The following is a 115,343-nucleotide window of genomic DNA, read 5'->3' as shown; positions in this document are numbered from 1 at the left end:
CCTCCAGGCCCAGGGTCTGTCCGAAGCGCGGGCCCGGGAGGCGGTGGACGTCGTCTCGGCCCACCCCGCGGTGCGTCACGGTCAGCAGGCCGTCTCCCGGCGCCGGGAGCTGGAGTCGCTGCTCGAAGTCCGGGCCGCGCTCCATGCCCAGTGTCACCCGGGCCCGTCGCCCGTGGCCGTGGAACGACTGCGCCACCTGGCCCCCGATGCGTTCTTCGAGCGCTACTACATTCCCAACCGCCCCGTCGTCATCGAGGGACTGCTGGACGACTGGCCGGCGCTGACACGCTGGTCTCCGGAGTGGATGGCCGAGCGCTTCGGCGACGAGGAGGTGGAGGTCATGGCGGGCCGCGACGCGGAGCCGGACCCGGACTTCCATGCGGAGCGCCTGCGCCGGACGCTACCGCTGCGCGAGCTGGTGGCGCGCTTTCGTGACACCCGTGCCTCGGACGATGTGTACCTCGTGGCCCGCAACAGCCTGCTGCTGCGCGCCGCGTTCCGCCCGTTGCTCGACGACCTGCGTCCGCCCCGGGGCTACATCCATCCAGACCTGAGCGCTCCGGACAGCGTGCACCTGTGGTTCGGCCCCGCGGGGACCTTGTCGAAACTGCACCACGACCACCTCAACGTCCTCTTCTGCCAGGTGCTGGGGCGCAAGCGCTTCTGGCTGTCTCCGTCCTGCGAGACGCCTCGGCTCTACAACGACCGGGGCCTCTACAGCGCGGTGGACATCCTGGCGCCGGACGTGAGCCGCTTCCCGGACTTCGCGCGGGCCACACTGCACTCGTGCGTGGTGGGGCCCGGTGACGCGCTCCTGATTCCGGTGGGGTGGTGGCACGCGGTGCAGGCGCTCGACTTGAGCGTGTCGGTGACGTTCGTCAGCTTCGACAGGCCGGAGCGCAACGTGGAGTGGCGCGACTATTGGATTGGCCCCAGGCCAGAGAAGGTCCAGCGATGACGGATGCGGACAAGCACGTTCCCGCGGCGCGCGGGACGAACACGCTGGCGCAGGAGTGGCGGCGCTGGGTGGTGGAGAACCTGCTGCGCGGCGCGGAGGTCGACGACCTGGTGTCCGTGCTGGAGCGCTCGGGAGTTGACTCGGCGCTCGCGCGCGCGGCGGTGCATGCCGAGGCGGAAGACCCCTGCTACCAGGGCGCGGCGCGAGCCGTGGCCATGCAGCGCAAGCTGGAGGGACTGCTCGACCTCTACGGCGACCTCCATCGCCAGTCGCCGGGCCACACTCATGTCCCCCGGCACGACGCCCTGACGCCCGAGGACTTCTTCGAGCGCTACTACTTCCAGAACCTCCCTGTGGTGGCGCGCGCCACGGTGCTCGCGGACGCGGGCTCGAAGGACACGCTGGGGCAGCTGGGCGCACTGGCGCGCGTCGCCGAGGCCACGAGCGTGTCGCCCGGCGCCTTCGTCGTGCCCGCGAGCGCGAACGTGACGTCGAGCCTGCCGGTGCGTGCGCCCCAGGGGCTGGTGCTGGAGAGTGCGCCCGTGGGCCTGTGGTGGGAGGAGCCGGGCGCGGACGTTCCCTTGGCTCCCTCGCGCCGCAACATGCTGCTGGGGCAGGTGCACGGGCGCAGGCTGCTCCAACTGGTGCCCGCGTACGCGCTGCATCGCGTCCTGGGCTCGGCCTCGGTGCCCGAGGGTGTACCGCGAATGGAAGTGGAGCTGTCGCCCGGGGAGCTGCTGCTGTTGCCCGTGGGGTGGTGGTTCGCGCATCGCTCACCGGAGGGCGGCGCCGCCATCGTCTTCGAGTCCTTCGCCGCGCCCGAGCCCAACGTGTCGTGGACGCCCCGGCCGGAGTCCCGCGAGCCTACGCCTCCTCCTCGCTCTCGAGTCGACTGAGGAGCTGTCGGGCGAAATCTCGCAGCGCGGGAGCCGAGGGCTCGCGGTCCAATCGCTCCAGCGAGTCACGGATGGTGGCGAGTCGTCCGGCCTGCGCGAGAATCTTCAGCGCTCGCAACTGCACCAGCTCCTCGGGAGGCATGGAGTGGGGGACGGGAGGTTGTCCTCGCAAGGGGACACGGCCTCGCTGCGCAAGCAGGTCCACCAGCACACCCACGTCCTCATCCTCCAGCGTGCTGACGGCCGAGTCCCTGGTGGCGGCTTCCATCTGCTCCAGGGCGTCCATCAGTTCGCTCCAGGCGAAGCCGCGGTGCGGGGGTTTTCGCTCCGCCACCATCCGCCTGAGCTGTTCGCGTGTCGTCGGCATGACAACTCCTAGCGTGTCCACATGATGTCTATCTCCGGGACTTGCGCCGTCCCGACGGTGATGCCGAGCTCATTGCGCCCCAGGTCCACCTCCCAGAGTCTTCCGTTCGCGCGCAGCGTCCCCATGAGGAAGGGCAGCGTCGGGTGCAGGTATCGACGCCGGAACGACGACTCCTGGCCCAGTCTGACGGGCCGGCCATCGGCCGGGGGCAGCGGCATGTCCAGCTCCACCGCCTCTGTCCGGAAGCAGGCGTCGTAGAGATACAGCCGCCCCGAGTCCTCCAGGAAGTTGAGGCAGTGGCCGTCATCCCAGCCGGCCATGAAGACATACCGGGACGCGACATGGCCCAGCAGCTCCACCGGCTCGTCCGGTGCGAAGGGATAGCGCGCGCAGTCGAGGAAGCGTCCATACAGACGCGTCATGCGACTGGGCTCGAGCTGGTTGATGCCCGGCGCCACCGCCACCATTGCCTCCCAGCGCGCCTCGTCCGTGCGTGGGTCGTCCTTGGGCACCAGGTGCAGCGTGCGCCCTTCCAGCGTCACGCCCTGACAGTTGGCGAGCTGTTGGAAGAGTTGATACCAGCCGCCACACATGCCGCCGCCGACGGCCAGCATGTGGCGCACCGTCCAGGCGGGCACGCCGTAGCGCAGGCCCGTCTCCGGCAGTCCCCGCAGCAGCGCGTCGCAGATGTCCTTGCGCGACTCCAGCCCCGCACACCAGCGCGAGGACCAGCGCACCAGGGGCGCGTAGGCGCCAGAGGGGGGCGCGCCCTGCTCTCCTTGGCGCATGGGCGCGCCCGTGGTGAAGAACTCATGTCTGCTGTTGCCGAGGAAGAGCTTGCGCGTGCTTCCGTCCGCGTCCGTCCACTCCGCGACCCACTGGAGCTCCAGCGCGTGCGTGCCGATGTGATTGGGCAGCGACCGATTGAAGGACACGGGCTCCGCGAGCGTGCTCCAGCCCGCCGTGCGCTCCAGGCTCACCGGATGTGGCCCGAGCCAGCGGACGGGCGTTTCCAGGCCATTCGCCGAGGACAGCGAAGGGCCGAAGGCGCTCAGCTCGAACGAGGCGGGGACGAAGTGGTTCGCCAGCAGCGCGATTCGGACGGAGGGACGTGTCCCTCGGACGTAGGCCACGGGCTCCGCGCGGTGGCCTCGAATCCACTCGGGCTGTTCGCCCAGGCGGGTGTCCGTGACGGGACTCCACAATGCAACCGCGCCGCACTCCGCGTCTCCCCGGTCGAAGTGCAGGCTGTAGATGGCCAGCGGTTCCGCGTCGTGCATGTCCACCCCCCCCTTGTCCGTGCCGGAGGGGCACGGTCACTGCTTCACGCCTTCCGGAGACGCCCCCACGGGCCTCCGGTGGGCCTATTCATACAACAACACGCGCGTCACCCACGGCGCGCCCTTCACGTCGCGCAACCAGCGCAGCCGCTCCGCGCGCAGCGCCACCGCGGGCGTCGCACCCGCGTGGATGCGCTCGCGCACGCCCTGGAAGAACCGGCCCGCTGAGTCCGGAATGTCCACCGTCGCAGCGAACACCGCGCGAGCCCCCGCGCCCACGAATGCCTGGGGCAGCGAGGACGTCTGGTGAAGGAAGGGCGGCAGCCGCGCCGCGCTGCACGCGCCCAGCAGCACCACCGGCGAGCCCTCCAGGCGCACCTGCTTCAGCGCCTCCGAGGTGAGCGCATAGCGTCCGTCATACTCGGGAGCCAGGGCGATGACCGGTGCTTCGGACAGGCTGCGGTCCACCACGCCGTGCGCGTGGAACTCGATGTCGGTGGCTCGCGACATCGCCTCCAGCACGCGCGAGGGCGTGGCCTGGGCGCCAGACAGCTCCATCGACTGGCCGATGGGCGCGGGTGTGGACTCCCACGAGGACAGCCGCGCGAGCCCCAGGCCCGAGGGGGTCTCCACGTTGGCCACCACCACATGCAGCGGAGGAGGTGGCTTCTTCTTCGGCTCTGGCGAGGCGTCCATGGCCACGCGGTAGCTCCACGCCATCTCCGGCGGGAGCAGTCCGGAGCGGCTGTCCAGGGGCGGCGCCGCGAGCACCTCCACCCGAGGGCACGAGCGCAGCAACGTCAGCAGCTTCTCCGGCACCAGTCCGGAGAGGTCGTCCCCCAGGGGCTCCTTGCGTGAGGCGTCATGGTGCCCGAGCACCTGTCCCCGGGGACCGAGCGCCACCACCACCGTGCGCTCGGCTTCCGCCGCGGCGATGAGCGCACACTGCTTCGGGCTGGCGACGCCCAGATGGTCGGCCACGACGCCTGGCACCTCGGAGAAGGCGCCGGCCTCTCCGGCGGTGACGGCCATCGTCTGATAGGCCACCGCCACCGTGTCGCGTGCGTCCGCGTCCGTGTTCAGGTACGGCGCGGCCTGTCGGATGACGGCGGCGAGCCGCGCGTTGCCCTGCTTCCGGTCCTTCAGCAGCTCGAAGCGCGCCTGGACCAACTGGGCGAGCATGCGACGGCCGGGAGTCTCCCGCGTGGCGTGGGCTCGCGTCAGCTCCGCGCTGATCTGCTCCGCGTCCTCGGGCCGAGGGTCCAACCGCATGAGGTCGGTGAGTGTCCACGCGCCGATGAGACCCACGGACGGATTGCATTCCTGCGCGCGCGACAAGGCGCGGCGAGCCTCCTTGGGCCGCAGCCGCATCAACTCCAGGGCCGCGATGTTGCGGTGGACGTAGTTCTTCACGTCGCAGGTGTCCGGGGCGCGCGCCAGGTACTCGGACAGGTACGCGCGCGCGGAGGCGACGCGGAACTGGAAGCGCGCGGCCTGGGCGAGTGCGCGCAGGGCCGCCGACTCCAGCTCCCACTCGCCCATCGCCTGGGCTTCGCGCCAGCTCGCGCGGCCCGTGTCCTCGGCCTCCGACAGCCGGTTGGCGGACGTGGCCCGGTGGCTCACCTTGCGCAGCAGGTCCGCGCAGCGCGGGCGAAGCCGCTTCTCCCGGCACAGCGTCAGCGCGGCCTTGAGTCGCTGGTCCGCCTGCCAGGCTTCACCCGCGAGGCCCTCCTGCCGCGCGAGTTCGTCCTGGACCAGCAGGTGGATCCACGGGTCGTTCCACTGGCGCGCCACGCGCTCCAGCTCCTCGGGGGGACTCTGGGCCTCCGGCGTCAGCAGCCTCGCGCCGAGCAGCAGGTCATGTTCGCCCGCACCGCGCAGACGGGTGAGGTAGTCCGGGGACGCGGGTTGGCGCTCTCGCAAGAGGCGGGCGTACTCGGCGGCCAGGGGCGCGCGTCGCGTGAAGTCCCGCGTGGCGATGTTCCGCGTGTGGTCCGCCAGGGCCGTGCCGCCGTGGATGCGGTCCAGCAGCTCCGCCAGCGGGAGCAACGCCTGCACCCGGGCCGACGTGGGCGCGGTGCGCACGACGTCGTAGAAGAGGCCGCGAGAGATGCCGGGATGTCGGCGCGCCTCCTCCAAGGGGATGGGGAGGTTCGCGTCCTGGGCCAGCTGGGTGAGCGCGGTCCTCGTGCCGTTCCAGGACTCGGCCCGCTGGCTCACGGAGGCGCGCAGCCAGGACGCGTGCTCACGGGCCTCCGCGCTCCAGCCGGGCTCGCCCAGGGCGGCCACCTCGTCGAAGACGGACGCCGCGAGCAGGTGCAGCCCCATTTCGCGCAGCACGAGCGCCCGGTTCCACAGGGCCTGCGGATGACGGGGCGAGGTCTCCAGCAGGCCGTCGAGCCAGGTCAGGGCCTCGTCGTTGCGCTTCAGCAGGAAGGCGGCGACGGCCTGGTCGTTGTCGCGATTCAGCGATGGAGGCGCATGCGCCAGGTGCGCGAGGCCCTGCTGGGGATCTCCATGGAGCAGATAGGAGGCGGCGATGCCCGCCCGGTCTCCGCTCTCTTCCAGCCGGGCCAGCTCCCTCAGGGGAACGGCGATGGAGGGGCGCTCCTCGCGAGGCCGGACGTAGGGACGATGGACGTCCGCGGCCGGGACGCTGAGGCGCGGCTCCAGGGGGCGGGTGCGTGTGTCGGTGAGCCAAAGCAGCTCGTCACGACGGCCGGGCAGCGGGCCCGAGCGCGCGATGAGGATGGCCGGGAACACGAGCAGGGGGATGAGATGCCAGGCACGCAGGCGCGGCGCGCGTCGCCCGCGAGTAGACTTCCCTGGTGCATCCAGCTCGGCAGCCATTCGCTGGACCCTCCCCGTCGCTCCGCGTCCCATGGCGCGAAGCCATCACTCAGGCCCCGAGTCTTAAGCCAAGAAGCCTGACTGAGACAAATGGTGTTGGTGAAAGTCACGATGGGTTGGGGATGACGGCCTGAGTCATGACGACCCGGGCGGTGCGTCCGGGCGGCGGGTGGGTGCTCTCCGGCGCTAGGGTTGCGCCATGTTCATCGTCATCCTCGGCGGTGGTGTGTCGGGCCTGTCATGCGCCATCCGGTTGCAGGAGGCCGGGCACACGGTGGAGGTGTGGGCGCGAGAGCTGTCGCCTCACACGACGTCGGATGTCGCCGCGGCCGTCTGGTACCCCTATCGCGCGTGGCCGCAGGAGCGCGTCAGTGCCTGGGCGAAGCGGACGTACACGGTGCTGGCGTCACTGGCCCAGGAGCGCCCCGAGGCGGGCATCCTGATGGTCCCCGGCGTGGAGGTGTTTCGTCGTCACGTCGAGGATCCGTGGTGGCGCGACAGCGTGCCGGACTTCCGTCGGGCGCGGGCGGACGAGCTGCCTCCGGGACTGTTGGAGGGTTATCACTTCACCGCGCCCGTCATCGAGATGCCGCGCTATCTGCCGTTCCTCATGGCGCGCCTGCGCGAGCTGGGCGGCCACATCATCCAGCGAGAGGTGCGCTCCCTGGACGAGGCGTGGGCGAGCGCGTCCCTCGTCGTCAACTGCACGGGTCTGGGGGCTCGGGACGTCGTGGGAGACGAGACGCTCTTCCCCGTGCGCGGTGAGGTGCTCCGGGTGAGTCCTCCCCCCACGGACCGCTTCATCTTCGACGACGAGTGCGAGAGTGGCATGGCCTACGTCATTCCCCGCTCGCGGGACTGCATCCTCGGCGGCACGGCGGAGGAGGGGAACGCGTCGCTCGTCCCCGACGCGTTGAAGGCCCGGGCCATCCTGGAGCGCAACGCGCCGTTGCTTCCCGACGGCGCGAAGCTGGACGTGGTGGAGCACAAGGTCGGGCTGCGCCCTGGACGCCCCACCGTGCGACTGGAGGTGGAGGTCCTCGGGGAGCGCGTCGTGGTGCATGACTACGGCCACGGGGGCGCGGGCGTCACGCTCTCATGGGGCTGCGCGGAGGAGGTCGTCCAACTCGTCGCGGCCCACTCCCGCTGAGTCAGGCCCCCGCGCGGAGCACACGTCCGAAGCCGCGCTCCTGGCCCAGGGCCTGGGACACCGTGCCGGCGCTCACCGCCTCGCGTCCGGCGATGAGCACCGCCTTCACCGCGGCATCATTGCGGCGCACCAGCCGCACGAAGCCTCCGAAGTTCTCCATCGGCGCCTCGGCGATTTCGTCGAGCTTCTCGTCCAGACCGTCGGGATTGATGACGACCAGGTCGGCGCGCCGGCCCTCGGCGAGCACGCCCGCGTCCATGCCGAACCAATCGCCAATCTCTCCGGTGAGCCGATGCACCGCGCGCTCCACGGTCATGAAGGGCTCGCCGCGCTTCTGGGCTTCGCGCACCAGCCGCAGGAGCCGCAGCGGGAAGTTGTAGTGCGCCATGTTGCGCAGGTGGGCGCCCGCGTCCGAGAAGCCGACGAGGATGTCGGGGTGCTGGCAGATGAACTCCAGCTCCTTGAGCCTGTCATTGGCCATGACGGTGTACCAGCGCAGCGCGTCCCCATGCGTGGCCACCAGGTCCAGGAACACGTCCACCGCGTCGCGGCCCTGCTCCTGGGCCACCTGCGCGAAGGACTTGTTCACCAGGCTTTTGTCCGGGCACTCGAGGATTCGCGACTGGTTGAAGTCGCGGTGGAAGGCGCGCGGCAGGAAGCGGTTGGTCCACTGGCTGCGGAAGCGGGCGCGGTACTCCGGGTCCTTCAGCAGCCCCGCGCGGGAGGCCGCGTCCTGGAGGTGCAGGGCCGCCGCGCCCGCGCCGAACTCCTCGAAGACCACCAGGTCGATGCCGTCCGCCCACAAGTCGAACACCTCCGGCAGCGCCTGCCAGCGGAAGTTCGCGCCGAACAGCGTGTTGGCCGCGCGCGACAGGACGCCGATGAGCCGGTGGATGCCTCGGCTCGCGCGCGGGTCCATCATCGAAATGACCGTCGTCTTCAGCGTCTTGCGCCACAGGCCCATGCTCTCGAGCAGGAACAGCACCACGTTCACCTTGGTGCTGATGTTGGGCACGCCCTGGAACACGCGGCCCCGTGCGCGCAGGAGCTTCGTCAGCCGGCGGTACTCGCTCCAGCGGGCATAGGTGGAGGGCAGGGGACGGCTGCGGATGTCGCGCGAGCCGCCCATCTTGTCCCACTTGAGCGTCATGATGGACATGCCCAGGTAGCCCAGGTCCAAGCCCTCGGTGACCATCGCCTCCATGCGCCGCAGCTCGTCCTCGCTGGGGCGCAGCCCCGGCTCCAGGCTGCGATGCAGACCCATGGCGTGGGCGCGCAGCGCGGAGTGCCCCAGCATGGACGCGACATTGGGGCCCAGCGGAAGCGTCTCCAAGTGCTCCAGGTAGCCGCCCAGCGAGTCCCACGTCTTGCGCTGCTCCAGCAGCGAGCGGACGGTGTCGTAGGGGATGGCCTCCACGCGGCAGAACATGTCCGCCAGGTCCTCGGGCTTGCCCACCGCGAGGCTGAGCGAGCAGCTTCCCACCACCACCGTGGTGACGCCGTGGCGCACGGACTCGGAGAGCGACGGGGCCAGCTCCACCTCCGCGTCGTAGTGGGTGTGCAGGTCGATGAAGCCCGGAGTCACCCAGTGGCCGGCCGCGTCGATGACGCGCGTGTGCGGCGCGCGCTCAATCGGTCCTTCCGTGAGGGCGGCGACCGTGTCTCCTCGGATGCCCACGTTCAGCTTGCGGGGTGGGTTGCCTAGACCATCGAATACGAGTCCGTTCTCGACGATGAGGTCCATGGGCCGAGCCTAGGCCCGCCGTTCTGTCCACTTCCACCCGGAAGCCACCGACAGGAGGGCGGCAAACAGTCGGGCGCGGTGCGTCAGAGTGGATGTACGCCCCTGGAACGAGGAGCGGGGCGCTTGCTCGCAGGCCCGCTCTGGCGTGCTCCCATGCCTACCTTGCCGTCCGGACGACACGAACGCGACCTGCGCGCGGGAGGCGAGAGATGGCACGGACACGGTGGAAGTGGCTCACGCTGGTGGGCTTGGGCGCGTCGCTCGCGGCCTTCACGGGATGCGAGGACGATGAGGTTCGCGACAACTCACGCAATGTCGGCCGCGAGATGGGCAAGGCGGCGAGGGAGGTGCGTGACGGCACGCGCGAGGCGGCGAAGGACATGAAGACCGCCGCGGAGGAGGCCTCGCAGGGCTTCAAGGAAGGCGTTGGCGGCTCGGGTGCGCCGGGCGATGCGGCCACACCCGTGCCGAACCAGTCAGAGGAGGACCGGGAACGTTCGGTGGAAGACCGCGACGTGCCAGGTGAAGCACCTCCGCGTTGAGGTCACATGGGCCCTCCTGGCGCCGTGACTCGGCGCGGTGCCAGGATGACGCTCACGGCCATGCAGCGGCTGGCGGGGGCCCCATGAGCGAGCTGGAGCTGGACAAGGTGTATCGCCGGGGCGAGGAGTCCCCTGGCGTGCGGCGCATCCAGGAGTGGCTGACCCTGAATGGCTTCGCGGTCGCCATCGACGGGGACTTCGGCCCCGCCACGGAAGCGGCGCTCAAGCGGTTTCAGGCCAGGTCGAACGTGCCTGTCTCCGGGGTCGCGGACGCGGTGACCTTCGAGCGACTGGTGGCGCCGCTGCGCTCGGCGCTCTCCCTGGCTTCTCCGGCGGGCCGCTCCCTGGGCTCGCTGACGGTGGCGTATGCGGCGCAGCACCTGCGCCAGCTTCCGCGCGAGGTGGGTGGGAGGAATCGCGGCCCCTGGGTGCGGATGTATCTGGATGGCAACGAGGGCGCGTCCTGGTGCTGGTCCGCTGGCTTCGCGACCTTCTGTCTGCATCAGGCGGCGAGGACGCTGGGCGTGCCCATGCCCGTGGAGCGGACCTTCTCCAGTGACTTGCTCGCGGCGCAGGGGCGCGCGCGGGAGAGCTTCCTCTCCACGCAGAGCGCGCCGCCGGACCGCACGCGCATCCGTCCGGGCAGCCTCTTCCTGCGGCGCCGCACGCCCGGAGACTGGGCCCACGCGGGCATCGTCACCGAGGTGGACGAGGAGACCTTCCAGACCATCGAGGCCAACACCAACGACGAGGGCGCGCACGAAGGCTACGAGGTCTGTGCACGCACCCGGGGCTTCAAGAACGTGGACTTCGTCCTCGTGTGACGAGCGCTGCCTTGGCTCACGTGGGCTTGCCCGGTGTCGGCTTGCCGTCGCGAGGCTTCGCCGGGCGCGGCGTGTAGTGCGCCAGGACGGGCTGGTGGTCCGACGACTCGGTGCTCCGGTCCACCTCGAAGAGGACAGGCTCCAGCTCCGGGCTGGCGTAGAAGTTGTCGAAGCGCTTGCCTGTGGCGGGCACGATGCCCGACTCGTCCGGCAGCGAGGTGAGGGTGGCGCTGTCGGCGATGTCCTGGAGCCGCAGCCAGTGCTCGCTGCCTCGCGGAACCTTCCCGGAGCGCAGCTCCGAGCACGCCTGCTTCGGCGTCATCATCTCTCCGTCTGGCATGCGGACCCTTGCGACGGCGGCGTGGGCGATGGTCTCCGGCAGGCCCTGCTCCAGCACATGCAGCTCGTGCCGCAGCCGAGGGTCCGCGATGTTGCCCACGCCCGTGTCGCCCACGCTCGTGTGCGGCACGCCGTAGCGCACGGCGTACTCCTCCACCGTGTCCGTGTCGTCGTAGGTGATCAGGTGGGCCATCAACCAGGAGCCGCCGCGCTTGATGGCGGTGTTGGCGTTGAAGTCACCCAGCGCCACAGCGTGAGGGACCTCCCGGTGGCGCAGCAGCGTGTTGAGCTGCCTCAGGTTGTGCGCGTTGATGCCGGAGTCTCCCAGCGTGTGGTGCACGTTGTAGAGGACGACGGGCACACCCTCCACGTCCAGCCGGACGTACAGCGCGCCCCGGTCCTCCGGTAGCTCGCACGGGTCTCCGCCCCGGCGATGGATGGCGGCGGCGCGCTCGGCGTCGGAGAGGGAGTAGGTGAAGTGGGCCGCGTCCACCAGCGGATGCCGCGTGAGGAACGCCTTGCCGTTGATGAGCCTCGCGCCGTTGCCACCGTCATGACCGAAGTACGCCAGGTGGAAGCCGTACCGCGCCGACAGCAGCACGGCGATGGGGACGTTGGCCTCCTGAAGCCCGATGACGTCCGGCATGCGGCCCTCCGCCTCCAGCCCGTCGAAATACGCCAGCAGGGCTTCGCGGCGCTGTCCTCCGAGCAGGATGTTGAAGCTCATCACGGAGAGCCCGGGGCCCGTGGGCGGCCGGGACTCCGGGTGTCGGACGAGCAGCGTGCGCCCATCGCCGAGCTTGCGCTCCGTTGCCGGCAACTTGAAGGCGTCGAGGCTTGGCAGGGTGAGGGTGGGGTCCCTGCGAGGACGAGGCTCCTCGGCGCTGGTCGCCATGCGGCCAAGAAGGGGCCCCACGCCCGGCAGGTGCTCGAGGACCTCGGGCACCTTCATACGGGCTCCTGGGGCAGGCCCCTCCCACGAGGGGCGCGAAGCAGCGAGTCGTGCTGGCGAGCGACGGTGTCCACCAATCCTCCTGGGTGTCCTCAAGTTCGGTGCGGATCCTCCGACTCGCCAGGGGGCAGGCTTCTTGGAACGCGTGGTTCGGCCATTCTCGCCGGGACGGAAAGCGGGCGGGCGGCGAGGCCATGGCCTCCTCTGCGGCAGACCGAGAGGCAGAGCGGGGGCACCTCGTGGTTGAATGCTGAACATGATGCGGGTGTTGCTGCTGGTGATGTGTGCTGTGGGAGTGACGGCGTGCGCGACCACGACGTCCCGGACCGAATGGGCGCCGCCTTCGTGTGAGCCGGGCGCGCTGCTTCCCTGTGCGGAGTGGGGCGCCAAGCTGCTGCGCGAGGGAGACCGTCCCCGAGCCATCGAGGCCTACGGCAAGGCGTGCGAGGAAGGCGACCTGTCGAGCTGCATGACGGAGGGCAAGCTGCGCAAGGAGTCCGGCGACCTGTCCGGTGCGGAGCGTCCGCTCACCAAGGTCTACGAGACGGGCGACGTGGCTGCCGCCCTGGCGCTGGCGGAGGTGCACGAGGCGAAGGGTCAGGCCGTGGACCAGCAGGCCGCGGCCCGGCTGCGCCACCAGGCCCCCGCGATGGACAAGCCCGCGACGGAGGTGCTCTTCGCCATGCGGACGGGCAGCGAGATGGGCACGGGCCTCGAGCTGTCCTTCAACCTCCAGCCGATGGCCTTCATGGATCGCCGGCTGGGCTTCGGCGCGAACATGGTGTTCGGTGGGGAAGACGGGCTGGTGGAGACCAACGGCTTCGCCGCGTATCAGCACTACGTCTCGCCCTATGTAGTCCCCTATGCGCGGGCGATGGTGGGAGGCATGACGTCGGGGCAGGACACCTTGCTGAACCTGGGCGGTGAGACAGGGGTGAAGCTGTGCCTGGAGGACATTGGCCACCTGAACGTGGCCGCTGGTGTCTCACGCGCCAGCGGGGGCTACTTCTCGGTGGGCCTGGGGCTCAATGGCATCATTGTCCTCGCCATCCTGTTGCAGTACCGCTAGCGCCCGCGTCAGGAGTGGGAGTCCGAGCACGTAGGAGATGGCCGCCTTCGCGAGCCGGCTTGGGCTGCCCGTGGAAGAGTCCCTGCGCCGTGAGTTGTCTGGGACCTACCTGCGGCGGCGGATGTCCATCGCGGAGGTCTCCTTTCTCCTGGGCTATGCCGAGCCGGCCGCCTTCCATCGCGCCTTCACGCGCTGGTGGGGCATAAGCCCGGAGCGCTTCCTCCGAGAGCACCTTCCGGCTTCACCGTGATGCCGCCGTGGTCCTCCGCGCGTCTGGGTCTTTGGAGACCGACCATGCGTGCGTTTTGACTGCCGTGACGGTTCGCGGAGGGCGTCCGCGCGGTGGATTGCGGCGGTGACAAGGACTGTTTGACTCGCTTGGCGACGCGTTCCTAGCATCACGCGACATCAAGGCGGGGGACTCACCACTCACATGCCGGCATTGACTGAGTCACCTGGGTATCTCTCCCAGGGCGAGGACTCGCTTTACTACGTTCATCACCGGGCGCTGACGGAGCGTCGGGCGGCGGTGTTGCTGGCGGGGCCGTTGGGGCTGGAGCGGGCGCATGGCTATGTCGTGTGGGTGAGATGGGCGCGCTTCCTCGCGGCTCGGGGCGTGGAGGTGCTGCGTCTGGATTATCGAGGCTCTGGCGAGAGCACGGGGCGCTTCGATGAGATGACTTTCCCGCGCTGGGAAGAAGATTTGCGCACGGGGCTGGAGCACTTGCGGCGCGTGAGTCCCGGTGTGCCGTTGACGGTGCATGGACTTCGACTCGGTGCGTTGCTCGCGGCGCGAGTGTTCCGGACGGAGCCGGTGGAAGGGCTCTTGATGTGGGAGCCGCCGGAGTCGGGGCGGGCGCATCTGATGGAAGTGCTTCGCCGGAAGGTGGCGGCGGACAACCTGGAGGGGACGGGAGGGGAGGCTCGCTCGCGTGAGGACTACGTGACGGAGCTGGAGGCGGGGCGGCACGTGGAGGTGGAGGGGTTGCCCTGGTCTCGCGGTCTGTGGCGCAGTTCGGACGGCTACGGGCTGGCGGTCCCTGAGAAGGACGAGGCGCGGCCGTGGCGGGTGGTGCACCTGGATGGCCGTCCCGCGGAGCGCTTCCTGGCGCCGGGACGGAGCCGCTCGGTGAGGGCACCTCGGCCCTTCTTCTGGACGATGAGCAACCGGCTCTTGCCGGAGCTGGCGGAACTCTATGAGGACAGTCTGCGGTTCATCGCCGGGACTGGGGCGCGCCACGAGGTGCGGTCATGAGGGAGTTGATCCAGCTCGACGTGAAGGGCCACAGGTTGTGGGGGACGTTTCATCCTCCGGCGACGGGGACTCGACGCTCGGTGGGCGTGCTCTTCCTGAACCCCGGGCATGTGCCGCGCTCCGGGCATGGGGGGCTGTCGGTGCTCGCGGCGGAGAGGCTCGCGGCGCGAGGGTTCCCGTGCTTCCGAGTGGACCTGCCGGGGTTGGGGGACTCGGACGGTCCGTTGCCGGAGATGACGTCGGAGCTGTACCAGCTCGTGTGCAAGGGCGGCTTCGTCGAGGTGGCGAGCGAGGTGCGAGAGGAGCTCCAGCGGCGATATGGGCTGGAGGGGATGTTGATGGGAGGGCTGTGCGGGGCGGCGACGACGGCGCTGTATCTGGCGGACCGTGAGCCGGAGGGGGTGCGCGGCCTGTTCATGTTCGAGCCGGAGTTCTACCTGTCGGAGCAGGAAGCGGCGGCGGTGGGAGGGGAGGGGGCCGAGGTGGAGGTTGAGTCCTCGCGGCTGTCATTGAAGCGGGTGACGTCGAAGCTCTTTTCGTATTGGGGCTGGATGCGGATGCTGACGCGGGAGAACGAGTATGCGCGGCTGTTCAAGTACGTGCCGTTCCCGCGACAGAAGCTGCTCGATTTGTTGATGGACTGGGATTCGCTGCCGGCGGTGGCGAACGTGCCGCTGGTGCGGGCGTGGCAGCGGGTGGTGGAGCGCGGGCAGCCGGTGCTGGTGTTGACGGCGGAGGGCAAGCTGCGGGACGTGTTCTTCGACCGTATCCATCGCTCGGCGCTGGCGGATCTGCCACATCCGAACCTGTCGCGGATTCGCCTCAAGGGCACCAATCACATCTTCACGACGGGTGGTGCGATTGAGTCGTGTGTGGATCACCTGTGTCAGTGGGCCTCGGAACTCTTCCCGGGTTCCAACACCACGCACCTGCCCATCCCGCCCGAAGCTGTGCGTCCGGGTATCGAGCGGGTGGTGGGCTGAGGCGCGCAGCCGTCCAGTCTGCAAGCCGCGCCACACGTGATGGACGCGCTCAACTTGAGCACTGCCTGTCCACAGACGAAATGTTTGTGTGTGTGATTTTGTCGCGCGCGGCGCGAGAGCTCACTCGGAAGGGGCACACTTCGTGGGAGTCCGGTTCACGAGGCGCTCCGCCCCAGGGAGACAGGGGCGGGCGCCGGGACTCCGTGACGGGGCGCCTTACGGCAGGAAGTAGCGGACGCGGAAGCCAAAGACCAGGTTGGACTGGATGGGGTCGCGCGTAGCGAAGCCAATCACATACCGGTTACCAGCCACCACGGTATGGGCGGGTTGGGATGCGGAGAAGATGGGGAAGCTGGAGTAGCCACTGTTGAATGCCACTCCCGAGTTCTGCCAGGTACCACCGAAGCTGCTGAAGTACGACACGGCGAGGGTCGCATCGGCCGTGCTCCAGATGGCGGCTTCGAAGTATCCGACGGTGGAGGAGTCGTAGCCGTAGGCAATGGCTTCCTGGATCTGCGCACCCGACGGAAGATTCAGACCGCACACGTACGTATTGAGCGTGGCATTGGAGTTCACTGCGCACGGGAAGGTATTGTCGCCGTCCGTGCGCAGCGTGCCGCCGCCGCCGCAGGTCATCGGAGCTGGCGGAGGAGCGCTTCCCTGGTGCACGCAGGTGATGGCGGGGATGGAGACGGAGTACGTCCCGGCCAGCAGCTCCTGGTTTCCTGTCCGAGCGGGCGTTGTGGTCTGGGGGGCCTGCGGCTTGCCGCGCTCCTCGGCGGATGCCGTGGACAGCGTGGCGAAGGCGGTGAGCGCGGTCAGTGAACGCAAGGTCGACAGATGACGAGGCATGTTGATGTCCCCTGTTCGGAGCGCGTGGGTGGGGTGTTCGCGCGCCGAGCGTTCAGTAAATAACTTTTGGTGTTATTTCCGCAATTGCGGCTTTGTCGGATTGTTGCGGGGCTCACGCCAGCCGCCGGATCTTGAAGATGATGCCCTCGGAGTCGGGCGTGGTCCCTGTTCCGGCGCAGGGACCGACGCGGACAGCTCAGACCCGGTGGAAGAGGCTCAGTCCCCAGGCACTGTTCGACGAACCCTCCGCCTCTTCCTTGGTCACCCCCAGCATGCGCGCGAGCTGGGCGAACTCCTTGTCGCCGACGAGCTTGCGGATGGCTTCCGGGTCTCCTTCCATGAGCTTGTGGAAGTTGCTGAAGCGCCCCGAGACTTCGTAGTGCTCGCTGTCGCAAGACCAGTCGTGATTGCCAATCAGGCCGAGCTTCGCGGTCGTCTTGCCGTAGACCCGGGAGATGCCCGCTTCGTAGAAGCCGTAGACGACACCGCTGAGCGTGGCATCCCCGTGAACCTCCAGGTTGCCCTCCAGGTAGAGGTGGTGGGCCTTGAGCTGGCCCATGACAGCCAACGTGCCCGTCTCATCCGTCGTGACCTCGCCGCTCACCGTCAGGTCCCCCAGGACCAACAGCGCCCCCTCCGTCACGCTGAGGTCGCCCTCAATCACGAGGTCTCCCTCGTGAACCCAACTGTCATCACCGAGGACTCCCGCGATGTCCTCATCACCAATCTGCTCGAGGTCCTCGTCCTTCACGGGCCGGAGCTTCGGCTTCAGCGACTGCAGTGTCTGCTCTTTCAAGTCACGTCTCCACGTTCAACGATGAATCGGCGCCCAGGACCTACGTCGCGACCAGTCCCGTCTCCGTCTTGCTCCGAGACTCGCGCTTTGCTCAGACCCGGAAGAAGAGCTTCATTCCGTAACCATCGCACTCCGTATCCTCGTCGGACAGACCCAGCATGGGCGCGAGAATGGCGAACTCCTTGTCGCCCATGAGCTGGCGGATGGCATCGGGGTCTCCCTCCTCAATCTCGACGAAGTTCGAGAAGCGGCCAGAGACCTCGTAGTGCTCGTCATCGCACTCCCATTCATGGTCGCCGATGAGACCGAGCTTCGCGGTCGTCCGTCCGTCGACCTGTGAATTGCCCGCTTCGTAGAAGCCGAAGAGGGCGCCTCGGAGCGCAACGTCCTTGTGCACCCGCAGGTCGCCTTCCAGATAGAGGTGGCGGGCATCGAGTCGACCCGTGACGACGAGCTTGCCGCTCTCGTCCGTCCCAACGGCATCGCTGACCCTCAGATTTCCCAGAATCAGCAACGCCCCCCGCTTCACCTCAAGCTCCCCTTCGAGCACCAGGTCTCCCTCGTGGACCCAGGTGTCACCGTCGAGGAACGTCGCGTGCTCCTCGAGCAGGAGGTCCGCGAGGTCCCCGGCCCTCCGAAGCCGAGGCTTCAACGACTCCAACGTATGTGTCGTCACATTGCTCCTGCTCTCGTGTGGTGAACGGCGCCTCGTTCCCACGGGGCGCCAGGAAGCTATGCCGCGACCACCAGCCGCGACTCAGACTTGCTCCGGGCCTCACGCCGCTGGATGGCCAGGAACAGGGCCTCGTGCGTGGCGGGAGCGGCCAGCTCCACCTCTCCGCCCGGAGCCCCGAACGCACCCACCGCATCCCTCAGCGCCTCGCGCACCGACAGCGCCAGCATCAGCGGCGGCTCGCCCACCGCCTTGCTGCCGTGAATCGTGTTGTGCTGCCGCGCCCGCTCCAACAGCCGCACACGGAAGTCCACCGGCGCATCGCTGAACGCGGGCACCGGATACGTGCTGGCCGAGTGCGTGAGCAACCGTCCCTTCGCATCCCAGCGCAGGTCCTCGCCCGTCAGCCAGCCCATGCCCTGGACGAAGCCGCCTTCAATCTGCCCCCGGTCCACACCCGGATTGAGCGAGTCGCCCACGTCCTCCAGCACGTCCACCCGGAGCACCCGCTTCATGCCCGTGTGGCCGTCCACCTCCACCTCCGTCACCGCCGCGCCATACGCGAAGTAGAGGAACGGCTTCCCTCGGCCCTTCGCCTTGTCGTAGCCGATGCCCGGCGTCTGGTAGTAGCCCGTCACCGAGAGCCCCACGCGCGCCAGGTACGCCGCGTCCACCACCTCCGCGAAGGACACGGACGCATCCGCTACCCCTACGCGCCCGTCCTGGAACACCACCGCCTCCGGAGCCACGGTGCGCCCGTGCCGCTCCGACAGCAGCTTCACGGCCACCGGCACAAGCCGCCCACGCAGCGTGACGCACGCCTCGCGCACCGCCGCGCCGTTCAGGTCCGAACCCGACGAGGCCGCCGTGGCGGAGGTGTTGGGCACCTTGTCCGTCACCGTCTTCGCCACCCGGATGGCGTCCGCTGGCAATCCCAGCTCGCGCATGGCCACGCCCTGAATCTTCGTGTGCAGGCCCTGACCCATCTCCGTGCCGCCGTGCGACAGCATCACCGAGCCATCCCGGTACACATGCACCAGCGCGCCCGCCTGATTCAGGAACGTCGCAGTGAAGGAGATGCCGAACTTCATCGGCGTCATCGCCAGCCCGCGCTTGATTCGCGGTGAGCGGGCATTGAACTCCTCCACCTCCCGACGCCGACGCGCGAAGTCCGCCGAGTCCTTCAGCTCACGCCACAGGTGCGGCAGTCGCTCGTCCTCCAGCTCCTGTCCGTAGTGCGTCGTGTTCGTCTCACCGGTGCCTCGGTAGAAGTTGCGCTCGCGCACTTCCTCCGGCGGCAGGCCCAGCGTGCGCGCCACGCGGTCGAGGACCTCCTCACCCACCAGCATCCCCTGCGGACCCCCGAAGCCACGGAAGGCCGTGTTGGACACCAGATGCGTCTTCGCCACGCGGCCCGTGTAGCTCATGGCCGGGACGTAATAGGCGTTGTCCAGGTGGAAGAGGGCACGGTCGGTAATCGACTCGGACAAATCCAGCGACCAACCCGCGTTGGACACGAGCTGCGCGCGCAGAGCGAGCAGCTTGCCCTGCTCGGTGAAGCCCACCTCGAACGTGGCATGGAACGGATGGCGCTTGCCCGTCACCGCCATGTCCACGTCCCGGTCCATCATCCACCGCACCGGCCTGCCCGTGTGCCACGCGGCCAGCGCGACAATGGCAGCGGGTGAGTTGCCCTGCGTCTCCTTGCCACCGAAGCCGCCACCCATGCGCGGTGACTGCACCACCACGCGACTGCGCGGCAGGTGCAACACGTGGGAAATCACCGCCTGCACCTCGGACGGGTGCTGCGTGGAGGACACCACCGTGATGTCACCGTCGTCGCCCTTCTCCGCGAAGGCCGCCTGCGTCTCCAGGTAGAAGTGCTCCTGTCCGCCCATCGTCACCGTGCCGGACAACCGACGCGGGCTCGACGCGAGCGCCGCGTCCACATCGCCGCGCCGGATGACGTGCGGCTCCGTGTGGTAGCTGCCCTGCGCCATCGCGTCTTCCACGGTGAGGATGGCCGGCAGCGGTTCGTACTCCACCACCACCTGCTTCGCGGCCTCGCGGCACGCGTCGATGCTCTCTCCCACCACCACGGCGACAATCTGCCCGTGGAACAGCACCTCGTCCTTCGCCAGGAGCGGCTCGTCGTGGCGGATGGGCCCCGTGTCGTTCATCCCGGGGATGTCCTCCGCGAGCAGCACCGTCACCACGCCCGGAAGCGCCCTCGCGGCCGTCGCGTCCCTGCGCAGGATTCGCGCGTGCGCATGGGGCGAGCACACCGGCCACACCTCCAGCATGGGCCGGCCCTGCGCCACATCGTCCACGTACTTCGCGGCCCCCGTCACATGGCCCAGCGCGCTCTCATGTCGCAGCACGCGGCTTGCGTCCGTGGGCGCCTCGGCGTCTCCCGTGACGAAGCCCGGCGCCGCGTCCAGCGAGGGGCTCTGCTCCCCCGAGAAGAACTTCTCGAACAGGCTCACGATGAGCCCGCGTCGGTACTCTGCGCTCCCGCGCAAGTCGCTGATGGGGGACAGCTCGCCCGAGAGCACGGGCAGCACCTTGTCCACCGTCTCCCGGGTCCACGGCTGGTCGACGAGCAGCTCCTCGGTGCGTCGCGCGCGAATGGGCGTGGCCGCCACGCCGCCGTACCCGAGCCGCGCCGTGCGCACCACACCGCCCGCATCCAGCTCCACGCAGAAGCCCGCGGCGACGATGCTGATATCCAGCTCGCGCCGCTTGGACACCTTGAACGAATCCGACACCCGCCGGAGTCCACTGGCCGCCGAAGGCGCATGCGGGATGACGATGAAGCGCACCACCTCGTCCACCTGGAGCGCCGTCTTCCGGTACGCGAGGAAGAAGTCCGACAGCGCCACCGTCCGCTCGCCCTTCACGGACGACAGCACCATCCGAGCATCCAGCGCGAGCAGCACCGGCGCCAGGTCGCCAATCGGCGACGCCGTCACCAGGTTGCCCGACAACGTGGCCCGCTGCCGGATCTGTCGCGAGGCGAAGACGTTGAGCATCTTCCCTATCTCGGGCACGTCCTTGCCGAGCGCATCCTCCAGGTCCACGAGCGTCGCCGCGCCGCCCACGTACCAGCCGTCCGCTTCACGGCGGATGGCGCGCAGGGACTCCACGCCCTCGGTGGAGATGAGGAACGGAAAGCGCCGGGCCTTCTTGGTGATGTCCACGCCCACTTCCGTGGCGCCCGCCACGAGCAGCGCCTCCGGATGCGCGGCCTTCAGCGCGAGCAGCTCCTCCCACGACGTGGGCCGCAGGAACTTCTGGCCGCCGGCCTCATAGCTCAGCGCCGACACCGGCGAAGCAGGGCCCCCGAGCGACGTGCCCGGCAGTGGCTGCAATCCCACCGCCGCATCCCTCGCTGCGAGCGCCTCCATCATCGCATCGCGGATGGGCCGATACCCGGTACAGCGGCAGATGTTTCCACAGAGCTGGTCCGCCACCGTCTCCGGGGTACAGACCTCCGGCCGCGAGTACGCCTCCGCCATGGAGACGATGAAGCCCGGCGTGCAGAAACCACACTGCGAGCCGTAGTGCTTCACCATCGCCTGCTGCACGGGATGTGGCTTCTCGCGCGAGCCCACGCCCTCCACCGTCACCACCTCGCGCCCGGCCACCATGGGCACCAGGGTGATGCAACTGTTGAACGCGCGCAGGCAGCGGTTGCCCTGGGCATCGCGGTCCACCATCGCCACGGTGCACGCGCCACAGTCCCCCTCGGCGCAGCCCTGCTTCGTTCCCGTGGCGCCTTGGGCGCGCAGGTAGTCGAGCAGCGTGGTGTTGGGCGACACGTCCTCGACGCGGACCAGGCTCCCGTTGAGCCGGAACTCGAACATGGTGCTCATTCTCCAGACGAAACCCCGCGCAGGCGGGGCGGCTCCGAGGCGGATGGCTCGGGGCGGGTTTCAACGAAAGGTTGGTGGTGGAGCTGGAGCAGCCCCGCGGCGATGCTCACCGCGACTTCCTGGGGGGACTTGCCCCCCAGCTCCAGCCCCATGGGGCACTGCACCCGGCTCAGCAGCGTCGCGGGCACGCCTCGCGCCTCCAGCCGCTGCCGGAAGCGCGCCCACTTCGTCTTGCTGCCGATGAGGCCGATGTAGCGCGCGGGCTTCTCCAGCGCGGCCGCGATGATGTCCTGGTCCAGGTCATGCCGGTGCGTCATCACCGCGACGTACGTCCGGCGCGCGTCCCACACGGCCTGGGCCACGAAGTCCTCCCAGGACTCCTCGTGGCGCGTCACCGCCGCGGGCACGCGCTCGCCGTGGAGCCACTCGGGGCGCTCGTCCACCAGGTGTACGCGGAAGGGGGTCCCATCGAGGATGCGGCACACCGCCTGGCCCACGTGCCCGGCCCCGAAGAGGTACAGGCGAGGCCCGTGGTTGACGGGCTCCACGAAGATGTCCACCACGCCCCCACAGCACTGGCCGAGCTTCGCGCCCAGCGGATAGCGATAGGAGCGGGACTCGCCGCGCTCCAGACAGGCCCGCGCGTCGGCGAGCACCAGTTGCTCCAGGTGTCCGCCGCCCACGGTGCCGTGGAACGCGCCGTCCCCACGCACCAGCAGCTTCGCGCCGGGCTCGGCGGGGGTGCTTCCCTGGCACGCTGTAACGGTGGCCACGGCGAAGGGCGCATCCTCGCGCGCCCACTCGCCCAGCTGGCGGACCCAATCCCACATGGTCCCTGTGAGTCTGCCACACCCGGAGTCCGACGGGGATGACTCTCACCCTGAGTCCGTGGGCTGGACGACGGCCTGGTGTCCAGGCCGCCCCCTGGGGATGTCCCGGGGCCCTCTCCCTGGGGCTCCGCGCCGAGCCTACGTGGCCACCGCCGCGCCGGCCGCCTCGGTGCTCCGGCGCATGGGCTGGAGCTTGCCGTACGTCAGGGAGCGCCACACCCACTCCATGGGCCCGAAGCGGAAGCGCGCGAGCCACAGGTGGCTCCACACGATTTGAACGGTGAAGACCCCCAGGCAGTACACGATGCTCATGCTGGGCGTCAGCTTGCCGACGAGCCCCAGGCCGTAGCCGTAGAACACGAGGATGCTGACGACGGACTGGCTCAGGTAGTTGGTCAGCGCCATGCGGCCCACCGGCGCGAGCACGGACAGGATTTTCTGCCCCGTCGCGCGCTGGAAGAGCAGGGTGATGCCCGACACGTACGTCGCGGCGATGCCCACCTCACCCATGGCGCGCACCGGGGCCAGCACCATGGGCAGCCACACGGGCAGCGTCTCCGGATTGATGATCTTGCGCAGCACGAGCTGCTGCGTCACCACGCCCACGCTGCTGCCCAGCACGCCCAGTCCCAGCGACCAGAAGAACAGGCGGCGGAAGAAGGCCACGTGCTGGGGCGCGTCATGGAACAGGCGCTTGCGGCCCGCATAGAAGCCCAGGAGGAAGCGGCCCAGCAGCGCCAGCGAGTTGACGCACATGATGAGCAGGAACTCGCGCCGGTAGAACGACAGGCCGCCCTTCACCACGGCCCACCAGTTCCCGTTCTGGAACACCGACAGGGTGTCCGCCTTCAGGGCCGCGGAGCGCTCCGTCTCCAGCTTCGCCAGCGCGGCGGCGGCCTCCGGCGTGGCGGCCATCAACTGCGGCAGCTTGAAGATGACCGCGCTCACGATGGGCCACGCGAAGAGCAGCACCGCGGCGACCTTGAGAATCGTCCGGTCCTCCCGGCGCCGGAACAACAGCAGCCAGAAGCCCAGCAGCGCGTAGTTGCTGAGGATATCTCCGTACCAGATGAGCGTCAGGTGCGTGAGCCCCAGCAGGAGCATCACCCCGAGCCGGCGCACATAGAGGCGCGTGACGGGCGAGCCCCGCGCCTCCGCTCGGCCCATCTGCACCGCGAAGCCCAGTCCGAAGAGGAACGAGAAGATGGTGATGAACCGCCCGCTCACCAGCGTCGTCACCACGGGCAGGAGCACCTTGTCGAGCATCGTCCCATTTGCGAACAGGGACTCGAGTTGCTCCCGGGGCATGAAGGCCCGGCCGCTGAACCACATAAACGTATTGGAGATGAACACGCCGCACAGCGCGAAGCCGCGCAGCGTGTCGAGCAACACCAGGCGCTCGCCCGAATCGACCGGGCGGGCCTCGGCGGTGGTCACCGCGGAAGGAGCAGAGGTCATGTGTTCGGAAAGAACGCCTGAACCTGAGCTTTATTGCCGGTATTCCACGGCAGCGGTGAATTGCGCGCGCTTCGAGCGAGTCGGGTGGGTCTACACGCCGATGCGTGGGCAGATGTCCTTCACGATGCACTCGTCGCACTTCGGCTTCTTGGCGGTGCAGGTGTAGCGGCCGTGCAGGACGGTGGCGGGGCCGAAGAAGGTCCACGCGTCCTGGGGCACCAGCTTCATCAGGTCCTCTTCAATCGCCTCCGGCTTTTCGTGCTTCGTCAGGCCCAGACGCTGGCTGACGCGGGCGACGTGCGTGTCGACGATGATGCCGGAGGCCAGGTTGAAGGCGGTGTTGAGGACCACGTTGGCCGTCTTGCGCGCCACGCCGGGCAGCGTCACCAGCTCCGCGACAGTGCGGGGGACCTCTCCGCCGAAGTCCGCGATCAGCGCGCGGCTCATGGCCTGGACGGATTTGGTCTTCTGCTTGAAGAACCCGGTGGGCTTGAGGTCTTCCTCCAGCTCCGCGGTGTCGGCGTCCGCGAAGGCCTGGGGGCCCGGGTATTTGGGGAACACGGTGGCGGTGACGCGGTTGACGCGCTCGTCGGTGCACTGCGCGGCGAGGATGGTGGCGACGAGCAGCTCGAACGGCGTGGACCAGTTGAGCTCGTAGCGTGCGTCGGGGTGCTTCTCACGCAGGCGCTCGAGGAGGAGGGCGGCTTTCTCAGCGGGTTTCATGGGGTGTGGAGGGCATCCTACCCGGGATGTCTGACAGGCACGGGCTCGGAAGTGGCGGCGCGGTGGCGGGTGCATGCCCAGATTGAGGGAGGGCAAGCAGTTACGGGGGGAGGGCCATGGCCGCTCCTCATCTCCAGTCCTTCGGGCACGTTCCGAGGTGTGCAGGGCCCTCCCGTGAGTGTGCACCCCACGGGGCGCGCACGTCCGGTTGTGATTATGGGACTTGGCGTCCCATGGCGAGCATCGCTGGACTCACTCCCGATGTTTCTGGCATCCCACCGTTAGACAGCAGCATCACTACATTCACTGCACCTGGGAGTCGCCCTATGTTGAGCGCGCCGCCGCTCGTGCAACCGGGAGCAAGCGCCATCTTCAAGGCCCACTTGGTGGGGCACCTAGCAAGAAGGCCAAGACCATCAGTTTTCGTCTGACGTCATCGAGAGTACCTGGCATCGCAGGCAACTCGCCACTGCCTGGGCAGGCGAACAGTGACTTCGACCTTGTCATGAACCAAGCTCCTGGAACGGTCCTGGCTCTCTCTCAGATGGGCGACCTCCAAATTGGAACGACTCCGGATGGCCAGCACCAGACGGCCACAGTCGAAGTGCTCGCTCGTGACTGGGGTGCCTATGGCAAGATCGAGGCAGGAGCGATAATGGAAGACGGAACCGCTGTTGTTGCCGTCCTTTCTGCTGCAGATGAAACGGAGCTGCGCATTCCTCAGCGTGCTCCCAATTCGAACATCGCAATATCTTGGAGGAACAGAACAGGCACCGGCGGGCAAGGTGATTCCGATGACAATGAATCTGTGCCTGCTGGTGATGGAAACAATGGCGATGGTTTGACACTCTATGAGGAGTATCGAGGTTTCTGGGAGCAGGGGAAGCACGTGGAAGGAAACCCAAGCAAGAAGGATTTCTTTGTTCATGTCGACCCAACAAGCATGGGTGTTTCCCCGGCTAGCGCTGTTGCCAAGAAGGGCGTCGCCCTGTTCGAAGCTGCATCTGGCCTGACCGTCCATCATTTGGATCGTGGCGAGTTCGAGCCACCCCAGAGCGGAACTGATTTCTCTCTCAATCGCCGGGTTGTTAATTTCAACCACGACAATGTGAATCACAGGGTTGATCAGCATCTGGTTGTTCTGACTGCAGTGAGGACGCCGGATGGCAACTCTCACGCAAGGCGTTCGAATACGAACGCCCTGAGAACACCCAAGGTTTTCTCCAGGATCGAGATTGCCGAGCAGGCGCTCAAGCAGCTCAGTCAGCAACAGTTGATTCGTGATGTTGCTCACGAGCTTGGGCATTCTCTCAATGTCTACCATCATGGAGAGGGGGGCGAAGTCATCCGGTATTTGGTCTTCAAGTCCGATGGCAGCCTCGTGGAGGCGGATGACAACGCCGGGACAAGGAATCCTGTTGTTATCCGACAACTCATAGATGAGACCACCAAAGCCGTCCTTCACGACAACGCCAATAGGGTTCCTGGTCCGCAGAGAAGCACGCCTGTCAAGGCGTCGCTCCCTCCCGGAAAGCAACATAGCGGTGACGAGAGCTGTATTCTTCGATACAATGATGCGAATGTCGTCGTGCGGCCTGGTCAACTAGATGTCCGATACTGGATTTCTCCAAGCGAAACCCCGGGTGGGGTGCTTTGCACGGACGGCCTTGGAAAGACATTCAATAAAACTGGAATTCCTGCTCAGCCGTCGCGCCACGGGAATGCAAGTGCAGGGCGCGGTAGCTGCGTTCATCAAATTCTCGTCAACGATGCGGTCCCTGCTCAACCCCGGTGATGGTCATGACGAAAAAATATCGCATGCTTTCAGTGTGGTGCTCTGCCCTGGCGCTTGTGCTGCCAGGAGCAGTCTTCGCACAGTCGCCTGGGGCGGAGGGACCCGATGTCGATCTGGGGCTTGTCGCAGGAGGTGAAGGAGGAACGTATCGGGGTTGGCCCATCGTCACCGAGATTTCTGTTGCCCACCCGAAAGCGGCACTCGCGGCAGCGAAGGGCGAAACGGTCCAGCCCATATCCGTTTCTGTCCCCAGCGGGAGATGGACGGCTCTCGTAAAGCTCGTTGTTCGGAACTCACAGGGCGAGATCCAACAATGGCCTTATCGATTGATCACAACCGTAGGCCCGTCCCTCACTTTGGATACGGAGCAGCGGGGGGAGTTGACCGTCGTGCTATCGCCCGAGGCCACTGCCACGCCGGCGGCCGGGCGCTACACGATGCAGGTCTTTTTGGACAGTCGAAATGGCACGAATGACGCGAGCTGGAAGGGGGTGGCGAGTTCGCAACTCGAGTTCGAACTCAAGGAGGCGCCGACGACTCCGAGTGATACTCAGACGTGTCAGAAGGGGTATGTCTTTTCGGAGTACCACAAGTCCCTTGGCCAGCTTACGACGGCAGCCAGCATGCTGGACACTGCCCTCACTCAGGCGCCTGACGAACTCCTGTGTCTTGTTTCCCGAGCCGAACTCGCCGACCAACTGGGCGACAACTACGGCGCTATTGACCATTACCACCGCGCCATTGAGGCCAAGGCGCGGCTGCCACAGGACGCGGACGGAGAGAGCGGCTCCGGTTCATTGCTCCATCGATGCCTGGGGATCGTGCAGAAGCTCCCACCATCCGAACGGCACCCTCTCAATATCTTCTGTAGTTATGTCACTTGCGAGGAGCGCATGGATGCTGGCACTTGCCCATCATCCAGCAAGCCTGCTTCTACCATTCCAGTGCGTGGCTCTCGAACAAAGCCTCGTAGTGACAAGAAGTGACAATGACCAGTTTTCATCCGCGTCCGTCTATTTTTAGAACAAAATTAGACTGCGCGGACGGCTGGCAGGGCCCCATGACAACCCCAAACGTGAGCTGACCTTCTGCCGGGATGCGCTGGGCCTGAACCTCGTGGCGGACGTCGCCAATGGCCCCATCCGCTGGCACACGCTAGTTTCCCTGGACATCGTGCGGGCCCCACGGCGCCACCGTGGGGTGTCCGAGACTGCGCAGTCCGCGACCCCGGTCCGTTACACACTGCGCGGCGAGGATGGTGGCGACGAGCAGCTCGAACGGCGTGGACCAGTTGAGCTCGTAGCGTGCGTCGGGGTGCTTCTCACGCAGGCGCTCGAGGAGGAGGACGGCTTTCTCAGCGGGTTTCATGGGGTGTGGAGGGCATCCTACCCGGGATGTCTGACAGGCACGGGCTCGGAAGCAGGGGAGAGGGATGGCGATGATGACCGCTCCCCATCTCCAGTCCTCGAGCACGTTCCCAGGCGTGCCGGACCCTATCGTGAGCGCGCACTCCATGGGTAAGGCGGTCGAGCTACATTGCGGCCCCATGAGCGAAACGGTCGCGAGTGAATCGCCCCTCCAGGCCTCCCAGCGCGGAGGCGGTTTCATCACCGGTGCGGCCATCATGCAGGCACTGGTGGTTCCCTACCTGCTGCTCGCGGGACTCATGGCCGCCGAGATGTCCGCGCTGCTGTCCACGGCGCTGCTGGCCCACGGAGTCGTGGTCGCCGTCGCGGCTGGGTTCCTGTTCCGCCGCAGACTCTGGGCCTGGCGCCTGTCGGCGGCCCTCGCGACCCTGGCCTTCCTCGTGGGTGCGGGCGCGACGTTGATGCCGCCAGCCTGGGTCGGGGGAATCCATGCAGCGGGCGCGGCCGCGATCCTGGGCCTCCTGCTCGCGGGCCGCCCCGCCGTCGTCGGCGCACGTCCACCGGGCGCCACGGAGGGCCTCTCCAGGACAGGCGGGTGAGCTGCCTCGGCGGCGCGCCGCCCTCGTCCCGGCCCGCGCCTGACCTGGTCCCATCGAGCACCAGGTCGCATGCGCCCGAGGCGAGGTCGACTTCCAGCGCTACCTCGCCGCGGCGCTCGAGGAGCGCAAGACCTCTCCCCGGGAGATGCGCCTTTGACGCGTCATCCGCTCCCGTTTGACATGTCAATGAGGGGCGAGCGGGCCTTGGGCGCACCTGTCGTGCCTGCACGGGGCCCCATCGCGCTTGGGCATGATGCTTGCTGTGTCGCCTCTGGCCCCACTTTCATGGGCCCTGCCGGAGATGACCCAAGCATGCGCGGATTCGTGACGTTTTTCTCATTGGGGAGCTGTCTGCTGATGACTGGTGCTGGTGCGCAGACGCCGCCCGCTCAAGCCGCCTCGTCGCAGGTGCCCGCGAACGCGTGCTACCTGTGGAAGGGGCGTGGCGGTGCTCCCACGGCGGGCTACATGGTGACGCATGCGAGCTGCCGCCCATGGAATCGCAATTACGGGTGGAGCTTCATCAAGACGAACAATGACGTGGGCTACTATCGCGGAACCTTCGAGGCCGCCGCGGCCACTCCATCCACCTGGGCGGTCTACGCTGACTTCGGCTCCGCGGTGGTCACGTCGCAAGCGGACTACACCTCCTTCATCGCCAATACCAAGCTGTCTGGCTCCTGTAGCGAGTGCCTGCACTGACAGCGAGCTGCCAGGGTTGGGAGCGCCTCACACGTACGTGCGGCGCTCCTCTGTGTCCGCACGTCGCGCACTCCGGCGCGAAATCCTTCTCATACGCGCTCTCTCCCATGTATCGAACGAGGACCGCGAATGCGTCAGGAGGATGAGGCGGAGGGTGGCTGACGACTCAGCGGCGTCCGCCCGCGCGGGAGCCAAGGATCTGGACGGTGCACGTTCCTGACAGCACGAGACCTCGGCGCTCCGGCCATTTTCAAGGCAGCGCTACGAGGAATGGGGGGATGTGCATGTTGCGTCGAATGGCGGGAGTGATGGCCTTGCTGCTGGTGGGTTGTGGCACGGAGCTCGAGGTCATGGAAGGTGTGCCCATGGAGGACACACCCCTGCAGTCACAGAGGGAAGGCCTCATCGTTGGCGGCAATGACCTCATCCCCGTGGCGGCGGATGGCTCGAACATCCCGGCGAGGTACCGCCCGCTGCTGGATGCCTTCGGCCTGCTGAAGATCGGCACTGCGGGCTTCTGTACCGCGACCCACCTGGGCAACGGCGTGGTGATGACCGCGGGCCACTGTTTCGCGGCGGGCTCCGGCGGACAGTCGAACCTCGCGTGTCCCGCGGACACGACCGTCTCCTGGGGAAAGCGCGCGGGGACCGGCCCCTATCTGGTCTCGAGTTGTACCCGCATCCTGGCGATGCAGAACTCGGGCGCCTGGGATTACGCCTTCTTCGAGGTGAGCCCGCCGCCCCCCGCGGCGGTGGGATTCCAGTCCAACGCGGGCGGTATCAACAATCCGGTGGGCTCCTCTGGGACGATCTTCAGTCACCCCCAGGGCAGGGACCTCGAGTGGTCGCAGACTTGCTACATCCCCCCTCTCGCCGCCGGTTTCCTCCACTCCTGCGACACGGAGTCTGGAAGCAGCGGTGCCGCGGTGATCGAAGACGACTCACTGCAGGTCGTCGGCGTGAACCACTCGAACAATGGCATCCACAACCAGGGCATCTTTCTGGACCACACCTCGCTCGGGTGGCTCTGGCGGGCGCACCGGCCCACCGGGGAGCTGAAGGCGTGGGGCGGCAAGTGCCTGGACGCGCAGGGGGGCGGCACCGCGAACCGCACTCCGTTCCAGCTCCACTCGTGCAACGGCTCCTCGGCGCAGACGTTCCGGCGGGAAGCCCTGGCCTTTGTCGGCAACGCGGGCAAGTGTCTGGACGCGCCCTTTGCGACAGCCGGTACCACGACCTGGCTCTTCGACTGCTGGGCGACTGGAAATCAGCAGTGGCGGATGGAGAACGTGGAGCTTCGTCACATCTCCGGCAAGTGCGTTGACGTCCCCTATGCGTATGACGGCTCGGGGACCTGGCTCTTCGACTGCTGGGGGGGCCCCAACCAGAAGTGGACGGTGACGGATTCAGGCCTCATCCGCGCGCCGGATGGCCGGTGTCTGGATGTGCCGTGGAGCACCGCGAATGGCACGCCGGTGTGGGCCTATGCCTGCCATGGCGGCGCGAACCAGCGGTGGACGTTCAACCAGGGCGGGGAGATTCGCGGCCTCGGCGGGAAGTGTCTGGACCTCGCCGATGGGAATACGACCAACCGCACCCCCTTCCGGCTCTGGGACTGCAATGGCTCATCCGCGCAGAAGTTCCATCTGCGAGGGGAGATTCGGGGGCCGGGCGGGCTGTGCCTCGACAACCCCTGGAGCACGTCCGACGGGACGCTGCCGTTCTTGTGGGAATGCCACGGAGGTGACAACCAGAAGTGGGAGCACCGCTGGTAGCGCGCCGCCCCGCTACTGACCTACGACCAGGCCGCGTCGCCGCCCACCGAGGACAGCGACGCGACCTTTTCGACTCAGGTCAGCGCGTCGCCGTGAAGCGACGCACCACGCGGCACTCCGGGTCGCCCGCCACCGTGTTCACATGGTTGGCATTGAACGTCCCGGAGAAAGAGGCCGGCGCGTCGACACTCTCGGGGCCCTCCGCGAACTGGCCTTCGATGAGGTAGAGCAACTCGGTGGGAGGTCCCTCGCGGCGCTGGAGCTGCACAATGGCCCTCAGCACGATGTGTTTGGTGGTGCTCCCGTAATGCGAGCCCGTGAGCTGGAGCTCTCCCAGCGTCGCGGTGATGTCCACCTCGCTGCCCTTCTGGACCACGACGACCCGCTCGCCCTCCGGCAGCGACACCCCCAGCAGGCCGCAGTCGGCGCTCAACGGCGTGGGGTCCTGGAAGCGGAACACATAGTCGCCGCTGATGGCGCAGCCTGATTCACAGCGTTCGGGCCCGATGTCGTCGTCGTCCTTGTCGTCGCCACTGCCGCACCCCGGATTGCCCATGCCACTGCCCATGGTCAGCATCGCCGTCATCAGCAACAACGGGACGCGCAGGTACGTCACGGCGGTTGGACTCTTCTTTTCTCGAGACACTGCGTCACTCATGTCGGCTTCCCCGCCACTGCTTTCCGGCCCAAAGACGATGTTTCTACTGCGTTTCGGGGCGCTGGAACAAATCCGCGATAGCCCCGTCAGCCCCGGTGACTCCACGCTGTTGAGCCTTCAATCCTTCTGGGGGCTCCGAGGTGGGGTGGAAGCCCCCTGGGACTCGGGTGCGCCACGGGTCCTCCCGCATTCAACCAGCACCTTCGCTCGCGGTCCGAACGACCAGCTTCCCGTCATGCCTCCGTAATGCCTCTTGAAAAAACACCCCGCTCACGGGGCTCTTTCAGAGGAAATCCCATGTCTCGACGTGGAAGTCGCAGCCCCTGGCTGTTGTTGACGGCTGCCCTGGTGGCGGGTCCCTCCCTCGCGGGGGAGGTGACGAACGTGGTCGCCTCGGACCGCATTCCGCTCCCCGCGGAACGGGAGAGCAAGTATCGCAATCGTATCGCTCAGGAGCTTGGCGGCGGGGGCTGGCAGGTCTTCCTCGGCGACCTGCACAGCCACCCCCGAGGCCATTCGGAGAACGAGGACACGGAGCTCGACTTCACGCCCCAGATTCTGCGGAGCGAGGTACTCCAGTCCGCGTTCCGCCATGGCTATGACTTCTTCGGTACCAGCAACCACACCTCGTCCTGGGACGACGGCTATGACGGTGATGACCCCATCTCCCAGCTGAGCCCGGAGCTGGATGCGAACGGTCAGCCCGAGCTGCTCATCCTCACGGGCGTGGAGAGCCACGTCGGTCCCGACGACGGCACCGGCCCCTCCCATGACCACCACTTCAACAGCTTCAACCGGCACGTCCACGTCCACTCGGACGATGTCTGGGACATGCATCACGAAATCCTCAACAACTACTCGACCAATCCGCTGCTCAGCACCCACGTCCAGTTGAACCACCCCAGCGACAACGTCTGGTTCACGCTGCCCACCGAGCCGGACCGCCGCCGCAACGTTCGTGACGCCATCGAACTCACCGAGTTCAACGGGCTCCCCAGGTACTTCGAGCTGCTGCGTCGAGGCTTCCGCGTCGCCCCGGTCTCCAACTCGGACGCGCACGCCACCACCCGCGAGCTGCTGGCGCATGAGTACCTGGACCGGAATCCCGACGGCTCCTTCGTCAGGCCCTTCATCGACGAGCCCGGCGTGCCCCGGGAGAAGCTCTACGGCGATGACTTCGCCCAGGGGCGCGGCGGTGTCGTGCTGCCACCCGGCACGCCGTTCAACTACAACAACTTCCTGACCGCGCTGCGCAACCGCTCGGTGTTTCGCACCGGGCTCGCGCCCGCCTCCGGCTTCTTCATGGTCAACGGGCGCCCCATGGGCTCCGAGTTCGAGCGCGCCGCCAACGAGCGGAGGCTGGACTTCACCGTGTGGGGCACGACCAAGGACGGCACCGGGTATGGTGGCAACGAGTGGACGAAGCTCCAGGTCTGGAACCCCTTCCAGCCCGGCGCGCCCCTCAAGGAAATCACCTACTCCGACCCGAACCTCATCAATGTGCGCGAGGCGTTCTCGCTGACGCCCTACGAGTCCATCTACGTCGTCACGCTCACCCAGAACTGGGGCAACTCCGAAGTCGTCATGGCCCCCATCTGGGTCACCAATCCCGTCAGCAAGCCGACCGTCTCCTTCGAGCACCCGGTGATCAACCGGCAGCTCGTGCCCATGCTGTTCATCAACGGCGGTGGTAACAGCCTCATCCTCCAGCGCGCGACCAACCCCTTGTCGCCTGACTGGAAGACCGTCGGGACCATCACCAACAACTATTACTACCCCATCGACTCCGCCACGCTGCCGACGACCTCGCTTTGGAGGGTGGTGGACCCCCACCAGCAGACCATCGTCTCCAACGCGACGACGCTGACCATCGCCAATGGCATCGAGGCCGAACTGCCCTGGGTCGGCACCACGACGCACGATGGCGTGAATGTCACCGTCCACTGGTCCCATCCGCAGGGTGTGGCGGTCGACTACTTCGCTTCGCGAGACAACGGTGCGACGTGGACCAAGGTGGGCGAGGACGTCGTGGCGAACACGAACAGGTACTGGAACTTCTACACGGGCGGCTGGGGCAACTCGAACGTGCTGCTCAAGGTGGTGGACAAGAACGACTCGGGCCGCTTCGGCATCGCGGGGCCCTTCTTCGTCGACGCCACCGTCGAGCAGAAGATTCCCGCGACGTCCAGCAACGCCACCATCAACGCCATCGCGGCCTACACGGTGACGGATGACAACACGGGCTCCTGCTGGTGGACGAGCAACGGGAACGAGCAGTCGGCGTACATCGACCTGGGACAGGTGCACCTGGTCAAGCGGATGGAGGTCCTCTTCGGCAGCGCGAATCCGCCGAGCTGGTACATGGGCCTCAGCCTCAACGGGAGCAGTTGGGTGATTCAGGACGGCGGCTCCCTGTCGTATGCGTCCGGTCAGACGCTCATCAGGGATTACAGCCAGCGCTCGGGCGGAGGGGTGAACACGCGCTACGTGCGGTTCTACGCGTCGGGCACCTTCCCCGGCATCACCCAGTTCTCCCAGATTTGTGACGTCCGCCTCTACCGGTAGGCACGACGCCCCAATCCTCGGGGCTGTGTGACGGGCCACTTCATGACGCGAGGACGGAGCGGAAGCCTCGGCTCCCGCTCCGTCCTCACGGACTCACACCCGCGCGCCCGGCGTCACAGCTCCGTGCTGGCGTGCAGCGCCGTCACTCCCGGCTCCACGGGCTGCCGCCAGGTGGCGCGGTAGGTGCCCCCCGCGAAGTCCCACGTCACGCTCCAGGTCTGGACGGGGAAGGGCCCCTGGTGGGGCGTGGCGCCGCTCCAGAACGAGCGTGTGCCCGACGCGTAGGACAAGCCCAGGTCCGTCGACTCCCCGAAGCCGGGCCCCGTCATCAGCCCACAGCCCTTCGCGTCGCACCGCAGGCTGCCAGACGGGTAGGGGCGGCTGACGTTCGTCGCTTCCTTCAACCACTCCGTTCCAGTCCACCGCCACCAACTCAGGTCCGTGTGCATCCGGATCCCGCTCGGGGACACGGCCAGCAAGCCCTGGCCGTCCCCTGACGACGCCACGGTGTTCTCGTTGGACCAGGCGACACCGTTGTGCACCATGTAGCGGAACTCATGGCTGAGGGGCGCCATCACCATCACCGCGCTGTCCGTGGCCACGATGTCGTAGATGCCGGTCCGCAGCACCGGCTCCACCCTCGGCTGCCAGACGCCCGAGGTGTGCATGCGCAGGATGTTCAGCTCGCGGTCCTCCCGCTTCGTCGACAACGCGAAGGAGGCTCCCGAGGGAATCAACTGGGTGTTTCTCCAACGCAGTATCGTCGACGTGCGCTCGGCGGCGAGCTGAGGCGTGCTCCACGTCGTCCCGTCCACGCTCTGCGCCGAGCGAATCTCCCACTCGCCCCATGCCGCCATGAAGCCACTGGCTCCGTGGACCAGGACCAGGTCGGGGTCCGTACCCGTCACGCTGTCCAGCTTGACCGGCGTCCCCATCCCCCCCGCCGCGTAGGACACCGCCCAGATGTCCACCTTGCCCGCCGTGGTGGCCGGCTGGAGGTATGCGACGACCACCCTGTCGCCATCCACGGCCACCCGGACGTTGGAGCCCACGGGCCCCAGACGCACGGGCTGGTGCCACACCTCCCCGTCGTACTCCGCGAGGAAGAGGCTCCACACGCCCCCATCGAACTGCTCCCACGCGGCGGCTCCTTGCCCGTCCGGCGCGAAGTGGACCACCGCCTCCCGCACGCCACCGACGAGCGGCGGCGTCACCATCTGCCTCGCCGCGCCCCACTGGCCGCCGCCCTGATAGCCACGCACGGAGAGCTGCCCCGGCGCCACATAGGACACACTCACCTGGTCCCCCACCCGATGCGGCACCACGGGAGTGCTCTCCGCGCCTCGAAGCTGGACGCTCGGCTGCCACCCCTGCGACGTGAGCGCGGTCCCCCAGACTTCATGCAGGGACGACGTCGGGCCGTTCTTCTTCATCAGGACCAGCAGCTCATTGCCCACCGCGCGCGTCTCGAGCACCGCGTGCATCCCTGTCGCGACAACACTCCTCGTCACCGACGTCCACGAGCCCCCCACTTGCGTGATGGAGTGCAGCCCCGAGGAGCTGCCCGACAACAACCCGACGTAGTTGCCCTGGTACGAAACCATCGCCACGGGGAGGAGCAGAGGCCCGCTGTCCGGCAGCCGCACGAGGGACTGCCACTCACCATTGACGCGAACCGACGCGGTGAGTTCATCCGAGCGGATGAAGAGCGCCGTGACGGTGCTGCCATCCGAGGCGATGCGCAGGTTGCGCGCCTGACTGGAGGTGATGAACTCGGCGGGACCCCACGCCCGGGTGGTCCGATTGAAGAGCGAGAACCACGTCCCCTCCGAGGTGGTCCACGCCCGGCCAAAGCTGTCTCCCACGAGGGTGTACTGCTCCTCCACGGACGAGGAGACGACGCTGGAATGCACCCACTGCACACCATCGAAAATCGTCGTGACGTCCTCGAAAGAGTCCGGCCCGGATATCAACATCACGGCCCCCGCGTTGGAGACGAGGGTGGGGGACGTCCCCAGGTTCTTCCGGGTCACCTCCAACCACTGCGCTCCGGAGCGCACACGGAAGGACTTCGCTACGGAGTCATAGGCATAGAGGTTGTCGCCGAAGCCGAAGAGGTGGCCACGGATGCCAGGCGTCACCGGGGTGAAGGCCGTTCCATCGAAGGTCGCCACCGCATCGTCGTTGGGCGATGGGGTCGACCACCCCACGATGAACCGCTGGTCCCACACGGCCGCCTGCGGCGACTCCTTCATCGAGCGCCCCTCGCCCACCAGGATGGACGCTCCGAAGCCAGAGCCTCGGTTGAGCGAGGCGCGGACCTGGACGCCCGTGCCCGTGTTCTCGTTCCACACGGCCAGCGTCCCCAGCGGCCCGGTGGCGAACACGGCCGGGCCCGGCTGGCCAGGACTGCCCGCGCTCACCCTCACCCCCGGAGCCACCGTGCGGAAGGTGTACGTGAAGGGCGAAGCGAGGCTCGCCCCCTGCGGCGTGCGTACGTCCCTCACGGTCACCGTGTAGTTCGTCGCCGGCGCGAAGGGCGACAACTGACGGTACGCCACCGTGTTCGTCGATGACTCGTAGTTGGCCACCCCCGTGACACCCGCGACGCTGACCGTCTCCGGGGTGATGGAGTCCCGGTCCAGCGGCCGGTCGAAGCGCACGCGCAGCGGGCCACTCAGCGGCACGAAGCGCGTGTCCGGAGCAGGCGTCGCGTCGAGGACCTGTGGAGGGGAGGGGGGCAGCTCCGTGACGAAGCCGAAACCCTCGAACGGCACCAGCCGGTTACCGACGATATCCTCCACGAAGCGGGCGTGTCCCCGGTAGCGCGTCTGGTACTTCAAGGGCTGGGCAGGAGTGAAGACCCCCTGGAGCCGCGCGTCGTCGTAGCGCAGGGCGCCCGGGACGAGGCCGACCACCTGGGTGCCATCCGCGTTCAGCTCCTCCAGGTAGAGACGGTCCGGCGTGATGCTCGCGGGCCGGAGCGGCTCGCTGAACGTGACGATGATGGGGGCGTTGCGCACGGCGACTCCCACCGAGGTTGCCTCCGGCAGGGTTGCCTGCACGCGAGGCGAGGTGGTGTCTCTCGACGACGCCACCACGAACGTGAGCGTGTACGGCTGAACGAGGGGATTGCCCGCCAGGTCCTTCGCCTTCGTGGAGAGCGTGCCCGTGACACGTGCGCCCGGCGCGGGCTGGGGGCTCACCCGGAAGTACAGCGACCGGCTCGCGGCTTCATAGGAGTACGTCCCGGAGAGTGGCGACGCGGGGTTCGGACCCAGCAACTGCTCGAACTGGAGCGACTCGGCCGTGAGGGTGCGCGGGTCCATGGCCTCGTTGAACGTGAGGACGTACACCGGCCAGGTCGACGGCACGTCCGTCACTCCGAGGAGGGGCTTCGTGGCCGTCACGCTCGGCGGCGACGAGTCCGACTCCAACCCCACCGTGAAGATGGAGTGATGGGGCACGCTCAGCGACTTGCCCGTCACCGAGCGCAGCAGCGAGGAGACCACCGCCGTCACCAACGCGTCGGCGGTGAACGGACGCGCCGGGGTGAAGGTCAGCGTGCGGGTGGTGGCGTCATGAGTCAGGGTGCCCTGGAGCGAGACCCCGTTCTCCGACACCGAGAGGACATGCTCGTTCACCGTGCTGACGTCGAGCGCCTCCGTGAAGCCCACGATGACCCGCGCGTTGCGAGGGACCGCCTCCGCGTCCAACGCGGGCAACACGTAGTCGATGAAGCCCAGGCTCTCCGAAGGCTGCGAGCCACCGTCTCCAGTCCCACCGTCGCCCGTGGGGCTGGAGCCACCATCGGAGCCTCCCGCGTCGGGATCGCCCGAGGCGTCCGGCGGGTCATTGTCGTTCGGCGTGTTGTCCTTGCAGGCAGGGGTGAACACCATGAGGCCCAGGACAACCAGGGCCCATCTCATCCAGGAGGGTTTCAATGTCATAGGGGGGATGTCGCGGGCCGAACGGCTCGTGCGGCGCTTTCCGTTCCCGCGACTCGGGTGACGACGACAGGACCAAGAAGCAGCAAGAGGGACCACGCGTCGACGGAGCCCCTGTACGGACAGGGGTCATGCGCGCCCGGATAGGCGAGGGCACCTGCAACCAGGTGACAGGCGCTCGCCACACCGCACCGATGTACCGCGACCCTCTGACGTTCCCCTTGGAGCGACCTCCAGATCTCGGCCAGTCGGCGACGCACGTGTCATCGCGGTCCTGAGCCTGACGCCCTGACGGGTTGGGGCGGCACCTCGCGGAAATGAATGCGGCCGCATTCCACGCTACCGCCGTTCGTGGCACTCGACTTCGGTGAACTCGTAGTGACTGGTCCTGACGCCCCAGTTTCTGCGGATGCCATTGCAATCACATCGCCGATCTCCCGCGAGGGTCGTCATGCCAGGCGGGCGTGTCCATCCCAGGAGTCTGGGAGATGCTGTCCGGCCCGTGCGGGGATGGACAAGAGTGCTCTGGCTCTATCTTGGCGACCGAGAATAGACGGCCTTTCCTCCGAGGTGGCGCACGGTTCGGCGGCCCCCATCCGCGCCCCGCCTCGGCTCCTCCGCCTCAGCCAAGTGTGTCCTGGTGCGCGGCGCTCCGACGTCCCATGGAGCTGCCATGGCTTGACATGTGCTCCGTGTGCCAGTGTTTTTGCTTTCCGCCGCGTCTTCCTTCAGGAAGGAGGGGCCCACGCCGTTGGCCCATCCATCCCACCTGCTGTCTGGAGGAACGACCATGACACCCCTGTTACGAGCCATCTGGCGTCGTCTGCCCATTCTGATGTTCGCGCTGGGCTGCGGTGGAGCACTCCCCGAGCCAATAGAGGAGGGCGCCCCTGGTATGCAGGCGGAGTCCTTCCAGCCGGCGAATGTCTCCCTTTCAGGCGCGCTGCTCGATGACCACGGAGACACTCCGGCCACCGCGACGCACCTCCCTGCCTCCTCTGCCAGCTTCGGAGGCACGCTGGAGAGCTCCCTCGACCGGGATGTCTTCGCCTTCCAGTCGGGGGCCCGGCACTTCTACCGCTTCCACTGCACCTTTCCGGAGCCGCTCGTGGGTTGGGGGCTCGAGCTCATCGATTCCGCGGGCAGGCGTCTGGATTGGGTCCCTGTCTGGATTTCGTCCGGGCGCAGCCTCTACTTCAAGACCCACTCGGCACAGACCACCTACCTGAGGATGTTCGCCGTCCATGAGGAGCTGTCGGGCTCCTACAGCTGCGTGCTCGAGGACGTGGGGCAGGATGACCACGGTGACACCGTGGAAACGGCCACGCCTTGGCTCCCGAGCACCCAGGCCACGGGCGTCATGGAGCTGCGCACGGACATGGATGTGTTCACCGTGTCTTTGTCGCACGGGGCCTTCCATGGCGTCACCTGCACGTCCCAGAACCCGGCCGTGTCCTGCAAGGTGAAGGTCCTCTCTCCCACGGGTTCGTCCACGGGGGATCCCACGGGCACGGTCTCCTTCAATGCGACGCATGACGGAATCTACCGGGTGGAGGTGACGTCGGTCTTCGCGCAGGACCTCATCGTCCAGGCGGCCTATACGCTCCAGTTCGCGACCCTGGGCACGGACGACCACGGGGATGCGCGGGAGTACGCCACTCCGGTGACGCCGTCGTCCGTGCCTTTCACGGGGCAGCTCTCCGGTGGACTGGACCGGGATGTCTTCTCCTTCACCACCCAGGTGGGACACATCTACCTCTTCAGTTGCGAGGTCGTCCCTGGGTACAGCGTGGGGCCGCACCTGATGCTCACGAATGGCACGGGGCAGATGGTGGATGTCCACACGTACGTCGAGAACCAGCCGACGCGTGTCTCGGTGGATGCGGCCGCTGTCGCCGAGTACTTCGTGGAGGTGGGCTTCGGGGCCTACGTGGGCCCCTATTCCTGTCGCCTGGAAGACCTGGGCTCAGACGACCACGGGGACACCCTCGTGGATGCGACCGAAGTGCTGCTTCCCTCCCTGCTCACGGGACACATGGAGACGCGCCTCGACGTGGATGTCTTCTCCTTCTCCGTGCGTGCCGGGCACCACTACTCCCTTCAGCAGATGGGAGGCACCGGCAACGCAGGCGCAGTGAGGCTGAAGAACGCGCAGGGGACGGTGCTCCATACCCTGTCCGGTGGCTTCACCTTCCTGTCGTCCGAGGAGGCGGTCTACTTCCTGGAGGTGGATGTCGCGCCGTTCGGGCGTGCGGGCACCTTCTCCATCTGGGCCCGTGACCTGGGACCCGATGACCACGGGGACACACCCGCGACAGCCACGCCGCTCGAACCGGGCCTGCCTGTCTCTGGCGCGTGCTACGTGAGCACGGACGTGGACGTGTTCACCTTCTCCATGGAGGCCAATGCCCTCTATCGGGTGAGCTGCACCGGATGCGACCCGAAGCTCGAGTCACCGGCCGGGCCGCTTCGCACGCTCAAGACGACCCAGGGCACCACCATCAGCTACCACCTGGACGCCGACGCAACGGCTCCGGTCTACGTCGTCGTCAGGGCGGGGCTCTACCAGCTCACGCTGGAGTACCTGGGCACGGACGACCATGGGGATGACCTGGTCCATGCGACGCCCATCACCTATCCGCTGCTGCTGCCCGCGGTGCTGGACTCCGCGTTCGACGTGGACGTGTTCTCGCTGAGCCTGCTCGCCGGGCAGCCGCGTCGCGTGAAGGCCACCGCCGGCTTCGGGACGGCGGTGAGTGTGGTGGCCCCGGATGGAACGGAGGTGCCCAGGAGCTTCGCGGGGGACTTCACTCCCACCCAATCGGGCCTCCACCACCTCCGGGTCCGGCCTGACATTGCGTCCGGGCGCTTCACGTACGGCCCCTACTCACTCATCCTGGACTGAGCACGCCGCCGCGTTCCCATGCGCCTCTAGCGCCTCAGCCCAGCGAGGCGGGAGGCCCCGGTCTTCAACAGCCCGCGGGGTCATTTCAGCAGCAAGTTCCGACTTCGCGTGGGTGTCTCGAATCCCGAGACTTGAGACGGATTAAGCATCCAAGGTTGTCGCTGAGGGTTTGGGGTGGGGGCGCGCTATGAAACCTGGCGCGCGGCCCCGGCGGGAAGCCCTCGCCGGGCGGCGCATTCCCCCGAAGTCAAAGAGACGAGCATCCATGTTCAAGCAGGCAGCAGTCCTCGCGGTGACCGGTGTCGCATTGCTGGTCGGTTGCGGCGGTATGGAGCCGCGAATGGAGAACGAGGAGATCATCTCCAACCTCATCGAGGCCGGCTATCCGGCCAAGGACATCCAGGTCATCAACGAGGCTGTTTTCGTGGGCGGCGACACGCGTGTGACGCTCCAGGCCTCCCGAGAGATGCTTCAGGCCCCCCCGGGGAGCGCCGAGCACTACAGAACGACCAACGTCGTCGGCCCCTCAGTGACGAAGATCTGCCTCAACCCATCGGACTCGTTCAACGAGCATCCCAAGTTGAAGCTGGGGCTCAACATGGCCATCGAAAACTACAACGCGCTGGGTCTGCGGTTCACCTTCGAGCGCGGCCCGACCACCGGCTGCTCCGCGAACATCGACATGGTGACCACGACCGAGGACCATAGCTGGACGTTCTTCCCTGCGCTCGGTCTCCCCCACGGGACCATCTACATGACTGTCTTGCTGGCCAACTACGAGCTCGACATCAACGAGCACACCATCACCCACGAGATTGGCCACGCCATCGGGTTGCGCCACACGGACTACTACAACAGCGCCATCAGTTGCCCGAGCGGCTACAACGAGGGCGATATGGGCGTGGGCGCCATCCTCATCCCGGGGTCGCCGGAAGCCGCCGTTTGGGACGGGTCCGTCATGAACGCCTGCCCCAACTTCGGCAGTACCGGCGAGTTCACCCAGGCCGACGAGGCCGCGCTGAAAGCCCTCTACGGCCCGAGCGAGCTCCCGAACTGCTCGAACGTCGACCTCACGGTCTTCCGAGGGCAGACGGGGGCACAGGGTCGCTGCACCTGCTCCCCGGGGGCCTCAGGCACTGTCTGGGGAACGAATCTCTACACCGATGACTCGAATATCTGCACCGCCGCGGTGCACGCGGGTGTCATCTCCACCAGCGGTGGGACGGTGGTCGTCGAAATCCAGCCGGGCCAGAGCACCTACGTGGGAACCACTCGCAACGGCGTCACCACGAACTCCTACGGCGCCTGGGCGGGGAGCTTCCGCCTCATCGGCGCTCAGGTGCCGCAGACTCCGCCGATCTGCTCCAGCTTCAACTTCCTGTCCTACCGCGGGCAGAACGGGACGCAAATCCGGTGCAACTGCCCGACGGCGAGCCTCGGAGCGGCGATCTGGGGGACGGACCTCTACACCGATGACTCGGATGTCTGCACGGCGTCCGTGCACGCGGGTGTGATTGCCTCCAGCGGCGGACAGGTGACTGTCACCATCCAGCCGGCCCAGGGTGGCTACGCGGGCACCACCCGCAATGGCGTGACCTCGTACTCCTACGGTTACTGGGCGGGGAGCATCTCCCTCAGCCCGTAATCGCCCCGTTGGCAATGGGCGGCCCGGACAGAAGTGCTCCGGGCCGCCGGTTTCGCTTCAACGCACCCAATGACAGACCCCGGATAGCCACGCGGGTATGCGCCATCCGGGTCACTTCGAGCCGCGCCCGGGGCGCAGGCGCACGACGATACGCTGTGCCCGAGGGAAGTGAACGGACACACCGCTGCCGAGCGCGGCGCGGGAGAGCGCCGCGCTGAAGGGTAGGGGGCTAAGGGGTGGGGCCCTTACTGCCAGAAGTCTGGCTGCTGTCCATGATGTCGGCGACACGCAGGGCCCACAACTCGCGGCCACGCCCCCCGTCGTTGGCGGCGAAGTAGACCAGGGTGCCCGCGCGAGTCAGCGACGTCGGAGTGGAGGAGGCGTCACCCGGTGCCAGGTCCGTCAAGCGCACCGTTCCCGCGGCGCTCCCGTCCGTCATCCACAACTCCATTCCGGTTTCCCCATCCGACGCGGAGAACAACAGCCGCCCTTCGGCCAACGGAAGCAGGTTCGAGACGAGCGCGCCATTGTTGTAGGACTGCGTCGCCAATCCCCCATTCGGACCGGGTCGGAGGTCCACCAGGATGTCCGTGCCCGCGGCAGTCCCATCGCTCTTCCACAACTCGTAGCCGTGAGCATCGTCACGCAGGCCGAAGTAGAGCGCGCCGCCCATCGTGGCGAAGTACGTCGACTCGGAGTAGGAGCGCACCGGAAGGTCCTTCACCTTGACGGTGCCCGCGCTGGTGCCATCGCTCTTCCAGAGCTCGGTCGTGGTGTAGTCGGACACGAAGAAGAAGAGCGTCCCCGACATGTTCCTGAAGTTGGTCAACGCGCCGCCGGTTGCCGGCAAGAAGGTCGCCACCTTGACGGTGCCCGTGCTGGTGCCATCGCTCTTCCAGAGTTGGTTGTACGCGCCGGTTCCATCCTGGGCGCGGAAGAACAGCGTCCCATTCACGTCGGTGAGGTTGGACGGGGAGGAGCTGTTCACGCCCGGCCAGATGTCCTTCACCCGCGTCGAGCCCGAGTAGGTGCCATCCGTCTTGTACAGCTCGGTCCCCATGCTCGTGCCGTCATCGGCGGTGAAGAAGAGCGTCCCGTTGGAGACCACCATCTGGTCCGGGGTCCTGAGCCCGCGACCGGCGGTGTCACTCGTCTGGGTGGTGTAGGAGCCGTCCGTCATCCGCAAGGTGTCGCCGTAGCTGGTGTCATTGGCGCGGAAGTACAGCCAGTTCTTGTACGACACCAATCGGGGCGAGGTGACGGTGAGCGAGCTGGCCACGGGGATGGCGCCAGCGGTGCCCGAGGAGGTGGGACTCCGCATCAGCCTCGCGGGCGAGCTGCCTCCAATCGAATTGGTGGTGGTGATGTAGAAGATGCTCGAGCCATGCAGGGTGAAGGAGGACAGGGTCGGGCTGCAGCTCCCCGTGCAGATGTCCCAATACCTGCGGGTGCCCGTGGCGGTGCCATTGCTCTCCCACAGCTCCGCCCCATGGCTCCCTTCATTGGCGGTGAAGAACACGCGGCCGTTCGACACGACGAGATTCGCGGGGGAGGACTCGCTCACGGGCCCGAAGAGGTCTTTCACCTGGGTGGTGCCAGCGGCCGTGCCATCGCTGCGCCACAGCTCGGTGTTCGAGACGCCGTCGTTGGCTCCGAAGTAGAGGACGCCGTCCAGGATGCCGAAGTAGCTCGTCGCCAGGGTTGAAAAGGCGCCAAGCGAGGTGCCCGGGTTGATGTCCTTCACGACGCGGGTGCCCGCGGCGGTCAGGTCACTCACCCAGAGCTCCGCGTAGACGCTCGAGCCCGTGCTCGCCTCCCGGGCGGAAAAGTAGACCGAGCCGCCCAGGACGTTGACGTTGTTCAGGTTCGAGGGCGCGGTGAGGAGTCGCTGGGTGCCCGCCTGGGTGCCGTCGCTCTGCCACAGGGCATAGGTAGCGGTGGAGTCGTAGGCGGTGAAGAACAGACTGTCTCCCACCACCTTGATGTTGTTGATGTGGGAGGCGGCGCTGCCAGGAAAGACATCCACGGCCAGCAAGGTCCCGGCGGTGGTGCCATCGCTCTTCCACAGCTCGTATCCGGAGGCGGTGTCGGAGGCCGGGAAGTACATCAGCCCGTTGAAGAGCAGGGGGGCGCCCATGGTCCCGAAACCCTTCACCTTGACGGTCCCCGCGGCCGTCCCATTGGACTTGAAGAGACTCCGCTGGCTGGGAGCATCCGAGGCGATGAAGTAGAGCATGTCGTTGTACACGGTGAGTTCAGCTGGCGCGGAGCCGTTGGTGCCCGGGTAGAGGTCCATCCGCATGGCGGTGCCGGCGGCGGTGCCGTCCGTCGCCCACAACTCGGCCCCCACCCCGGAGGTGGCCCTGAAATAGACCGTGCCGTTGAAGGCGAGGAAGCCACTCGGGTAGGAGTCGCCGGTGCCCGGGTTGATATCCACGAGCATCTTCGTGCCGACGGCGGTGCCATCACTCGTCCACAGTTCGTTTCCCGAGGCGGGGTCGTAGATGCTGAAGTAGAGCGTCCCGTTGATGGGGGTGAGTTTTGGACTGAAGTTGTTGATGTTGATTGCCTTGAGCATCTGCGTGCCGGCGACAGTGCCATCGCTGCGCCACAGCCCCAGGGCTCCGTGGGAATTCGAGGCGAAGAAATAGAGCGCCTCGTTCATGACCGTCAGACCGCGCGGGTTTGAGCCGCATGGGCCCGAGCAGAGGTCCGCGACCAGCGCGGTGCCAGCGGAGGTGCCGTCGGTCCTCCAGAGCTCCTCGCCCGAGGTGTGGCTGTCGGCGGCGAAGTAGAGCGCCCCACCGAGCGCGACGAAGTGCTTCGGATTGGAGCCGACGTTGGCCGGAGTCGAGGTGTTGATGTCCTTGACCAGGAAGGCGGGTCCTTCGTCCAGCGCCTCCCTGAGGGGACCTGGTTCCTGCTTGGGAGCCCACGGCTCCGTTGCCTCCGGGCCGCAGCCCGCGCCCAAGGTGAGCAGTGTGAGTAGGAAAAGACCTCTCACTCCGGATGCAGGAGTGGAACATACGGACGCGGAACGTCCGCCTTGCTTCTGGATATTCATGTTGGAGAACCCCTCACTGAGGCGTTGGATGAAACCGCACCGGACTGACATGTCTGGAAGGGAATTCTGACGCGAGGCGCATGGCCTTGTTTTGCGTGGAGGCCACGTATCTGTGCTCTCCCGGAACATCGGACCGATAGAAGCCCATGGTGCTGTCCTGCTCGTGAGCGGACGGGTAAGCGCACCTCTTGGAGAGGTCGGCTCAAGGGGGTGTGGTCCCTGTGGCACGTGAACGGACACACCGCCGCCGAGCGCTGCGCGGGAGTGCGCGGCGCGGAAGGGTGGGGCGCTGACTGCCAGAAGTCTGGCTGCGGCGGCCCTGGTGCCGGTGCAAGAGGCGGCACATCCACGGGCCGCTTCAAGTGCTCGAGCACCTGCCTGACCGTGGGCGAGTGGGCGAGGTCGCCTCCACCCGGTCAGCGCGTCTTGCCCGAGCGCTCAAGGATGAGGCGCTGCGTCTCGTTGCCCTCGGAGCCACCGTCCCGCTCCAGGATGTAGTCGAAGAGCGAGTCTTCCCCCACCGTCACGGGCGAGCCTGCTTTCAGCTCGGGCACGGCCTCCGGCTCGCTGTTCAACACGCCATGGAGCACGCTGCCCTCCCACCGCGTGACGTGGACCCACATCCACTCGATGCCCCCGTCATGGGTGGTGAAGCGGGCCTTCACGAGCAGCTTCGACTCCAGCTCCAGACCCTCCTGGAAGCGCGGTTTGATTCGCGTGAGCAGGGCCTCCACGGCGCGGCGGCTCGCGGCCAGCAGCTCCGGGTCCTCGTCGACATGGACAATCTCGGATTGCGTGCCGAAGACCTCGGAGATGGCGGCATAGGGGCGCTCCGAGGGGTTGTCGCCAGGCCGAGCCTTGAAGATGATTTCCACCAGCCGGTTCTCACCTTCCACGTCGCTCGGGTCCACGGGGAGCAGGCCAATCAAGGTGCGCCGTGGCGCCTCGGGCGGTACCTGCTCCAGCAGGGCCTCGCGATAGGAGGCGAGCTTCAGTGCGTCCACGGTGATGGGGAAGACCCCATTCTTGCGGATGGCAGTGCCTTCGACCATGAGCTGGGCGACGAGGTTCATGAACGTGCCCACCGTGTGCGCGAGCGGCGCCGGGACCTGCTGCACTCCCAGGTCCGGGAGGCCGAAGGTGCCCAGGCCCGCGGTCATGAGCCGTGCGGTGCCGTCCCATTCCGAGTAGACACGGGTGTTGAAGTGGCGTGGCAGCATCGGCTCGCCGCCGTCCCAGCCTTCGAGCCGGCGCTCGTGCCAGCCCTCCACGGAGAAGAACTCCCCGGCATGCTCGTCCCACACCAGCCCGCCGCTGGCGCGGGCCAGCTCCAGGGCCAGCGCGTGCGCCTGCCGCACCGCCTCGAAAGCCGGGGGCTCGGTGGTGAACTCCAGGACGGTGATGCGCTCGGAGGCCGCGAGTTGCGCCTGCTCCTGGGGCGAGAGGCCGCGCGCGGCGATTTCCAGCATCCCCTGCTCGGGGAGAGGATGGTCCTTCAGTGCTCGCTCCGAGACGCGCACGGTGGGCAGGGGCGCTGCCCCCGTGCCCTCCCCAGCGAGTCGCAGCACGGTGAAGCGCTCGCGCACCAGCTCCTCCACTTTGGGGAGGACTGGGGTGCCAGGCTTTGGCGTGTGGACGACGGCGAAGCGAAACGTGGCACGCGGGGAGAAGAGCGGGCCTGGTGGCAGCGGTGGGGGAATCGGCCGGAGAGTCGCCGCCCGGGTGGCACAGCCCGAGAGCGCGAGCGCACAGAGCACCGCGCCCCAGAACCCCACGAAACCCAACCGCCTGGCGGTCACACCGCGCATGCTCATCCTCACGCCCTGTTCGAAGAAGGTAGGTGACGGCAACCTAGCACCCGGAGGCGACAGTCGGCCGTTCCGGTCCCAGCTTCGTCATGGCGTCGTCGTCACCGTCGGGATGCGGGTGCGTCTTGCTGGCCTGCTAGGATTCGCGGGGCCTCCCATCCGCACTGAACACCCGACGAACCTTTGAGTGAGGTCAGCACGCATGTTCAAGGACAGCGCCGCTTCAGGACTCGGGTCTGAGTACCGCCCGCTCGACTCTCCCCAGCTCGAGAATCCCCACCCGTTCCTCGCGCGTGCACGGCGGGAGGAGCCGGTGTTTTTCAGCCCGGCGCTGGGAGCGTGGGTGGTGACGCGCCATGCGGACATCAGCGCAGTGGTCGCCGATACCGAGCGATTCTCGTCCGCCGAGTCCATCACCGTGGGCGCCGCGACGACGCCTCCGGAGGTGGTTGCCGCGCTGATGGACGGCTACCCCCTGGTCCCCAGCCTCGTCGACAATGATCCGCCAGCGCATTCGCGCTTCCGGAGCCTCGTCAGCAAGGCCTTCACCGGGCGGCGCCTCGCGGAGAAGGAACCCTTCATCCGCGCCCTCGTGGACGAACTCATCGACTCCTTCCGGAAGGAAGGGAAGGCGGACCTGTTCCAGCGGTTCGCCCATCCACTGTCGTGCAGCATCATCGCGGAGATTCTCGGAATCCCTCGCGCGGACATCCACAGGTTCCGGCGCTGGTCCGACGAGCTGACCACGGTTCTCGCGGCGCATGGCCCCATTGAGCACCAGGTCGCATGCGCGCGAGGCGTGGTCGACTTCCAGCGCTACCTCGCCGCGGCGCTCGAGGAACGCAAGACGTCTCCCCGGGATGACCTGATGAGCGACATCGTCACAGGGGCACAGGGGATGACGCCGCCCATGAGCATGGCGGAGCTCGTGAGCATGCTGATGCAGGTGCACTTCGCGGGGCACGAGACGACCGCGGGTCTCATCGTGGGAGCGGTGGAGCTGCTGCTCGAGCATCCGGAGCAGCTGCGGGCCCTTCGGGACGACCCGGGCCTCATCGCGGGCGCGGTCGAGGAGGCGGTGCGGATGACCTCTCCCGTGCATGCCATGTTCCGTACCGCGCTGGAGGCGGTGGAGCTTGGGGGCGTTTCCATTCCCAAGGGAGCCCACATCCGCATCGTCTACGCGTCGGCCAATCGCGACGAGGCCCGGTTCCACGAGCCGGAGCGCTTCGACGTCCGGCGGCCTGACATCAAGAAGCACCTCGCCTTCGGGCAGGGCCTCCATTTCTGCATCGGCGCGCCGCTCGCGCGGCTGGAAGCACGCCTGTCGCTGGAGGCCCTTCTGCGGAGTCTCCCGGGGCTCCGGCTGGTGACAGGGCAGACGCCGGGCTTCTTGAGGAGCGTCACCGTCAGGAGGCACGAGAGCCTCGAGGTCGCGTGGGAGGTCCACGTGCCCCAGGTTCGCTGACGACAGCGTTGAGCGGCACGCCTGAATCACCTTCAGCGGAACCACCCTCATTGCGAGGTGGCTCCCGTAGGTGTGCCGCAGGTCGTGCCAGCCGATTTGCCCCTGCTCGCGGGTGATGCCCGCCACCCGGAGCGCACGTCAAAGCGGCGCCTCCATCTTCCCGTCGGTGAGCTGCCGGCCGTCTTCTTGGCAGAACACGAAGCGATCGCGCAGGAGCCGGTGCGACTTGAGCGCCTCCACCACCGAACGGGACAGGTCGACCGTCCGCTCGCGTCCACCCTTCGGCAAGTCTTCCACACCGCGCCAAATGGTCCCGCTCGACTCGCGGCATAAGGCCATTCGAGAACTGCGACCCGTCGTTCAGGGTTCGCCGTACTTTGTGCAGCGTGTATCCGAAATCTTCTTGAAGACGGCTGAATGAGACTCGTTGTGGGCGGCCATGCAATCGTGGAGTTGGGCGTTGCACATGGCTACTTTGGCTTTATCGCCTTTCGCGAACGTCTCTTTGCAATTCTTCGACTGTTCGATGCAGGCGTTCTGGCACGCAGCCTGGATTTCCTCGGGCTTGTGAAGGTAGTCGATTCTTTGTTTACGGTCGGGGGAGACGAAGAGCTTGAAGTGGTACCCGGCTTTGAACTTCTCCTTGTTGTCGTGGCACGACACCTTGGGGGCCTTAATGCCGCCCAAGGGGAATGAGATATTCGGCTTCACCGTCGGCATTACGCAGATGCTGGCGGCGCTGCTCTCCGGGGGCGGCTCAGAAGCGAAGGAGGGGACGGCAACGGAAAGCGTGAACACGGCGGTCAGGCACATCAGGTTCTTCTTCATCAAGTTCTCTCCCTGGACTCTCATTCAGCAACACATTCCGCACCATCCGCATCAGAGAAGAAGCGAGGTTGCCTCAACCTCTGAGAGGCATGCGTTCATCGACTCGTTCGTGTGACGGGCTCCGAGCTACCGGAGCAGCAACCGTGCCAAGGTGCCAGCGCGAGCGTCAAGAGTAATCCAAGGGTACAGAAGTCATATGAGCCACGCCTTCTTGACGTGTCAGGTTCGGGGACTGACACGTCAACCTGCCTTGTGACGCAGCCGCACCGAACCTCGAGTCTCCGATTACCACCATTCTTGACGGAACCACTTCCAGTCCATGCGCGCAGTACAGGGGCTGGAGGTGATTTCAGAGGTGTCTCAAGCGGTGAGACATGTCGAGAAACCGCACGCATCTACCTGGGGCAACCCTCTGCCCGGTGATGCGGTTGACCTGCCTGAATCCTTCGGACCGTTGCTTACGAGAGAGATGCCGGCCGGGATGGATTGGGTACCACTGCTTCGCACTGCCGTCGAAATTCCAGAGGCGTGAGGTAGCCGAGGCCCGAGTGTGGCCGGACCAGGTTGTAGTGCTGCCGCCACGCCTCGATGACAACCTTTGCCTCTACCCTGGAACGAAACCATTCCATGCTGAGGCACTCGTCACGAAAGCGTCCGTTGAAACTCTCGTCGGTGCCGTTCTGCCAGGGCTTGCCCGGCGCGATGTGCGCCGGCTCGATGCGAGCCTCCGCGGCCCACCGCAAGATGGCCGAGGCGACGAACTCCGGCCCGTTGTCACTGCGCATGTGCCTGGGTGCCCCTCTTTGACTCACCAGCTTCGACAGCACCTCGACTCCCCGTCCAGAGCGGATGGCGCCCGCAACGTCGATGGCAAGGCACTCGCGCGTCCACTTGTCCACCACCGTGAGGCATTTGAGCTGCTGTCCGTTGTTCAACCGGGCGTTCTCCGCCTCCAACTGCTTCAGCCTCTTCGTGTCGTTGGCGTCCCTGCCCCCGAAGTGCTTGCGCCACGCGTAGACCGTGGGCTCGCTCACTCCATGCTCTTTCGCTGTCTCCGGCACGGACGACCGCTCCGCCTCTCGCAGAATGGCGTAACTGCTCGCCGGGCCCCGCCGCGCCTCATTGAGGGGGGCCGCTACTCGGTGGACTTCGCCGCCCACGTCGCCCTGCAGAAGTATGGCTTCCACCTGCCACTGGCGCGCCAGGAGCGCATGTTTCAGCGAGAGGGCCTGGTGGTGGACAGCCAGACGCTCTGGGACCAGCTCAACGCGCTGGCCCACCACCTGCAGCCCAGCTACGAGGCGCTGCCCGCGGTTGTCTTCTCCTCCCCGCTGACGAGACGCACTGGTACATGCTGAACAAGGGACCGGGGAAGAAGTGGTACGCGTGGACGGTGGCCTGTGCGGACGCGGTGTACCACCGGATTCTGCCCAGTCGCTCCGGGGCCACCGCGAAGCTGGTACTCGGTGACTATGCGGGCGTCGTCATGGTGGATGGCTACGCCGCCTACCAGACGGTGACGAAGCCTGGAGCGGAGGGGCCAGCCTCCTGCTCCCTGGTGTTTTGCTGGGCCCACGTGCGACGCAAACTCGTGGAGGCCGAGAGAGTGGCCCCCGTGTGCGCCGAGGTGCTGTCGCTCATTGGCCAGCTGTATGCCATTGAGGCCGACCTACCACAACCGCACGTACTGCAGGGGGAGCAACAGGCCGCGGCACATGCTGGAGCTGTGGAGTGGGCTGACCGTCTTCCTCTCCAACCCATGGGTGCCGCTGGACAACAACCTGGTGGAGCGGCAGCTGCGCGACATGGTGGTGGGCCGCAAGAATCACTACGGCTCCAAGTCGCTGCGCGGCACCGAGGTGGCGGCCCTCTTCTCCTCGCTGATTGAGACGGCCCGCCTGCGCGGTGAGGACCCGGGGCGCTACCTCCTGCACGCTGCGCTCGCCGCCATCGAGACTCCCGGCACCGTCACGCTCCCGTCCAGCTCCGACTGACACCACCGCGCCCATCGAAGCCGGGCGGGGGCTCATCCACGCCCCGTCCAGATGGGGCGCGGCGAGCTGTTACCCATGGGCTTCCCTGGTCGTCTCCGCATTCCTGTAGTTGAGTCAGTCCATGCGAAAACTCCTCCTCCTCTGCTTGCCGCTGTTCGCCTGTGTGACGACGAAGTCCGTCCCGGTCCCGGCTTCTGCCGACTCCAGCGCGTTGCATCAGGTGAAGCGGATGAAGGTGGCCGAGGGGGTCGAGCTCGAGCTGCTCGACTTCGGAGGCCAGGGACCCGCGCTCGTCTTCCTGTCGGGCCTGGGCAACACGGGCCACGTGTTCGACACCTTCGCGCCGGAGTTCACCGCGGCCCATCACGTCTACGCCGTCACCCGCCGGGGGTTTGGCTCGTCGAGCTGGCCCGAGCAGGGCTACGACACCGCCACCCTGGGCGAGGACGTCGTCCGGGTGCTGGAGGGGCTGGGAATCGCGAAGGCGTCATTCGTGGGCCACTCCGCCGCCGGGCCAGAGCTCACCTGGGTGGCAACCCATCACCCGGAGCGCGTGGAGAAGGTGGTCTACCTGGACGTGAGGACCAACGGTGACCTGCTGGCGGAGCTCCTTTCGGTCCTGCCCATGCCTCCTCCGAGCGAGCCCGCTCCCGAGGACGTGGCCTCACGCGCCGCGCTCGCCGCCGCGCTCGCGCGTGACGTCGGAGGAGCGTTCCCCGCGCACGAGATCGACGAGGCGAACGAGTTCGATCCGAAGACCGGGCACTACCTGCGCGCCCGCAGGTGGCCGCACGCGGAGGAGCGGGTGATGAGGGGTTTCTCGAAGGTGGACTTCGCGGCCGTGACGGCGGCCGTGCTCTTCCTCTACGTGGATCAGCCTCGGTCCGGGCGGGCGGAGGACCTCCCAGGCTTCTCCCAAATGGACCTTCCCGTGCAGGAGAAGTTGAGGACCCTGGGCGCCAGGGCGCTCCAGCGGGACGCCGAAATGCTGAGCGTGATGAGCATGCCGAACTGGAAGGGCATCAAGCTCGAGCACGCGCGGCACTACGTCTGGCTCACCAACCATGACGAGGTGCTGCGCGAGATGAAGACCTTCCTCGAGACATTTTGAAAGGGCGGCGAAGGCGCGCTGGATGAGCGCATCTTCTGTTTCCACACTTCGAGCAAGCGAACACGTCCAGCGCTTTCCGTCCTGCGTAGCAGCCTGGCGAGAGTCCAATCGCGGTGTGCGCTCCTTCTTCCTTCGGCTCCTCCCTCGTCGCGGCAAAGGACGGGCTCTCGTCCTCCGGCTCCGGCCTCGCCCCTGCTTGGGGGAAATGGCTCGCCTGCGCGGTGAAGACCCGGGATGCTACCTGCTACGCGCCGCCCTTGCCGCCATCGAGAATCCCGGTACCGTTACGCTCCCGGCCAGCTCCGACTGACGCCACCGCGCCGTGCTTCAATGCCCGGCGGGCTCATCCTCGCCCCGTCCAGACGGGGCGCGGCGAGCTGTTACAGAATGGCGACCATCTGCTCTTCGCTGAACCGACTCTTCTTCACTTCCTGCCTCCGTGGTGTCCGGAGACGGCACCCTCTTGAGCTTCAGGTGGTCCGAAAACCGCAAGGCATGTCACCCCCAGGCTGTGGCAGGTGGACCTGGGCCCCTATGAAAGCGCCGCCCATGTTGCACGTAGGTCGCACGAACCTGCGGAATGGACGGGAACGGGACAGGACGACAGGGGACGCGGAGGGATACCGAAGTTGAGTCGTTCCGGATGGTTGCGAGGTAAGGGCGCGATTCTGCTGGGAGTTTCGCACCGTCCGGAGAGGGTTCGATCCCCGCCGACTCCCATCCCGCGAGGAGCGCTCGGCCGCGAGGCGGTCGAGCGCACGGTCGACTTCCGTGGTGGTGGGGAAAGCTCATTCTCTGCTCTGGCAAATGGCCATCGGAGGGTATGAGGAACGACCATGAGCGACGAGCGAACGCCTACCGAGCCTGAAGTGATGGAGCCCACGTTCTGGCAGAAGAATGGCTGGTCGGCCCGGGTCATCAAGAACGAGGACGATGACGGCTGGGCCGTGGAGATCCGCAAGCAGGGGATTGCCGAGCCCGTCCTCATCAGTCCGTGGGTAATGGGCCGCGACAAGAAGAACCCCAAGCCCTTCGATGCGCCCGCGTTCGCGACCTTCGTGAAGACGGCCTCGGAGGTCCTCGACCGCTCCGCGCGACAGCGCGACCAGGCCCTGACCCGGAAGCTCTCCATCGCCTGGGAGGGCCGTTGGTACGAGGTCCTGCTGGAGATCGTGGCCGATGAGTATGAGCCCCACGCGCTGCTCTCGGCCACCGACGACGCGGGTGCGACTGTCGCGAAGCATCGCGTGCCCATGAACTTCAAGTTCAACAGGGACACCGCCAACGTGTGGGTGCGCGAAGGCTTCCCCGAGCCCTGAGCTGGCTGTCCTCAACACCCGGAGTCAGTGCCCGCCCGTCCCTGGCCACTTCGGGGCCTGGGCGGGTGAAGTCACGAGCGTGGAAGAAATGGCAGTGCGATTTCCGCAAAACATGCGGAATCAGCATCTACGTACTTCCCCGCATCAAGGTCTGTCATGAAGACACGCGGCGCGCGGATGCGAGGTGCCGGGGCCCTCTCCGCTCGAAAGCCTGACGAGCGATGGGTTTGGAATGACAAATGCTAGGGAACCTTCCCATGAAAATCCAAGCATGGGCCCTGGCGGGAATGGTGATGCTGGGCAGCGGCTGCATCTCCAGCATTCGGACCAGCAGTCACTCATTCCTGGACGCGAAGAAGTCCGAGGCTCTCCTCCATGGAGGCCCGGATGACGCCGCGCGACGCATCACGGAGTTGATGAGCAAGCGCGGCTTCCCGGTGACGGAGAAGCAAGTCCGCAAGGACGGGAGCATCGTCTACGTCTTCAAGGGACAGCGCACGGCGTTGACCACGGTGTCGGGAGGCGACATCGTCTACGGCTCCACGAACACGGTGGGGTCCATGTTCTTCGTGCTGCTGACGCCAAGCGAGGACGGCGTCACCCGGATGGACTTGTTCGGCAACCCCACCTTGGATGGCCGCGCGGTGTGCAGTGACGCCCCGCCCACCTGGGTGCCGAGATGCGACAAGAATGTCATCACCGGCTCGCTCTGGCACGGCCGGGACCAGATGACCGGGAAGGATGAGGCGGAGGCCATCCGCGGCATGCTGCTGGAGCTGGAGTTGGGACAGACCAGCGGCCCTGGTGCGTTGATCGCCAGGCCGGAGGCTCCGCCCGAGGCCCCCTCCCAGCCGACCTGCGTCGCCTCGGAACATCCGGACTGGGCGGGTGCCTCGGCCGTCCAGAAGAAGAAGCTCCTGGAGATGTGCCGCGTTCCGGTGTCAAGGACCGGGGGTATGGACCGCGTGAGGGTCGGCCAAGCGGATCGCCCTGGTGAGCTCGTCAGGGATCCGTTGTTCGAGTTCACGGCGGTGACGAGGTTGGGGTCGGCCAAGCGGATCCACGCTGGTGTCTAACGTGCCTCCGCGGCAGTGGGCTTGCGGCGCCGGGCAGGGGGTGGATTGCGATAGCTGTCGCCCTCGATGACGAGGACGTGCGCGTGGTGGAGCAGCCGGTCCATGGCGGCACTGGCCATCAGCGGGTCCCCGAAAAGTGGAGGCCACTCTTCAATCGCCCGGTTGGAGGTGATGACGGTGCTCTTGCGCTCGTACCTCTGGCGGACGACCTCGTAGAGGTCCACCGGCTCATCCTGAGTCAGCCCGCGAAGGCCGAGGTCATCGATGATGAGCAAGTCTGGCGAGGTGAAGCGCAACAGGCGCTTCTCGTAGCTACCATCGCCCCGTGCGGCCCTCAGTTGCATGAGCAACTCGTGGGTGCCGACGTAGAGGGTGCTGTAGCCGGCGCGGCACGCGCGGTGACCGAGGGCTTGAGCCAGGTGGGACTTACCGACGCCGGTGGGGCCGACGATGAGCACGTTGTCGTGGCGCTCCAGGAAGCCACACGTGCCCAGCTCCAGCACCTTGGCCTTGGGCACGCTGGGGTTGAAGTGGAAGTCGAAATCCTCGAGCGTCCTGGCGTGCTCGAAGGAGGCGCGACGCACGCGTTGGGAAAGCTGCTTGGAGTCGCGGCGCTCCACCTCGTCGCTCAGCAGCCGGTAGACGAACTCGGAGTGGGAGAGGTTGTCGTCCACGGCCTGCTGGGTGCGCAGTTGAAGGGACTGGAGGACACCGGACAGGCGCAGCTTCTTGAGCATGGGAATCAGCTCGTCAGTGGGGCTCAATTTCGGACTCCTGGGGCACGGCGGGGTGGTGCAGCAGCTCGGCCACGCTGCGTGCGAAGCGCGGCTGAGTGAGAGAAGCCGTCGCCGGGGTGGCGAGCGCCAGCGGAAGGGGTTGCAAGTCCAGCCCCTGGCGCAGCAGGTTCTTGAGGCCCCCGTAGCTGTACGTGCCGTAGTAGTGCGCGCGCCGTGTGGCGGCGCGTGCTCGCTCGGGAGGGAAGGTCTCCATGTGAGTCACCATGGCCTGCACGGCGCGCAACTGAGACAGCACGTCGTCGGAGTCGAAGACGGCGCGCACGTAGGTGAGCACCTCGTCTCCCAGCCGGGCGGCCCGGCCTTCCCAGTAGCCGCGGCTGCGGTGACGCAAGTCTGCCCGGTGCTGGGGCAAGTGCTCCTCGTGGGTGGTGTAGAGGCCGGTGCCGCGCCGGGTATGGGTGGCGACGCGCACGTCGTCCGCATACACCTCGAGACTGGCGTCGGTGACGCGCAGCCAGACGTCGCTGCCGACAAGGCGCCAGGGCACCGAGTAGAAGCGCCTGTCGAAGAGGACGTGGCTGTCCTGATGCACGCGCGTGGCCTTCCAGACGACAGGCGTGAAGCGCCGGGTAGGCAGGGGCCGGAGTGCGGGCAGCTCCTCCTCGCGGAAGACGTCCACCGGGCGCCGGCCCGTCTTCCCATGCCACCGGACGTTGGCTACCTCCGCCAGCCACTTCTTCAAGTCAGCACGGACAACGTCGACGTCCTGCCCCTCTCGGCCCTTGAAGAAGTTGGATTGGACATACTTGACGCCCGCTTCCACCTTGCCCTTCTTCTGGGGCGCGTACGGCGGTGTCGGGTCCACCTTGAAGCCGTAGTGCCGAGCCACCTCCCGGTAGCTGCGATTGAGGGCGGACGGCTCGTCCGGAGTGAAGGCCGCGCGCAGCACGGCGGCCTTCAGGTTGTCGGGCACCACCGTCTCCACCACGCCGCCCAACTGCTCGAAGGCTTCCACGTGCGGCCGCAGCCATGTCGGCAGCGACTGCTCGAAGACGACGTCGGCCACCAGGTAGCGGCTGTGCGCCAGCACCAGGACGAACACCCACGCCTTGCGCGCCACCTTCTGTCGTGGGCACAGCAACTTGCCGACGTAGCCGAAGTCCACCTGCGCCACCTCCCCCGGCGCCGTCACGACGGGGATGGCCACGTCCTCGGCCCGGACGCCTCGCGCCTTGCGCAGCTGTCGCACCATGCGCTTCACCGCCGAGGCGCTCGCCGCGAAGCCCTCCACTTCCAGCCGGAGCCTGTCGTGAATGGCACGAGGCCCCAGCCCCTGGCCCAGCAGTGCCTCCACTCGCTCCTGCCAAGGCACCAGCGAGGACGTCTGCTGCGGTGACACCTTGGATGGCAGGTGCTCCTGCACCAGCGCCTTGAGCGCTTCCAGCTCAGGCACCTCGTCCGCGGGGCCTTCCAGTGCGCCAGCCGCCATGAGCGCCGCGCGATATGCCCTCTCCGTATTCGGCCCCATGCCCAACAGCCGGGCCACTTCGCGCGCACCCGTCCCCATGCGGTGCAACCGCACCAACTCTCTCAACCTGTCCATGTCGACTCTCCGGTAGCTCATCCGCGCGCGTCCCTGGGCGCACCGCGGGGGCGGTGCTCGTGGACTCGCGAGGATGCACGGGATGACTGGCCGGGTAGGCGCTCACCCCACCCGCCGGCCGCGTTTCTTCCAACTGTCTCTGGGGTGTGCGGACCGCCGTCCCGACTGCTCCGACTTGCGGTCCGCTTGGCCGACCCCGGGGCGATCCGCTTGGCCGACCCCGCTACGAACAGCTTGGGTGACCCGCCTGCGATCCATTACCCCGGTCCGTCACATTCCGGTCGCCCAGGCCACCGACGCGAACTGACACAGACAGCTCCAGGTCTCGCAGGCGCGAGGAGTCGCCCAGCACATCAAGGCACAGCTCATGCGCCGGCGCCGCACCGCGCGGGCGCACCTCGACAGCGACTTCGACGCGGGCGCGCTGGAGCGGTTCAATCCCTTGCGAAGGTGCCATTGTCATCATGAGAGAGGAATGGTTCCGCCCCTGGTGGAGAAGTCTTCCGGATTGCGACGCACTCGTGAAGACAAGCGAAGCGATGGCTTGACGGGGTGAGAAAGCCCCAGGCACAATTGTTGGTGCAACCGCGCTACATGGAATTTGAGACATCTGGAATTCCTGGCGCTGTGCCTACCAAGGGTGCTCTTCATGAACAGAGCGATACGTACGCTCCGGACTCTCCCTGTCTTCTCCCTTGCCTTCATCGCGGCGTGCCAAGGCTCCTCATCCGAGAAGGGCGACGACCTCGAAGCGAGTGAGACAGTGCCATCGTCGCTCGTCTCGTCCAGTGTGTCTCCCAGCAGCGACGAGGCCATGAGCGGCATCTGGGCGGGCGGAGGAAGCGCGCCCATCCATGGATTGATGGATGACGGTGTCTCCTTCGCGGCGAGCGATCGCGGCGGCTCGTTCGCGCGCAGCGCCCCCGCGAGAACGTCATCGACCCTGACCCTGGGCTATCACGACAGCGCCATGCCCGGCGGCGCATCGAAAGTCGTCGTGAACTACGACGGATGGGCCATCAACGGAGGCGCCGGCTCGCTCCGTGTGAAGCTCTACGATGGCGCGACCCTGCTCGCCACGGGGCCCCTCCACGGACTCACCACCACTCCCGGGAACTTCAGCGACACGTTCGCCAGCCTGGACGTGGCGGACGCAAGGTTGCTCCGGACCGAGCTGCTCTTCGAGAACAGTGCGGCGGCCGGATCTCTGGTCTCGTCCATCATCTGGCTCGACGTCACCGGTCGCAGCGGCACCGGGCTCCAGGGGCAATATTTCGACAACGTCGACTTCACTGGCGCCTCGGTGAGTCGAGTGGATGCCACCGTCGATTTCAATTGGGGAGCGGCCGCGCCTCTCGCCGACCTCGGCGCCGAGACCTTCAGCGTGCGCTGGACGGGCAAGGTCAGCGCCGACCACACGGAGACGTACACCTTCTACACCACCAGCGACGATGGCATCCGCCTGACGGTGAATGGCACTCGCATCATCGACAACTGGACCGCACACGGCGCCATCGAGAACTCCGGGACCAGCGCGCTCCAGGCCGGCGAGCCCTACGACATCGTGCTCGAGTACTTCGAGAACACTGGCAACGCCGTGGCCACGCTCTCGTGGTCATCGCCGTCGACGCCCAAGGGCATCATCCCCAGGGAGAATCTCTTCCCCGGCCCGGCGGGCCCTCCCATCCCTGTCACGAAGCTCGACTGCCCTCCGGGTTTCATCAACGAGGTCTTCCGCGACGACTTCGACGGGACTGCCCTCGACACCACGAAGTGGGACGTCATCCAGGGAAACAACAACCCCAGCGGGGGCGCGTTCACGCAGCTCACCAAGATGCTCCGCGCCAACGTGAAGGTGGAGGACGGCAAGCTGAAGGTCGCCTCCAAGCGCCACTGCGCGGACCCCTATCCCAACATCACGCCGGAGAATCCCGCCAGGTGCGCGGGCACGAACTACTACTCGGGCGCATGGCTGAAGGGGAAGGGCACCTTCGCTCCGGGAAGGGGGGCGATGGCCTTCCATGCGAGGATGCCGACCCCCATGCCCGGCACCTTCCCCGCCCTGTGGGCCCGCAACAGCTTCGGCGATGCACGCTACGGCGAGCTCGACCTCATCGAGACCTGGTGGGATTCCCCCAAGGGCACGGCCAATGACCCGAACAAGTTCTCGGCCACCACGCACGTCGGCTCGAGCCCGATGATTCACACCTCGAACAACGAGGTCGGCCCCTTCGCCAACCTGGTTTCCGCGGCGCACGTCTGGGAAGTCGAGTGGGACGCCGCCGCGGTTCCGGCGATCGCCCGATACTACTATCGGGACAGCCTGGGCTCTTCGCGCATCCTGGTGCGGACCGCGACCTACCAGACGTCTGGCTTCAACGGGAGGGTCACCGACGAGGCCTTCCGCACGGCGCTCGCCGATGGGTGGCGCCCCTATATCGACTTCGCGGTGCAGCCGGAGGGGACCTGGAACGTCGGGCCGGACACCGCGGCGGTCTATGACCCGCCAGACCTGGAGGTTGATTCGGTCATCATCTGCGCCCCCTGACGCCAACTGGCGTTGCACTTCCGCTCGATGGAGGCGAGTTGGGCTGCCGCGTCAAACTGAGCGTGGAGCCAGCGGTGGCTCGGTCAGCCCTGGGATGCCGCGGGCTGGCCGGGCTTGGTGGTCGCCGGAGCCGAGGGTGGGCGCCCGCGTTCGACGGCGTCCAGGCGGGCCATGGTCTGCGCGTAGAGGTGGTCCAGCTTGGAGTGGAGCTGGGTGACCTCCATGCCGGCGCGGATGTTGGCTTCGTACTCGACGTCGGAGCGGATGCGGTCCTTGGCGGCCTGCCGGCTCTGGCTGATGAGGACGAAGCAGGACAGGAAGATGGCCTCCAGGCTGACCACCATGGTGAGCAGGCCGAAGGGGAACGGGTCGAACGCGTGGAACGTGGGAATCCATCCCAGGTTGATGGTGATCCACACCGCGAACCACACGGCGTGCAGCATCATGAAGGTGAAGGTACCGCTGAAGGCGGCCAGTCCATCAGCGAGCCGCTGGATGGTCGTCAGTCGCTCCTCCACCATCTCGTTGGGGCTGAGTGATGGCCGGCTGTGCAGCATCTTGTCTGCTTCGCGCAGGCGACGGCCGATGGCGGTCAGCACGTCCATGGCGCTGGAGGGGTGGCGCCGGAAGAGGAGCTCGAGGTCCGCGCGGTCCACCTTGAGGGCGGACGTTTCCTGGATGGCGCGGGCATCCGCGCTGCGCGGGTCTCCATCCAGCAGGGACAGCTCGCCGAAGAAGTCGCCGCGCCGCGCGGTCTCGAAGACGATGACCTGGCCGGTGGTGTCCTCGACGGAGATTTGAACCTCGCCGGAGCTGACGATGTAGATGGCGCCGCCGGGGTCTCCTCGGCTGAACACCTTCTCTCCGGCGGACAGGCGCACTTCCTCGAGCTGGTTGGCGAGCAGCGCGCGCTCCTCGTCATCGAGGGCGGCGAAGAGGGGCACTTCCTTGAGCAGGGCGACGTCGGCGGGCATGACGCGGAGTTCCTCGCGAAGGGCTGCACCGTGCGCTCCGCAGGCTGGCACCTTCCGAGCAATTCGCCCAGCGTCACCGTGTCACGGGACGATGGTTTTCCCAGGGCCGAAAAGTAGGGCCCGGCCGGATGACTGTGGCTCCAACGAGTCGCGGTGCTTTCGCGACGTGGCTCACGGTGAAGGGGGCTCGCGGGAGGTTTTCGGCTCGACGGTGGAGGCGACGTTCTGCGGGGTACCGTCGGAGAAGGGCCTGACGTCGAACTGGACGCGGACGGAGCGGCCGGGCTTCAGGTTCTCGCGCAGATAGGTCTCGATGTCCTGGTCGCGCGGGACAGTCTCTCCGGCGATGCGTGTCTGATGGGTCACGCGGATGGGAATCGAAGCGCCGCTGGGACCGGTGACGAAGAGTGTTCCCGGGGCGGTTCCGAGCACCGGGCCGGAGAAGGCCCGAAGCGTGCCCTCGGCATCTGGAGCAGGGGAGGGACGGGCCGAGTCCCCGCTCGCCTGGGTGTCCACGGCCAGGGCCAGGGGAGGTGTGCTCAACAGGAGTCCGAGGAGCAGGTGCTGGGTCCATCGTTTCATCCGAGACCTCCTGGGCTGAGCGGAACAGTCACCCAGGAGAAAGGTGGTCACGAACTCGCATGAAGGCAGGGCCTGCTTGGACTGCGCGGTCAGGGGGCACTTCGGGGCTGATAGGGTCGGTCCGGTGCCGGGACGGGCACGGTGAACAGGCGCCGACGTCCGGCGGGGGGAAGTGCGCATGCGAATGACAACCTGGGTGACTTGCCTTGGGGTTCTGCCGTGGGCCTGCGCGACGCCATCGAGCGGGGTGCATGGCGATGCCGCGCTGCTGCCGGTTGATGACGTGTCGGCCGAGGAGTGTGCCGCGGCAGCAGACGACGACAGTGAGTGTGTCGCCCTGTCGTGCGCGAGTGGCGAATGCGGCCTGTACCGGTGCGAGGACCTTGTTTCCGCTCCGGTGGCCTTCCGTGGGCCGATGCCGGCGCCGGCCGCGTCCTCACAGCAGCGACTGCGGGGCCCAGCCCAACCTCTCCCGGGCCGAGGCCCCGTGCTCGTCATCCCGTGGCATCGTGCCGAGGAGTTGCCGAGCCAGGCGCGACTCCGAAAGGCGTATGCCGAGTGGGCCAGTGTCCCGAAGGAGAAGCACCACATTTCCCCTCGCGCGCTCGAGAACTACTTCACCTTGCGTGGCATCAACATCCACGAGTTCGCCCTTGCCATCGACGTGCGGCGTCATCGCCAAATCCACGATGGCAAAGACGGCGGACCGTGGAACGCGGATTGGCGCGCTTTCATTGAGGCGAAGGAGCGAGGCATCAGTAAGGCGACGAAGTGGGAACTGATGGAGCACGCGGGCTTCATGATTCAGAAGTATCATCTGGTCGGAATGCCCCTGTCCTACTGGACGAAGCTCGATGAGTTGTTCGCTGTGCCGACAAGCGGAGTTGGAGGGAAGTGATGCGCTATTTCGAGTTGCGTCGCTCGCTGCCGCATCGCGACCCGGCCTACCCAGGGGGGTATCAAGCCGAGCATCGATGGGGGCTTCCAGGTGCGGTGTGTCCCACCTGCCATGGCGAGTGGGCCAGACTTGGACTCGACTATCCGGCAGTCGACCTGACCACGCTGTCGAGTGAGCGCGAGTATCGCAAGGCTCGGCAGACGATGTGGGACGAGTACTCGCGGCTCCGTGATGCCGTGATGCCGTTGCTACCGGCGGGTGCGCTGGTGGCGCCAGGTACGCACCTGGGGCCGTTGGTGGGCAGGGCCCGCGGCAACCTGCCGCCTGTCGTGCTCCAGGAGTCGTGGAGGTTGCTGGTTCATGGTGACGTGCTCCAGCAACTCGAGGATGCGAAACTCACGGGCATCACACCCGTTGAGGCGCGCATCAGCGGGAGCAAGCGCGGCCCTCTGTACGAACTCGCACTCATGCCGCAAGGGAGCCTGGCACCAGAATGCCAGCCGCGATTCTACGGCAGTGGTCCCTGTGCCAACTGTGGCATGCAGGAGTACGACATCCCCGAACCGTGGTGGATGGACGCGACCAGCCCTCCGTCCCTGGATCTGGTCCGCTTCGCCATGATGCCGACCCTCATCCTGGCGAGTGAGCGGTGCGTCGAGGTCCTTGGCGAACTGCTGCCTCTCAGCGGAGTGCTCGCGGTGGAGGTTCCGACGACGCCTCCGCCTGTTCCTCATCGCGGAGCGCAGCCGTAGACGTCTGCTTGACGTCGACCATCCAGCGGGCTCGATCCTCCGGTGCCGCACCATGGACGCCAAATGACTTGAAGCGCTCTTGCACCAACCCCTGCACGTCGCCGCGCTCGGATGGGTAGGCGGCGAGTGTCTCACCGCTCCACTGAGGGACCAGCCCGGAGGAATGAACCTCGCCATCCTCGGATGGACGATGGACGCTCCCTTCGTGCCGGCGTAGGGTCCGCGCCCGTTCCCCCCTTTCTCCCGAGTGAGAAACCCATGGTCTCGGCCATCTTCAATCCGGCCCGCTGGACGCCCGTCGAGGGCCACAAGTTCAAGGACATCACCTTCCACCGCGCGGTGGACCAGGGCACGGTGCGCATCGCGTTCAACCGCCCCGAGGTGCGCAACGCCTTCCGTCCCCGCACCGTCGACGAACTGTCCAAGGCGCTGGAGGCCACGCGCTTCATGACGGACGTGGGCTGCGTGCTCATCACCGGCAACGGCCCGTCCCCCAAGGACGGCGGCTGGGCGTTCTGCTCGGGCGGAGACCAGCGCATCCGCGGCAAGGACGGCTACAAGTACGAGGGCGAGGAAGGCGAGTCCGACCCGGCGCGCCTCGGCCGGCTGCACATCCTGGAAGTCCAGCGGCAGATCCGCTTCCTCCCCAAGGCGGTCATCGCCGTGGTGCCGGGTTGGGCCGTGGGCGGTGGACACAGCCTGCATGTCGTCTGCGACATGACCATCGCGAGCCAGGAGCACGCGGTGTTCAAGCAGACCGACGCGGACGTGGCCAGCTTCGATGGTGGTTATGGCTCGGCGCTGCTGGCGCGGCAGATTGGCCAGAAGCGGGCGCGCGAAATCTTCTTCGTGGGCGCGAACTACTCGGCGCAGGAGGCCTTCCAGATGGGAATGGTCAACGCCGTGGTGCCCCACGAGAAGCTGGAGGACTTCGCGCTCGAGTGGGCGGCGGAGATCAACACCAAGAGCCCCACCGCCATCAAGATGCTGAAGTACGCCTTCAACCTGCCCGATGACGGTCTGGTGGGGCAGCAGCTCTTCGCGGGCGAGGCCACGCGCCTGGCCTACGGCACCGAAGAGGCCCAGGAAGGCCGCGACGCCTTCGTGCAGAAGCGCAAGCGCGACTTCAAGCGCTTTCCCTGGAGCTACTGAACCGCGCTTCGCTTCGTGAGACTCGGCCCGCTTCGGAGACACCCCAAAGCGGGCCGTACAAATGCTTCAGCTGCCTACACGGTGAAGACCACGGACGGCGCGGAGCGCTTCGCCGGGCCATGGTAGACGGCTTCGATGTTGTTGCCGTCCGGGTCCAGCACGAAGGCCGCGTAGTAGCCCGGGTGGTAGGGCCGCTCACCTGGGCCGCCGTTGTCCTTCCCACCGGCCGCGAGCGCGACCTCGTAGACGCGCTTCACCATCTCCTGGTCCTTCGCCTGGAAGGCCAGATGGACGCCGCGTCCACTCGGCGCACCGGGGTCCGCGGTGCTGACGAACAGCTCGTCCGCGAAGAAGTTGTCGGGGCCATGCGAGCCCAGCGGGATGCCCAACACTTCGAGAATGGCCTGGTAGAACCGCTTGCTCGCCGCCAGGTCCTTGGCGCGGAGGTGGACGTGGTCGAGCATCCGGCCTCTGTGAAATTCCATGGTGCTCCTCGCGGAAATGTGCGCCCCTGAGGGGGTACGCGTGGAGGCGCGAGGCTGCCATGAAACCCCATTTCCTGACCTTCTTTTGCGAGCTGGCTCCGGAGCCACTTCGCGAACTGTTCAACACCGAAGGCGTCATCGACGATCTCCAGGCGATGCGCGCCGGCGTGAGCCTGGGACTCCTGGACTTGAGCCCCGAGCGCGCCGATGTGGTGCGCCGCCTGAACCGCGCGGGCATCCCCGTCACGGCGTGGCTCCTGCTCCCTCCGGAGCAGGGCTACTGGTTCCACGCGGGCAACGTGCTGCAAGCGCGTGCGCGCTACGAAGCCTTCAGGACGTGGACGGACGACGAGAAGCTCGAGTGGGCCGGCATGGGGTTGGACATCGAGCCCGATATCCAGGAGCTGCGCAGGTGGGCCGAAGCGCCGCTGCGGAGTCTTCCTGGGATGCTCTCGCGGCTCATCCTCCGAGGAGGTCGCTCCCGCGAGGCGAGGGCGGGCTACCACGCGCTGGTGGAGCGCATCCGCGTGGATGGCTACCGCGTGGACGCGTACCAGTTCCCCTTCATCGTGGATGAGCGCCAGGCGCGCTCCTCCGTGCTGCGGCGCGTGGCGGGTCTGGTGGACGTGCCCGCGGACCGGGAGGTGCTGATGCTCTACACCAGCTTCGTGCGTCCCCGAGGCGCCGCGCTCCTGTGGAGCTACGCGCCGGGCACGGGCTCGCTCGCGGTGGGCAGCACAGGGGGCGGCGTGGAGCTGCCAGGGGTCCTCTCGGCGCCGCCGCTGGACTGGACGGAGCTGTCGCGCGACTTGCGGCTCGCGGTGCGCTGGACGCATGACCTGCACGTCTTCAGCCTGGAGGGCTGCGTGAAGCAGGGCTTCCTGTCGCGGCTGCGCGTGTTCGACTGGGACGCTCCCGTGGACCCTCCCTGGGTGGAGTCGCGGCGCGTGGACGCGGTGCGCCGGGCCGCGCGCAGTGTGCTCCACGCGTCGGGCCGGTTGCTGCGCTGACAGGGGAGGGGGCGCACGCAGTGTCGGGGTGGGTGTGGAAGTCATCTCGCGTCATGGTGCCTTGGATGACGTGAAGGGTTGACGCTCGAAACGCGCGGCAGTGTCATGCGCCCCGATTCCCCGAGCTGTTGCCCCGCCCTGCTCGGGAAGGGAACGACATGACCGACCTCCCCCAGACGTCGAAGCTCCTCGGCGTGCTGCTGTTGTCCGCGAGCCTGCTCCAGGCCGCGCCCGCCGTGGCCGCCTCCCCCGTCAAGTCCTCGGCGGTGCCGAACGGAAACTTCGAGGTGGCCGGAGGGTCCTCCTCGGTGCCCGCGTTCTGGCGCTCGCAGGGACCTGGCAAGGTGGCCTCCAGCGCCGAGGGCAAGGCGGAGGGCTCGCGCGGCCTGCTCATCGAGAGCCCTCAGGGCGGTGGCGAGACCACCGTCGAGTCCGAGAACCTCCAGCTCCAGGTGGGCCAGCTCTACCGGCTCAGCGCCTGGGTGCGGACCAAGGGCGTCCAGGTCGACCCCCAGGCCCGCTATCCCACGGCCCACGGCGCCTGCTTCTCGATGAAGAGCTTCCCCTTCACCAACTGCGCGCCCGCCCCGGGCGGTGAGGCCGGCACCCGCGCCTCCGTCCTCTTCTTCGCCACCCAGTCCTCGGACCGCGTGCAGCTCCACCTGGGCCGCAACGGCAAGGCCACCGGCTCCGTCTGGTACGACGACGTCCGCCTGGAGCCCGTGGAGGACATCACCGCGTATGTTCCGATGGAGTCCGTGCGCTGGGCGGGCAAGGGCTTCCGCTACGACGACGGCGGGTGGATCTACGTCCACATCGAGGGAGAGCCCTACGAGCGCGGCGTCCAGTTCGGCGAGCTGACCTCGCAGGAAATCGTCCGCTACATGGAGAAGCTCGGCATCCAGAAGGACAAGACGGATGCGGCCAAGGGGTGGGGCCACCAGCGGCTGCTCGCGGACTCGCTCTTCCTGCGCAAGTTCGACGCCGAATACCTGGAGGAGATGAAGGGCATCGCCGACGGCGCGAACAAGGCCGGCGCGAAGTTCAAGGACCGCGAGCTGGACGTGCTCGACATCGTCACGCTCAACACCGCCGTGGACGCGGGCCAGCTCGAGGAGGCCAACCGCGCCACGTCCACCTCGCTGTCCGGCCGCACCTTCCTCAAGGCCGACGAGGAGGCCGAGCGCGGAGGCAAGGGCGACCACTGCTCCTCCTTCGTCGCCACCAAGTCCGCGACGAAGGACGGCCGCGCCATCATCGGACAGATTTTCATGTGGAACGGCTACACCGGCGTCCACTGGGACGTGGTGCTGGACGTGCAGCCCACCCGGGGCCACCGCTTCGTGATGCAGACCTTCCCGGGCGGCATCCACAGCGGCGCGGACTGGTTCATCAACTCCGCGGGCATCGTCATCGGCGAGACGACGGTGGGGCAGACGCCTTTCGACCTGAACGGCTCTCCGCAGAGCAACCGCATCCGCAAGGCGGCGCAGTACGCGTCCTCCATCGATGACGTCGCGCGCATCATGAAGGACAACAACAACGGCCTGTACACCAACGACTGGACGCTCGCGGACACGAAGACGGACGAGGGCGCCTGCCTGTTGCTCGGCACGAAGAAGACGCGGCTGTGGCGCACCGGCAGCAAGGGCAACACCTCCGACACGCCGGGCAACCTCAAGGACTTCATCTGGGCGAACAACAACAACCGCGATTTGGAGGTCCGCAAGGAGTCCGTCTCCAGCCCGGACAACGCGCCCGCGGACCTGGCCTTCAACACCTGGAACCGCGACATCGCCTTCTGGGAGTACTACGCGAAGTTCGGCAAGAAGGGGTTCGACCTGGACTCCGCCACGCGGATGATGGCCTCCAGCCCCATCAACCGCCCGCACGCGTGCGACGGCAAGGTGACCACGTCGGAGATGGCCGAGAAGCTGATGTTCCTGGCCCACTACGGCAAGACGACGCTGCGCGAGAAGATGATTGGCAGCCGCTTCATGCCGGACCTGCCCGGCGCCACGCCGCACCTGTCGCTGGGCTACACGACGTTCAGCCCCATCTACGTCGCCGCCAAATTGAAGGAGGCGCGCAAGACGTGGAAGGCGCCCGAGGAGCCCCAGGCCTCCAAGCGGGACTTCTCCCGGGTGAAGGACGCGGTCGGCTTCGACAAGTCGCTCCTGTGGGCCAACACCCTGTTCCCCGCGTCGGACGGGGAGAACTGGCTCATCAGTGGCACGTCCGCGTACTGGAGGCTCTTGCGCGACGTGTCGGCGCACGAGGACAAGCAGGACAAGGCCTTCGACACGCAGCGCGATGTGCTCGCGGACCTCAATGACCGCTACCTCTTCACCACCTCGCGCGAGGCGGACGTGCTGCCCGCCTCCGTCAAGACGGAGTACGGCCGCTATGGCACCTATCTGGTGCCGCGCATCAAGGGCACCTTCGCGCTGCACCAGCTTCGCCTGCTGTTGGGCAACGCGGACTTCTCCAAGGTGATGAACGCCGTCCACGCGCGCTACGCGAACAAGGACATCTCCACCGCGGACTTCAAGCGCACCGCGCAGGAGGCGGTGGGCAAGGACGTGGGCTCCTTCGTCGGCCAGTGGCTGGAGCGCACGGGCCTGCCGCAGCCGCGCTTCCGCGCCACCGCCGCGCAGGTGAAGGACGGCTATGAGGTGACGCTCAAGGTGGAGCAGCCCGGCCCGAAGCCCTGGCACTTCGTCACGCTGGTGGAGGTGCACACGGCGAAGGGCTCCACGCTGGAGCGCGTGGAGGTGAAGGGCACCGCGAGCGAGACGTTCGTCCTGCGCACCAAGGAGGCGCCCGTGCGCGTCGTCTTCAACGCGGGCAATGACATTCCGGTGCCGCGCGAGCGCTACCAGGTCCTGGCCAACCAGACGGATGCCTGGGAGAAGCTGCTGATGGTGCACGGCACCGCCCGGCAGACGGAGTCCATGCGCACGCTGGTGCTGGGCTACCGCGAGTCGCTGGCGGATGTCTTCACCGAGCGGCTGGTCCCCGTGGCGCCGGACTTCGAGGTGACGGACGCGCAGCTGGCGGAGCGGGACCTGGTCGTCTTCGGCGGGGCGGAGGACAACGCGCTGCTTGCCCGGCTGGCCCAGGAGAAGAAGCTCCCCGTGGAGCTGGGCCGCCGCTTCTTCCGCTGGCAGGGCAAGACGTATGGCCGCCCGGACGACGGCATCGCCCTGGCCCTGCCCAACCCCTGGAACCCCAAGCGCGCGCTGTACCTCTTCGTCGCCAACAGCGGCATCCAGCTGTGGCACATGACGCGGACCTACCAGCGCAACCTCCAGGGCTGGGCCCTGTTCCGGAACGGCGACGTGACGACGAAGGGCTTCCATGACCTGGAGGCCCTGTCGCAGGACGTGACGGTGACGCCGGCTCCCGCGCCCGTCGCGCCCCCGGTGCCCGCCCCCGCCACCTCGGTGCCCGCGCCCGTCATGGGCCAGCGCTGAGCGCCTGAGGCGGGAGTGGGCGCTCGCGGCCTCGCCTCCTGAACGGGGGCGGGGCCGGAAACGGCTGTTTCCACGAAATTGCAACCAGGGCGGGGGACTCCCTGAGGAATAGGGCGGGCGCGCGGGTGTTTTTCCTGCCTGCCCGGATGGACGACGACCACTCGGGTCCGGCAGCATCCCCCGTCCCTTTTTCCTCTCGGAACCTCATGAGCCCCAAGAAGTCCATTGCCCACCGAGCCTGGGCGACCAGTGCCCTCGGAACCCTGTTGCTGACCGGCTGCGCCAGCGCGCCGCAGCCCGCGCCCACCGAGGCGACTCCGCCTCCCGCCGCTTCCGCGTCCACGCCCGCGCCCGTCGCGGAGGCCGTGTCGGAGGAGGCGGTTCGCGCGCTCGGCGTCGAGCTGAAGAACCTGGACCGCGGCATCCGTCCCCAGGATGACTTCTACCGGTTCGTCAACGGGACCTGGCTGAAGAACACGCCCATCCCCGCGGACCGCGCCCGCTATGGCTCGTTCATCGAGCTGGCGGACAAGTCCGAGCTGGCCCTGCGCGCCATCATCGAGGAGTCCGCCACCGCGAAGGAGCGCGCGCCGGGCTCCACCGCGCAGAAGGTGGGCGACCTGTACAACAGCTTCATGGACACCGAGCGCATCGAGTCGCTCGGCGTGAAGCCGATTGCCCAGGAGCTCGCGCGGGTGAAGGGCCTGAAGGACAAGGCGCAGCTGCCGGAGCTGTTCGCGGAGCTCCAGCGCAGCGGCATCCAGACGCCCTTCGCCTTCTTCGTGGGCCAGGACCAGAAGCAGGCCACGCGCTACATCGCGTACGTCAGCCAGAGCGGCCTGGGCCTGCCGGACCGGGACTACTATTCCAAGCAGGAGCCGCGCTTCATCGAGATTCGCGCCGCCTACGTGGCGTACATCGAGAAGCTCTTCACCCTGGCCGGTGAGAAGGACGCGAAGAAGGCGGCCGAGGCCATCCTCGCGCTCGAGACGACGCTGGCCGACAAGAGCTGGGACCGGGTGAAGAGCCGGGACCGCGAGGCCACCTACAATCTCAAGAGCGTCAAGGAGGCGGAGGCGCTCACGCCCGGCTTCTCGTGGACGCGCTTCTTCAAGGCCGCGGGTGCCCAGGCGACGCCCGCCGTCATCGTCCGCCAGCCGACGTACTTCGAGGCCCTGTCGGGACTCGTCAAGACGACGCCGCTGCCCGTGCTCAAGCAGTACCTGACGTTCAAGGTGCTGGCCGGCCGCGCGCCGATGCTGTCGAGCCCCTTCGAGCAGGCCTCGTTCGAGTTCTACGGCAAGACGCTGCAGGGCCTTCAGGAGAACCGTCCGCGCTGGAAGCGCGGCGTGTCGGCGGTGGAGGACTCGCTGGGCGAGGCCGTGGGCCAGCTCTACGTGGAGCGCCACTTCAGCCCCGCGTCGAAGCAGCGCATGGTGGAGCTGGTCAACAACCTGCGTGAGGCCTTCCGTCAGGGCATCGACGGGCTGGACTGGATGAGCGCCGAGACGAAGGCGCAGGCCCAGGCGAAGCTGTCCAAGTTCAACGTGAAGATCGGCTACCCGGACAAGTGGCGGGACTACTCGCGCCTGGAGATTGTCGCGGGCGACCTGCTGGGCAACGTCCGTCGCGGTGAGGCATTCGACTTCCAGCGGATGGTGGACAAGCTGGGCAAGCCCATCGACCGCGAGGAGTGGGGCATGCCGCCGCAGATGGTGAATGCCTACTACAGCTCCACGATGAACGAGATTGTCTTCCCGGCCGCCATCCTCCAGCCGCCGTTCTTCAACCCGGACGCGGACGACGCGACGAACTACGGCGCCATCGGCGCGGTGATTGGCCACGAAATCAGCCACGGCTTCGATGACCAGGGCAGCCGCTCGGATGGCGACGGCAACCTGCGCAACTGGTGGACGGAGAAGGACCAGGCCGGCTTCAAGCAGCGCACGTCCGTGCTGGTGGCCCAGTACGCTGGCTTCAGCCCGCTGGAGTCCATGAACGTCAACGGCGAGCTGACCCTGGGCGAGAACATCGGCGACCTGAGCGGCCTCGCGGTCGCCTACAAGGCGTACAACATGTCCCTCCAGGGCAAGGCGGCGCCGTCCATCGCCGGCTTCACCGGCCCCCAGCGCTTCTTCCTCGGCTGGGCGCAGGTCTGGCGTGGCCTGTACCGCGACGACGCCATGCGGCAGATGCTGCTCACCGACACCCACTCGCCGCCGCAGTACCGCGTCAACGGCGTGGTGCGGAACATGGCCGAGTTCTACGAGGCGTTCGGCGTGAAGGAAGGCGACGCCGGCTGGCTCGCCCCCGAGAAGCGCGTGAAGATCTGGTAGCTCCCTGACGCTCCCACCGTCCGACGTGGGCGGTGGGACAGGGTGGGGTGCTTGCTCGGCCCCACCCTGAAGGGCCCCATGAGGCCGCCTGGACAGGGCCTCTGGGATGTTTACGCTGGGGCACCCCGTCACCGAGGTTCCTCGCGTGAGCTCCCTGTTGCTTCGACTGGTCTGTGGTCTGTTGTTCTCCGCGCTGGTGTTGGGGGCCGTCGTTCATCCTCCCGACAACCTCACGCAAGGATTGGGGATGATGCTCCCGGCGAGCATGCTGCTGGGCGTGGCCCTCAAGGGCCCCCGTCGCGGCATCATCCCGAAGAAGAAGGTTCCCGTGGCCGTGCCGGTGGAAGAAGCGCCGCCGCGCGCGTGAGGGCGCCCCGCGTCACGCCTCTTTCGCAAGGGTTTCCCGCAACGTTCCCTTGAGGGCTCGTCCTGGGACGAGGTTCTCGGGACGCAGGGGCGTGGTCGGTGGGCCTCGTCTCGTGGCGGGCGGGAATGCGCCACCGGGGGAGGGCGGGTGTCGTCTAACGGGGCACGCGAGGTGCATCGCGCGCCCGCATTCCTGGACGCACCACACCCCCTGAGGAACACGCATGCTCTACAGCAGCTTGTTGGTGCTCAGTCTTGTCGCGGCGACGCCACGACTGATTGCCGACCTGAATCCCACGCCCGTGACGCCCTATACAGGGGCCCGCGTGCTCGTCTCCGTCGGCGACCGCGTGTATTTCTCGCTGGCGACGGCGGCGGCGGGCAATGAGCTGTGGGTCACCGACCTCACCCGGGGGGCAGCGCGGATGGTGAAGGACATCCACCCGGGGATGGGCTCGTCGACGCCTCGCCTCATGGGGGTGCTGGGGGAGCGGGTCTTTTTCCTCGCCGACGACGGTGTCCATGGCTCGGAGCCGTGGTCGACCGATGGCACCCCGGAAGGCACCACGCTGCTCAAGGACATCCGGCCTGGCTCCGGTGACGGGAGCTGCCTCGGGTGGACGACCTGGGACTCGGCGCTCTACTTCCTCGCCAACGATGGCGTGCACGGCCATGAATTGTGGCGCTCCGACGGCACCTCCGAAGGGACCCACCTCGTGAGTGACACGTGGGCCGGTCCGTACGGATTCTCCAGTGAATCGACGGGGCTGCTCGAGTTCGAGGGTGCGCTGTACTTCAGCTCCCGCAACGAGCTGTGGAGGACGGATGGGACAGCCACCGGGACGCGGCTCGTGTACGCGGTCGACCAGTCCACGCGTTCGCGCGAGCTTCGCCTGTCCATTCGAGGAGGGAAGCTCTGGTTCCGCTCCGGCTACAGCAACATCTACCTCTGGGACCTCTACGTCACCAATGGCACCCCTGCTGGGACCAAGCAGGTCTCCACCATCGAACCGTTCACCGGGCCCAACCTCGACATCGGCCCCCGGTCTGTGTTCGGCGCCTGGTCGGGTTCCAATCGCGTCTATGACATCGCGTTGAGGGCCTCGGATGGAACGGTCAGTGGCACGACGACGATTGCTTCCATCAGGTCCAATCGCACCACGTTGCTGGCCTCCTGGTTGGATCCGCTCGGGTCCCAGGTGCACTTCGCGGTGTCGACCGAGTTGGGTGTCGCGCTCTGGCGGACGGACGGTACGTCCTCGGGGACGCGCGTGCTCCAGTGGCTTGAGCGACTGGTGGGCCCCGTCTCCCGCATTGGCTCCCAGTTCGTCTACGTGGGAGTCGACTCGACCGGTCCCGCGGTGTTCGCGTGGGATGGCGTCGCAGCGCCTCGCGTGGTCCGAAGGTTCGCCGCGCTTCCCAGCACCAGCGTGGTCGTCCAGAACGGCGGGCGGCTCTACTTCGTCGCCAGCGATGCGTTGACGGGCCTGGAGCCCTGGACCACGGACGGCACGGAGGCGGGCACCGGGTTGCTCGCCGACCTCAGCCCAGGCGCTGCTGGAACGAGTGTCACGGCGTTCACCGCGGTCGGCGCCCAGGTGCTGCTCTCCGGGACTCCCGAGGGCAGTGCCGAATCCGTGTGGCGGACCGATGGCACACCGGAAGGGACCTCGAGGGTCTTCGAAGGGCGACTGACCGACGTCGTGTCGAGGGGAGGGACGCTGCACGCGTTCTCCATCGAGGGCAGCGGCTTGTTGCTTCACGCCTTCCCCGAAGGCGGACCGGAAGGTGCCGTGACGGAAGTCTGGACCTGGTCGAACGCGGGGTCCTACCCCGAGAACTGGACCTCGGGAGATACGTTCGCGTACTTCAGCGCGACGAAGGCGCTGGGACAATCGTCGCTGCTTCGCACCGACGGCACGCACGCCGGCACGCACGTCATCCGTGATGCGTTCTCGTTGTATTCGACCATCACCCAGCTGGAACGCTGGGGGGACGCGCTCACCTTCCGTGAAGGCGCGGCGCTGTATATTTCGAAGGGGGGGCCTGGCGATGCCGTGCACCTGAGTCCCGCCTCTGGCAAGGCCCACCTGGGCTCGAGGATGATTCTGGGGCGCGAATGGGATTCAGGCTACGAACTGGCGGAGAGTGATGGCACCCGGGATGGAACGCTCTCGATGCAGTCGCTTGCCGGTCGTCCGCTCGACTTCCTCGCCGTGGCCGGCACCCAGGTGTTCTTCCGCCAGTACCTGACCAGCGAGAGCGATTACTTCCCGTACCGCACGGACGGGGCCCGCGTTGCGGGCTCGGTGATAAGGCTCGCAACCGTCCCCGCGGGGAAGCCGGTCGCCTATGAGGACCGGGTGGCGTTCGTCACTCGGGGCGCATCCCTCTGGTCGAGTGACGGCTCCGTGATGGGGACGGCGCTCGTTCCTGGCACGCAGGACGTGGAGCCCGCCGACTTGCACGCGGTCGGTCCGCTGTTGTTCTTCACGGCCAAGGGCGCGGAGGTGGGGCGCGAGGTCTGGGTGCTGCGTGGCACTCGTGCACAGCGGTTGGGCGACTTCGAGCCGGGGACAGGGGATACGCGGCTGCTCGCCGCCACGCGGCAAGGTGCGGGCGCGGTGCTCCTCATCCAGACCGCTTCGGGTCGGTATCTGGCGAGGACGGATGGGACCCCCGAAGGCACCACGGTGGTGGGCTCCGTGCTGGGGTCGTCGTGGCTCACCACGTACCGGGACACGGTGTTCCTGGATTGTGAGCTGGGAGCCGTGGGGTTGGAGCTCTGTCGGCTCGACCCGGGCGCGGGCGAGCCCTCGTTGGTCGCGGACCTCTGGCCAGGGGCAATGCCCTCGTCTCCGTCAGCGCCTATCACGGTCTCTGGCACGCTGTTCCTGGCGGCGGTTCACCCTGAATATGGGATGGAGCCGTTCGCGGTGGATGTCGACGTCACCCCGCCGGTCGTGAAGGCGAACGTGACAGGGGTGCTCGGCGCGAATGGCTTCTACGTGGGGGACGTCTCGCTCGCGTGGTCCATCGAGGAAGCAGAGTCGAGCGTCACCCAGACGACGGGCTGCGAAGCCGAGACGGTGACGAGGGACACCCTGGAGCAGGTGTTCACCTGCTCCGCGACATCGCAGGGAGGTACGACGTCGCAGCGGGTCTCCATCCGGCGTGACACCTCGCCGCCCACGCTGACGTGTCCGGTGGGGTTGAACGGCATCGAGGGAGCGGCGGTCCTGTTCGATGTCTCCGTGAGCGATGCGCTGGACCCCGCTCCGACGGTGGAGAGTGTTCCTCCTTCGGGCTCTGTGTTCCCAGTCGGGACGAGCACCGTGGACGTGGTGGTCACGGACCACGCCGGCCATCAAGCGACCTGTCACTTTCCGGTGACCATCACCGAGCGCCCGGTTGCGGACGCCGGACCCGGTGACGCGGGTCCTGGCGACGACGCGGGTCCTGGCGACGACGCGGGTCCCGGTGACGACGCGGGTCCCGGTGACGCAGGGGCAGGAGACGGTGGCGTGGTGGACGGTGGCGCTATCGTCCCCAGGCCGGAGGAGTCCGAGTCGTGCGGTTGCGCGGGAGGAGGAGGCTCCTTGTTCTTCGGCCTCCTGTTGCTCGTGCTTCCGACGCTCGTTCGCCGGCGTCGCTGAGCCGAGGCCCTCGGAGCGCCACTTGAGGGGTGGCGCTTCAGTCCCGCCACTCCACGGCGTGCCCTCAGCCCTTCTTCGCGGAGGGCTTGTTGAGGTGGGCGAAGAAGTCGTTGCCCTTGTCGTCCACCACGATGAAGGCCGGGAAGTCGACCACTTCAATCTTCCACACGGCCTCCATGCCCAGTTCCTCGTACTCCAGCACCTCCACCTTGGTGATGCAGTCCTTGGCGAGCCGGGCCGCCGGGCCGCCAATGGAGCCCAGGTAGAAGCCGCCGTGCTTCTTGCACGCGTCGGTGACGGCCTGGGAGCGGTTGCCCTTGGCCAGCATCACGAAGCTGCCGCCCTCCGCCTGGAACTGGTCCACGTACGCGTCCATGCGGCCGGCCGTCGTCGGACCGAACGAGCCGGAGGCATACCCTTCCGGCGTCTTCGCCGGGCCCGCGTAGTAGACCATGCGGTCCTTCAGGTACTGCGGCATGCCCTCGCCCCGGTCCAACCGCTCCTTGAGCTTCGCGTGGGCGATGTCGCGCGCCACCACCATGGGGCCGGTGAGCGACACGCGCGTCTTGATGGGGTAGCGCGACAGCTCCGCGCGCAGCTCGCTCATCGGACGGTTGAGGTCCAGCTTCACCACCTCGCCGGCCAGGTCCGCGTCCGTCGTCTCCGGGAGGTACTTCGCCGGGTCCGCCTCCAACTGCTCCAGGAAGACACCGTCGCGCGTAATCTTGCCGAGCACCTGCCGGTCCGCCGAACACGACACGGCGATGGCCACCGGGCACGAGGCGCCGTGGCGCGGCAGCCGGATGACGCGCACATCGTGGCAGAAGTACTTGCCGCCGAACTGGGCGCCAATGCCCATGCGCTGCGTGAGCTTCAGCACCTCCTGCTCCAGCGCCACGTCGCGGAAGCCCCGGCCCAGCGCGTTGCCCTCGGTGGGCAGCGTGTCCAGGTAGCGCGCGGAGGCGTACTTGGCCGTCTTCAGCGCGAACTCCGCGGACGTGCCGCCCACGACGATGGCCAGGTGGTACGGCGGACACGCCGCGGTGCCCAGCGAGCGGATCTTCGCGTCGAGGAAGGCCAGGAGGCTCGTCGGGTTGAGCAGCGCCTTGGTCTCCTGGAACAGATAGCTCTTGTTGGCCGAGCCGCCGCCCTTGGCCATGAACAGGAACTTGTAGGCGTCGCCGCCCGTCGCGTAGAGCTCGATCTGCGCGGGCAGGTTGTTGCCGGTGTTGGCCTCCTTGTACATGTCCAGCGCCGCCATCTGCGAGTAGCGCAGGTTGGACGTGCGATACGTCTCGAAGACGCCGCGGGAGAGGGCCTCCTCGTCATGGCCGTCGGTGAGGACGTGCTGGCCCTTCTTGCCCATGATGATGGCGGTGCCCGTGTCCTGGCAGGACGGCAGCACGCCACCGGCGGCGATGTTCGCGTTCTTCAGCAGCTCCAGCGCGACGAAGCGGTCATTCGCGGACGCCTCCGGGTCCTGGAGGATCTTCGAAAGCTGGCCCAGGTGCCCGGGGCGCAAGAGGTGCGCGATGTCCCGCATGGCCTCCCGGGTCAGCAGGGTGAGCGCTTCGGGGGCGACCTGGAGGAAGGTGCGTCCGCCGGCCTCGAAGGTGGAGACGTGGTCCTTCGTGAGCAATCGGTAGGGCGTCTCGTCCTTGCCCAGCGGGAGCATTTCCTGGAACTGGAAGTCGTTCATCGCGCGCGCCTCTTCGGGGGAGTCTTCGGCGCCCAGGAGTAGCGCCCTTGGCGGCGGGATGGGAGCCAAAAACGTGGACCGGGCCACACCCCAGGCCCCTGTCCGGCCGGGACCTGGAGTGAGGGGAGGGGGGCCGACGGTCGGCTGGTGGTCAGCCCGCCCGGCTGACAACTCGCGGCAGGCCCAGGTTGTGCGATGCTGTGGACCCCCGTGGCTTATTCCTCCGTACAAGCACTGTGGCTCTGCATCCTGGCCCTCGTCGGCGCCACGGCTCGCGCGGCTGAACCGTCCACCGTCGAGCAGCGGGCCCGCGAGGACCTGGACCGTCAGCTCCAGGCCCTGGTCAAGACGCCTCCTCCAGAGGTCGTCATCACCTACGAAGGGCTCCCGGGCGCGGGAACCGCGCGGGCCTACAAGCTGCTGGAGGTGGACTTCATCCTCAACGGCCAACCCCTCGCGGTACCGGGGCTGGACGTCATCTCCGGCCCGGGCATCCATCGCCTCGCGTCGCTGAAGGTGGAGGAGGGCTCCTACACGCTGGTGTCGCGCGTCACCTATACGAACAACGACGCGTGGAACCTCTTCAGCGAGGAGAGCGGCTTCCTCTGGAAGATGACGGCCTCCGTCACGTTCCAGGCGCAGAAGGGGCTGCGGATGCGGGTGAAGGTGATTCCCGGCATCAACCCCACCGCGCCCGACCCTCGGCTGAAGCTGAAGCTGTCGCACGATGTATCGGCGGAGATGACCGCGCCGCTCGCGGACGCCACGCTGGTGGAAGGCCAGGACGCGGGTGCGCCGCCCATCGCCGTGGCGCAGGTGACGCCGCCTGTCACCGCGCCGCCCGTGACGGCGCCTCCTGTCACCGCGCCGCCAGTCGCGGGGACGAAGCCCCGGGAATCTCCGGAGCAGGGCCCGGTGGCGCCGGGGCGGCTGCTGCTGAAGGTGCTCGCGGGCAAGAAGCCCGTGGCCGCCACGGCGTATGTCCGGGGCAAGGGCGCGCCGCAGCAGGTCCTCCTCGACAAGAACGCGCGCAAGCCGGTGCCGGTGATGCTGCCCCCGGGTGAGTACACGGTGGATGTGCTCTCCAAGGGGTTCCTGGCCCAGACGCGTCAGGTGAAGGTGAGCCGAGACCGCGAGGCCTCGGTGGCCTTCGTGCTGGCGCCCGCGCCCGCGCAGAAGGCGAAGCAGCCGCAGGTGAAGAACGAGCGCGTGGAGCTGCCCAAGCCCCCGCGCTTCGCGGAGAAGCAGGCCGCGCCGCGCAAGGACTCCACGGAGGGCCTGGCCCTGTTGGTGGACCTGCTGGTGCGGGACGAGACGCTGAAGCTGCGCCTGGAGGGACACACGGACAACCGCGAGGCTCCGGCGACGGCGCGACAGGCGCTCTCCGAGTCGCGCGCCAAGGCCGTGGCGGACCTGCTGGTGAAGGCGGGCCTGAGCCCGTCGCGCATCGACGCCTCCGGCCTGGGCGATACCCGTCCCAAGGCCCCCAACCTGATTCCGCGCGGGCGCGAGCTGAACCGCCGCGTGGACATCCTGCTGGTGAAGGGCAAGTAGCGCCCCCCGCCTCCTCGGGGCTCCTGACGTGTGCTTGGATGGGCCCCTTTTCAGGGGGAGCGTCCATGTCGTCCCAGGAGCCGGTGAAGAACGCGTATCTCGACCAGGTGCGGGAGCAGCAGCAGCGCCTGGAGGTGGACCTGCGGGCTCGCAAGCAGATGGTGGGCGGTATCGCCATGGCGTCGGCGAGCGCGTCCCGCCCGGCGTCACCCGGAGGAGGGGGCGGAGGAGGAGGAGGAGGAGGTGGTGGTGCGAGCCCGGGGAACGCGGTGGACGTGCGCATCACCGGCTTCTGGCGCTGGAAGACGGTCGTCGTCCCGCCCAATGCCTACGTGGTGCAGACGCGCCGTGGGCATGCGCAGCCGCTGACGCTCGGCCTGGGGGTGTCGTTCGCATACGACCCCTCGAAGGACTCGTTCCTGGTGGTGCCGGGGGCGATGCAGACCATCCTCATCAACGCGCACTGCATCTGCCGCGAGCTGCAGGGCCTGTTGGTGCAGGGCTACGTGCAGTGGATCATCGAGGACTTCGGCACGGCCTACCGCAAGCTGGACTTCACCGACGTGGAGGACCCGATGCGCGTGGTGAACGTGCAGCTGCGCGAGCAGGCGGAGGCGGCCATCAAGGACAAGGTGGCCACCATGAGCATCGACGCGGTGCTGTCCGACAAGCAGCCCATCATCGAGGAACTCACGGCCCGGTTGCGGCACGTGGCGGAGGGCGGCGGAGGCACCGACAAGGGCCTGGGGCTGCGCATCGTCACGGTGCAAATCAAGGAGGCCGTGGTCAGCTCCGCGCGCCTGTGGGAGAGCCTCCAGACGCCGTTCCGCGCCGAGCAGGAGCGCATCGCCCGGCTGGCGTCGTTGGGGAAGGAGGAGTCGCTGGCCCAGCGTGAGCTGGAGGTGGAGCAGACGCGCGAGCGCATGCAACTGGAGAGCGATGGCGAGCTGTCCGCGCTCCGGGCGAGCAAGGACGCGCAGGCGTACGACCGCGAGCAGTCCGAGCGGCAGCGGCGACAGCATCGCGAGGAAGAGGACGCGCGCAAGCTGGCCACGGAGCGGCAGCAGACGGTGCTCCAGGCCGCGGAGCTGGAGAAGGCCCGGCTGGCAGGTGAGGCGGAGCTGGCGCGACTGCACCAGGAGGTGGAGGCGGCAAGGCTCAAGCGCACCGCGCTGGCGAGCACGGACGCTCACGACGTGGAGCGCGCCGCGGCCAACCGTCAGGCCCGGGTCGAGCTGGAGCACCTGGAGCTGCGCCAGCAGATCCTCAACGGGCTGAGTGCGTCCAACGTGCAGGCGCGGCTGGTGGAGTTGCTGCCCGCCATCGCGGAGAAGCTGCCGCAGCCTCGCGAACTGCGTTCGGTGTCCATCGGCGGCGCCAGCGGCGCGCAGGACGGCCAGGGACTGACCACCCTGGTGGCCCAGATGATGGCCCTGGTGAATGTCTTGAAGACGGAGCCGCCCGCGTCTCCGCCGCCTGGTGCCCCCACCCCCACGCCGGAAGAAGAGCACCCCACGCCGGATTGAAGTTCAGCCCCCCGGCTCCCAGGTCACCTTCCAGATTTGCTATTATTTCTGGTTGGGCGGCTTTGGGAGCCGTCAAAGGGGGAGTCATGCGCAGTGTCCGTTTCGTGGGGTGGTGTCTCGGAGTGTCCCTCCTGCTCTCGGCATGCGGGAGCGTCGAACAGGAGCCGGCAGATGCCCCGGCAGGCACCTCCGATGCGGCCTTCGAGGAGTTCAAGTCGAGGGCATACCGGGAGCCCGACTCGAACGTCTATGTCGTGCCGCCGGACCTGGCGTTCGACGGCGACACGGCGCTGCGCGCGTACCACGACCGTTACGTGCGACGGGACGGACTGGGGACTCGCGAGGACGCGCTGGCCGTGGGGTGCCCCAATGGCGTCCTCGTCATGTGGGGCGCCACGGCGGTGCGCGACTTGCGGTACTGCGTCAGCAGGTCTTTCGGCACGCGCCAGGCCGACGTCATCGCGGCGATGAGCAGCGCGGCGAAGGCGTGGGAAGCCGTGGCGGGCGTGAACTTCATCCACGAGAGCTCGCTCGACGGGGCCTGCATTGCCTCGCAGGAGGGCGTCGTCTTCGACATCCGACCGGTCAACACGGGCGGCCAGTATCTGGCCCGCGCGTTCTTCCCGAATGCGGCCCGCTCCGCGCGGAGCCTGCTCATCGACAACACCGCGTTCGGGAACATCGCCCCTTTGACGCTCAGGGGCCTCCTGCGGCACGAACTGGGGCATGTGCTGGGCTTCGTGCATGAGCCGGGCAGCGTGCTCTGTCCGCGGACCACGGGCACGTGCATGCTGACGGAGACCCCGGATCCCAACTCGGTGATGGTCAACTACTCGTGCGGTGTGACGGCGGGAGACCTGGTGTTGAGCGCCCAGGACGAGACGGCGGCGGGGTTCCTGTATCCGCTGTGACGCGCGGCGCCCTTCGCGCGGTCATCGTCCCGCGCGAGGGGCCTTCGTCGCGGGTGTCACGACATAGGCACCCGTCTTCGCGACGACCGAGGTGCGAGGCACCTGGCGGCTCTCCTCGAAGAGGGTGTACGCGGGCTGGAGGCTCTTCCAGAACGACACCAGCGAGGTGTCCGCGCCTGCCTGCTTCTCCAGCGCCGCCATCCCCGCCGCGTCGAGCCTGCGCGGGAAGATGTGGATGGGCGCGTCCCGCTTCGTCCGGGCGCGCGTGTCCAGCGCCATGAGGTAGAGCTCCTCGATGGGGCCATCCTCGATGGCGATGCAGCCGATGCTCACGCAGTTGCCATGCACGAAGATGTTGCCGCCCAGCCGGACGCCCGGCTTCTGGTGGTGCTTGTCCGCCGTGTTGGGATAGCTGACCCGCACGGAGAGGTGGAAGTTGCTCACCGGGTTGAAGAGGTCGAGCGTGTAGAACCCTTCCGGGACCTGGAGGTCGCCCTCGCGACGCTTGGGCCCCAGCTCTCCCGAGGCGGCGCAGAAGGGGTACGTCTTCACCTTCACCAGCGGACCCTCCTTGGGCCCCGCCCAGACCTCCAGCTCCTTTTCGTGCTTGAAGGCCCGGACATAGAGCTGGTCCGTGGGCCAGGGTGTCCCGGCGGTGGCGAAGAGGGCCGTGACGTCCTTCATCCGCGAGGCGCGAGCGGTGGCGACGCGGTCCCCTGCGTGGGCGCTCAGGGAGAGAAGGGCGCCAAGGAAGCCGGCGACGAGTGCGAGGGAGGTCTTCATCGCGCGTTGGACTCCGCCGGGTCGCTCACGGTTCCACGGTATGTCGTTCCCTGCGAAGAGGCCGCCAGCGGTAGGCACACTCCGTGAGGTGGAGGACCGAGTCCAGGCGCGCTCCCGGGGCGAGAGGGCCCTCCTCGAAGTACTCGCAGTACAGCTCCACCGGGGTGCAGAAGCGGGCGTTCCACGGGGCACGGTCGATGGTGAGGACGTAGACGAAGTCGCCCGAAACACCGAGCGCGTCGTAGCACTCGACCAGCGGCTCGTGCAGGTCCTCCAGCCCCGTCCACACGCTGCCCTGGGGCGGGTGTGTCTGGGGCCGGGTGTCGAACACGCCGACGAGGCGCCCTCCGGGAAAGGCCGCCTCCGGGTCCGCCGCGACGGTGAGCAGCTCACCCTCGCGAGCCATCACCATGTGCGCCTCGCCGAACTCGTGGAAGCGGAACTCGTCCAGCGCATTGCCCACGCGGCGCATCACCGGGTCATTCGTCTCGCTGCGCACGAAGTAGCCGCCGCGTCGCCACTCCCCGCGCGCGTTGCGATAGCGCACCGCCGCCCGATAGCTCACCTGGTAGAAGCACACGCCCAGCAGGGGAGACACGCCCTGGGGACGCATGTCGCGCAGGGACGACATCAGCACCTGCACCCACGCGGTGCCGCGATGGATTTCTGGAACGAGCGGCGCGGGCAACAGGCGCGCGAGTCGCTCCGCGTCCACCGCGTAGTTGAGTGAGACGGCCTCCACCCAGTGCGTCTGCACCTGGGTGAGCCAGGGCACGGACGGGCACTCCTCCATGCCGGGGGGACTGGGGCTCGGGTCCTGGCTGCTCGCGAGGAGCAGGTGGGCCTCGCGCAGGGCCTCGTGTCCCAACGGCGTAGGGACCCAGCGGCGTCGCTCCTCACGAGCCAGTCCCGCCAGGGCAATCGCGCGCAGCGCCGACGCGGGGTCCGTCACTCCAGCCACCGCGAGGCGCGAGTGAAGCTCCAGCTCGTCCAGCCCCCACGGCTCGGTTGCGAGGGCCACCAGTGCGGCGAGCGACTCCGGCTTCATACCAGCCGGGCCTCGGGCGTCCGGGCCGCGCGCCTGCGCAAGCGGGCGCGGTGGAGCGCGAGCCCTCCGCCGAACTGCACCGCGAACCAGAGCGCGGCCAGCAGGCTGAAGCCGTGCTCTGGCAAGCGCGTCATCATCAGGGAGACGACCGCGAAGAAGGCCGCCACCGTGAACCACACCCGGCCCATCAGCGCGCCCATCATCGAGAAGGCGGTGGCGAACAACACACAGGCCACCGCGGGCATGAACAGCCGGTCCAGGCCGAGCAGCCAGTTGATGAGGGCCACCAGCCCCATGCCGCCCATGAACGTGGTCCAGATGGCCCAGATCTGCCGCTCGACGAAGGAGCGCGCGCCCGCCGTCTGGCCGCGCTTGAGCAGGAAGATGCTGGAGATGTTGAAGGCCAGGATGGCGCTCCAGAGGACGACGTAGGCGCCGGGCGTCCGGTCTCCCCGATTCCAGAGCCACTGAGTGGCGGCGAAGCCCGCGGCGTTGGTGAAGGCATGGAGCATCCAGATGACGCCCCAGTTCTGGAGGGCCGAGTCGTCACGCGCCTGGGACACGACGCGGCGGATGAGCTCGAGGGCCTGGTTCGCTTCTTCGCGGTTCATCGTGGCGCGGAGTCTACGCGACCCCCGGCGAGGAAGGCGTCCCGTTCGCGGTCGGATTCCAGACCCGGTACGTCAGCCACGGTGTGGCGAAGCGAGGGAGCAGGCTTCAGTGCACGGGATGTCTCCACCTGGTGCATGAAAACCGACCATGCAGGTGAGGTGAGTGCGCGGCATGTACGGGTCACTGGAGGAGGGAAGCCCGACCGCGGGGGTGGGGAAGTGCCTGGCGCGTGAGGCGGGCACGTACCTTCGTGCAGGAATTCGGAGCGAAGGTTGGTCCGCATGGGATGGGACCCTCATGCAATGGTGGCTGACTCCTGCTCGTGTTACCTGCCAGCCCGCCTATGAAGACATCTTCGTTTTCCTTCTTGATTGCCAGCGTCGTCGCCGTGTCTCTCTCGGTGAGTGCCTTTGCTTGTTCCGGCGAAGATTCGTCGACGGACCCTGAAGACGGCGTGGGAGTGGAGGATGGTGGCGGGCTCGTGCGCGATGCTGGCGGAGAACCCGAACGTGACGCCGGTGGAGAACCCGAACGTGACGCCGGTGGCGAGCCCGAACGTGACGCCGGTGGCGAGCCCGAACGTGACGCCGGTGGCGAGCCCGAACGCGACGCTGGTGGAGAGCCCGAACGCGACGCTGGTGGAGAGCCCGAGCGCGATGCCGGTGGAGAGCCCGAACGTGACGCTGGCGGCGAACCGGAGCGAGATGCTGGTGGCGAACCTGAGCGCGACGCTGGCCCTGGGACCTCGGATGGAGGCGACTCCGGCGTGGACGGTGGCAGTGGTCCTGACCCCGTGGATGCGGGCCGAGCCGATGCTGGGACGGATGGCGGTGCTTTGGATGGTGGCCTGGACGCAGGCCAGGATGCGGGGCCCGTCGAGGTGCCGACGGATGGCGGCACGGTCGTCACGGGCACATTGTCCGGGACGCTGACGGCGGCGGGCTCCCCCTACCGGGTCATCGGCAATGCCCAGGGCGTCGTCACGATTCCGAAGGGGCAGGTCCTCAAGGTGCAGCCCGGCGTCATCCTCGACTTCAAGGGGCGCCCGGAGGTGACGGAGGCCGATGTCGCGGCGGGTGCGCCGGACAGCGTGATGAACCACCAGAAGGGCCGCGTGGAAGTGCGTGTGTACGGCGGCATCCAGGTGAGTGGCACGGCGGACAAGCCCGTGCTGCTCACCTCGACGAACCCGTATGGCTGGTGGGGCATGAACTTCTATGGAGACAACTCCGTGGGAGACGGACACCCCGTCTTCGACCACATGGTCTTCGAGAAGGTGCGCAAGAACGAATACAACGGCGACCGAGACTGGACGCGTGGCGCGCTGTGGGCCTACTACCCGGGGCCGGTGACGATTCGGAACTCCGTGTTCCGTGACAACGTGTCCGCGGCGAAGTGCGGCGCGCTGGACCTGATGTTCACCGTGGGCTCTCGCGTGGAGAGCACGCTGTTCGAAGGCAACCGCACGTCGGACATCGACCGCTTCGCTCAGGCGGGCACGTCCTCCATGGCGGGTGGCGGGGCGATGTGCGTGACGCACGGACGTGACTCCGTGGTGCGCGGCAACACCTTCCGGAACAACGGCCTGGAGGCGTTCCGGGGCAGTGTGTGGAGCGGCCTGACGGTGAGGCCCGTGCTCGCCTGGCCCAACTCACAGAACATCTACGACCTGGGCGGCGGCGCGGCCCTGCACTACTTCCAGCCGAACAACGACCTCATCGTGGACAACCTCTTCGAAGACAACTTCGTGACGAAGGGGCCCGCGGCGGCCATCTACGTGGAGGATGTTGGCACTCGCGGTGTCACCCTGCGACACAACCGCTTCCTGGACAACCAGGCAGGGGCGGGGGGCGTGGTGGTGTGCAACCGAGGCAGCGGCGCGGTGGAGCTGGTGGTCGAGAGCGACAACGTCTTCAGTGGGAACACGGTGAATGGCAACCCCGCGCCGAATGTGACGGGCGACTGCACCGTCGCCGCCCAGTAGTCGGCGCGAGTCCTACCTTGTCTCCACCCGGGGGCTCGAAGCCTCGAATAAAATGGCTCAGGCCGCGTCAGTAGGCCTGTACACACAAGCGAGCTTCGCGCTCACGAGGCCCCCCACCATGAACGCTTTTTCATCCGCCGTGCTCGCGGGACTTCTCTTCGCGGGAAGCGCGCAGGCCCAGTCCCGCTCCAACCAATGGGAGCGCGCGCAGGACCGTTACGAAGTGCATGAGGACCGCCGCGAGCTTCGCGACGACCGGAAGGACGTGGAGGAGCTGAAGGCCGTCCTGGCCCGCTTCGACAAGGCCTGGGCGCGTCGTGACACCCGTGAGATGGATGCCGTGGAAGGGCGCCTGCGCCAGCTTCTTCGCGCGGAGATGATGGAGAGCCGCACCGAGCTGTCGTCCTCGCAGCGGGAGGCCCAGCGCAGCCAGCGCGAGGTGCGCGCGGAGCAGTGGGAGGTCCGCGACGATGCCGCCTGGGGGCGCCGGGCCGCGTACGTCAACGACAAGCGGGACCTCCGCGATGACCGGCGGGATGCCCGGGATGACCGCCGCGATGTGAAGGCGGAGGCCGCCACGCTGCGCACTCGGCAGGTCATCGCCCGGGAGCTCGCGGAGCTGGAGGGCCGCCGGAATGGTGGCGCGTTGCACCGCAAGCGGGACCTCATCCAGGAGCTCATCCGGCTGGCGGAGCGCGAGGTCCGCGAGGGAAAGCAGGAGCTTCATGAGGACAATCGCGAGCGCCGTGAGGACCATCGCGAGCGCCGTGAGGACCGCCGCGACCACCGCCGCGGCTGAGTCGATACCGGGGGCGCCGCTCCGGTGATTCGCTCGCCGGGTGACACTTGCCGACGAGCGCCGCTGTCCGTGCTTCCGAATGCTCGCGGGCCGGCATTGACTGCCGCCCGTGGGAATCTGGTCGAAGAAGAGCCTCGCGAGGCTCCAGGACGAGGATGGCGCGGGGCATGAGCTGCACCGCACCCTCAATGGGTTCCAGCTGACGTTGCTGGGAATCGGGGCCATCATCGGCGCGGGCATCTTCGTCGTGACGGGGACGGCGGCGGCGCAGCACGCGGGGCCCGCCATCGTCCTGTCGTTCGTCCTGGCCGGGGTCGGCTGTCTCTTCGCGGGGCTGTGCTACGCGGAGTTCGCCTCGATGATTCCCGTCGCCGGCAGCGCATACACGTACGGCTACGCCACGCTGGGCGAACTGGTGGCGTGGATCATCGGCTGGGACCTGATGCTGGAGTATCTCTTCGCGTCCTCGGCCGTGGCGGTGGGGTGGTCCGGCTACCTGACGGCCTTCCTTCGCGACTACGTGGGGTGGCAGCTGCCGGCGGCCTTGGCGAATGCTCCGTTCGACACCGCGCCGGGCTCGCTCATCCCTCACGCCACCGGAGCGCTCATCAACCTTCCGGCGGTGCTGCTGGTGGGCGTGCTCACGGTGCTGCTCGTCGTCGGCATCCACGAGTCGGCGCGCGTCAACAACATCATCGTCTTCGTGAAGGTCGCCATCGTCCTGCTCGTCATCGTCTTCGGCGCCTTCCACGTCGAGCGGGAGCACTGGACGCCCTTCATCCCTCCCAACACCGGGCGCTTCGGAGAGTTTGGCTGGAGCGGGGTGCTGTCGGGAGCGGGCGTCATCTTCTTCGCGTACATCGGCTTCGACGCCGTCTCGACGGCCGCGCAGGAGACGAAGAACCCGTCGAAGGACCTGCCCACGGGAATCCTCGGCTCGCTCATCGTGTGCACGGTGCTCTACGTCCTGATGGCGGCGGTGATGACGGGCCTGGCGCCGTACCGCACGCTGAACGTGCCCGAGCCCGTGTACGTGGCCATCTCCGAGGGGGGCCCGGCCCTGCAATGGCTCCGCCCCATCGTCGGGGTGGGGGCCATCGCGGGACTGGCGTCCGTGGTGCTCGTCATGTTGATGGGGCAGCCGCGCATCTTCTTCGCCATGTCGCGCGACGGGTTGTTGCCACCGTTCTTCGGCCGCATCCATCCGCGCTTCCGCACGCCCTATGTGTCCACGCTCATCACCGGAGCCGTGTCCATGGTGGTGGCGGGGCTGTTTCCCATCGGGTTGCTCGGGCACCTCGTCTCCATCGGAACGCTGTTCGCGTTCGTGGTCGTCTGTGCCGGAATCCTGGTGTTGCGCTACACGCGGCCGGATCTGCCCAGGCCCTTTCGGACGCCCTTCGTGCCCGTGGTCCCCATCCTGGGCATCTTCGTCTGCACGGCCCTGATGCTGGGCCTTGGCACGGAGACCTGGATACGCCTCATCCTCTGGCTCGCGCTGGGGTTGGTCATCTACTTCGGCTACGGCCGCAAGCACTCCCGCGTGGGGCAAGCGGAGGCGGCGGGGCGGACGGACTCGCGCTGAGCCAGAGGGTCGTCCGCGGCCTCAGTCGTGGAGGGCTACGGGCTTGAAGTGGATGCGCTCCGCTTCCGGGTGGACGAAGAAGGGGCGCACGCGGATGCCGGTGTGCTCCTTCTGGAGCTGCTCGGCGGCGTGACGCAGATCCTGGACCTGCTGCTCCGCGATGAACTCCGGCCCCATCGTTCCGTGACGGGACTGGTAGTAGCCGCAGTTGGCGTGAGCGAGCAGGAGGACCTCCTCGATGTGGTGGCCGATGATGAGGAAGCGTGCCGCGCGGGTGATGGTGTCGCTCTCCAGATAGTCAGCCACCCAGCGGTTGAGGAGCGCGGGACCACCGGGGATGGTCAGCGTATCGATGCGCTCATGGCCCAGGTGGGTGGCGAGGTCCTCCACGGCATCCGTGAAGCGTCCATCCGAGCAATAGATGGCGAGCACCGTCGGATGGTGGTGCTCGTAGCGGTGGCGGGAGACGAACGGCTTCTCGTCGATCATGGCGGCACCCTAGCGGGTTTCACCTCCCAGGGTTCGAGCGGATGCGTGCCTGGCTGTTCCTCCCCGTCGTCCAGGGGGTGGACACAGGCCCGGGGGCTGGGCGGCGCTCGGGGGTGGCTTGAAGGCGCGTCCAGGGGGGCCCACCTGTCTCCATGGTGCCGTGCCCTCGGTTTTCTTTGCGCCCGGCGCAGCAAGGACTCGTGCGATGGCCAGGAAGCCTCGGTTCCCTCGGAAGGTGGATCGCCACGTCTACCCAGGCCCGGAGTACCGCTTCTCGAAAGCGAAGATCGGGCTGACCTATCAGGACTCGAAGCCCGACTTCCCGCGCCAGCCGAACGCGCCAGAGCGCGCGCCCAACGTGCTGCTCGTGCTGCTGGACGACGTGGGCTATGGGTGGTCCAGCGCGTTCGGCGGACGGGTCTCGATGCCGACGGCCGAGCGGCTCGCGCGGAGCGGGTTGAAGTATTGCCAGTTCCACACCACCGCGCTCTGCTCGCCCACGCGGGCCGCGTTGCTCACCGGCCGCAACCACCACAGCGCCGCGTCGGGAGTCATCGGCGAGATAGGCACGGGCTACCCCGGCTACACGGGCATCATCCCCAAGAGCTGTGGCACCATCGCGGAGACCCTCCAACAGAATGGTTACGGCACGGCCTGGTGGGGGAAGAACCACAACGTCCCCGACAACCAGACGAGCGCGGCGGGGCCGTTCGACAACTGGCCCACGCAGCGGGGCTTCGACTACTTCTACGGCTTCATCGGCGGTGAGACGGACCAGTTCCGTCCCGCGCTCTATCGGGGCACGGAGCCCGTGGAGGCCGGCCGGACGCCCGAGGAGGGCTATCAGCTCACGCGAGACCTCGCGGATGACTGCATCGGGTGGATGCGCCAGCAGAAGTCGATTGCCCCACAGCGTCCGCTGTTCCTCTATTTCGCACCCGGCGCGGGCCATGCGCCGCACCAGCCACCACTCGACTGGCGAGGCCGGCATCAGGGGAAGTTCGACCAGGGCTGGGACGCCTATCGCGAGGAGGTGTTCAAGCGGCAGATAGAGCTGGGCGTGGTTCCTCCCGACGCGAAGCTCACCGCGCGCCCCGCGGAGATTCCGGCCTGGGACTCCTTCGACGACGAGCAGAAGCAGCTCTTCAGTCGCATGGCGGAGAACTACGCGGACTTCCTGTCCCACGCGGACCACGAGGTGGGCCGAGTCGTCCAGGCACTCGACGACCTGGGTGAGCTGGAGAACACGCTCGTGCTCTACATCATCGGAGACAATGGCTCGAGCGCGGAGGGCACGCTCACGGGCACCCTCAACGAGATGCTGACGCTGGGAGGGTACGCGCCCGACCTCCAGCAGCTCCTGGACCGACAGGACGAGATAGGCCTGCCGGGCACGTCGCCGCACTACCCGGTGGGCTGGGCCTGGGCGGGCGACACGCCGTTCCAGTGGACGAAGCAGGTGGCCTCGCACTTCGGTGGCACGCGCAACCCGATGATTGTTTCGTGGCCTCGCGAAATCACCGAGGGAGGTGGCTCGCGCTTCCAGTTCCACCACATCATCGACATCGCGCCCACGTTGCTGGAGGTCATCGGCATCACCGAGCCGACGATGATGAAGGGCACGCCGCAGAAGCCCATCGAGGGCGTCAGCCTGGCGTACACCTTCGATGAAAAGGCCGAGGACGCTCCGAGCACGCGGACCACCCAGTACTTCGAGATGTTCGGCAACCGGGCGCTGTATCGCGATGGCTGGATGGCCTCATGCCGACATGGCCGGTTGCCGTGGCAGACGGTGGGAACGGCGGACTTCGCCAAGGACCGCTGGGAGCTTTATGACCTCCGGGGCGACTACAGCCAGGCGGTGGACGTCGCGGCCCGACATCCCGAGAAGCTGCGCGAGCTCCAGGACCTGTTCATGGTGGAGGCGGCGAAGTACGACGTGCTGCCCCTGGATGACCGGTTCATCGAGCGCGCGGACGTCACGCTCCGCCCGAGCTGGTTCTACGGGCGCAAGCGCGTCACGTTCTACTCGGGCATGACCTATCTGCCGGAGGGCAGCGCGCCGAAGACGAACAACATCAGCTACACGCTCACCGTCGGAGCGGACCTTCCCTCGGAGGGCACCGAGGGCGTGCTGGTCTGCGTGGGCGGAGACATGGGTGGTTGGTCGCTGTACGTGAAGGACCGGCGGCTCGTGTACCACTACAACTTCTTCGACGTGGAGCGGCACGAGGCCGTGTCGGACATCGAGGTCCCCACGGGGCGGGTGGAGCTGAAGCTCGCGTTCACCAATGAGTCCGACACGCTGGGCGGCCCCGCGTCGGCACGCATCTTCATCAACGGCAAGGACGTGGGCCACGTGGCGATTCCGCGTCAGTGTCGCGGGCGTTTCAGCACCGAGTGCATGGATGTCGGAATGGACTCTCGTTCGCCCGTGAGCCGCGGGTACCTGGACCGGGGGACGTTCCCCTTCACGGGCCGCATCGAGTACGCCACCTTCGACTTCGACCTGGAGGTCGCCAACCGCGAGCTGACGGCCGAGGAGCGGTTGGAGCAGCACGTCCGACTGGACTGACTTCCACCCGCCGGGAGGGCGACCCATCGCTCGCCCTCCTGGTGGGGTGGCCAGAATCGGGCCAAGGCGTTAGACACGACGACATGTCTTCTTCCAGCCGTGGTGGGCATATCTCGGGGCTGCGACTCGAGCGGGTGAGCGCCTCCCGCCAGTTCGCGGAGGGTCGGTTCCGCAACACCGCGCCCGTGCACCCTGGCATCCAGGGCAACCCCCTGCCGTTGCTCGGCGAGTACTTCTTCGGGGGCGCGCAGCGCACGCCTCCGGGGCCGTTGCCCCTGGAGAACCCGCTGGAAGCCTGGGGACGGAGGCCCGACACCGGCCTGCGGGTGACGTGGCTGGGGCACAGCACGATGCTGCTGGAGCTGGACGGCGCGCGCATCCTGACGGACCCCGTGTTCGGCGAGCGTGCCTCGCCCATGTCCTTCGCCGGGCCTCGGCGTTTCCACGAGGCGCCGGTGTCCCTGGACGCGTTGCCGGAGCTGGACGTGGTGCTGCTGTCGCACGACCACTATGACCACCTGTGCCGGCCCACCATCCAGGCCCTGGCGAAGCGGCGCGTTCCGTTCGTCACGGCCCTGGGCGTGGGGGCCCACCTGGAGGCCTACGGTGTGGCGCCGGAGCTGATCACCGAGCTGGACTGGTGGGAGCGGACCACGGTGGGACCGGTGACACTCACCGCCACGCCGTCGCAGCACTTCTCCGGGCGCGGCTTGGGCGACCGGAACCGGACGCTGTGGGCGTCCTGGGTTCTGGAGGGTGACAAGCACCGCCTCTTCTTCAGTGGTGACACAGGGCTGACGGAGGAGCTGCGCGAAGTGGGGCGGAGACATGGTCCGTTCGACCTGGTGATGCTGGAGGTGGGTGCCTTTCATCCGAGCTGGGGCACCATCCACCTGGGACCGGAGAACGCGCTCAAGGCCCACGAGATGCTCGGGGGCGGCCGGTTGATGCCGGTGCACTGGGGCACCTTCAACCTGGCCCTGCACGCATGGGATGAGCCCGCGGAGACGCTGCTCCGGCTGGCCTCCGAGCAGCAGGTCCGGCTCTTCACGCCTCGCCTGGGGGCCGCGAGCGAGCCCCTGCGCCTGGAGCAGGCCACGCCCTGGTGGCGGGAAGTCTCGGCGGGAGTGCTGGCCCCAGGGCCCGTCCTGGGCGGGTAGGCGGGCGTTCCATCGACCGGGCGGCGGGGCTTCGCGGGACCCCTGAGTCGATGTCTTGGAACGCGGGCGGGGGGATGGGCATCTCTCCCTCAGCAGGTGGATACCACCATGACCATGCCCCTCATCGCGCTCGCGGCTGTCGGTTCAGGTGCGCTGCACGCACTGGCGGGACCGGACCATCTGCTGAGTCTCGCCCCTCTTTCGGTCGGACGTCGTCGGGGCGCGTGGCGGGTGGGGCTGCTGTGGGGGTTTGGCCATGGGCTCGGCACCTTGATTGCCGCGGGAGTGCTGCTGGTGCTCCTGTCCGCGGTGCATCTGGAGTCCGTTGATCGCTGGGCCGAACGCCTCGCGGGACTCGCGCTGCTGGGGATGGGCGTCTGGGGACTGCGGCGGAAGTTGGGCGCGGGCGATGAGGCTCAGGCGTCCCGAGGCGTGCTCGCCGTGGGGTTGGTGCACGGTCTGACGGGGGCATCCGCGCTGGTGTTGCTGCTCCCCATCGCGGTGTCGGGCACGGCGCCGGAGCAGGCCCTCTACCTGGGCGGGTTCTCCATCGGCAGCACGCTGGCCATGTCCGCGCTCACCGCGAGCATCGCCGCCTTTTCCCGCATCAAGCAGTTCTCCTCCAAGCTGGCGACGCATGTTCCTCGCGTGGCGTCCACGGTCTCCATCCTCGTGGGCAGTGCCTGGATGCTCGGGAGTTTCTGAGCCAGCGCGTGATGTCCTTTGGACATGATTCGGGCCGGACTCCACGCGCCTTGGTGGAGCCCGGCCCATTCACTTCGTGTGTCCGGTGCGTCTCAGTGGACGCGGCCCGGAGGCAGGTTCGAGCGGGGCGGGAAGCCCGGCACGGCAGCGTCCAGGTTCTTCGCGCTGCTCAGTGAGCGTGGCGCGAGCAGGGCCTCACCCACGGAGCCCGTCATCGCCTGGAAGCCCTGCGGTGCTCCGCACACCAGGTTCTCCAGGTCGTCGTCTCGCCGGCCCAGGTCGTCGAAGACGCGGGTGATGGAGGAGTTCACGGGGTCAGGAATCGGCGCCTGGCTGACCATGAAGGGCGACGGGCCCGAGGCGCTACCGGCCGAGCGCGGGAAGATGTGCAGGAAGGGGGTCTGCGTCTCGCCCGCGTGGCAGCCGTTGCACGTGTTCAGGGAGAAGCGATGCCGGGCCTCGGGGTCCGCGCCCGGCGCGTCCCAGAAGAAGAAGAACGGCGTGAGCGCGGAGCCCGCCAGGAAGGGCTGTCCCTCGAAGAAGGCCGGCACCTCGTGGGTGCCGTTCATGAGGGGCGCTACGTTCTGCTGCACGTAGTTCGACACCAGGGGCGAACCGGCGTGGAAGAGCTCCGGCGTGAGGGCCACGGGAGCGGGCGCCAGGCCGGTGGGCCCGAAGTGGAACTCGCGCAGCTCCCACAGCGGGTCCAGCGCGTTCTCGTTGGTACGCACCTGATGGATGGCGCTGCCCATGAAGTGGCCGGGTGCCACGAACGACTGGGTGAAGCGGTCCGTGAGCGCCTGGAGCTTCGTGTTGAACGCGGGCGTGCCGAGGCTCAGTGTGCCCAACTCGTGCCAGTCACGGGCCCAGCGCTGGATGTCCTCCGGTCCATCGCCGGGCAGCATGTATTCGAGGATGACGGTGAACGGCAGCGGCTGGCCCGTGGGTGTGGTGACGCCGAAGACGAAGCGGCCCTCACCTGAGTGCGTACCTTCGCTGCGCAGGTCAATGCGGTTGACGATGGCAAGCAGTCGGAATGGCGCCGTGTTGAAGTCGAGTTGTGCGGTGGGACCGCCGCTGCGTGCCTCCCACGGCCCGAGCACGTCGGGGCGGATGCGCGTGCGCGCGGCGACGAACGAGGCCTCGATGAACTGGTCCTGCTCCCACGTCTTCAGCCAGTTGCGCACCAGCTCGGAGGGGTTCTGCCCGCCGTTCATGCGGCGCATCAGCGTGCCGAATGTCCAGACGCCGTTGCCGGTGGTGCGCACCGGGTCTTCCACCACGGACAGGTCGGTGATGAGCAGCTCGCGGTTCGGCGTCACCTGACACACGCCCGGAGCACAGGCGGTGGAGGACTCGCAGCCGTTGACCGCGTTGCCGTCGCAGTCGAAGGTGCCCACCGCGCAGCCGAGGCCACACGTCCCCGCGCCGCAGACGCCGCTCGCCGAGGCCGCGCCTCCGCACACGGTGCCGCACGCGCCGCAGTTCGCCGCGTCTTCCATCATCGACGTCTCACACCCGTTGCCCGGATTGCCATCGCAGTCCAGGAAGCCCGCGACGCAGGTCTCCGTGAAGGACGTGCAGGAGGACTGATTTCCCGCCGCGTCCCGGACCCTCGCGAAGACGGTGACACCGACCTGGTTGGCGAGCAGCGGCACCATCGCGCTGCCTGCATTGTCCAGCGGCACCTCCGTGCCCATGGGCGTGGTGCAGCCCGCGTTCGAGAAGAGGACCACCCGCGTGCGAGGCTCGGCCAGGGTGCGCACCGCGCTGACGAAGGGCGCCTGGGGGAAGGGCACCAGTCCCGGTATGAAGGTGGCCGGTAGCGGCGCGAGGTTGTCGTGCGTGTACGCCACCGTCGGAGAGCAGCCGGAGGTGTTGCCAGCGGCATCCACGGCTCGCAAGGAGAACGTCGTCACCGAGTTGGTCCCCACGGTGAGGTTGAGGCTGAAGTTGCCGGTCGTCGCGTTCGCCGTGGTGGTGGTCAGCGGAGTCCCTCCGCAGCTGGAGTTCTGGAAGACGCGGACAAGCGCGCCCGCCTCGGTGCGACCTTCGAGCAGGGGCGTCAACTGCGTTCCCACTCCATTGGGGACGAAGCCGAGTTGGAAGGGCGTGGTGGGGGCGATGTTGTCATGGACATAGCTGATGGCGGCGGAGCACGCGGAGATGTTGCCCACGGCGTCCTCCGCCTTCGCGGAGAAGGTGCTCGTGGTGTTGGCCGTCATGGTGAAGGGGCGGGTGAAGGTGCCCGTGGCGGTGGCCGTTACGCTCGCGAGGGGGCTTCCGGCGCAGCTGCTTCCGGAGAAGAGCCGCACGGTGGCTCCCGCCTCCGTGGTGCCGGCGAGAGTCGTACTGGTCTGCGTGCTGGGAGAGGCCGGCGTGAAGCCCGTGAACACCGGGACGATGGGCGCCACCGTGTCGCGCACGCAGCCGAGCAGCTCCAGCCGCGCCAGGGAGATGACCTCGACCCCGGTGCGAGAGTCATTGTCGTCCGTCACGTTCAGCCGGAACTTGCTGAACGTCCTCGGGGTGCTGAGCGTGTACTCGCGCCGCTCCGCGCCCAACCAGTTCATCTCGTCGATGCGCGTGTCCACCGTCACCCACGCGCTGCCGTTCCAGCCCTGGAAGGTCCAGTTCTTCGGCGCGCGCGTGGTAATGTCTCCGTTGGCGTACTTGATGGCGTACCGGCTGACGATGCGAGGACCGTCCGTCCACTCGTAGGCCAACCACGCGGGAGTCTGCTTGATGGCGGAGATCCACATGGATGTTCCGGTGGCCACGCTGTCGAACGCCTTCCAGGCGTCGTACTCCGGCTCCGCGTCGATGACCCCCGAGGCGGTGACGATGCCGGAGGGCCCGGTCGCGCTCGTCATGTCCGGTACCTGGTTGACGCTGGCGGCGCAGGCGCAGTTGAAGAAGCTCAGCTTGCCGATGGAGAGGACGTCTACGCCCGTGCCGGCCGCGTTGTCCTCCGTCACGACCAGGCGGTACTTGCTGTAGGCCGTGGGAGTCGCGACGGCGAACTCGCGCTGCTCGGTGCCTCCCCAGTTCGTCTGGAGCGTGCGCGAGTCAATCGTGTTCCACGCGGTGCCGGACCAGCCCTGCAGCGTCCAGTCCCGTGGCGCTCGTGCGTTGAGCGTGCCGTTGGAGAACTTGATGGCGTAGTGCGTGACTGTCTTGGGGCCGTTGAAGAACTCGTAGGTGAGCCAGGCCGTGGCCTGTCCGCTCGCGGAGAGCCACATGGTGGTGTCGCTGCCGTCGAGCGCCATCCAGCCGGGGTTGGACGCACTGAGCTGGCTGGAGCCGATGGCGAGCCCGCTCGGAGCATCGCCGGCCGTCATCGCGGGGATGAGGCTGTCGCCGCAGGTGAGGCCCTGGGTGGCGGCACCCAGCGGCTCGGGAGGGGAGTCAGCGGGCGGTGGGGCGTCCTGACACCCGGGCACGAAGGCCAGGGTGAGGGCGCTCGCCAGGAACAGGCTTCGGATGGATATCGGGCGATGCATGGACACGCTCCTCGCTACGGGCCGCCGGCGAACACCGGAGGCGCTGGAGCACCGTGTCGTAGCGGGACGTGTCGACAGCGAGGGCGGGGATGTGACGGAAGCTCCGGCGCCGGTGACGAGTCGTCCTCCGCGCGGGACGAGCCCGCGGCCGCGCGGGCCTCAAGTGCCCGGGAACAGTCGCGCGTGGACCTCGCGCACGGCGCGCCGCGTGGCGACATCCTCCGTCACCGCGGGCCAGGGTTGCTCCGTTTCCTCCATCCACCAGGGGGCCTGTCCCGGAGGAGACCAGCGCCCCCTGGCGAGGACTCGGACGAGGCGCTCGGCGCAGACCTCTGGCGACTCCCAGCCGCGCTTCACGAGCGAGAGAAGCCATCCCACGGGCCCCGTGCGCGCACCCAGGTCCGTGCGCACGACACCCGGATGCATCACGAGCACGTCCAGCTCCGGATGTTCGGTGGCGACGTCGCGCATCGCGAGCGCGAAGCCGAGCTTGGTGTCGCAGTAGGTCCGGATGCTGGAGAAGTCCTCACCCGTGGGCGTGCGCGCCGCGTCGAACCGGCCCTTCACCAACAGGCCCGCGCTCACCAGCAGGATGCGGCGCAGCCGGCCCGCGTCGAGCAACGCCTGCTGCATCACCCACGGCGCGGCATGATTCACCACGAACGCCCGCTCCAGTCCGTCCGGCGTCAGCTCCCGTCGCGATGGCCACACGCCCGCGTTGTGCACCAGCGTGGCCTCGGGGCCCACCACGTCCACCAATCGCCGCCCCAGGTCGCGCGCCGCCGCGAGAGAGGAAAGGTCTCCAGGCACGGCGAGCGCCTGCCCGCCGTCCTGCTGGATGGAGAGCACCAGCGCGTCCAATCGGGCCCGGTCCCGAGCAACCAGGATGAGTCGGTCCTCCGTCGACTTCGCGAGGGCTTTTGCCAGCGCGTGACCGATGCCACGCGACGCTCCAGTGAGGATGAGGTCGGCCATGGACACCAGCCTGCCAGCCCTGTTCATGAATTGGAAGAATGTTCCAGTTCGAGAGTCTGGGGTCTGATGACCCAAGGAGGGGGCAGCGCATAGGGTAGGGCGATGGGGCCAGCACGACGGGACGGGGTGAAGCGACGCGATGCCTTGCTGGATGCGGCGCTGCACTGCTTCGCGGAGCGGGGCGTTCTCAGCACGGGCATCGAGGAGATTCGCAAGGCCGCGGGGGCGAGCCCGTCGAGCGTCTACCACCTCTTCGACGGGCTGCCGGACCTGACGCTGGCGTTGCTGATTCGCACCTTCGAGCGCCTCTTCACGCACCTGTCGGAGCGCGTGTTGCCCACCACCACGGCGGAGGCGGCCGTGGTGGCCCTGGTGGATGGCCACCTGGAGTGGATCTTCGCCCACCGGGATGAAGGGCGCTTCATGTACCAGGCGATGGCGATGGAGCTGGGGACGCACGCGGCGGGAGCGCTCACGGCGCGCAAGGCGGAGCTGCTCGCGCCCATCGTCCAGCACTTCGGGCGCTTCATCGCGGAGGGCTCGCTGCCACCGTGGCCGCCGCTGCTGCTGGACGTCGTGCTGCTCGGCCCGAGTCACGAGGCCTGCCGCCGCTTCCTCGCGGGCGCTCCGCTGGAGCCCTCCTGGATGCGAGGCCAACTGCCAAGGCTCGCGTGGCAGAGCGTCAAGTCCAGGGAGGCTCACGGCTCATGACTGCCAAGGGCTGACGCTTAGCGGCCCAGCAGCACCGCGCGCAGCCACGACGCGAACGCTCCGACGGTCGGCGTCACCTGGGCTTGCGTCCACCGCAACCTGCGCATGTGGCGGCGACTCTTCGCTTCCGCGGGCAGGGGCTCCAGCACCGCGAGCGCTTCGTCACGCTGCTTCTGTCGCGCGAGCAGGAGCGCCAGGTCCAGCTTCACCTCGAACAACGTCGCGTCCAGCGCGAGCGTTTCGCGAAGCAGGAGGATGGCACCAGGCCGCTCGGCCCCGCGACGGAAGTGGAGCCGGCCTCGGAGCAGTGTCTTCACGGCCTCCGCGCGGTGTCCCTTCACGACGTGGAGTTGCGACACCTGCCGCCAGAGGTCCATCTCCAGGGGAAACAGCTCCGCCGCCTGCGCATAGACGGCGAGCGCCTTGTCCGCGAAGCCCTTGTCCAGATGGACCTGGGCCGCCGCGCGGAAGCTCTCCAGCGCGGCCTCCGGCTGCTTCACCCGGGCCAGCAGCGGCGCGAGCTTGCCGAGCACCACCGCGTCCTTCGGTTCCAGCTCCAGCGCCTTCCGGTAACCAGAGATGGCCTTGTTCAGCCGGCCCTTCGAGCGAGCCAGGTCCGCCTCGGTGACGAGCTCCGAACGGGACGGCGGCGTCTTGCTTCCGAACAGCATCGCGACTCCGCATTGAAGTCGCCCCGCGCGCCGAGGGCAACCCCACACGAGCCCTCACGACGAGACATGTCCGCCAGGTGAAACAGCCGCGCTGGAAGTTTCGACGGGACAAATAGGTGAGCCCGATCAGGGTGTCCTCCTGACCGGGCTCGGGGTGCTGCCATGGATGAGGTCCGCACGTTTAAGACTTCGCCTCAGTCTGATGCCCCGTGTCCTGCGATTGAACGACCGCCGCGCAAGCGAGTGGAGCGGCGGGCTGGAATTGCACCAGCATCTCGGGGAGAAGGGCGAAGGCGGTTGATCGGACCTGCGACAGCGAATGCTGAGTCTGGAGTGAGAATCTGAGCGTGGGGTGCTTCGCGGGCCCGTGACGTCGCTTGCCTCTACCCGTTGGGCTACCCCGCCGCAGGAGTGGATGGCGGGGGCAGGGTTCGAACCTGCACTGAAGGCGACCCGGGAACGCTCGGCGTCAACTTGCTGCTGAGTTTGAGTTTGTACTCCGAAAGGACTGCGCGCCGAGTCTAGCTGAAGAGGTAGCCGAGGAGAACCTCGCCCGACTTCAACTCTTCGACCTCCACCGCGTTGGCTTCCTCGCGCGCGAACTTGACCGCCTGCTGGAGCTTCTCCACACGCTCCACCAGCTCATTGACCCGGACGGCGGGGAGAGCGCCCGAGTACTTCACCGTCTTCCAGTAACCGACGACGATGTCCTCGTAATAGACCTCCACCTGGGCGGGGTGCTTCTCGGTGGCCTCGGCCTTCACGTGGTTGCGGGGGACCTTCTTCGTCTTCGCGGTCTGCACCGGCTCGGTGGCCCACAGGCCCTGCGCCGGGTCGGGGACCCAGGACTCCGACGGGTCCAGCGTGGGCAGCTTCTTCACGAAGGTCTGCAGGTCCACCAACTGCTTCTCCAGGAAGAGCAGGTACGTGGCGGGGGCGCCCTTGAGCAGCACCTTGCCGTCGACACGCACGTCCGCCTTCGCGTGACAGTTGGTGAGGTCCTTGGTGGCGGTGACGTCGAAGAGCCGGGTGAGGATTTCCTTCGTCTTCTTCAGCACGTCGTCGGTGCGCACCTGCACGCGCGTGGACTCGGGGGGGAAGCGCTCACCCTCTTCGTCACGGGGCTGATAGGTGCGGGAGATGCCGTTGAGCAGCTGCGGCTTCTGGAGGTCGTGGTGGGCCTGCGTCAGCTCCTGCTGGGAGCGGTTCTTGACGCCCTTCTCGACGGCGATGATCTGATTGAGCTTGGTCATGATGTTCGTGTCTTCGAATTTTTGAGTTGGGGGCCCAGGACGGTTCGCTCGGAGCGTACCTGACGCGGACCCGGATTCTCAGTCGGGCTTGCCGTAGCCCACGAGCGTGTCGTCCTCGAACTCCGCCACCCATCCTCCAGGCAGGGCGAGCGCGGACAGCAACGCGGGGCGACGCCGCAGCAGGGCGTACACGGGGAAGGTCTCGAAGGTCTCATCGCCGGGCGGGCCGGGTGGGACGATGAGCCAGCCGGAGTCGGTGCCCTCGGGGGCGCGTGCGCGCGCCATGGCGACCCGGGGGCTCCTGTCCCAGCCGGGCACGGCCGCGACCTTGTCCCCGTAGCGAGGAAACAGGGGCTCGGTGCCCACCGTCTGCGTCGTCTCGAGCATCCGCCCCTGGACTCGCAGCGTCACGGTGATGTCGTCGCGCCAGTCGGTCAGCGGGTTGCCGTCGAAGTCGGGCTCCGTCACCACCAGCGAGTCTCCGCGCGGGTCCAGGCGCAGGTTGGACCAGCCGAAGCGCAGCGTGCGTCCGGGGATGAGTCCGCCGGGAGGCAGGCGCTCGAGCACGCTCAGCACCCACTCCGCCTGTTCCTCCGCGTCGTCCGTGCACATGAGCACCACGTGTACCCCGTGCAGGTGTCGCTCCAGTCGAAGCTGTCCCATCTCCATCCCTCCCGCCGCTGTCTCGCGTCCACCGCGAAGCCGCCCGGCAGCATGTCGCGAACCCTGGCGACGAGGAAGCACGGCGATGGGCGGATTACCGCCCCTGGAACACGGGAGGCCGTCGCGCCGCGGCGGCGGCGAGTCCTTCGCCCAGGTCTGAGCTGCCGTAGCTCTCCGCCTGGAGCCGGGCCTCTTCCGCCAGCGCGCGATGGAGCCCCGCGCGGTCCAGGCCGAGCCGCTGCTTGAGTCCCCGGGTCGCGAGCGGCGCGTTCGACGCGATGCCCGTCGCGAGGGCGCGTGCGCGGGTCCGGGTCTCCGTGGCGGGGGTGGCCTCCAGCGCGAGCCCGAGCCGCACCGCCTCGCGGCCATCGAAGCGCCGCCCGGTGAGCAGCAGCTCCGCGGCGCGCTGCGGGCCTGTGCGCAGTGGCACGAGCCACGTGGCGCCCATGCCGGGATGCAGGCCGAGCTGCACGAAGTTGAGGGCGAGCTTCGCGTCCTCGGAGACGATGCACATGTCGCACGCGAGCGCGACACACAGCCCCGCGCCAATGGCCGCGCCCTCCACCGCCGCCACCGTGGGGACGGGCAGGTCCAGGATGCTGAGATAGCGCGAGTAGAAGTCGAGCATGAAGACGCGGGCCTCCTCGAAGGAGACCTGGCGCAGGCGCTCCAACATCTGGAGGTCGCCGCCCGCGGAGAACGTCCCGCCCGCTCCGGCGAGGACGACGGCGCGCACGTCCTCCCGCCCACGCAGCTCTTCCACCCGCGCACGAAGCGCATCCCCCAACTCGGGAGTCATCGCGTTGCGGCGCGCAGCATCGTTCAGCGTGAGCGTGGCGACGCCACCTTCAAGGTCGAGCAGCACGCCCGTGGCCTGGACAGTCATGCGCGGACTGTAGCCGCATCCGCCCTCGCGCTCGGCGGAAAGGGCATTGTGAGCGCGAGGGCAGGGGCCTTCCGTCTAGAACGCCCGATTCACGGCGTACCCGCAGATGCGGTGCTCGGCCTTGTACGTGTTCGGGCCGGGAATCCCGTCGATGGGGCCCGTGTAGCCGAACCCCCGGCCCACCGTCTGGACGCGCTGCCAGTAGATGGCGCCTGGGATTCCGTCTTCTTGCGCGGAGGTGCGCGGGCCACCCCGACGGTTGAGCTCGCGCGCCGTGATTCTCACGCGAATCTTCTCCGTGTTCGGCCCGGTGACACCGTCGATGGGACCCGTGTAGCCGAAGTCCCGCCGCCCCACCGTCTGGATGCGCTTGTAGTAGATGGGCCCGGGGATGCCGTCGTCCTCCGTCGACGTCCGAGGCAGACCTCCGCCACCGGGCAGGGGGCCATGGTCCGGGATGACGCTGCCCGCGTAGTCCAGCGACCAGCCGAGATATCGCGCGCCGGACTGCGCCGAGTACCCCGACACGCTGTTGATGCCAATGGCGTTGCCCCAGCTCTCCGCGAGCTTTCGCGTGGCCATGAAGACCGTGGTGCCACCGCCGTTGAGGTCCAGGCCCACGTGGCCGAACGAGCCGATGTCCCACCAGTGGAAGGCCCCTGCGGGAGCCTGCGAAGCCGCATAGGGCTGCCGGGTCGACGCGTGATAGGCCTCGATGGCCGAGGGCCGCGCCGAGGACTCCGGGAACTGTCCGAAGCGCCACATCAGCGAGCCGCACCACTGGTCCCACGTGCCGCCATCCCGCGTGGGATGGGCCGCGGCGTAGTTGCGCGCCCGGTTGTAGATGGCGGTGTTGAGCTCGGCCGTGCTCGTGTCGAGCGACTCGGGCGCGTCCGTCACCCCTTCGCCCTCACCACCACAGGCGGAGAGCCCCACGAACAGCAGGGCGAGGAGCCACATCTTCCGTTTCGTGTGCATCTTTCTTCTCCAGGCGGGGTGTTCCCGCGAGCGGTTCTCGGGCCGTGCACGGCGGGCCTGTCGCACCGCGATTCGACCCGGGGTCCACACGTTGTCGGGCCGGGGATGTCCGGAGTTTCCGAAGAATCGGAATTTAAGAAGTGGCTGTCTTCATCCGCGTGTGGGTGTTTTCAGGAGGGCGCGGAGGATGGGCACGCCCGTGGCGCGCCGGCGCGTCTCGCTGTCGGTGTAGCGGTTTCCCGGGGGAGTCTCCCGGCCGAGGGCCCTGTTGAGGGTCGCGAGCTTCCGTCGCGGTCGTAAAGTTGGATTGGTTGTGATTGCCTTGGAGAAGCGTGTCTGGTTGGTGTACATGGGCGCGGGCGTGGCGGGTGGTGTCTGTCTTGCTGCGCCATTCCTGGCGTGTGTACTGTCTTTTGTATGACAAGGAAATCCGCCGTGGTGTCTTTCTTTCTGCTGCTGGGCGTGGTGGCGACTCCCGCCTGGGCGCAGGTCCAGATGATCTCCATCTCGGTACCGCCGACGATCACGACCCCGCTCTCGGGCTTCAACGTCCAGTACTCCATGGCCGGCAGCAAGTCAGGCGTTGGAGCGGCGGTGGCGCAGTTGAACTTCTATTTGTCGGCCACTGCGAATGGCAGCAGCGGCGTCTACCCGCTGTTCACCACGCAGATCGCGCTCCGGGGAAGTGGACTTGGACCCTATCTGCCGCCGGTGGGAACCCAGACGCAGTTCATCTCCCGGTTCTCCATGCCCGCCAACACCGTGGCCCAACTGGAGTTCATCTCCAACGGGTGTCAGCCATCGACCTGGTATGTCCTGGGCCGCGTGGACCTCACCGGCGTGTTGAGCGACAACAGCCTGCTGGGTACCACGAAGCCGCCCGACTTCTTCTTCACGGCCGGCACGCTCAGCCCGGGCACCATCCAGCCAGGAGGCTCCGCCGACCTCTCCTTCGAACTCTTCACCCGCTGCGCGGCCCCCTCGGCCACGCACGTGGGCGTCTTCCTGACCGACCCGGACTTCCAGATTCTGGAGGGCATTGGCGCCATTCCCATCAGCGCGGGCGCGGGGACGTGGTCCTTGCCGCCCACCACCATCACCTTCTCGCCGACCATCGCTCCGGGCAGCTACCGCGTCGTGGTGCTGGCGGACGTGGATGGCGTCGTCGCGGAGAGCGACGAGAACAACAACGGCGGGTTCTTCGAACTCGAGGTCACCGCCGCCGCGCTGGCGTCAGATGCCGCGGCTCGGCCCCTGGAGCCCGCGCCTCCGGTGCCGTTCGATGGGGCCTCGGTGCTGTCCGACCTTGAAAGCGGGGCTTCGAGCCGCCGCGACATCGTGTCGTTCTGATTGAAGCCAGGACCCGCGCCCGGTGCCTTCCTCACGAAAGGAAGGCGCCGGGTGGGTGTCAGTAGATGGTCAGGGAGAGCTCGTCGCCGGGCCGGACGGACATCTCCTGCTCGCTTTCGAAGCCACGCTCGCTGCCCAGGCTCTTGTGGCCCAGGGTGCCGATGATTTCGATGCCGAAGCGGATGCGGTCCGTGTTGCCCACCATGTCCGGGGGCAACACGAAGTTGCGCGTCGACATCCCCGGCACGGTCCCCAGCCGCATCCGCCGCGTCCCCGTCAGCGCGTAGAGGTTGACGTCCACGAGCTTCCGGCTCTCCACCGCCACCGTTGTCTTGGGGGGCGGAGGCTGATTGGGGTCCGAGGCGGCCCCATGGGCCCCTCCACACGCTGAAGCCACGGCGACGAGCACGAGCAGCAGGGCGGCCTGGGTACGCATGGGACCTCTCTTCCGAGGGTGTTGGGGGACTACCGGGGTGGCGCGACGCTCGTGGAGCCCTCTGCCCGGAGCGACTGGGTGGCCAGGCCGGACATGCTCTCCGCCAGCGACTGGACGGAGCGGGTGGCCTCCTGTGTCTCCTGAACCGTCTTCAGGGTGCGCTGCATCTGTCCGGAGAGCTCCTGGATGGCCATGGCCATCTGCTGGGTACCGGAGTCCTGCGCGCTGACGGCGGCGGTGATCTGCCGCATGCTCGCGCTGGAGTCGCCAATGAGGATGGCCAGCTCCTGGAACTGGGCGCTGGACGTGCGCACCGCATCCAGGCTCTGCCGGACGCGCTCGTCGCCCTTCTCGCTGAACTGGGCCGCCTCGCGCATGCTGGCGCTCACGCCGTTGAGCACCTCGCGGATGCGGTGCGTAGCGCGGATGGACTGGTCCGCCAGTCCTCGCATCTCCCGCGCCACCACGCCGAAGCCCCGGCCGCTCTCGCCGCTGCGCGCCGCCTCGATGGCCGCGTTGATGGCCAGCATGTTGGACTGGTCCGCCAGGTCCTTCACCGAGTCGACGATGCCGGACACCTCGCGCGTCCGCTCGTCGAGCGCGAGGATGCGGCGGGCCATCTCCGACACCTCGTTGCGAATCGCCGCCAGGTCCGCCAGCGTCCGCTCCAGCGCGGCGCTGCCTTCGCGGCCCACCTGCTCGGCGCCTTCCGCGGACGCCGCGAGCGAGCTGGCCTTCTCCGCCGTCATCTGCGACGAGCGGCGGATCTCCTTCACCGTCTGCTCGGCCTCCTGGAGCGCCGCCGCCTGACGGCTGACGCCCTCGGTCTGCTGGTCGCTGGTGGAGCGCAGTTGCTGCACCACCGTGGCCAGCTCACCGGCGCCGGTGCCCATGCGCCCCGCCAGGTTGCGCACCTCCAGCTGCCGCTCCTCCAGTTGCCGGGTGTGGGCCTCCAGCGAGCGCACCACCTCCATGGAGCGTCGCGCGACGATGCCTATCAGCGACAGGGTGAGCGCCAGGTATCCCCAGTGCGACACGTTGCCCAACGAAAAGCTCAGCACGCCGATGACGGGCAGCACCGTGAGCGCGAGGAAGAGCACGAGCCCCGACATGCCTCCCACGAAGATGCGGGCGTCGGGGTTGCCCCGCCACGCCTCCGCCGCCGCCACGCTGAAGCAGATGAGCAGCATGATGAAGGAGAAGGGCAGGAAGGGCACCAGGATGCGCTGCGCGGTGCCCAGGTCCAGCAGGGCGGAGAGGGCCGCCACCACGCAGAGCGCCGTGTAGCCCATCGCTCCAATGCGGAACCAGCGCCGCTGGTTGTTGAGGATGGCGTCGGACACGAACTCGATGAGGCCCGACACGAGCAGGAAGATGCCGAGCACCGTGAAGCGCGTCGCGGTGATGGGCGCGTCCCAGAGCGCGTTGGGCATGCCGCTCAGGCCCAGCAGCACGAAGCCGCCGCTGGCGGAGAACACCGCCAGGCCCGCGAGCATCCGCCGACGCCAGTGCATCAGGAACGCTCCACCCGAACCCACCGCCACCGCCAGCAGCAGCATGCCCATGACGAACGGCGCCTGTCCCTCGCGCGTCACCTTGGCGAGCAGTTGGTGCCGCGAGCCGATCAACGCGCCCTGTGCCACGCCGATGTTCGGGTTGCTCGACTGGACGCGCAGCAGCAGATGTCCACCCAGCGAGGCGCGCGGCACCGGCACGACATGCCAGGCCATGTTGTCGGACAGCTCCGCGCCAGACGTGTTCAGTCGCCCGCTCACATAGACGCGCTGACCGTTGGCGTAGGCCTCCACGGCATTGGTGACCTCACCCAGCATGACGGCGGGCTCGGCCCACGGCCCCTGGGGCAACGGGATGCTGACCCACAGAAAGACGTGGGTGCCGCGTCCCGGTGGCGGCTTGAGCGCCTCCATCGTGCGCCAGTCCTCGGCGACGTTGGCCGTCTGCGCCCACAGGGGAAGTCCATCCGCGCCTTGGGGCGAGTCACCCCAGCGGTAGCGCCATCCCTCCAACAATGGGATGGAGGAACTCGCCTCCTCGGCCGCGCGGGCCGTCGGTGCATGCACGAGCGCCATGAACAGCGCGCAGCCCAGCAGGGCCAGACGCGCGACTCGGCGCGACGGTGCGTGACGCCTCGCGATGGAGTCGCGCGGGGCAAGGCTGTCGAAAGGTGTCGGGGAGGGGCGGTAGGCAGCCATGAGGAGGCCAATGCTCGACTGGCGGCGCATGACTGTAAATAGGTCTGCATCCCCTGACATGTAGGAAAGGTTTGGGAAGGGCCTCTGGGAGCCGGGGAGTGAGCCTTTTCCGACGCGCCACGGCAACATTTGGGAGGGGCGGTTGTGACCCAGGTGCACTTGTCACGAGACATCGTGTCAGGAGCGGGGGAAATCGGGCACCGGGCCGGGCGGGCCGTCGTGGACGGCTCGCCCGGTCTTCCGCCTCGCGGGCCTGCTCCGCGCGCCTCAGAACGTGCGGAAGACGCCGCGCACGCCCAGGGTGAAGAGTGCATGGAAGCCGTCGTCCACGGCGGAGACGGGGGAGGTCTGCCCGGGCAGGCCGGCGATGCTCAACGTCTGGTCACCCGTGCGAACGGTGTAGCTGCCCAGCGACGCGGTGACGATGGGCCCGAACGCGACGTAGCGCGTGAGCCGCACGTCGCCTCCGGCGCTGAGGCGGATGAAGGTGGGGCCCCGGTCCGTCACCTGGGTGTCGATGTTCGCGGCCACGGTGCCTCCGCCGGGCACGGGCACCTGGGTGGTGCCCTCCACGTGGCTCTTGAGGAACTCCAGGCCCACGGCCAGCCCCACCCACGGGTCGAAGCCCGACTCCGGATTGAAGTGGAAGCGGCCCTCGGGGCCGAAGCGCCATTGGGAGTTGTTGCAGTCGAACCCCTCCGGACAGGAGATGTCGTTCGTCTTGGTGAAGACCTTCTCCCAGCTGCCCCAGAGCCCCGCGTAGAAGCGGGGGTTGAAGCGATAGCCCAGCTCCAGCATCAGTGGCAGGGAGGCGTTGGCGGCGTCGGTGATCTTCAAGTCCTCCCGGGTCCCCGTGCGCGACGTGCCGTCCTTGTAGACGTAGCCCGCGCCCAGGCCCAGGTTGATACCCACCGCCAGCTGGGGGCCGGCCATCCCGTGCTCCGCGCGGACATCCATCTCCACCGGCTCCACCGGGCTCGACTCGCGCGTCTCCGACTCCTGCGCCACCGCTGTCCCGGAGACTCCCAGGGTGGCGATGACAGATAGCGTCCAGCAGTGCCTCATGGCCATACGTGCTGCCCTCCAATGCGATTTGCGGGGTGGACGTGGAAGTGACCAATCAGGGAGGGCTCCGTGAAGCCGACTCCAGGGCCGAGCGTCCGGGGACGACACAAGCGGACTCCGGGTGTTGGCAGCCCATCACCCCGGGGCAGCGAGGTGTCCGCGCGGAGGCATGCGACGTGTCCTGGGGCGGATGCGAGGGATTGGGTGGAGTCGCGCGCCTGGCACGCCGCCCGCTCTGCCTGGAGCGTGGCATCCCCAGGTTGCCCGTGAGGGACGCCCGGCGACGGGACCACGAGGGGCGCCAGAGGGGTGGCATGGAACACGCCAGGACGAGCCGCCGGAGCTGGATGGACATGCTGCTCGGCAAGCCCCTCACGACGGCGCAGGCGTCACACGAGCAGGTGGGCGTGCTCGCGGGCGTGGCACTCCTCGGGCTGGATGCGCTGTCGTCCGCGGCGTATGGCCCCGAGGCCGCGCTCACGGTGCTGCGCCCGCTGGGCCCCACGGGCGTGAAGCTGCTGTTGCCCATCACCGCGTGCATCGTCGGGCTGCTGGTGGTGGTGGCGTCCTCCTACCGGCAGACCATCGCAGCCTACCCGCGCGGCGGTGGTGCCTATACGGTGGCGCGAGAGAACCTGGGCCGTCGGGTGGGGCTGCTCGCGGCGTCCGCCCTGCTCTTGGACTACCTGCTCAACGTGGCGGTGGGAATCTCCGCGGGCGTGGGCGCCATCGTCTCCGCCTTCCCCGCGCTGCGGCCGCACACGCTGGGGCTCGCGCTGGGGTTGCTGGGCCTGCTCACGCTCGTCAACCTCCGAGGCGCGCGGGAAGCCGGGGCCTTGTTCCTGTTGCCCACCGCGATGTTCATCGGCTCGCTCTTCATCCTGCTCGCCGTCGGTGCGTTCCGGGCCTTCGCGCAAGGGGGCGCTCCGGCCAGTGACATCCCTCCGCCAGCGCTGCCCTCGCCCTCGGCGAGCGTGGGCTTGTGGCTGGTGCTGCGGGCCTTCGCCAGCGGCTGTACGGCGATGACGGGCGTGGAGGCGGTCAGCAACGCGGTGCCGGTGTTCCGCGCGCCCTCCGTGCGCCGCGCCAGGCTCACGCTGTCGCTCATCATCCTCGTCCTCGTGCTGCTGCTGCTCGGCGTGTCCGCGCTGTGCCAGGTCTATGGCGTGGGCGCGACGGCGCCCGACGGCCCGGGCTACCAGAGTGTCCTGTCCCAGTTGCTCGCGGCGGTGACAGGGCGGGGTGTCTTCTATTACGTCGCGATGACGTCCATCCTCGGCGTGCTCGCGCTGTCGGCCAACACCAGCTTCGCGGGCTTCCCTCGCGTGTGCTGGCTCCTGGCGTTGGATCGCTATCTGCCCGTGGCCTTCGTGCACCGGGGACGCAGGCTGGCGTACTCGCGAGGCATCCTGTTGCTCGCGGTGCTCGCGGGGTTGCTCATCCTCGCCTCGGATGCCATCACCGACCGGCTCATCCCGCTGTTCGCCATTGGCGCGCTGCTCGCCTTCACCCTCTCGCAGACGGGCATGGTGGTGTACTGGACGCGCCGCCGCGAGACGGGGTGGCGGTGGCGCCGCGTCCTCAACGGCGTGGGCGCGCTTCTGACGGGGCTTGCGCTGGCCATCGTCATCGTCGCCAAGTTCACCCATGGCGGCTGGGCCGCAGTGGTCATCATCCCGCTGGGCGTGCTGCTGTTCAGTCGGGTCCACAAGGCCTATCTGCGCGTGCGCGAGACGACAGGGCTTCAGCGGCCCATGGCGGTGGACTCGCGCGGGAGCATGGTGGCGGTGGTGCCCATGAGCCGCTGGTCCCACGCGTCGGAGACCGCCCTGCGGTTCGCGCTGGGGCTCTGCCATGACGTCCGCGCGGTCCATGTGCGCACCGACGAGGACGAGGCCGCCCCGGGCTCCCTGGCCGAGCAGTGGGCCGCGCTCGTCCAGGAGCCCGCGGTGCGGGCCCGCCTCCAGGTGCCGAGGCTGGACGAAGTCCCCTCGCCCTACCGGGGGCTCGTGCAGCCCCTGCTGGACTACGTGGACAGACTCCTCGCCGAGGACCCGCACCGCACGGTGGCCGTCGTCCTGCCGGAGCTGCTGGAGCGCCGGTGGTACCGGGCTGTCATGTATGGGCGCCGCTCCGAGCTCCTGCGCAGCACCTTGATGCTGTCCGGAGCCCGGCGCCTGGTGGTCATCAGCGTGCCCTGGTACCTGCGCACCGAGGACCAGTCCCAGCCCGGCTCCGCCCTCGGGCCCGTCGCGGAGTCAGGGCCCGTGGCTCCTTCCTGAGCACCCGACACGGAATATGTGTTTTGACTGGAATTGTTGCAGGGCTCTTTTGCCAAAAATTTCCGTGTAGGTTGTTTCCCTCGCGTCCTGGCCCGCAGGCGGTGTTGCCCTGGGGGGCGGGTGTCGAGCCCTTCATCGGGCAGACAATCACTCTCGGGCACCCATCATCCGAGAATGTCTGTCTGTTCATGCCGCGTGTTCATCACACGCCGGGACTGAAGGGCATTCGCAGGCGTCACCGGGAATAGTTTGTGAACCAAGCCAAAGCGGGCACCTTCCGTGCAGGGCGTCCGGCGTCCCTGGCCGTAACCCCCAAGGGCGCGGAGGCATAAAGATGAATCGCAGATGGTTTGGAGTCCTGCTCGGTGGCGCGTTATGGGCCCCGGGTGTCTGGGCTCACGATTTCCGAGCGGAGAAGCTCGTGAATGGCGTGAAGCAGGCCACGATCATTACCTATCCGAACACGCTGAACTTCACGTTCAGCGCGACGAACATCCATCCGACGCTGGAGTCGATTCTCCTCCTGGCGGCAGACCCGCTCCTGACCGCGTGCACGCTCGACCCCACGCCGCCGCGGACGGTCCCCGTGGGTGGCAACGTCACGTATCAGTGCTCATTCCCCGTGCCCAGCTACGAGGCCTGCATCGCGCTGGGCGCGCTGGACGCCAATCCTTCCACACCCAGCGAGGAGGCCTCCTTCACGAACGTCTTCAGCATCGGCTGGGACAGCGGCTCCGCCCAGGACGGCGTCAACGTGCTCTGCGCCCAGGAACGCATCCTGTCGTGTGACGACACGGTCTACATCTCGACGGCGTCTTCCTCGAGCGCCGGGCTGCCCGTGGGGCCGTCGCGTCTGTACATCTTCGACCCTGGCACGGCCACGCTCGCGCTCCAGGGGGAGACCTCGCTGCCGTACAATGCCCTCGCCTTCAACCATGTCGACGGCTTCCTGTATGCCATCAGCTCCGACGGCGTGGTCCAGCCCAGCTTCATCCGGGTGGACGCCAATGGCTCGTCCGATGTCATCGCTCCGCTCGCCACGGGGGCCGCGAACACGGCGCTCTGGGGCGCGGGCGCCGTCCTCCAGGACGGCTCCTACCTCGGGTTCGAAATCACGAGCAACCACCTGGTCCGCATCAACACCGCCACGGGCGCGACGCTGTCGGATGTCGTCGTGGGCACTCCCGCGACGTTCCGGGTCGCCGACTTCGCGGTGAACCCCATCAACGGCCTGCTGTATGGCTTCAACAGCGCCACCCAGCGCGTCACCGTCATCGATCCGGTGCTGGGCACCCACCTGGACTTCCTCCTCCCGACACTCATCAACGGTGTGCCGTCGGTGGGCAACTCCATGGTCTCCGCCTTCTTCACGGTCTCTGGATCGCTGTTCTTCTACGGGTCCACCAACGCGAACGTGAACCTCGCCAACACGTTCTATTCAGTGAACCTGGTCACGGGAGCGCTGACCACTGTCACCACCGGCCCCGCCACGCAGTTCGCGGACGGCGCGACATGTGCTTTCAACCTGCCTCCTCCCGTGGGCAGTGAGGAACAGCCTCCGATGCTGACGCGGGACTACGGCTTCTATGGCTCCAGCGAGGACGCCCTGAGCGAGTGTCTGGCGCCGGGCCCCATCTCGCTGGGCAACCTGGGCAAGGTCACGACGACGGAGACCGCGCTGGGCATCCTCTGGGCCAACCCGGCCATCTCGCAGGGCGGTGCCATCCGCTCGGACTTCGAGTCCCTCAAGGTGAAGGTCGCTCGTGAGTTGCTGACGGCCACGTGCAACGAGCGGTTCTTCGGCACCCAGGCTCCGGCGCTGACGGGCCTGGAGGCGTGGGTTGCTCCCAACCCGATGTTGCTGGAGCAGGCGCTGGAGCAACTGGAGAAGCACAACCGCTCCGGTCAGCGCAGAGCGGTGCCGCTGAGCAAGAAGATCTGGAAGATGGATCCGCTGCTGGGGCAGGAGCGGGCCGTGGAACCGCAGTACTGAAAGGGGGGATGACATGATGACGAATTCAAGGTGGATGGCCCTGTCCGGGATGTTCGTGGCGCTGACGCTGAGCGCGTGTGATGGAGGCGGTGGACCGGACCCGATCGTGGTGCCCGAGGGCGACCGCTTCGAGCTGCGGCTGCTCGGTCAGGATGCGGAGCTGTATGAGAAGGCGCTGCTGGGCGTGGGGCGCATCGAGGTGATTGCGCAGGGCAAGTCGATTCCGTTCCAGCTCGCCGCGTCCGCGCGCTCCATGGACCTGGCTCAGACGGACCACGCCTATCTGCTAGGGTACTTCTACCTGCCGGCGGAAGCGCAGTCGGCGGACGTGCGCGTGCACTTCGATGACGTGGGGGCCTTCCGGGAGTCCGGCGCGCCGGGTCTCATCAACGCTCGCTCGGGCTCCATCCTGTTCACGACCAAGCGCGCGGAGCTGGAGAAGCGCAAGCACGTCGTCATCCAGTTGCACCTGAAGGACAGCCTCTTCCAGGGCCGAGGCGCCAAGGTCCTGCTCCCCTCGACGTTCATCGTCCACTGAGGGCGGGAGGGGTGGGGGCCCTTGGGGCTCCCGCTCCTTTGGAGAGAGTCATTCTCGGATGTCTGACCTTGAGCACGCTCCCCGTGCTCGAGGTCCGGGCGCCCCCTGCGTCAGCGTGGAGGGGCGCGTCTTCTTTTGTCGCGGCCCGCGAGGATGTGAAGGCACTGACGACGCTCGCGGTGTGCGGCACCCCGCTTTACAACCCGAGCGCCACGCCTACCACGAGCCCAAGCAGGGTGGCTCCGACGACCATGAGGCTCTCCTTCATGGCCGAGCGGCGGCGGGGCAGGGGCGGCGGAGGCGCCACCGGTACAACCGGCGCACGCTCATCCACAGGCGCGAGGTTTGGCGCAGGCGCGGCGCTGAGCTGGGGCACTGGCGCGGCATCGAGCTGTGGCGCAGGCGCAGCGTCGAGCTGCGGCGCGGGCGCGGCATCGAGCTGAGGCGCGGCGTTGGGCCGAGGCGCAGGGGCGGCGTCGAACTGGGGCGCGGGCACGGTGTCGAGCAGAGGCGCGGGCACGGCGCTGAGCTGCGGCGCGGGCGCGGCATCGAGCTGAGGCGTAGGCACGGCGTCGAGCGGAGGCTCATGCGCAATGTCGAACTGAAGCTCAGGCCCGGCGTCGAGCTGAACCGCGGTCTCAGTCCGGGGTGGGGTGGCCCATGGCCTGAGCGCTCGTGCCATCTCCTCGGCATCAGCGAAGCGCTCCGCGGGCTTCTTGTGCAGCGCACGTGCAAGCACTTGCGAGAAGTCCTCGGGCACGTCCGCCCGAATCGCTGAGGCGAGCGGCGGCACCCGCTCCACGATGGCGGAGAAGAGCGCCACCGTGTCGGCGACGTCGATGGGCTGCTTCCCCGTCACCATCTGGTACAGACACGCACCCAGCGAGTAGAGATCCGCGCGCGCGTCAACGGGCTGGCAACGCACCTGCTCGGGCGCCATGAACGACGGCGTCCCCACCCAGGCTCCCGCCTCCGCGCCCACCGCCGAGGCGTCGTCCTCGTGGAGCAGCCTCGCCACACCGAAGTCCAACACCTTCACCTTGTCACCCGTCTCGCTCGAGACGATGAAGAGGTTGTCCGGCTTGATGTCGCGGTGGATGACCCCAGCGCGATGCGCGGTCTCCAGCGCGGACAACGTCTGCAGCGCGATGGCCACCGCGCGCGCGACGGGCAGGGGACCCTGCTGCTTCAACAGGAGTCGGAGCGTCTGACCCTGGAGCAGCTCCATCACCATGAACGGAGGCTCGTCCGGGTTGCACTGGAAGTCCTTCACCTCGACCAGGTGCGGGTGCTGGAGCCCCGCGATGGCGCGCGCCTCCCGACGGAAGCGCGCGAGCACGGCCTCGTTGTCGAGGAGGTGCTGCTGGAGCACCTTGATGGCCACCGCGTCGGTCTCGTCGAGCTCCGCCGCCTCGTAGACGATGCCCATTGCCCCCACGCCAATCCTCTGGCGCAGCTGATACTTCTGACCCAGCAATGTCCCGACCGAAGCTGACGAGCGGCTCATGAATCAACCGGTATACCCAAGCCGCCCACATGGCGAGGGGTATCCGCCTGATGACGTATGTTTCAGTCGTTGATACCGGGAAATCTCAGACGAGCCCGATGTACCGAGCCTGTTTCATGCGCGGAGGTTTCCATGAATATCTCGCGTCGTGAGCGAATGGTTCTTGGCGCGCGAGAGCCTGCTCCGTATCGAGTACCGGGACACTGGATTCAGAAGGTGACACCCAGGCGAACCAGGTCCAGGTCCAGGTCGGTGATGGCGCGGTCCGTGCGGTCCTCCGTCATGGGATTTCCATACTGGAAGCTCACGTCGATGGCCTTGCGTCGCTGGTTCACGCTGTAGCCCATGCCGAGTCCGAGCATGGGCTCGAAGAAGAACCCAGAGCGTCGCGTCACGACGCGGTAGCCCACGTCCATCCCCAGGGTGACCTGGAAGCCATGTTCCTGCTCATACGTCAGCGCGGAGGCCCTTCCGAAGGGACGGAAATGCTGGCTGTCAAAGGTCCACATGCCGCTCAACCTGGGCTGGAAGAAGAAGCCCTGCCCACGAGCCCTGGGCGCGGGCTTCCACGCCAGGCCCAGGGTGACCTTGAGCTGCCGTATCGTGTCGCAGCGCATGGACTCGCGGTTGCAACTGTTGCGCGTCAGCATGGGCGTGACTTCGAGCACCCCCGTGGTTGTCTCCGAGAAGCTCCGGCCCACGCCAATCGGCACGGCGACGTGGAGCCGCTCCGTCATCGGCCCTCCCAAGAACAAGAAGGCGTGCGTCACGGGCGACAGCCAGATGGAGGTCTTCGGAATGGCCGCCGTGGACTCGGCCTGGGGCCTGGGGGACTCCGCCTGGGCACGAACCGCCGGGGCGAGGAGGAGCAGCGCGACGAAGGCGAGGCGAGTCAGACAGTCGCTCCTGTGGCTGGGTGGCGATTGTCTCCAAGCAACACCCATGCCTCGCGACGCCCCTCGCTTTTCCCCGGAGTCGCGGGAGTGGGCGAGCAGCCATCGCGACAGGATTGTCAGCACTCCCCACACCACGAGTTCCGGGCAGCGATGTCGCGGTGGCGGATGGACGGGCTCCAAATGAAAGGGGTTGGACGGCTCGAGCCATCCAACCCCTGTGCTTCATCTCCGGTGCGGCTCAGCGGGCGTCTAAACCAACGACCACGATTCCCGCATGACCTCAGGCGGTGCGCCTGAGGTCGGCTCGACGTAGGTATGGACTGGCAGAGCGCTGGGCGTTGCGTGCGGCGAGGTAGGCATGCACCCGAACCATGAG

87 protein-coding genes and 3 pseudogenes (1 of these 90 running past the window's edge) are annotated in these 115,343 nt (G+C 67.7%); 47 read left to right on the top strand and 43 right to left on the bottom strand.

What is annotated here, in order from left to right; genetic code table 11:
- Positions 1 to 958: the 3' portion of a cupin-like domain-containing protein gene (locus tag HUA78_RS39005; protein WP_174462589.1), read on the top strand. Its footprint begins 98 nt before the window's first position; only the last 958 of its 1,056 coding nucleotides appear in the window; its start codon lies off the left edge, out of view; the stop codon is at positions 956 to 958.
- Positions 955 to 1,854 (top strand): hypothetical protein, encoded by a 900-nt coding sequence (locus HUA78_RS39000; protein ID WP_174462590.1) that lies wholly within the window; start codon positions 955 to 957, stop codon positions 1,852 to 1,854. Before HUA78_RS39005 ends, HUA78_RS39000 begins: the two co-directional genes overlap by 4 nt.
- Here HUA78_RS39000 and HUA78_RS38995 read toward each other — a convergent pair.
- The 3 genes from HUA78_RS38995 to HUA78_RS38985 form a co-directional block, all read right to left on the bottom strand.
- Positions 1,823 to 2,221, bottom strand: coding sequence for a hypothetical protein (locus tag HUA78_RS38995; protein ID WP_141646845.1), 399 nt, complete (start codon positions 2,219 to 2,221; stop codon positions 1,823 to 1,825). The two genes, HUA78_RS39000 and HUA78_RS38995, sit on opposite strands and share 32 nt — an antisense overlap.
- Before the next feature lie 8 nt (positions 2,222 to 2,229).
- Complete coding sequence (locus HUA78_RS38990) at positions 2,230 to 3,501, bottom strand: hypothetical protein (protein ID WP_174478517.1); 1,272 nt, start codon at positions 3,499 to 3,501, stop codon at positions 2,230 to 2,232.
- 84 nt (positions 3,502 to 3,585) lie between these two features.
- Positions 3,586 to 6,351 (bottom strand): CHAT domain-containing protein, encoded by a 2,766-nt coding sequence (locus HUA78_RS38985; protein WP_174478516.1) that lies wholly within the window; start codon positions 6,349 to 6,351, stop codon positions 3,586 to 3,588.
- Between the two features lie 199 nt (positions 6,352 to 6,550).
- On the opposite strand from HUA78_RS38985, the gene HUA78_RS38980 reads away from it, so the two are divergent.
- Positions 6,551 to 7,501, top strand: a complete 951-nt coding sequence (locus tag HUA78_RS38980; RefSeq protein ID WP_174478515.1) for an FAD-dependent oxidoreductase — start codon at positions 6,551 to 6,553, stop codon at positions 7,499 to 7,501.
- 1 nt (position 7,502) lies between these two features.
- Here HUA78_RS38980 and HUA78_RS38975 read toward each other — a convergent pair whose 3' ends face one another.
- Positions 7,503 to 9,245: an amidohydrolase family protein gene (locus HUA78_RS38975; protein WP_174478514.1), complete on the bottom strand. Its 1,743-nt coding sequence runs from the start codon at positions 9,243 to 9,245 to the stop codon at positions 7,503 to 7,505.
- Between the two features lie 209 nt (positions 9,246 to 9,454).
- On the opposite strand from HUA78_RS38975, the gene HUA78_RS38970 reads away from it, so the two are divergent.
- Positions 9,455 to 9,787 (top strand): hypothetical protein, encoded by a 333-nt coding sequence (locus HUA78_RS38970; RefSeq protein ID WP_246137600.1) that lies wholly within the window; start codon positions 9,455 to 9,457, stop codon positions 9,785 to 9,787.
- A gap of 83 nt (positions 9,788 to 9,870) precedes the next feature.
- Positions 9,871 to 10,611 (top strand): peptidoglycan-binding protein, encoded by a 741-nt coding sequence (locus HUA78_RS38965; RefSeq protein WP_174459208.1) that lies wholly within the window; start codon positions 9,871 to 9,873, stop codon positions 10,609 to 10,611.
- A gap of 16 nt (positions 10,612 to 10,627) precedes the next feature.
- Here the strand turns inward: HUA78_RS38965 and HUA78_RS38960 are convergent, their stop codons facing one another.
- Positions 10,628 to 11,902, bottom strand: a complete 1,275-nt coding sequence (locus HUA78_RS38960; RefSeq protein WP_174459207.1) for an endonuclease/exonuclease/phosphatase family protein — start codon at positions 11,900 to 11,902, stop codon at positions 10,628 to 10,630.
- Between the two features lie 256 nt (positions 11,903 to 12,158).
- Between HUA78_RS38960 and HUA78_RS38955 the strand changes: the two genes are divergently transcribed.
- The 4 genes from HUA78_RS38955 to HUA78_RS38940 all read left to right on the top strand — a co-directional run bounded on the left by HUA78_RS38955 (position 12,159) and on the right by HUA78_RS38940 (position 15,209).
- Positions 12,159 to 12,971: a hypothetical protein gene (locus tag HUA78_RS38955; RefSeq protein WP_174462594.1), complete on the top strand. Its 813-nt coding sequence runs from the start codon at positions 12,159 to 12,161 to the stop codon at positions 12,969 to 12,971.
- A gap of 37 nt (positions 12,972 to 13,008) precedes the next feature.
- On the top strand, positions 13,009 to 13,221 hold the full coding sequence (locus HUA78_RS38950; RefSeq protein ID WP_254624142.1) for a helix-turn-helix domain-containing protein: 213 nt from the start codon (positions 13,009 to 13,011) through the stop codon (positions 13,219 to 13,221).
- A gap of 183 nt (positions 13,222 to 13,404) precedes the next feature.
- Positions 13,405 to 14,226: a serine aminopeptidase domain-containing protein gene (locus tag HUA78_RS38945; RefSeq protein ID WP_174478512.1), complete on the top strand. Its 822-nt coding sequence runs from the start codon at positions 13,405 to 13,407 to the stop codon at positions 14,224 to 14,226.
- Positions 14,223 to 15,209 (top strand): hypothetical protein, encoded by a 987-nt coding sequence (locus HUA78_RS38940; RefSeq protein ID WP_174462595.1) that lies wholly within the window; start codon positions 14,223 to 14,225, stop codon positions 15,207 to 15,209. The genes HUA78_RS38945 and HUA78_RS38940 overlap by 4 nt, the downstream gene beginning before the upstream one ends.
- 216 nt (positions 15,210 to 15,425) lie before the next feature.
- Here HUA78_RS38940 and HUA78_RS38935 read toward each other — a convergent pair whose 3' ends face one another.
- From HUA78_RS38935 to nth, 7 genes are all read right to left on the bottom strand, one after another.
- A complete protein-coding gene (locus HUA78_RS38935) occupies positions 15,426 to 16,061 on the bottom strand; it encodes a hypothetical protein (RefSeq protein WP_174462596.1) in 636 nt (211 codons plus the stop codon).
- 196 nt (positions 16,062 to 16,257) lie between these two features.
- Positions 16,258 to 16,857: a hypothetical protein gene (locus HUA78_RS38930; protein WP_174465398.1), complete on the bottom strand. Its 600-nt coding sequence runs from the start codon at positions 16,855 to 16,857 to the stop codon at positions 16,258 to 16,260.
- Positions 16,858 to 16,948: 91 nt separating this feature from the next.
- Positions 16,949 to 17,509 carry a hypothetical protein gene (locus tag HUA78_RS38925; protein ID WP_174458912.1) on the bottom strand — a complete coding sequence of 187 codons (561 nt, stop codon included), beginning with the start codon at positions 17,507 to 17,509 and terminating at the stop codon, positions 16,949 to 16,951.
- 80 nt (positions 17,510 to 17,589) lie between these two features.
- Positions 17,590 to 21,405 (bottom strand): xanthine dehydrogenase molybdopterin binding subunit, encoded by a 3,816-nt coding sequence (gene xdhB, locus HUA78_RS38920; protein WP_174478511.1) that lies wholly within the window; start codon positions 21,403 to 21,405, stop codon positions 17,590 to 17,592.
- Positions 21,402 to 22,235, bottom strand: coding sequence for a xanthine dehydrogenase accessory protein XdhC (gene xdhC / locus HUA78_RS38915; protein ID WP_174478510.1), 834 nt, complete (start codon positions 22,233 to 22,235; stop codon positions 21,402 to 21,404). The genes xdhB and xdhC overlap by 4 nt, the downstream gene beginning before the upstream one ends.
- A gap of 138 nt (positions 22,236 to 22,373) precedes the next feature.
- The gene (locus tag HUA78_RS38910; RefSeq protein WP_174478509.1) at positions 22,374 to 23,693 is read right to left on the bottom strand and encodes a DUF418 domain-containing protein; all 1,320 of its coding nucleotides are present in this window, start codon (positions 23,691 to 23,693) and stop codon (positions 22,374 to 22,376) included.
- A gap of 90 nt (positions 23,694 to 23,783) precedes the next feature.
- Positions 23,784 to 24,416, bottom strand: coding sequence for an endonuclease III (gene nth / locus HUA78_RS38905; protein ID WP_174458916.1), 633 nt, complete (start codon positions 24,414 to 24,416; stop codon positions 23,784 to 23,786).
- A 505-nt stretch (positions 24,417 to 24,921) separates the two neighbouring features.
- On the opposite strand from nth, the gene HUA78_RS38900 reads away from it, so the two are divergent.
- Both HUA78_RS38900 and HUA78_RS38895 read left to right on the top strand, forming a co-directional pair.
- Positions 24,922 to 26,211, top strand: a complete 1,290-nt coding sequence (locus tag HUA78_RS38900; protein ID WP_174478508.1) for a hypothetical protein — start codon at positions 24,922 to 24,924, stop codon at positions 26,209 to 26,211.
- A gap of 5 nt (positions 26,212 to 26,216) precedes the next feature.
- Entirely contained in the window at positions 26,217 to 27,197 is a 981-nt protein-coding gene (locus HUA78_RS38895) for a hypothetical protein (protein ID WP_174478507.1), read from the top strand.
- 241 nt (positions 27,198 to 27,438) lie between these two features.
- Here HUA78_RS38895 and HUA78_RS38890 read toward each other — a convergent pair.
- A pseudogene (locus tag HUA78_RS38890) lies at positions 27,439 to 27,579 on the bottom strand (endonuclease III); the annotation flags it as partial.
- Positions 27,580 to 27,757: 178 nt separating this feature from the next.
- Between HUA78_RS38890 and HUA78_RS38885 the strand changes: the two are divergent.
- The 3 genes from HUA78_RS38885 to HUA78_RS38875 all read left to right on the top strand — a co-directional run bounded on the left by HUA78_RS38885 (position 27,758) and on the right by HUA78_RS38875 (position 30,654).
- The gene (locus HUA78_RS38885) at positions 27,758 to 28,177 is read left to right on the top strand and encodes a hypothetical protein (RefSeq protein WP_174458919.1); all 420 of its coding nucleotides are present in this window, start codon (positions 27,758 to 27,760) and stop codon (positions 28,175 to 28,177) included.
- 357 nt (positions 28,178 to 28,534) lie between these two features.
- On the top strand, positions 28,535 to 28,879 hold the full coding sequence (locus HUA78_RS38880; RefSeq protein WP_174458920.1) for a hypothetical protein: 345 nt from the start codon (positions 28,535 to 28,537) through the stop codon (positions 28,877 to 28,879).
- Between the two features lie 284 nt (positions 28,880 to 29,163).
- On the top strand, positions 29,164 to 30,654 hold the full coding sequence (locus HUA78_RS38875) for a ricin-type beta-trefoil lectin domain protein (protein ID WP_174458921.1): 1,491 nt from the start codon (positions 29,164 to 29,166) through the stop codon (positions 30,652 to 30,654).
- A 79-nt stretch (positions 30,655 to 30,733) separates the two neighbouring features.
- Here HUA78_RS38875 and HUA78_RS38870 read toward each other — a convergent pair whose 3' ends face one another.
- A complete protein-coding gene (locus tag HUA78_RS38870) occupies positions 30,734 to 31,312 on the bottom strand; it encodes a hypothetical protein (protein WP_174458922.1) in 579 nt (192 codons plus the stop codon).
- A 297-nt stretch (positions 31,313 to 31,609) separates the two neighbouring features.
- On the opposite strand from HUA78_RS38870, the gene HUA78_RS38865 reads away from it, so the two are divergent.
- On the top strand, positions 31,610 to 33,877 hold the full coding sequence (locus tag HUA78_RS38865) for a hypothetical protein (RefSeq protein WP_174478506.1): 2,268 nt from the start codon (positions 31,610 to 31,612) through the stop codon (positions 33,875 to 33,877).
- Between the two features lie 113 nt (positions 33,878 to 33,990).
- Here HUA78_RS38865 and HUA78_RS38860 read toward each other — a convergent pair whose 3' ends face one another.
- Positions 33,991 to 37,806, bottom strand: coding sequence for an Ig-like domain-containing protein (locus HUA78_RS38860; RefSeq protein ID WP_174478505.1), 3,816 nt, complete (start codon positions 37,804 to 37,806; stop codon positions 33,991 to 33,993).
- A gap of 357 nt (positions 37,807 to 38,163) precedes the next feature.
- The gene (locus HUA78_RS47885) at positions 38,164 to 38,277 is read right to left on the bottom strand and encodes a DUF6289 family protein (RefSeq protein ID WP_371745768.1); all 114 of its coding nucleotides are present in this window, start codon (positions 38,275 to 38,277) and stop codon (positions 38,164 to 38,166) included.
- A 337-nt stretch (positions 38,278 to 38,614) separates the two neighbouring features.
- Here HUA78_RS47885 and HUA78_RS38855 point away from each other — a divergent pair, with 337 nt between their 5' ends.
- Positions 38,615 to 40,729: a hypothetical protein gene (locus HUA78_RS38855; protein ID WP_174478504.1), complete on the top strand. Its 2,115-nt coding sequence runs from the start codon at positions 38,615 to 38,617 to the stop codon at positions 40,727 to 40,729.
- Between the two features lie 265 nt (positions 40,730 to 40,994).
- Complete coding sequence (locus tag HUA78_RS47880) at positions 40,995 to 42,374, top strand: M57 family metalloprotease (RefSeq protein WP_174478503.1); 1,380 nt, start codon at positions 40,995 to 40,997, stop codon at positions 42,372 to 42,374.
- A 229-nt stretch (positions 42,375 to 42,603) separates the two neighbouring features.
- On the opposite strand, the gene HUA78_RS38845 is transcribed toward HUA78_RS47880, so the two are convergent.
- Complete coding sequence (locus HUA78_RS38845) at positions 42,604 to 45,378, bottom strand: ELWxxDGT repeat protein (RefSeq protein WP_174465409.1); 2,775 nt, start codon at positions 45,376 to 45,378, stop codon at positions 42,604 to 42,606.
- Between the two features lie 476 nt (positions 45,379 to 45,854).
- On the bottom strand, positions 45,855 to 47,246 hold the full coding sequence (locus tag HUA78_RS38840; RefSeq protein WP_217442768.1) for a DUF2314 domain-containing protein: 1,392 nt from the start codon (positions 47,244 to 47,246) through the stop codon (positions 45,855 to 45,857).
- A 202-nt stretch (positions 47,247 to 47,448) separates the two neighbouring features.
- Here HUA78_RS38840 and HUA78_RS38835 point away from each other — a divergent pair, with 202 nt between their 5' ends.
- Positions 47,449 to 48,714 carry a cytochrome P450 gene (locus HUA78_RS38835; RefSeq protein ID WP_174478501.1) on the top strand — a complete coding sequence of 422 codons (1,266 nt, stop codon included), beginning with the start codon at positions 47,449 to 47,451 and terminating at the stop codon, positions 48,712 to 48,714.
- 21 nt (positions 48,715 to 48,735) lie between these two features.
- Here HUA78_RS38835 and HUA78_RS38830 read toward each other — a convergent pair.
- The 3 genes and pseudogenes from HUA78_RS38830 to HUA78_RS38820 form a co-directional block, all read right to left on the bottom strand.
- Positions 48,736 to 49,026: pseudogene (locus tag HUA78_RS38830) on the bottom strand (tyrosine-type recombinase/integrase); the annotation flags it as partial.
- Between the two features lie 48 nt (positions 49,027 to 49,074).
- The gene (locus HUA78_RS38825; protein WP_174478500.1) at positions 49,075 to 49,542 is read right to left on the bottom strand and encodes a hypothetical protein; all 468 of its coding nucleotides are present in this window, start codon (positions 49,540 to 49,542) and stop codon (positions 49,075 to 49,077) included.
- Positions 49,543 to 50,000: 458 nt separating this feature from the next.
- Positions 50,001 to 50,630 (bottom strand): integrase core domain-containing protein, encoded by a 630-nt coding sequence (locus tag HUA78_RS38820; RefSeq protein WP_174478534.1) that lies wholly within the window; start codon positions 50,628 to 50,630, stop codon positions 50,001 to 50,003.
- On the opposite strand from HUA78_RS38820, the pseudogene HUA78_RS47875 reads away from it, so the two are divergent.
- The 5 genes and pseudogenes from HUA78_RS47875 to HUA78_RS38790 form a co-directional block, all read left to right on the top strand.
- Positions 50,580 to 51,190 (top strand): annotated as a pseudogene (locus tag HUA78_RS47875) (transposase); the annotation flags it as partial. The gene HUA78_RS38820 and the pseudogene HUA78_RS47875 sit on opposite strands and share 51 nt — an antisense overlap.
- 67 nt (positions 51,191 to 51,257) lie before the next feature.
- Complete coding sequence (locus HUA78_RS47870) at positions 51,258 to 51,536, top strand: transposase (protein WP_174478498.1); 279 nt, start codon at positions 51,258 to 51,260, stop codon at positions 51,534 to 51,536.
- Positions 51,537 to 51,657: 121 nt separating this feature from the next.
- Entirely contained in the window at positions 51,658 to 52,647 is a 990-nt protein-coding gene (locus HUA78_RS38800) for an alpha/beta fold hydrolase (RefSeq protein ID WP_217442767.1), read from the top strand.
- A gap of 836 nt (positions 52,648 to 53,483) precedes the next feature.
- Positions 53,484 to 53,966: a hypothetical protein gene (locus HUA78_RS38795; RefSeq protein WP_141647640.1), complete on the top strand. Its 483-nt coding sequence runs from the start codon at positions 53,484 to 53,486 to the stop codon at positions 53,964 to 53,966.
- Positions 53,967 to 54,223: 257 nt separating this feature from the next.
- Complete coding sequence (locus tag HUA78_RS38790) at positions 54,224 to 55,042, top strand: hypothetical protein (RefSeq protein WP_174478497.1); 819 nt, start codon at positions 54,224 to 54,226, stop codon at positions 55,040 to 55,042.
- Here HUA78_RS38790 and istB read toward each other — a convergent pair.
- Entirely contained in the window at positions 55,039 to 55,806 is a 768-nt protein-coding gene (gene istB / locus HUA78_RS38785) for an IS21-like element helper ATPase IstB (RefSeq protein ID WP_174478496.1), read from the bottom strand. The genes HUA78_RS38790 and istB overlap by 4 nt on opposite strands.
- Complete coding sequence (gene istA / locus HUA78_RS38780; protein WP_174478495.1) at positions 55,793 to 57,382, bottom strand: IS21 family transposase; 1,590 nt, start codon at positions 57,380 to 57,382, stop codon at positions 55,793 to 55,795. Before istA ends, istB begins: the two co-directional genes overlap by 14 nt.
- 814 nt (positions 57,383 to 58,196) lie before the next feature.
- On the opposite strand from istA, the gene HUA78_RS38775 reads away from it, so the two are divergent.
- A complete protein-coding gene (locus HUA78_RS38775; RefSeq protein WP_174478494.1) occupies positions 58,197 to 59,930 on the top strand; it encodes a PA14 domain-containing protein in 1,734 nt (577 codons plus the stop codon).
- 83 nt (positions 59,931 to 60,013) lie between these two features.
- Here the strand turns inward: HUA78_RS38775 and HUA78_RS38770 are convergent, their stop codons facing one another.
- Complete coding sequence (locus HUA78_RS38770; RefSeq protein WP_174478493.1) at positions 60,014 to 60,904, bottom strand: DUF1003 domain-containing protein; 891 nt, start codon at positions 60,902 to 60,904, stop codon at positions 60,014 to 60,016.
- Positions 60,905 to 61,075: 171 nt separating this feature from the next.
- Complete coding sequence (locus HUA78_RS38765) at positions 61,076 to 61,486, bottom strand: hypothetical protein (protein WP_174478492.1); 411 nt, start codon at positions 61,484 to 61,486, stop codon at positions 61,076 to 61,078.
- A 178-nt stretch (positions 61,487 to 61,664) separates the two neighbouring features.
- Between HUA78_RS38765 and HUA78_RS38760 the strand changes: the two genes are divergently transcribed.
- The 3 genes from HUA78_RS38760 to HUA78_RS38750 all read left to right on the top strand — a co-directional run bounded on the left by HUA78_RS38760 (position 61,665) and on the right by HUA78_RS38750 (position 64,288).
- Positions 61,665 to 62,384, top strand: coding sequence for a TIGR02269 family lipoprotein (locus HUA78_RS38760; RefSeq protein WP_174478491.1), 720 nt, complete (start codon positions 61,665 to 61,667; stop codon positions 62,382 to 62,384).
- Positions 62,384 to 63,136, top strand: coding sequence for a double-CXXCG motif protein (locus HUA78_RS38755; protein WP_174478490.1), 753 nt, complete (start codon positions 62,384 to 62,386; stop codon positions 63,134 to 63,136). The genes HUA78_RS38760 and HUA78_RS38755 overlap by 1 nt, the downstream gene beginning before the upstream one ends.
- 258 nt (positions 63,137 to 63,394) lie before the next feature.
- Entirely contained in the window at positions 63,395 to 64,288 is an 894-nt protein-coding gene (locus tag HUA78_RS38750; protein WP_141647648.1) for a 1,4-dihydroxy-2-naphthoyl-CoA synthase, read from the top strand.
- A 74-nt stretch (positions 64,289 to 64,362) separates the two neighbouring features.
- Here the strand turns inward: HUA78_RS38750 and HUA78_RS38745 are convergent, their stop codons facing one another.
- Positions 64,363 to 64,773 (bottom strand): VOC family protein, encoded by a 411-nt coding sequence (locus HUA78_RS38745; protein ID WP_141647649.1) that lies wholly within the window; start codon positions 64,771 to 64,773, stop codon positions 64,363 to 64,365.
- Positions 64,774 to 64,832: 59 nt separating this feature from the next.
- On the opposite strand from HUA78_RS38745, the gene HUA78_RS38740 reads away from it, so the two are divergent.
- From HUA78_RS38740 to HUA78_RS38720, 5 genes are all read left to right on the top strand, one after another.
- Positions 64,833 to 65,783 (top strand): hypothetical protein, encoded by a 951-nt coding sequence (locus HUA78_RS38740; protein WP_174478489.1) that lies wholly within the window; start codon positions 64,833 to 64,835, stop codon positions 65,781 to 65,783.
- 158 nt (positions 65,784 to 65,941) lie between these two features.
- Complete coding sequence (locus HUA78_RS38735) at positions 65,942 to 69,259, top strand: C45 family autoproteolytic acyltransferase/hydolase (protein WP_174478488.1); 3,318 nt, start codon at positions 65,942 to 65,944, stop codon at positions 69,257 to 69,259.
- A gap of 206 nt (positions 69,260 to 69,465) precedes the next feature.
- Complete coding sequence (locus HUA78_RS38730; protein ID WP_141648778.1) at positions 69,466 to 71,595, top strand: M13 family metallopeptidase; 2,130 nt, start codon at positions 69,466 to 69,468, stop codon at positions 71,593 to 71,595.
- A gap of 145 nt (positions 71,596 to 71,740) precedes the next feature.
- On the top strand, positions 71,741 to 71,962 hold the full coding sequence (locus HUA78_RS38725; RefSeq protein WP_141648779.1) for a hypothetical protein: 222 nt from the start codon (positions 71,741 to 71,743) through the stop codon (positions 71,960 to 71,962).
- Between the two features lie 223 nt (positions 71,963 to 72,185).
- Positions 72,186 to 75,617 carry an HYR domain-containing protein gene (locus tag HUA78_RS38720; RefSeq protein WP_174478487.1) on the top strand — a complete coding sequence of 1,144 codons (3,432 nt, stop codon included), beginning with the start codon at positions 72,186 to 72,188 and terminating at the stop codon, positions 75,615 to 75,617.
- Positions 75,618 to 75,681: 64 nt separating this feature from the next.
- On the opposite strand, the gene HUA78_RS38715 is transcribed toward HUA78_RS38720, so the two are convergent.
- A complete protein-coding gene (locus HUA78_RS38715) occupies positions 75,682 to 77,316 on the bottom strand; it encodes a fumarate hydratase (RefSeq protein ID WP_141648781.1) in 1,635 nt (544 codons plus the stop codon).
- A gap of 210 nt (positions 77,317 to 77,526) precedes the next feature.
- Between HUA78_RS38715 and HUA78_RS38710 the strand changes: the two genes are divergently transcribed.
- The 3 genes from HUA78_RS38710 (at position 77,527) to HUA78_RS38700 (ending at position 81,307) form a co-directional block, all read left to right on the top strand.
- Positions 77,527 to 78,870, top strand: coding sequence for an OmpA family protein (locus HUA78_RS38710; RefSeq protein ID WP_371745767.1), 1,344 nt, complete (start codon positions 77,527 to 77,529; stop codon positions 78,868 to 78,870).
- Between the two features lie 65 nt (positions 78,871 to 78,935).
- Complete coding sequence (locus HUA78_RS38705) at positions 78,936 to 80,396, top strand: SPFH domain-containing protein (RefSeq protein ID WP_174478486.1); 1,461 nt, start codon at positions 78,936 to 78,938, stop codon at positions 80,394 to 80,396.
- A gap of 86 nt (positions 80,397 to 80,482) precedes the next feature.
- Positions 80,483 to 81,307, top strand: coding sequence for a matrixin family metalloprotease (locus HUA78_RS38700; RefSeq protein ID WP_174478485.1), 825 nt, complete (start codon positions 80,483 to 80,485; stop codon positions 81,305 to 81,307).
- A 21-nt stretch (positions 81,308 to 81,328) separates the two neighbouring features.
- Here HUA78_RS38700 and HUA78_RS38695 read toward each other — a convergent pair whose 3' ends face one another.
- Genes HUA78_RS38695 through HUA78_RS38685 form a run of 3 tightly spaced genes read right to left on the bottom strand, consistent with a single transcriptional unit; the run spans position 81,329 to position 83,749 of the window.
- The gene (locus tag HUA78_RS38695; RefSeq protein WP_174478484.1) at positions 81,329 to 82,090 is read right to left on the bottom strand and encodes a murein L,D-transpeptidase family protein; all 762 of its coding nucleotides are present in this window, start codon (positions 82,088 to 82,090) and stop codon (positions 81,329 to 81,331) included.
- Between the two features lie 25 nt (positions 82,091 to 82,115).
- Positions 82,116 to 83,138: a DUF2071 domain-containing protein gene (locus HUA78_RS38690; RefSeq protein ID WP_174458946.1), complete on the bottom strand. Its 1,023-nt coding sequence runs from the start codon at positions 83,136 to 83,138 to the stop codon at positions 82,116 to 82,118.
- Positions 83,135 to 83,749 (bottom strand): hypothetical protein, encoded by a 615-nt coding sequence (locus tag HUA78_RS38685; RefSeq protein WP_174478483.1) that lies wholly within the window; start codon positions 83,747 to 83,749, stop codon positions 83,135 to 83,137. The genes HUA78_RS38690 and HUA78_RS38685 overlap by 4 nt, the downstream gene beginning before the upstream one ends.
- A 405-nt stretch (positions 83,750 to 84,154) precedes the next feature.
- Here HUA78_RS38685 and HUA78_RS46920 point away from each other — a divergent pair, with 405 nt between their 5' ends.
- The 4 genes from HUA78_RS46920 to HUA78_RS38670 all read left to right on the top strand — a co-directional run bounded on the left by HUA78_RS46920 (position 84,155) and on the right by HUA78_RS38670 (position 88,118).
- Positions 84,155 to 84,682: a hypothetical protein gene (locus tag HUA78_RS46920; RefSeq protein WP_254624139.1), complete on the top strand. Its 528-nt coding sequence runs from the start codon at positions 84,155 to 84,157 to the stop codon at positions 84,680 to 84,682.
- Entirely contained in the window at positions 84,631 to 85,734 is a 1,104-nt protein-coding gene (locus HUA78_RS38680; protein ID WP_254614543.1) for a right-handed parallel beta-helix repeat-containing protein, read from the top strand. The genes HUA78_RS46920 and HUA78_RS38680 overlap by 52 nt, the downstream gene beginning before the upstream one ends.
- A gap of 118 nt (positions 85,735 to 85,852) precedes the next feature.
- Positions 85,853 to 86,533 carry a hypothetical protein gene (locus HUA78_RS38675; RefSeq protein ID WP_174458949.1) on the top strand — a complete coding sequence of 227 codons (681 nt, stop codon included), beginning with the start codon at positions 85,853 to 85,855 and terminating at the stop codon, positions 86,531 to 86,533.
- A 109-nt stretch (positions 86,534 to 86,642) separates the two neighbouring features.
- Positions 86,643 to 88,118, top strand: a complete 1,476-nt coding sequence (locus tag HUA78_RS38670; protein ID WP_174458950.1) for an amino acid permease — start codon at positions 86,643 to 86,645, stop codon at positions 88,116 to 88,118.
- 21 nt (positions 88,119 to 88,139) lie between these two features.
- Here HUA78_RS38670 and HUA78_RS38665 read toward each other — a convergent pair whose 3' ends face one another.
- A complete protein-coding gene (locus tag HUA78_RS38665) occupies positions 88,140 to 88,607 on the bottom strand; it encodes a carbonic anhydrase (protein ID WP_141646931.1) in 468 nt (155 codons plus the stop codon).
- A 205-nt stretch (positions 88,608 to 88,812) separates the two neighbouring features.
- Between HUA78_RS38665 and HUA78_RS38660 the strand changes: the two genes are divergently transcribed.
- From HUA78_RS38660 to HUA78_RS38650, 3 genes are all read left to right on the top strand, one after another.
- Positions 88,813 to 91,182: an arylsulfatase gene (locus HUA78_RS38660; RefSeq protein WP_174458951.1), complete on the top strand. Its 2,370-nt coding sequence runs from the start codon at positions 88,813 to 88,815 to the stop codon at positions 91,180 to 91,182.
- A gap of 83 nt (positions 91,183 to 91,265) precedes the next feature.
- Positions 91,266 to 92,342 (top strand): MBL fold metallo-hydrolase, encoded by a 1,077-nt coding sequence (locus HUA78_RS38655; protein ID WP_174458952.1) that lies wholly within the window; start codon positions 91,266 to 91,268, stop codon positions 92,340 to 92,342.
- 108 nt (positions 92,343 to 92,450) lie between these two features.
- Positions 92,451 to 93,047, top strand: coding sequence for a hypothetical protein (locus HUA78_RS38650; RefSeq protein WP_254624138.1), 597 nt, complete (start codon positions 92,451 to 92,453; stop codon positions 93,045 to 93,047).
- A 92-nt stretch (positions 93,048 to 93,139) separates the two neighbouring features.
- Here the strand turns inward: HUA78_RS38650 and HUA78_RS38645 are convergent, their stop codons facing one another.
- Both HUA78_RS38645 and HUA78_RS38640 read right to left on the bottom strand, forming a co-directional pair.
- The gene (locus HUA78_RS38645) at positions 93,140 to 96,550 is read right to left on the bottom strand and encodes an Ig-like domain-containing protein (RefSeq protein WP_174468477.1); all 3,411 of its coding nucleotides are present in this window, start codon (positions 96,548 to 96,550) and stop codon (positions 93,140 to 93,142) included.
- A gap of 159 nt (positions 96,551 to 96,709) precedes the next feature.
- Positions 96,710 to 97,552, bottom strand: coding sequence for an SDR family NAD(P)-dependent oxidoreductase (locus HUA78_RS38640; RefSeq protein WP_254624137.1), 843 nt, complete (start codon positions 97,550 to 97,552; stop codon positions 96,710 to 96,712).
- A 99-nt stretch (positions 97,553 to 97,651) separates the two neighbouring features.
- Here HUA78_RS38640 and HUA78_RS38635 point away from each other — a divergent pair, with 99 nt between their 5' ends.
- On the top strand, positions 97,652 to 98,236 hold the full coding sequence (locus tag HUA78_RS38635) for a TetR/AcrR family transcriptional regulator (RefSeq protein ID WP_371745766.1): 585 nt from the start codon (positions 97,652 to 97,654) through the stop codon (positions 98,234 to 98,236).
- Positions 98,237 to 98,253: 17 nt separating this feature from the next.
- Here HUA78_RS38635 and HUA78_RS38630 read toward each other — a convergent pair whose 3' ends face one another.
- From HUA78_RS38630 to HUA78_RS38610, 5 genes are all read right to left on the bottom strand, one after another.
- Positions 98,254 to 98,907, bottom strand: a complete 654-nt coding sequence (locus HUA78_RS38630) for a lipopolysaccharide assembly protein LapB (RefSeq protein ID WP_174468475.1) — start codon at positions 98,905 to 98,907, stop codon at positions 98,254 to 98,256.
- A gap of 521 nt (positions 98,908 to 99,428) precedes the next feature.
- A complete protein-coding gene (locus HUA78_RS38625; RefSeq protein WP_141646925.1) occupies positions 99,429 to 100,160 on the bottom strand; it encodes a hypothetical protein in 732 nt (243 codons plus the stop codon).
- Between the two features lie 78 nt (positions 100,161 to 100,238).
- The gene (locus HUA78_RS38620; protein WP_174458957.1) at positions 100,239 to 100,823 is read right to left on the bottom strand and encodes a hypothetical protein; all 585 of its coding nucleotides are present in this window, start codon (positions 100,821 to 100,823) and stop codon (positions 100,239 to 100,241) included.
- A gap of 94 nt (positions 100,824 to 100,917) precedes the next feature.
- Complete coding sequence (locus HUA78_RS38615; protein ID WP_174478481.1) at positions 100,918 to 101,709, bottom strand: enoyl-CoA hydratase/isomerase family protein; 792 nt, start codon at positions 101,707 to 101,709, stop codon at positions 100,918 to 100,920.
- 75 nt (positions 101,710 to 101,784) lie between these two features.
- Positions 101,785 to 102,687, bottom strand: a complete 903-nt coding sequence (locus tag HUA78_RS38610; protein ID WP_174458959.1) for a hypothetical protein — start codon at positions 102,685 to 102,687, stop codon at positions 101,785 to 101,787.
- 435 nt (positions 102,688 to 103,122) lie between these two features.
- On the opposite strand from HUA78_RS38610, the gene HUA78_RS38605 reads away from it, so the two are divergent.
- Positions 103,123 to 104,037 (top strand): hypothetical protein, encoded by a 915-nt coding sequence (locus tag HUA78_RS38605; protein WP_174462624.1) that lies wholly within the window; start codon positions 103,123 to 103,125, stop codon positions 104,035 to 104,037.
- Positions 104,038 to 104,095: 58 nt separating this feature from the next.
- Here the strand turns inward: HUA78_RS38605 and HUA78_RS38600 are convergent, their stop codons facing one another.
- From HUA78_RS38600 to HUA78_RS38590, 3 genes are all read right to left on the bottom strand, one after another.
- The gene (locus tag HUA78_RS38600) at positions 104,096 to 104,473 is read right to left on the bottom strand and encodes a hypothetical protein (protein WP_141648481.1); all 378 of its coding nucleotides are present in this window, start codon (positions 104,471 to 104,473) and stop codon (positions 104,096 to 104,098) included.
- 29 nt (positions 104,474 to 104,502) lie between these two features.
- On the bottom strand, positions 104,503 to 106,716 hold the full coding sequence (locus HUA78_RS38595; protein ID WP_371745765.1) for a methyl-accepting chemotaxis protein: 2,214 nt from the start codon (positions 106,714 to 106,716) through the stop codon (positions 104,503 to 104,505).
- A 237-nt stretch (positions 106,717 to 106,953) separates the two neighbouring features.
- Complete coding sequence (locus HUA78_RS38590; RefSeq protein WP_174458962.1) at positions 106,954 to 107,757, bottom strand: hypothetical protein; 804 nt, start codon at positions 107,755 to 107,757, stop codon at positions 106,954 to 106,956.
- A gap of 308 nt (positions 107,758 to 108,065) precedes the next feature.
- Between HUA78_RS38590 and HUA78_RS38585 the strand changes: the two genes are divergently transcribed.
- The 3 genes from HUA78_RS38585 to HUA78_RS38575 all read left to right on the top strand — a co-directional run bounded on the left by HUA78_RS38585 (position 108,066) and on the right by HUA78_RS38575 (position 112,564).
- A complete protein-coding gene (locus HUA78_RS38585) occupies positions 108,066 to 110,033 on the top strand; it encodes an APC family permease (RefSeq protein WP_254614546.1) in 1,968 nt (655 codons plus the stop codon).
- Positions 110,034 to 110,367: 334 nt separating this feature from the next.
- A complete protein-coding gene (locus tag HUA78_RS38580) occupies positions 110,368 to 112,026 on the top strand; it encodes a hypothetical protein (protein ID WP_174478480.1) in 1,659 nt (552 codons plus the stop codon).
- A gap of 13 nt (positions 112,027 to 112,039) precedes the next feature.
- Positions 112,040 to 112,564 carry a hypothetical protein gene (locus HUA78_RS38575; protein ID WP_174458964.1) on the top strand — a complete coding sequence of 175 codons (525 nt, stop codon included), beginning with the start codon at positions 112,040 to 112,042 and terminating at the stop codon, positions 112,562 to 112,564.
- 196 nt (positions 112,565 to 112,760) lie between these two features.
- Here the strand turns inward: HUA78_RS38575 and HUA78_RS46035 are convergent, their stop codons facing one another.
- Both HUA78_RS46035 and HUA78_RS38565 read right to left on the bottom strand, forming a co-directional pair.
- A complete protein-coding gene (locus tag HUA78_RS46035; RefSeq protein WP_217442765.1) occupies positions 112,761 to 114,071 on the bottom strand; it encodes a serine/threonine-protein kinase in 1,311 nt (436 codons plus the stop codon).
- Between the two features lie 209 nt (positions 114,072 to 114,280).
- Positions 114,281 to 114,808, bottom strand: a complete 528-nt coding sequence (locus HUA78_RS38565; RefSeq protein WP_141649008.1) for a hypothetical protein — start codon at positions 114,806 to 114,808, stop codon at positions 114,281 to 114,283.
- Positions 114,809 to 115,343: the final 535 nt, after the last annotated feature.

Source organism: Myxococcus sp. CA033 (genome assembly GCF_013336625.1).
GTDB classification, from domain to species: Bacteria; Myxococcota; Myxococcia; order Myxococcales; family Myxococcaceae; genus Myxococcus; species Myxococcus llanfairpwllgwyngyllgogerychwyrndrobwllllantysiliogogogochensis.
This window is presented reverse-complemented; position numbering and strand designations above follow the sequence as displayed.

Excerpts from the sequence above, each read along its gene's own strand:
- HUA78_RS38675 (WP_174458949.1), top strand. The coding sequence starts at position 85,853 with ATGAACGCTTTTTCATCCGCCGTGCTCGCGGGACTTCTCTTCGCGGGA.
- HUA78_RS46035 (WP_217442765.1), bottom strand. The coding sequence starts at position 114,071 with ATGAGCCGCTCGTCAGCTTCGGTCGGGACATTGCTGGGTCAGAAGTAT.
- HUA78_RS38910 (WP_174478509.1), bottom strand. The coding sequence starts at position 23,693 with ATGACCTCTGCTCCTTCCGCGGTGACCACCGCCGAGGCCCGCCCGGTC.
- HUA78_RS38795 (WP_141647640.1), top strand. The coding sequence starts at position 53,484 with ATGAGCGACGAGCGAACGCCTACCGAGCCTGAAGTGATGGAGCCCACG.
- HUA78_RS38945 (WP_174478512.1), top strand. The coding sequence starts at position 13,405 with ATGCCGGCATTGACTGAGTCACCTGGGTATCTCTCCCAGGGCGAGGAC.
- HUA78_RS38625 (WP_141646925.1), bottom strand. The coding sequence starts at position 100,160 with ATGACCAAGCTCAATCAGATCATCGCCGTCGAGAAGGGCGTCAAGAAC.
- HUA78_RS38965 (WP_174459208.1), top strand. The coding sequence starts at position 9,871 with ATGAGCGAGCTGGAGCTGGACAAGGTGTATCGCCGGGGCGAGGAGTCC.
- HUA78_RS38895 (WP_174478507.1), top strand. The coding sequence starts at position 26,217 with ATGACGAAAAAATATCGCATGCTTTCAGTGTGGTGCTCTGCCCTGGCG.
- HUA78_RS38960 (WP_174459207.1), bottom strand. The coding sequence starts at position 11,902 with ATGAAGGTGCCCGAGGTCCTCGAGCACCTGCCGGGCGTGGGGCCCCTT.
- HUA78_RS38865 (WP_174478506.1), top strand. The coding sequence starts at position 31,610 with ATGTCTCGACGTGGAAGTCGCAGCCCCTGGCTGTTGTTGACGGCTGCC.
- HUA78_RS38735 (WP_174478488.1), top strand. The coding sequence starts at position 65,942 with ATGACCGACCTCCCCCAGACGTCGAAGCTCCTCGGCGTGCTGCTGTTG.
- nth (WP_174458916.1), bottom strand. The coding sequence starts at position 24,416 with ATGAAACCCGCTGAGAAAGCCGCCCTCCTCCTCGAGCGCCTGCGTGAG.
- HUA78_RS38940 (WP_174462595.1), top strand. The coding sequence starts at position 14,223 with ATGAGGGAGTTGATCCAGCTCGACGTGAAGGGCCACAGGTTGTGGGGG.
- HUA78_RS38730 (WP_141648778.1), top strand. The coding sequence starts at position 69,466 with ATGAGCCCCAAGAAGTCCATTGCCCACCGAGCCTGGGCGACCAGTGCC.
- HUA78_RS38860 (WP_174478505.1), bottom strand. The coding sequence starts at position 37,806 with ATGAGATGGGCCCTGGTTGTCCTGGGCCTCATGGTGTTCACCCCTGCC.
- HUA78_RS38620 (WP_174458957.1), bottom strand. The coding sequence starts at position 100,823 with ATGGGACAGCTTCGACTGGAGCGACACCTGCACGGGGTACACGTGGTG.
- HUA78_RS38885 (WP_174458919.1), top strand. The coding sequence starts at position 27,758 with ATGAGCGAAACGGTCGCGAGTGAATCGCCCCTCCAGGCCTCCCAGCGC.
- HUA78_RS38950 (WP_254624142.1), top strand. The coding sequence starts at position 13,009 with ATGGCCGCCTTCGCGAGCCGGCTTGGGCTGCCCGTGGAAGAGTCCCTG.
- HUA78_RS38840 (WP_217442768.1), bottom strand. The coding sequence starts at position 47,246 with ATGCGCGGTGTGACCGCCAGGCGGTTGGGTTTCGTGGGGTTCTGGGGC.
- HUA78_RS38575 (WP_174458964.1), top strand. The coding sequence starts at position 112,040 with ATGATGACGAATTCAAGGTGGATGGCCCTGTCCGGGATGTTCGTGGCG.
- HUA78_RS38650 (WP_254624138.1), top strand. The coding sequence starts at position 92,451 with ATGACCATGCCCCTCATCGCGCTCGCGGCTGTCGGTTCAGGTGCGCTG.
- HUA78_RS38825 (WP_174478500.1), bottom strand. The coding sequence starts at position 49,542 with ATGAAGAAGAACCTGATGTGCCTGACCGCCGTGTTCACGCTTTCCGTT.
- HUA78_RS38970 (WP_246137600.1), top strand. The coding sequence starts at position 9,455 with ATGGCACGGACACGGTGGAAGTGGCTCACGCTGGTGGGCTTGGGCGCG.
- HUA78_RS38855 (WP_174478504.1), top strand. The coding sequence starts at position 38,615 with ATGACACCCCTGTTACGAGCCATCTGGCGTCGTCTGCCCATTCTGATG.
- HUA78_RS38595 (WP_371745765.1), bottom strand. The coding sequence starts at position 106,716 with ATGCGCCGCCAGTCGAGCATTGGCCTCCTCATGGCTGCCTACCGCCCC.
- HUA78_RS38665 (WP_141646931.1), bottom strand. The coding sequence starts at position 88,607 with ATGATCGACGAGAAGCCGTTCGTCTCCCGCCACCGCTACGAGCACCAC.
- HUA78_RS38700 (WP_174478485.1), top strand. The coding sequence starts at position 80,483 with ATGCGCAGTGTCCGTTTCGTGGGGTGGTGTCTCGGAGTGTCCCTCCTG.
- HUA78_RS38900 (WP_174478508.1), top strand. The coding sequence starts at position 24,922 with ATGAACCAAGCTCCTGGAACGGTCCTGGCTCTCTCTCAGATGGGCGAC.
- HUA78_RS38775 (WP_174478494.1), top strand. The coding sequence starts at position 58,197 with ATGAGCGGCATCTGGGCGGGCGGAGGAAGCGCGCCCATCCATGGATTG.
- HUA78_RS38935 (WP_174462596.1), bottom strand. The coding sequence starts at position 16,061 with ATGCCTCGTCATCTGTCGACCTTGCGTTCACTGACCGCGCTCACCGCC.
- HUA78_RS38745 (WP_141647649.1), bottom strand. The coding sequence starts at position 64,773 with ATGGAATTTCACAGAGGCCGGATGCTCGACCACGTCCACCTCCGCGCC.
- HUA78_RS38645 (WP_174468477.1), bottom strand. The coding sequence starts at position 96,550 with ATGCATCGCCCGATATCCATCCGAAGCCTGTTCCTGGCGAGCGCCCTC.
- HUA78_RS38870 (WP_174458922.1), bottom strand. The coding sequence starts at position 31,312 with ATGAGTGACGCAGTGTCTCGAGAAAAGAAGAGTCCAACCGCCGTGACG.
- HUA78_RS38800 (WP_217442767.1), top strand. The coding sequence starts at position 51,658 with ATGCGAAAACTCCTCCTCCTCTGCTTGCCGCTGTTCGCCTGTGTGACG.
- istA (WP_174478495.1), bottom strand. The coding sequence starts at position 57,382 with ATGGACAGGTTGAGAGAGTTGGTGCGGTTGCACCGCATGGGGACGGGT.
- HUA78_RS38980 (WP_174478515.1), top strand. The coding sequence starts at position 6,551 with ATGTTCATCGTCATCCTCGGCGGTGGTGTGTCGGGCCTGTCATGCGCC.
- HUA78_RS38955 (WP_174462594.1), top strand. The coding sequence starts at position 12,159 with ATGATGCGGGTGTTGCTGCTGGTGATGTGTGCTGTGGGAGTGACGGCG.
- HUA78_RS38720 (WP_174478487.1), top strand. The coding sequence starts at position 72,186 with ATGCTCTACAGCAGCTTGTTGGTGCTCAGTCTTGTCGCGGCGACGCCA.
- HUA78_RS38695 (WP_174478484.1), bottom strand. The coding sequence starts at position 82,090 with ATGAAGACCTCCCTCGCACTCGTCGCCGGCTTCCTTGGCGCCCTTCTC.
- HUA78_RS38565 (WP_141649008.1), bottom strand. The coding sequence starts at position 114,808 with ATGACGGAGCGGCTCCACGTCGCCGTGCCGATTGGCGTGGGCCGGAGC.
- HUA78_RS38740 (WP_174478489.1), top strand. The coding sequence starts at position 64,833 with ATGAAACCCCATTTCCTGACCTTCTTTTGCGAGCTGGCTCCGGAGCCA.
- HUA78_RS38995 (WP_141646845.1), bottom strand. The coding sequence starts at position 2,221 with ATGCCGACGACACGCGAACAGCTCAGGCGGATGGTGGCGGAGCGAAAA.
- HUA78_RS38640 (WP_254624137.1), bottom strand. The coding sequence starts at position 97,552 with ATGAACAGGGCTGGCAGGCTGGTGTCCATGGCCGACCTCATCCTCACT.
- HUA78_RS38660 (WP_174458951.1), top strand. The coding sequence starts at position 88,813 with ATGGCCAGGAAGCCTCGGTTCCCTCGGAAGGTGGATCGCCACGTCTAC.
- HUA78_RS38580 (WP_174478480.1), top strand. The coding sequence starts at position 110,368 with ATGAATCGCAGATGGTTTGGAGTCCTGCTCGGTGGCGCGTTATGGGCC.
- HUA78_RS47880 (WP_174478503.1), top strand. The coding sequence starts at position 40,995 with ATGTTCAAGCAGGCAGCAGTCCTCGCGGTGACCGGTGTCGCATTGCTG.
- HUA78_RS47870 (WP_174478498.1), top strand. The coding sequence starts at position 51,258 with ATGCTGGAGCTGTGGAGTGGGCTGACCGTCTTCCTCTCCAACCCATGG.
- HUA78_RS38990 (WP_174478517.1), bottom strand. The coding sequence starts at position 3,501 with ATGCACGACGCGGAACCGCTGGCCATCTACAGCCTGCACTTCGACCGG.
- HUA78_RS38755 (WP_174478490.1), top strand. The coding sequence starts at position 62,384 with ATGCGCTATTTCGAGTTGCGTCGCTCGCTGCCGCATCGCGACCCGGCC.
- HUA78_RS38615 (WP_174478481.1), bottom strand. The coding sequence starts at position 101,709 with ATGACTGTCCAGGCCACGGGCGTGCTGCTCGACCTTGAAGGTGGCGTC.
- HUA78_RS38600 (WP_141648481.1), bottom strand. The coding sequence starts at position 104,473 with ATGCGTACCCAGGCCGCCCTGCTGCTCGTGCTCGTCGCCGTGGCTTCA.
- xdhB (WP_174478511.1), bottom strand. The coding sequence starts at position 21,405 with ATGAGCACCATGTTCGAGTTCCGGCTCAACGGGAGCCTGGTCCGCGTC.
- HUA78_RS38685 (WP_174478483.1), bottom strand. The coding sequence starts at position 83,749 with ATGAACCGCGAAGAAGCGAACCAGGCCCTCGAGCTCATCCGCCGCGTC.
- HUA78_RS38715 (WP_141648781.1), bottom strand. The coding sequence starts at position 77,316 with ATGAACGACTTCCAGTTCCAGGAAATGCTCCCGCTGGGCAAGGACGAG.
- HUA78_RS38610 (WP_174458959.1), bottom strand. The coding sequence starts at position 102,687 with ATGCACACGAAACGGAAGATGTGGCTCCTCGCCCTGCTGTTCGTGGGG.
- HUA78_RS38790 (WP_174478497.1), top strand. The coding sequence starts at position 54,224 with ATGAAAATCCAAGCATGGGCCCTGGCGGGAATGGTGATGCTGGGCAGC.
- HUA78_RS38880 (WP_174458920.1), top strand. The coding sequence starts at position 28,535 with ATGACTGGTGCTGGTGCGCAGACGCCGCCCGCTCAAGCCGCCTCGTCG.
- HUA78_RS38705 (WP_174478486.1), top strand. The coding sequence starts at position 78,936 with ATGTCGTCCCAGGAGCCGGTGAAGAACGCGTATCTCGACCAGGTGCGG.
- HUA78_RS38985 (WP_174478516.1), bottom strand. The coding sequence starts at position 6,351 with ATGGCTGCCGAGCTGGATGCACCAGGGAAGTCTACTCGCGGGCGACGC.
- HUA78_RS38760 (WP_174478491.1), top strand. The coding sequence starts at position 61,665 with ATGCGAATGACAACCTGGGTGACTTGCCTTGGGGTTCTGCCGTGGGCC.
- HUA78_RS38590 (WP_174458962.1), bottom strand. The coding sequence starts at position 107,757 with ATGGCCATGAGGCACTGCTGGACGCTATCTGTCATCGCCACCCTGGGA.
- HUA78_RS38975 (WP_174478514.1), bottom strand. The coding sequence starts at position 9,245 with ATGGACCTCATCGTCGAGAACGGACTCGTATTCGATGGTCTAGGCAAC.
- HUA78_RS38765 (WP_174478492.1), bottom strand. The coding sequence starts at position 61,486 with ATGAAACGATGGACCCAGCACCTGCTCCTCGGACTCCTGTTGAGCACA.
- HUA78_RS38750 (WP_141647648.1), top strand. The coding sequence starts at position 63,395 with ATGGTCTCGGCCATCTTCAATCCGGCCCGCTGGACGCCCGTCGAGGGC.
- HUA78_RS47885 (WP_371745768.1), bottom strand. The coding sequence starts at position 38,277 with ATGACGACCCTCGCGGGAGATCGGCGATGTGATTGCAATGGCATCCGC.
- HUA78_RS38875 (WP_174458921.1), top strand. The coding sequence starts at position 29,164 with ATGTTGCGTCGAATGGCGGGAGTGATGGCCTTGCTGCTGGTGGGTTGT.
- xdhC (WP_174478510.1), bottom strand. The coding sequence starts at position 22,235 with ATGTGGGATTGGGTCCGCCAGCTGGGCGAGTGGGCGCGCGAGGATGCG.
- HUA78_RS38690 (WP_174458946.1), bottom strand. The coding sequence starts at position 83,138 with ATGAAGCCGGAGTCGCTCGCCGCACTGGTGGCCCTCGCAACCGAGCCG.
- HUA78_RS38835 (WP_174478501.1), top strand. The coding sequence starts at position 47,449 with ATGTTCAAGGACAGCGCCGCTTCAGGACTCGGGTCTGAGTACCGCCCG.
- HUA78_RS38585 (WP_254614546.1), top strand. The coding sequence starts at position 108,066 with ATGGAACACGCCAGGACGAGCCGCCGGAGCTGGATGGACATGCTGCTC.
- HUA78_RS38655 (WP_174458952.1), top strand. The coding sequence starts at position 91,266 with ATGTCTTCTTCCAGCCGTGGTGGGCATATCTCGGGGCTGCGACTCGAG.
- HUA78_RS38630 (WP_174468475.1), bottom strand. The coding sequence starts at position 98,907 with ATGCTGTTCGGAAGCAAGACGCCGCCGTCCCGTTCGGAGCTCGTCACC.
- HUA78_RS38770 (WP_174478493.1), bottom strand. The coding sequence starts at position 60,904 with ATGCCCGCCGACGTCGCCCTGCTCAAGGAAGTGCCCCTCTTCGCCGCC.
- HUA78_RS39000 (WP_174462590.1), top strand. The coding sequence starts at position 955 with ATGACGGATGCGGACAAGCACGTTCCCGCGGCGCGCGGGACGAACACG.